The 110,216-nt window shown below is 71.1% G+C and carries 108 protein-coding genes and 2 pseudogenes (2 of these 110 cut by a window edge); 70 read left to right on the plus strand and 40 right to left on the minus strand.

Going from position 1 to position 110,216, the window contains the following annotated elements; all coding sequences use genetic code 11:
- Together urtB and urtA are read right to left on the minus strand one after the other, a co-directional pair.
- Positions 1-770, minus strand: the 5' end (the start) of a protein-coding gene (gene urtB, locus VO99_RS27840; protein WP_046116219.1) for an urea ABC transporter permease subunit UrtB. 817 nt of this gene lie to the left of the window's left edge; 770 of the gene's 1,587 nt are visible here — the first part of the coding sequence; its start codon is at positions 768-770; the stop codon falls past the left edge of the window.
- Positions 771-801: 31 nt separating this feature from the next.
- Entirely contained in the window at positions 802-2,067 is a 1,266-nt protein-coding gene (gene urtA / locus VO99_RS27845; protein ID WP_046116220.1) for an urea ABC transporter substrate-binding protein, read from the minus strand.
- Positions 2,068-2,295: 228 nt separating this feature from the next.
- On the opposite strand from urtA, the gene VO99_RS27850 reads away from it, so the two are divergent.
- Positions 2,296-3,003 carry a hypothetical protein gene (locus tag VO99_RS27850; protein WP_046116221.1) on the plus strand — a complete coding sequence of 236 codons (708 nt, stop codon included), beginning with the start codon at positions 2,296-2,298 and terminating at the stop codon, positions 3,001-3,003.
- A gap of 94 nt (positions 3,004-3,097) precedes the next feature.
- Complete coding sequence (locus VO99_RS27855; protein ID WP_046116222.1) at positions 3,098-3,604, plus strand: hypothetical protein; 507 nt, start codon at positions 3,098-3,100, stop codon at positions 3,602-3,604.
- Between the two features lie 61 nt (positions 3,605-3,665).
- Here the strand turns inward: VO99_RS27855 and VO99_RS27860 are convergent, their stop codons facing one another.
- Together VO99_RS27860 and VO99_RS27865 are read right to left on the minus strand one after the other, a co-directional pair.
- The gene (locus VO99_RS27860; protein WP_046116223.1) at positions 3,666-5,288 is read right to left on the minus strand and encodes a hypothetical protein; all 1,623 of its coding nucleotides are present in this window, start codon (positions 5,286-5,288) and stop codon (positions 3,666-3,668) included.
- Positions 5,289-5,326: 38 nt separating this feature from the next.
- Positions 5,327-6,001, minus strand: a complete 675-nt coding sequence (locus VO99_RS27865; RefSeq protein WP_046116224.1) for a cysteine hydrolase family protein — start codon at positions 5,999-6,001, stop codon at positions 5,327-5,329.
- A 202-nt stretch (positions 6,002-6,203) separates the two neighbouring features.
- On the opposite strand from VO99_RS27865, the gene atzF reads away from it, so the two are divergent.
- From atzF to VO99_RS27905, 8 genes are all read left to right on the plus strand, one after another.
- Entirely contained in the window at positions 6,204-8,015 is a 1,812-nt protein-coding gene (atzF, locus tag VO99_RS27870) for an allophanate hydrolase (RefSeq protein WP_046116225.1), read from the plus strand.
- 34 nt (positions 8,016-8,049) lie between these two features.
- Positions 8,050-9,057 carry an ABC transporter substrate-binding protein gene (locus VO99_RS27875; RefSeq protein ID WP_046116226.1) on the plus strand — a complete coding sequence of 336 codons (1,008 nt, stop codon included), beginning with the start codon at positions 8,050-8,052 and terminating at the stop codon, positions 9,055-9,057.
- Between the two features lie 4 nt (positions 9,058-9,061).
- Positions 9,062-9,889: an ABC transporter permease gene (locus tag VO99_RS27880; protein WP_046116227.1), complete on the plus strand. Its 828-nt coding sequence runs from the start codon at positions 9,062-9,064 to the stop codon at positions 9,887-9,889.
- A 4-nt stretch (positions 9,890-9,893) separates the two neighbouring features.
- Complete coding sequence (locus VO99_RS27885) at positions 9,894-10,715, plus strand: ABC transporter ATP-binding protein (protein ID WP_046116228.1); 822 nt, start codon at positions 9,894-9,896, stop codon at positions 10,713-10,715.
- Positions 10,712-10,930 carry a DUF4089 domain-containing protein gene (locus tag VO99_RS27890; protein ID WP_046116229.1) on the plus strand — a complete coding sequence of 73 codons (219 nt, stop codon included), beginning with the start codon at positions 10,712-10,714 and terminating at the stop codon, positions 10,928-10,930. Before VO99_RS27885 ends, VO99_RS27890 begins: the two co-directional genes overlap by 4 nt.
- Entirely contained in the window at positions 10,927-12,339 is a 1,413-nt protein-coding gene (locus tag VO99_RS27895) for an AtzE family amidohydrolase (protein ID WP_046116230.1), read from the plus strand. The genes VO99_RS27890 and VO99_RS27895 overlap by 4 nt, the downstream gene beginning before the upstream one ends.
- Before the next feature lie 74 nt (positions 12,340-12,413).
- On the plus strand, positions 12,414-12,827 hold the full coding sequence (gene hpxZ, locus VO99_RS27900; protein WP_046116231.1) for an oxalurate catabolism protein HpxZ: 414 nt from the start codon (positions 12,414-12,416) through the stop codon (positions 12,825-12,827).
- Positions 12,828-12,837: 10 nt separating this feature from the next.
- The gene (locus VO99_RS27905) at positions 12,838-13,575 is read left to right on the plus strand and encodes a GntR family transcriptional regulator (RefSeq protein WP_046116232.1); all 738 of its coding nucleotides are present in this window, start codon (positions 12,838-12,840) and stop codon (positions 13,573-13,575) included.
- Positions 13,576-13,593: 18 nt separating this feature from the next.
- Here VO99_RS27905 and VO99_RS27910 read toward each other — a convergent pair whose 3' ends face one another.
- Positions 13,594-14,055: a PaaI family thioesterase gene (locus tag VO99_RS27910; RefSeq protein ID WP_046116331.1), complete on the minus strand. Its 462-nt coding sequence runs from the start codon at positions 14,053-14,055 to the stop codon at positions 13,594-13,596.
- Between the two features lie 126 nt (positions 14,056-14,181).
- Between VO99_RS27910 and VO99_RS27915 the strand changes: the two genes are divergently transcribed.
- Together VO99_RS27915 and VO99_RS27920 are read left to right on the plus strand one after the other, a co-directional pair.
- Entirely contained in the window at positions 14,182-15,276 is a 1,095-nt protein-coding gene (locus VO99_RS27915; RefSeq protein WP_046116233.1) for a phosphotransferase, read from the plus strand.
- Entirely contained in the window at positions 15,273-16,997 is a 1,725-nt protein-coding gene (locus tag VO99_RS27920; RefSeq protein ID WP_046116234.1) for a long-chain fatty acid--CoA ligase, read from the plus strand. Before VO99_RS27915 ends, VO99_RS27920 begins: the two co-directional genes overlap by 4 nt.
- Here the strand turns inward: VO99_RS27920 and VO99_RS27925 are convergent.
- Together VO99_RS27925 and VO99_RS27930 are read right to left on the minus strand one after the other, a co-directional pair.
- Positions 16,970-17,395 carry a hypothetical protein gene (locus VO99_RS27925; protein ID WP_157039858.1) on the minus strand — a complete coding sequence of 142 codons (426 nt, stop codon included), beginning with the start codon at positions 17,393-17,395 and terminating at the stop codon, positions 16,970-16,972. The genes VO99_RS27920 and VO99_RS27925 overlap by 28 nt on opposite strands.
- 29 nt (positions 17,396-17,424) lie before the next feature.
- On the minus strand, positions 17,425-18,165 hold the full coding sequence (locus VO99_RS27930; RefSeq protein WP_052736692.1) for a hypothetical protein: 741 nt from the start codon (positions 18,163-18,165) through the stop codon (positions 17,425-17,427).
- Between the two features lie 104 nt (positions 18,166-18,269).
- Between VO99_RS27930 and VO99_RS30695 the strand changes: the two genes are divergently transcribed.
- The 3 genes and pseudogenes from VO99_RS30695 (at position 18,270) to VO99_RS27940 (ending at position 19,814) form a co-directional block, all read left to right on the plus strand.
- Positions 18,270-18,431: a hypothetical protein gene (locus VO99_RS30695; protein ID WP_157039859.1), complete on the plus strand. Its 162-nt coding sequence runs from the start codon at positions 18,270-18,272 to the stop codon at positions 18,429-18,431.
- A gap of 27 nt (positions 18,432-18,458) precedes the next feature.
- A pseudogene (locus VO99_RS27935) lies at positions 18,459-18,686 on the plus strand (DUF7352 domain-containing protein); the annotation flags it as partial.
- Positions 18,687-18,740: 54 nt separating this feature from the next.
- Positions 18,741-19,814, plus strand: a complete 1,074-nt coding sequence (locus VO99_RS27940) for a Gfo/Idh/MocA family protein (protein WP_083441014.1) — start codon at positions 18,741-18,743, stop codon at positions 19,812-19,814.
- Between the two features lie 10 nt (positions 19,815-19,824).
- Here VO99_RS27940 and VO99_RS27945 read toward each other — a convergent pair whose 3' ends face one another.
- Positions 19,825-20,295, minus strand: coding sequence for a lysozyme inhibitor LprI family protein (locus VO99_RS27945; RefSeq protein ID WP_052736695.1), 471 nt, complete (start codon positions 20,293-20,295; stop codon positions 19,825-19,827).
- A 131-nt stretch (positions 20,296-20,426) separates the two neighbouring features.
- Between VO99_RS27945 and VO99_RS27950 the strand changes: the two genes are divergently transcribed.
- Positions 20,427-21,020, plus strand: coding sequence for a lipocalin family protein (locus VO99_RS27950; RefSeq protein ID WP_083441016.1), 594 nt, complete (start codon positions 20,427-20,429; stop codon positions 21,018-21,020).
- A gap of 2 nt (positions 21,021-21,022) precedes the next feature.
- Here the strand turns inward: VO99_RS27950 and VO99_RS27955 are convergent, their stop codons facing one another.
- From VO99_RS27955 to VO99_RS27975, 5 genes are all read right to left on the minus strand, one after another.
- Entirely contained in the window at positions 21,023-22,189 is a 1,167-nt protein-coding gene (locus VO99_RS27955) for an ABC transporter substrate-binding protein (protein WP_046116236.1), read from the minus strand.
- 147 nt (positions 22,190-22,336) lie between these two features.
- Entirely contained in the window at positions 22,337-23,074 is a 738-nt protein-coding gene (locus VO99_RS27960; protein ID WP_046116237.1) for an ABC transporter ATP-binding protein, read from the minus strand.
- A complete protein-coding gene (locus tag VO99_RS27965) occupies positions 23,067-23,879 on the minus strand; it encodes an ABC transporter ATP-binding protein (RefSeq protein ID WP_232315620.1) in 813 nt (270 codons plus the stop codon). Before VO99_RS27965 ends, VO99_RS27960 begins: the two co-directional genes overlap by 8 nt.
- Entirely contained in the window at positions 23,872-24,900 is a 1,029-nt protein-coding gene (locus tag VO99_RS27970) for a branched-chain amino acid ABC transporter permease (protein ID WP_046116239.1), read from the minus strand. Before VO99_RS27970 ends, VO99_RS27965 begins: the two co-directional genes overlap by 8 nt.
- Positions 24,900-25,763, minus strand: coding sequence for a branched-chain amino acid ABC transporter permease (locus VO99_RS27975; RefSeq protein ID WP_046116240.1), 864 nt, complete (start codon positions 25,761-25,763; stop codon positions 24,900-24,902). The genes VO99_RS27970 and VO99_RS27975 overlap by 1 nt, the downstream gene beginning before the upstream one ends.
- A 234-nt stretch (positions 25,764-25,997) precedes the next feature.
- Between VO99_RS27975 and VO99_RS27980 the strand changes: the two genes are divergently transcribed.
- Both VO99_RS27980 and VO99_RS27985 read left to right on the plus strand, forming a co-directional pair.
- Positions 25,998-26,927 (plus strand): 2-hydroxyacid dehydrogenase, encoded by a 930-nt coding sequence (locus VO99_RS27980; protein ID WP_046116241.1) that lies wholly within the window; start codon positions 25,998-26,000, stop codon positions 26,925-26,927.
- A gap of 20 nt (positions 26,928-26,947) precedes the next feature.
- On the plus strand, positions 26,948-28,507 hold the full coding sequence (locus VO99_RS27985; protein WP_046116242.1) for a class I adenylate-forming enzyme family protein: 1,560 nt from the start codon (positions 26,948-26,950) through the stop codon (positions 28,505-28,507).
- Here VO99_RS27985 and VO99_RS27990 read toward each other — a convergent pair.
- Positions 28,483-29,814 carry a TetR/AcrR family transcriptional regulator gene (locus VO99_RS27990; protein WP_046116243.1) on the minus strand — a complete coding sequence of 444 codons (1,332 nt, stop codon included), beginning with the start codon at positions 29,812-29,814 and terminating at the stop codon, positions 28,483-28,485. The genes VO99_RS27985 and VO99_RS27990 overlap by 25 nt on opposite strands.
- A 196-nt stretch (positions 29,815-30,010) precedes the next feature.
- On the opposite strand from VO99_RS27990, the gene VO99_RS27995 reads away from it, so the two are divergent.
- The gene (locus tag VO99_RS27995) at positions 30,011-30,775 is read left to right on the plus strand and encodes an SDR family NAD(P)-dependent oxidoreductase (protein ID WP_046116244.1); all 765 of its coding nucleotides are present in this window, start codon (positions 30,011-30,013) and stop codon (positions 30,773-30,775) included.
- Here the strand turns inward: VO99_RS27995 and VO99_RS28000 are convergent.
- Positions 30,713-33,277: a chemotaxis protein CheW gene (locus VO99_RS28000; protein ID WP_083441017.1), complete on the minus strand. Its 2,565-nt coding sequence runs from the start codon at positions 33,275-33,277 to the stop codon at positions 30,713-30,715. The genes VO99_RS27995 and VO99_RS28000 overlap by 63 nt on opposite strands.
- Before the next feature lie 86 nt (positions 33,278-33,363).
- Positions 33,364-34,944, minus strand: coding sequence for a glycine betaine ABC transporter substrate-binding protein (locus VO99_RS28005; protein ID WP_083441018.1), 1,581 nt, complete (start codon positions 34,942-34,944; stop codon positions 33,364-33,366).
- An 80-nt stretch (positions 34,945-35,024) separates the two neighbouring features.
- On the opposite strand from VO99_RS28005, the gene VO99_RS28010 reads away from it, so the two are divergent.
- Both VO99_RS28010 and VO99_RS28015 read left to right on the plus strand, forming a co-directional pair.
- Positions 35,025-35,996 (plus strand): MBL fold metallo-hydrolase, encoded by a 972-nt coding sequence (locus VO99_RS28010; protein WP_046116245.1) that lies wholly within the window; start codon positions 35,025-35,027, stop codon positions 35,994-35,996.
- Between the two features lie 44 nt (positions 35,997-36,040).
- The gene (locus VO99_RS28015) at positions 36,041-37,429 is read left to right on the plus strand and encodes an NAD(P)/FAD-dependent oxidoreductase (RefSeq protein WP_046116246.1); all 1,389 of its coding nucleotides are present in this window, start codon (positions 36,041-36,043) and stop codon (positions 37,427-37,429) included.
- 168 nt (positions 37,430-37,597) lie between these two features.
- Here VO99_RS28015 and VO99_RS28020 read toward each other — a convergent pair whose 3' ends face one another.
- From VO99_RS28020 to VO99_RS28035, 4 genes are all read right to left on the minus strand, one after another.
- Positions 37,598-38,581 carry a 2-dehydropantoate 2-reductase gene (locus VO99_RS28020; RefSeq protein ID WP_046116247.1) on the minus strand — a complete coding sequence of 328 codons (984 nt, stop codon included), beginning with the start codon at positions 38,579-38,581 and terminating at the stop codon, positions 37,598-37,600.
- 88 nt (positions 38,582-38,669) lie between these two features.
- Complete coding sequence (locus tag VO99_RS28025) at positions 38,670-40,556, minus strand: site-specific integrase (protein ID WP_046116248.1); 1,887 nt, start codon at positions 40,554-40,556, stop codon at positions 38,670-38,672.
- An 872-nt stretch (positions 40,557-41,428) separates the two neighbouring features.
- The gene (locus tag VO99_RS28030) at positions 41,429-42,490 is read right to left on the minus strand and encodes a ParB/RepB/Spo0J family partition protein (protein ID WP_083441019.1); all 1,062 of its coding nucleotides are present in this window, start codon (positions 42,488-42,490) and stop codon (positions 41,429-41,431) included.
- Positions 42,490-43,716 carry an AAA family ATPase gene (locus tag VO99_RS28035; RefSeq protein WP_046116249.1) on the minus strand — a complete coding sequence of 409 codons (1,227 nt, stop codon included), beginning with the start codon at positions 43,714-43,716 and terminating at the stop codon, positions 42,490-42,492. Before VO99_RS28035 ends, VO99_RS28030 begins: the two co-directional genes overlap by 1 nt.
- Before the next feature lie 596 nt (positions 43,717-44,312).
- Between VO99_RS28035 and VO99_RS29295 the strand changes: the two genes are divergently transcribed.
- The 4 genes from VO99_RS29295 (at position 44,313) to VO99_RS28055 (ending at position 49,301) form a co-directional block, all read left to right on the plus strand.
- The gene (locus VO99_RS29295; RefSeq protein WP_083441020.1) at positions 44,313-45,776 is read left to right on the plus strand and encodes a replication initiation protein; all 1,464 of its coding nucleotides are present in this window, start codon (positions 44,313-44,315) and stop codon (positions 45,774-45,776) included.
- A 112-nt stretch (positions 45,777-45,888) separates the two neighbouring features.
- Complete coding sequence (locus VO99_RS28045) at positions 45,889-47,709, plus strand: sensor histidine kinase (protein ID WP_198157108.1); 1,821 nt, start codon at positions 45,889-45,891, stop codon at positions 47,707-47,709.
- Positions 47,702-48,079 carry a response regulator gene (locus VO99_RS28050; protein ID WP_046116342.1) on the plus strand — a complete coding sequence of 126 codons (378 nt, stop codon included), beginning with the start codon at positions 47,702-47,704 and terminating at the stop codon, positions 48,077-48,079. Before VO99_RS28045 ends, VO99_RS28050 begins: the two co-directional genes overlap by 8 nt.
- The gene (locus VO99_RS28055; protein WP_046116250.1) at positions 48,069-49,301 is read left to right on the plus strand and encodes an EAL domain-containing protein; all 1,233 of its coding nucleotides are present in this window, start codon (positions 48,069-48,071) and stop codon (positions 49,299-49,301) included. Before VO99_RS28050 ends, VO99_RS28055 begins: the two co-directional genes overlap by 11 nt.
- A gap of 13 nt (positions 49,302-49,314) precedes the next feature.
- Here VO99_RS28055 and VO99_RS28060 read toward each other — a convergent pair whose 3' ends face one another.
- Together VO99_RS28060 and VO99_RS28065 are read right to left on the minus strand one after the other, a co-directional pair.
- A complete protein-coding gene (locus tag VO99_RS28060) occupies positions 49,315-50,949 on the minus strand; it encodes an ATP-binding protein (RefSeq protein WP_052736700.1) in 1,635 nt (544 codons plus the stop codon).
- A 203-nt stretch (positions 50,950-51,152) separates the two neighbouring features.
- A complete protein-coding gene (locus VO99_RS28065) occupies positions 51,153-51,479 on the minus strand; it encodes a glycine zipper domain-containing protein (RefSeq protein WP_198157109.1) in 327 nt (108 codons plus the stop codon).
- A gap of 146 nt (positions 51,480-51,625) precedes the next feature.
- Between VO99_RS28065 and VO99_RS28070 the strand changes: the two genes are divergently transcribed.
- Positions 51,626-52,090: a universal stress protein gene (locus VO99_RS28070; RefSeq protein ID WP_310733683.1), complete on the plus strand. Its 465-nt coding sequence runs from the start codon at positions 51,626-51,628 to the stop codon at positions 52,088-52,090.
- Positions 52,091-52,148: 58 nt separating this feature from the next.
- Here the strand turns inward: VO99_RS28070 and VO99_RS28075 are convergent, their stop codons facing one another.
- Together VO99_RS28075 and VO99_RS28080 are read right to left on the minus strand one after the other, a co-directional pair.
- Positions 52,149-52,994, minus strand: coding sequence for a universal stress protein (locus VO99_RS28075; protein WP_046116252.1), 846 nt, complete (start codon positions 52,992-52,994; stop codon positions 52,149-52,151).
- Positions 52,995-53,094: 100 nt separating this feature from the next.
- Complete coding sequence (locus tag VO99_RS28080) at positions 53,095-54,669, minus strand: bifunctional aminoglycoside phosphotransferase/ATP-binding protein (RefSeq protein WP_046116253.1); 1,575 nt, start codon at positions 54,667-54,669, stop codon at positions 53,095-53,097.
- A gap of 67 nt (positions 54,670-54,736) precedes the next feature.
- On the opposite strand from VO99_RS28080, the gene VO99_RS28085 reads away from it, so the two are divergent.
- Positions 54,737-55,126: a hypothetical protein gene (locus VO99_RS28085; RefSeq protein ID WP_046116254.1), complete on the plus strand. Its 390-nt coding sequence runs from the start codon at positions 54,737-54,739 to the stop codon at positions 55,124-55,126.
- Here the strand turns inward: VO99_RS28085 and VO99_RS28090 are convergent.
- The 4 genes from VO99_RS28090 to VO99_RS28105 form a co-directional block, all read right to left on the minus strand.
- Positions 55,063-55,983, minus strand: a complete 921-nt coding sequence (locus tag VO99_RS28090; RefSeq protein ID WP_046116255.1) for a branched-chain amino acid ABC transporter permease — start codon at positions 55,981-55,983, stop codon at positions 55,063-55,065. The genes VO99_RS28085 and VO99_RS28090 overlap by 64 nt on opposite strands.
- Positions 55,980-57,155: an ABC transporter substrate-binding protein gene (locus VO99_RS28095; protein ID WP_046116256.1), complete on the minus strand. Its 1,176-nt coding sequence runs from the start codon at positions 57,153-57,155 to the stop codon at positions 55,980-55,982. The genes VO99_RS28090 and VO99_RS28095 overlap by 4 nt, the downstream gene beginning before the upstream one ends.
- A gap of 113 nt (positions 57,156-57,268) precedes the next feature.
- Positions 57,269-57,493 (minus strand): hypothetical protein, encoded by a 225-nt coding sequence (locus VO99_RS28100; protein WP_046116257.1) that lies wholly within the window; start codon positions 57,491-57,493, stop codon positions 57,269-57,271.
- 345 nt (positions 57,494-57,838) lie between these two features.
- Positions 57,839-58,465 carry a GNAT family N-acetyltransferase gene (locus tag VO99_RS28105; protein WP_232315622.1) on the minus strand — a complete coding sequence of 209 codons (627 nt, stop codon included), beginning with the start codon at positions 58,463-58,465 and terminating at the stop codon, positions 57,839-57,841.
- A 39-nt stretch (positions 58,466-58,504) separates the two neighbouring features.
- Between VO99_RS28105 and VO99_RS28110 the strand changes: the two genes are divergently transcribed.
- The 5 genes from VO99_RS28110 to VO99_RS28130 all read left to right on the plus strand — a co-directional run bounded on the left by VO99_RS28110 (position 58,505) and on the right by VO99_RS28130 (position 64,550).
- Entirely contained in the window at positions 58,505-58,729 is a 225-nt protein-coding gene (locus VO99_RS28110; protein WP_046116258.1) for a hypothetical protein, read from the plus strand.
- 6 nt (positions 58,730-58,735) lie between these two features.
- Entirely contained in the window at positions 58,736-61,480 is a 2,745-nt protein-coding gene (locus tag VO99_RS28115; protein WP_046116259.1) for a sensor histidine kinase, read from the plus strand.
- Entirely contained in the window at positions 61,452-61,826 is a 375-nt protein-coding gene (locus tag VO99_RS28120) for a response regulator transcription factor (protein WP_046116346.1), read from the plus strand. Before VO99_RS28115 ends, VO99_RS28120 begins: the two co-directional genes overlap by 29 nt.
- On the plus strand, positions 61,823-64,015 hold the full coding sequence (locus VO99_RS28125) for a 3'-5' exonuclease (RefSeq protein WP_046116260.1): 2,193 nt from the start codon (positions 61,823-61,825) through the stop codon (positions 64,013-64,015). The genes VO99_RS28120 and VO99_RS28125 overlap by 4 nt, the downstream gene beginning before the upstream one ends.
- Positions 64,016-64,076: 61 nt before the next feature.
- Entirely contained in the window at positions 64,077-64,550 is a 474-nt protein-coding gene (locus VO99_RS28130) for a DUF421 domain-containing protein (protein WP_046116261.1), read from the plus strand.
- Here the strand turns inward: VO99_RS28130 and VO99_RS28135 are convergent.
- Positions 64,547-65,458: a DMT family transporter gene (locus VO99_RS28135; protein ID WP_046116262.1), complete on the minus strand. Its 912-nt coding sequence runs from the start codon at positions 65,456-65,458 to the stop codon at positions 64,547-64,549. The genes VO99_RS28130 and VO99_RS28135 overlap by 4 nt on opposite strands.
- 76 nt (positions 65,459-65,534) lie before the next feature.
- Here VO99_RS28135 and VO99_RS28140 point away from each other — a divergent pair, with 76 nt between their 5' ends.
- Entirely contained in the window at positions 65,535-65,981 is a 447-nt protein-coding gene (locus VO99_RS28140) for a CBS domain-containing protein (RefSeq protein ID WP_046116263.1), read from the plus strand.
- 52 nt (positions 65,982-66,033) lie between these two features.
- Positions 66,034-67,095, plus strand: a complete 1,062-nt coding sequence (locus tag VO99_RS28145) for a LacI family DNA-binding transcriptional regulator (protein ID WP_046116264.1) — start codon at positions 66,034-66,036, stop codon at positions 67,093-67,095.
- Positions 67,096-67,115: 20 nt separating this feature from the next.
- Here VO99_RS28145 and VO99_RS28150 read toward each other — a convergent pair whose 3' ends face one another.
- The gene (locus tag VO99_RS28150) at positions 67,116-68,000 is read right to left on the minus strand and encodes a LysR family transcriptional regulator (protein ID WP_046116265.1); all 885 of its coding nucleotides are present in this window, start codon (positions 67,998-68,000) and stop codon (positions 67,116-67,118) included.
- Positions 68,001-68,125: 125 nt separating this feature from the next.
- Between VO99_RS28150 and gstA the strand changes: the two genes are divergently transcribed.
- Together gstA and VO99_RS28160 are read left to right on the plus strand one after the other, a co-directional pair.
- Complete coding sequence (gene gstA, locus VO99_RS28155) at positions 68,126-68,734, plus strand: glutathione transferase GstA (RefSeq protein ID WP_046116266.1); 609 nt, start codon at positions 68,126-68,128, stop codon at positions 68,732-68,734.
- Positions 68,731-69,417, plus strand: a complete 687-nt coding sequence (locus VO99_RS28160; protein WP_046116267.1) for a glutathione S-transferase family protein — start codon at positions 68,731-68,733, stop codon at positions 69,415-69,417. Before gstA ends, VO99_RS28160 begins: the two co-directional genes overlap by 4 nt.
- Positions 69,418-69,525: 108 nt before the next feature.
- Here VO99_RS28160 and VO99_RS28165 read toward each other — a convergent pair whose 3' ends face one another.
- On the minus strand, positions 69,526-70,008 hold the full coding sequence (locus tag VO99_RS28165) for a GreA/GreB family elongation factor (RefSeq protein ID WP_046116268.1): 483 nt from the start codon (positions 70,006-70,008) through the stop codon (positions 69,526-69,528).
- Between the two features lie 122 nt (positions 70,009-70,130).
- Between VO99_RS28165 and VO99_RS28170 the strand changes: the two genes are divergently transcribed.
- From VO99_RS28170 to VO99_RS28200, 7 genes are read left to right on the plus strand one after another with little or no spacing between them, the layout of a single operon-like run.
- Positions 70,131-70,802, plus strand: a complete 672-nt coding sequence (locus VO99_RS28170; RefSeq protein ID WP_046116269.1) for an amino acid ABC transporter permease — start codon at positions 70,131-70,133, stop codon at positions 70,800-70,802.
- Positions 70,802-71,455 carry an amino acid ABC transporter permease gene (locus VO99_RS28175; protein ID WP_046116270.1) on the plus strand — a complete coding sequence of 218 codons (654 nt, stop codon included), beginning with the start codon at positions 70,802-70,804 and terminating at the stop codon, positions 71,453-71,455. Before VO99_RS28170 ends, VO99_RS28175 begins: the two co-directional genes overlap by 1 nt.
- 35 nt (positions 71,456-71,490) lie before the next feature.
- Positions 71,491-72,303 (plus strand): transporter substrate-binding domain-containing protein, encoded by an 813-nt coding sequence (locus VO99_RS28180; RefSeq protein ID WP_046116271.1) that lies wholly within the window; start codon positions 71,491-71,493, stop codon positions 72,301-72,303.
- 17 nt (positions 72,304-72,320) lie between these two features.
- Positions 72,321-73,082, plus strand: coding sequence for an amino acid ABC transporter ATP-binding protein (locus tag VO99_RS28185; protein WP_046116272.1), 762 nt, complete (start codon positions 72,321-72,323; stop codon positions 73,080-73,082).
- The gene (locus VO99_RS28190; RefSeq protein WP_046116273.1) at positions 73,079-73,864 is read left to right on the plus strand and encodes a sugar phosphate isomerase/epimerase family protein; all 786 of its coding nucleotides are present in this window, start codon (positions 73,079-73,081) and stop codon (positions 73,862-73,864) included. The genes VO99_RS28185 and VO99_RS28190 overlap by 4 nt, the downstream gene beginning before the upstream one ends.
- Positions 73,864-74,805 (plus strand): sugar kinase, encoded by a 942-nt coding sequence (locus VO99_RS28195; RefSeq protein ID WP_046116274.1) that lies wholly within the window; start codon positions 73,864-73,866, stop codon positions 74,803-74,805. The genes VO99_RS28190 and VO99_RS28195 overlap by 1 nt, the downstream gene beginning before the upstream one ends.
- A gap of 5 nt (positions 74,806-74,810) precedes the next feature.
- Complete coding sequence (locus tag VO99_RS28200; RefSeq protein WP_375136424.1) at positions 74,811-75,785, plus strand: 2-hydroxyacid dehydrogenase; 975 nt, start codon at positions 74,811-74,813, stop codon at positions 75,783-75,785.
- 10 nt (positions 75,786-75,795) lie between these two features.
- Here the strand turns inward: VO99_RS28200 and VO99_RS31115 are convergent, their stop codons facing one another.
- The gene (locus VO99_RS31115; RefSeq protein ID WP_046116276.1) at positions 75,796-75,975 is read right to left on the minus strand and encodes a DUF3606 domain-containing protein; all 180 of its coding nucleotides are present in this window, start codon (positions 75,973-75,975) and stop codon (positions 75,796-75,798) included.
- A 135-nt stretch (positions 75,976-76,110) separates the two neighbouring features.
- Here VO99_RS31115 and VO99_RS28210 point away from each other — a divergent pair, with 135 nt between their 5' ends.
- Positions 76,111-76,482: a hypothetical protein gene (locus VO99_RS28210; RefSeq protein WP_046116277.1), complete on the plus strand. Its 372-nt coding sequence runs from the start codon at positions 76,111-76,113 to the stop codon at positions 76,480-76,482.
- Positions 76,483-76,512: 30 nt separating this feature from the next.
- Here VO99_RS28210 and VO99_RS28215 read toward each other — a convergent pair whose 3' ends face one another.
- Positions 76,513-77,313 carry a c-type cytochrome gene (locus VO99_RS28215; protein ID WP_157039862.1) on the minus strand — a complete coding sequence of 267 codons (801 nt, stop codon included), beginning with the start codon at positions 77,311-77,313 and terminating at the stop codon, positions 76,513-76,515.
- Positions 77,314-77,456: 143 nt separating this feature from the next.
- On the opposite strand from VO99_RS28215, the gene VO99_RS31120 reads away from it, so the two are divergent.
- The 3 genes from VO99_RS31120 (at position 77,457) to rpoN (ending at position 79,728) form a co-directional block, all read left to right on the plus strand.
- Positions 77,457-77,750 (plus strand): hypothetical protein, encoded by a 294-nt coding sequence (locus tag VO99_RS31120; RefSeq protein ID WP_198157112.1) that lies wholly within the window; start codon positions 77,457-77,459, stop codon positions 77,748-77,750.
- A complete protein-coding gene (locus VO99_RS31125) occupies positions 77,728-78,096 on the plus strand; it encodes a response regulator (RefSeq protein ID WP_046116278.1) in 369 nt (122 codons plus the stop codon). The genes VO99_RS31120 and VO99_RS31125 overlap by 23 nt, the downstream gene beginning before the upstream one ends.
- 147 nt (positions 78,097-78,243) lie before the next feature.
- Positions 78,244-79,728: an RNA polymerase factor sigma-54 gene (gene rpoN / locus VO99_RS28225; protein WP_046116279.1), complete on the plus strand. Its 1,485-nt coding sequence runs from the start codon at positions 78,244-78,246 to the stop codon at positions 79,726-79,728.
- A gap of 28 nt (positions 79,729-79,756) precedes the next feature.
- On the opposite strand, the gene VO99_RS31660 is transcribed toward rpoN, so the two are convergent.
- Positions 79,757-80,499: sigma 54-interacting transcriptional regulator (locus tag VO99_RS31660; protein ID WP_232315624.1), on the minus strand; the 743-nt coding region annotated here is incomplete at its 5' end.
- 1 nt (position 80,500) lies between these two features.
- Positions 80,501-81,185 (minus strand): annotated as a pseudogene (locus tag VO99_RS31665) (sigma-54-dependent transcriptional regulator); the annotation flags it as partial.
- 253 nt (positions 81,186-81,438) lie between these two features.
- On the opposite strand from VO99_RS31665, the gene VO99_RS29300 reads away from it, so the two are divergent.
- Positions 81,439-83,928, plus strand: coding sequence for an ATP-binding protein (locus VO99_RS29300; protein ID WP_157039863.1), 2,490 nt, complete (start codon positions 81,439-81,441; stop codon positions 83,926-83,928).
- Positions 83,929-83,947: 19 nt separating this feature from the next.
- Here VO99_RS29300 and VO99_RS28240 read toward each other — a convergent pair whose 3' ends face one another.
- The 3 genes from VO99_RS28240 to VO99_RS28250 all read right to left on the minus strand — a co-directional run bounded on the left by VO99_RS28240 (position 83,948) and on the right by VO99_RS28250 (position 85,831).
- Complete coding sequence (locus VO99_RS28240) at positions 83,948-84,145, minus strand: hypothetical protein (protein WP_046116280.1); 198 nt, start codon at positions 84,143-84,145, stop codon at positions 83,948-83,950.
- Positions 84,146-84,187: 42 nt separating this feature from the next.
- Positions 84,188-84,418: a hypothetical protein gene (locus tag VO99_RS28245; RefSeq protein ID WP_157039864.1), complete on the minus strand. Its 231-nt coding sequence runs from the start codon at positions 84,416-84,418 to the stop codon at positions 84,188-84,190.
- A gap of 114 nt (positions 84,419-84,532) precedes the next feature.
- On the minus strand, positions 84,533-85,831 hold the full coding sequence (locus VO99_RS28250; RefSeq protein ID WP_198157113.1) for a response regulator: 1,299 nt from the start codon (positions 85,829-85,831) through the stop codon (positions 84,533-84,535).
- A gap of 143 nt (positions 85,832-85,974) precedes the next feature.
- Here VO99_RS28250 and VO99_RS31670 point away from each other — a divergent pair, with 143 nt between their 5' ends.
- From VO99_RS31670 to VO99_RS28275, 5 genes are read left to right on the plus strand one after another with little or no spacing between them, the layout of a single operon-like run.
- On the plus strand, positions 85,975-86,394 hold the full coding sequence (locus VO99_RS31670) for a hypothetical protein (RefSeq protein ID WP_052736704.1): 420 nt from the start codon (positions 85,975-85,977) through the stop codon (positions 86,392-86,394).
- Positions 86,391-88,139: a RecQ family ATP-dependent DNA helicase gene (locus tag VO99_RS28260; RefSeq protein ID WP_046116283.1), complete on the plus strand. Its 1,749-nt coding sequence runs from the start codon at positions 86,391-86,393 to the stop codon at positions 88,137-88,139. The genes VO99_RS31670 and VO99_RS28260 overlap by 4 nt, the downstream gene beginning before the upstream one ends.
- A 27-nt stretch (positions 88,140-88,166) precedes the next feature.
- Entirely contained in the window at positions 88,167-89,999 is a 1,833-nt protein-coding gene (locus VO99_RS28265) for a thiamine pyrophosphate-requiring protein (RefSeq protein WP_046116284.1), read from the plus strand.
- 53 nt (positions 90,000-90,052) lie between these two features.
- Positions 90,053-90,268 carry a hypothetical protein gene (locus VO99_RS28270; RefSeq protein WP_046116285.1) on the plus strand — a complete coding sequence of 72 codons (216 nt, stop codon included), beginning with the start codon at positions 90,053-90,055 and terminating at the stop codon, positions 90,266-90,268.
- 7 nt (positions 90,269-90,275) lie between these two features.
- Positions 90,276-90,707 (plus strand): PPC domain-containing DNA-binding protein, encoded by a 432-nt coding sequence (locus VO99_RS28275; protein WP_232315626.1) that lies wholly within the window; start codon positions 90,276-90,278, stop codon positions 90,705-90,707.
- A 6-nt stretch (positions 90,708-90,713) separates the two neighbouring features.
- Here VO99_RS28275 and VO99_RS28280 read toward each other — a convergent pair whose 3' ends face one another.
- The gene (locus tag VO99_RS28280) at positions 90,714-90,905 is read right to left on the minus strand and encodes a hypothetical protein (protein ID WP_046116286.1); all 192 of its coding nucleotides are present in this window, start codon (positions 90,903-90,905) and stop codon (positions 90,714-90,716) included.
- Positions 90,906-91,007: 102 nt separating this feature from the next.
- Between VO99_RS28280 and VO99_RS28285 the strand changes: the two genes are divergently transcribed.
- The 13 genes from VO99_RS28285 to fae all read left to right on the plus strand — a co-directional run bounded on the left by VO99_RS28285 (position 91,008) and on the right by fae (position 104,947).
- A complete protein-coding gene (locus tag VO99_RS28285; RefSeq protein ID WP_046116287.1) occupies positions 91,008-92,453 on the plus strand; it encodes an NAD-dependent succinate-semialdehyde dehydrogenase in 1,446 nt (481 codons plus the stop codon).
- Positions 92,454-92,595: 142 nt separating this feature from the next.
- Positions 92,596-93,153 (plus strand): formate dehydrogenase subunit gamma, encoded by a 558-nt coding sequence (locus VO99_RS28290; protein WP_083441026.1) that lies wholly within the window; start codon positions 92,596-92,598, stop codon positions 93,151-93,153.
- A complete protein-coding gene (locus VO99_RS28295; RefSeq protein WP_046116288.1) occupies positions 93,150-94,730 on the plus strand; it encodes a formate dehydrogenase beta subunit in 1,581 nt (526 codons plus the stop codon). Before VO99_RS28290 ends, VO99_RS28295 begins: the two co-directional genes overlap by 4 nt.
- 23 nt (positions 94,731-94,753) lie before the next feature.
- Entirely contained in the window at positions 94,754-97,633 is a 2,880-nt protein-coding gene (fdhF, locus tag VO99_RS28300; protein ID WP_046116289.1) for a formate dehydrogenase subunit alpha, read from the plus strand.
- Positions 97,634-97,642: 9 nt separating this feature from the next.
- Complete coding sequence (locus VO99_RS28305) at positions 97,643-97,897, plus strand: formate dehydrogenase subunit delta (protein ID WP_046116290.1); 255 nt, start codon at positions 97,643-97,645, stop codon at positions 97,895-97,897.
- 49 nt (positions 97,898-97,946) lie between these two features.
- Positions 97,947-98,312, plus strand: coding sequence for a 4a-hydroxytetrahydrobiopterin dehydratase (locus tag VO99_RS28310; protein WP_046116291.1), 366 nt, complete (start codon positions 97,947-97,949; stop codon positions 98,310-98,312).
- A gap of 123 nt (positions 98,313-98,435) precedes the next feature.
- Positions 98,436-99,518, plus strand: a complete 1,083-nt coding sequence (locus VO99_RS28315) for a beta-ribofuranosylaminobenzene 5'-phosphate synthase family protein (RefSeq protein WP_083441036.1) — start codon at positions 98,436-98,438, stop codon at positions 99,516-99,518.
- Between the two features lie 38 nt (positions 99,519-99,556).
- The gene (locus VO99_RS28320) at positions 99,557-100,471 is read left to right on the plus strand and encodes an NAD(P)-dependent methylenetetrahydromethanopterin dehydrogenase (RefSeq protein ID WP_046116292.1); all 915 of its coding nucleotides are present in this window, start codon (positions 99,557-99,559) and stop codon (positions 100,469-100,471) included.
- Positions 100,472-100,480: 9 nt separating this feature from the next.
- Positions 100,481-101,614: an ATP-grasp domain-containing protein gene (locus VO99_RS28325; RefSeq protein ID WP_046116293.1), complete on the plus strand. Its 1,134-nt coding sequence runs from the start codon at positions 100,481-100,483 to the stop codon at positions 101,612-101,614.
- The gene (gene mch / locus VO99_RS28330; protein WP_046116294.1) at positions 101,614-102,594 is read left to right on the plus strand and encodes a methenyltetrahydromethanopterin cyclohydrolase; all 981 of its coding nucleotides are present in this window, start codon (positions 101,614-101,616) and stop codon (positions 102,592-102,594) included. Before VO99_RS28325 ends, mch begins: the two co-directional genes overlap by 1 nt.
- Positions 102,591-103,514 carry an ATP-grasp domain-containing protein gene (locus tag VO99_RS28335; protein ID WP_046116295.1) on the plus strand — a complete coding sequence of 308 codons (924 nt, stop codon included), beginning with the start codon at positions 102,591-102,593 and terminating at the stop codon, positions 103,512-103,514. Before mch ends, VO99_RS28335 begins: the two co-directional genes overlap by 4 nt.
- Positions 103,511-104,362, plus strand: coding sequence for a triphosphoribosyl-dephospho-CoA synthase (locus tag VO99_RS28340; RefSeq protein ID WP_046116296.1), 852 nt, complete (start codon positions 103,511-103,513; stop codon positions 104,360-104,362). The genes VO99_RS28335 and VO99_RS28340 overlap by 4 nt, the downstream gene beginning before the upstream one ends.
- Before the next feature lie 75 nt (positions 104,363-104,437).
- Positions 104,438-104,947, plus strand: a complete 510-nt coding sequence (gene fae, locus VO99_RS28345) for a formaldehyde-activating enzyme (RefSeq protein ID WP_046116297.1) — start codon at positions 104,438-104,440, stop codon at positions 104,945-104,947.
- Between the two features lie 81 nt (positions 104,948-105,028).
- Here fae and VO99_RS28350 read toward each other — a convergent pair whose 3' ends face one another.
- Positions 105,029-105,469, minus strand: coding sequence for a dihydroneopterin aldolase (locus tag VO99_RS28350; RefSeq protein WP_046116298.1), 441 nt, complete (start codon positions 105,467-105,469; stop codon positions 105,029-105,031).
- Positions 105,470-105,694: 225 nt separating this feature from the next.
- Here VO99_RS28350 and VO99_RS28355 point away from each other — a divergent pair, with 225 nt between their 5' ends.
- The 4 genes in view from VO99_RS28355 to VO99_RS28370 are tightly spaced (each overlapping or abutting the next) and all read left to right on the plus strand, a layout consistent with a single transcriptional unit that may run on beyond the window.
- On the plus strand, positions 105,695-107,803 hold the full coding sequence (locus VO99_RS28355) for a sigma-54-dependent Fis family transcriptional regulator (RefSeq protein WP_046116299.1): 2,109 nt from the start codon (positions 105,695-105,697) through the stop codon (positions 107,801-107,803).
- On the plus strand, positions 107,733-108,389 hold the full coding sequence (locus VO99_RS28360; protein WP_083441027.1) for a flavoprotein: 657 nt from the start codon (positions 107,733-107,735) through the stop codon (positions 108,387-108,389). Before VO99_RS28355 ends, VO99_RS28360 begins: the two co-directional genes overlap by 71 nt.
- Positions 108,368-109,795, plus strand: coding sequence for a DUF6513 domain-containing protein (locus tag VO99_RS28365; protein WP_046116300.1), 1,428 nt, complete (start codon positions 108,368-108,370; stop codon positions 109,793-109,795). The genes VO99_RS28360 and VO99_RS28365 overlap by 22 nt, the downstream gene beginning before the upstream one ends.
- Positions 109,788-110,216: the 5' portion of a DUF447 domain-containing protein gene (locus VO99_RS28370; protein ID WP_046116301.1), read on the plus strand. It continues 147 nt past the right edge of the window; only the first 429 of its 576 coding nucleotides appear in the window; it begins with the start codon at positions 109,788-109,790; its stop codon lies beyond the right edge, outside the window. Before VO99_RS28365 ends, VO99_RS28370 begins: the two co-directional genes overlap by 8 nt.

The raw sequence follows: 110,216 nt of genomic DNA on the forward strand, positions 1-110,216 counted from the left end.
CCGTAGGTGATGGCCAGGCCCAGCGCCACCAGCAGCAGGATGCTGCCCAGGCTGGCGCCGGTGAACAGCACGCCCATCCATTCGCCGATGGCCAGTTGCCGCTCCACCGCCGACAGCGCCTTCAGCAGCGCGGCGCGCACGGCCGGATCGCTCTCGCCGCCGGTGGCCAGGCGTTCCAGCAGCAGGCTGCGGGTGTTGGGGTCGTCGCTGGCCTCCAGCAGCTTGGCTGCGGCCAGGCGCTTGTCGGTGTCGGGCGAGCTCACCAGCACCGAGGCCTTCAGCAGGTTGAGCTGCTTCTTCAGCGCGGCGTCGGGCTCGGCGGCCTCGGCCTTTTCCAGCAGCGGCATCAGGCCTTCGTCGGCCTGGTCGCGCAGCTGCGTGATGGCCGCGGCGCGCTCGGCCCGGTCCGTTGAGAACAGCTTGAGCGACGCGATCGCGGCCTGCAGCGCGCGGCGGATGCGGTTGTTGTTGACCGGGTCTTCCGCGGTCTCGGGCACGCGGGCCACCGGTTGCCCGGTGGCCGCGTCGGTGGCCTGGCCGTCCCGCACGATCAGCACCTGCTCGGGCGTGATCTTCACGGCATCGTCCAGCATGGCCTGCGCGAAGGGGCCCAGGCCCGGGTCGGCGGCGGCCAGCGCCGCCTGCATCGCCGCGATGCGGTCGTCGCTGTCGCCGGTTGCGATGGCGCGTGCCTGCTGCGGTGTGAGCGCCTGGGCACCGGCGCTGAGCAGCAGCGCGAGCAAGCCCGGCACGATCCATCGGACCTGCATCGTTTCCCCTTCTTCGCGGCGTTGGCTCAGGTCACTTCTTCTCGGGCACGTTCTTCTTGCCCTTGTTCTCGGCGATGTAGTCGCTCCACGGATCGGCCACCACCGGGCCCGGGGTCTTCCACACCACGTTGAACTGGCCGTCGGCCTTCACCTCGCCGATGAACACCGGCTTGTGCAGGTGGTGGTTCTCCTTGTCCATCGTGCTGGTGAAGCCGCCCGGTGCCTTGAAGGTCTGGCCGGCCATGGCCGCGATCACCTTGTCGGTGTCGGTGCTCTTGGCCTTGTTCACCGCCTGCGCCCACATGTGGATGCCGATGTAGGTGGCTTCCATCGGGTCGTTGGTCAGCGGCTTGTCCTTGTGGCCGGGGATGTTCTTGGCCTTGGCGTAGTCGCTCCAGGCCTTGATGAAGGCGTCGTTGGTCGGGTTCTTCACCGACATGAAGTAGTTCCAGGCGGCCAGGTGGCCCACCAGCGGCTTGGTGTCCACGCCGCGCAGCTCTTCCTCACCCACCGAGAAGGCCACCACCGGCACGTCGGTCGCCTTCAGGCCCTGGTTGCCCAGTTCCTTGTAGAAGGGCACGTTGGAGTCGCCGTTGATGGTGGACACCACCGCGGTCTTCTTGCCCTCGGACGAGAACTTCTTGATCTTGGCGATGATGCTCTGGTAGTCCGAATGGCCGAAGGGGGTGTACTCCTCCATGATGTCGGCCTCGGCCACGCCCTTGCTCTTGAGGAAGGCACGCAGGATCTTGTTGGTGGTGCGCGGGTACACGTAGTCGGTGCCCAGCAGCACGAAGCGCTTGGCGCTGCCGCCGTCCTTGCTCATCAGGTATTCCACCGCCGGGATGGCCTGCTGGTTGGGCGCGGCACCGGTGTAGAACACGTTCTTGCTCAGCTCCTCGCCCTCGTACTGCACGGGGTAGAACAGCAGGCTGTTGGTCTCCTCGAACACCGGCAGCACGCTCTTGCGGCTGACCGAGGTCCAGCAGCCGAATACCACCGCGGCCTTGTCCTTGGTGATGAGCTGGCGGGCCTTCTCGGCGAACAGCGGCCAGTTGGAGGCCGGGTCCACCACCACCGGCTCGAGCTTCTTGCCCAGCACGCCGCCCTTGGCATTGATCTCGTCGATGGTCATCAGGGCGACGTCCTTGAGCACCGTCTCCGAGATGGCCATGGTGCCGGACAGCGAATGCAGCACGCCGACCTTGATGGTCTCCTGCGCATGGGCGGCGGTGGCACCGAGGGCCGCCAGGGCCACGGCGGTGAGCGTGATCGAGAAGGAACGGCGAGTGGTCATGAGTACCCCTTTTGTGCGTTGAAGCGTGCGTTGAAGCCACGGTGGATCGGACGCTACGCAGGTTAGGGACGACCCGGGCTGCGGGCCATACGCCGGATGGCGTACGGCTGCGCCACCCTCGGAGCGGGGACCGCTGAAGGCGCACCCCCTCGGAGGGAAGCGACGCGCGGTACGGCGGCCTACCTTTGTTGCAAGCCAGCCCGCCTGGCAGCGCACGAGGAGACGACGATGAAGCTGCACACCACCTTCCAGACCCTGGCCGCGGCCCTGGTGTCGGGCACCGCCGGCTGGTGGCTTGGCAGCGCGGCCGAGGTGCCTGTCCACAGCCAGGCGGCTGCGCCGGTCGCGTCGTCCGCACCGGTTGCCCGTGCTGCCGCCAGGCCGGCGCCCGCCGCTGCCCCGCAGCCGATGGTGGCGGTGCTGGACGGCGGCAACGTGACGCTGCGCGTGGAGCGCGAGCCGCTGGAATGGGTGCTGGCCGAGATCGAACGCCAGGGAGGGCGCGCGGAGTTGCCGGCCTCTGGGTCCACCGCCGCTAAGGCGCAGCCGGTGGCAGCGGCCGCGGTGGCGCCGGAAGCCTGCACCACGCCGGCGGTCGCTGCCGGCATCGACACCCAGAAGCTGCTGCAGGCCGTGCGCCACGGCACCGAGGCCGATCGCAGCGCCGGCTTGCTGCAGGCGCGCGAGGCCTCCCTCGCGCTGCCCGACGACGTGCTGAAGCAGCTCTACGAGACCGATGCCTCCGAGCAGGTGCGGCTGCTGGCCTTTGAGGCCTACCTGGAGGCCCGGGGCGCCGACATGCAGGCGCTGCGCAGCACGCTGCAGGCCGCGCTGTACGTGCCGCATGCCGCGATCCAGCGCGAGGCGCAACGACGGCTGGACGAGCTGGCCGAGGCCGAACGCATCGGCGCCGCATCGCCGCAGACCGGCCCCTGACGGGCCGCATCCGCTGCCACCGCTTTTTCCCAAGGGCGGCGCCATCGGGGCGCGGCGCCGCCTCCCACCTTTGCCCCGACCACAGGAGAACGACATGACTCTGCAACGCAACTGGCGCGCTGCCGCCGCCGCGGGCGCCCTGGCACTGACCGCCGCCACCGGTGCTTCCGCGCATTCGATCGCCGCCGTGTCCAACGCGGTCAACTTCACCTTCGTCGGCGCGGCGCAGGTGGCGGTGCCGGGCATGACGTCGCCGCTGTTCGCCAATGCGGCGGGCCAGCGCATCGTGGTGACGTTCTCGTCCGAGTGCTCGGTCAATGCGCCGGCCGGCAACACCGGCGCCTGGACCGACGTCGACATCGTGGTGCTGAATGCGGCCGGCGCGGTGGTGCAGACCCTGGCACCGACCGCCGGCCCCGGCGATGCGTTCTGCGCCTCCAACGGCACCGCCGGCTTCGACGGCTGGGAGACCAACTCGGTGACGGCCTTTGGCGGCGCCGGGCTGCCCGCAGGCAACTACCGGGTGCAGGTGCGCGCCCGGCTGAACGGCGGTGCGGTCGGCGGCTGGTTCGGCGAACGTTCGATGATCGTCGAACGCTGAGCCCGCCGCGGCCTGTGCGGCGTCGCTGGCGCGGCGCAGGCCGCCGCGCTGCCGTGTCGGGTCAGGCCAGCGCCTGCGGTGCGCCGCCGTGCGCAGGCTCGGCCGGCTCGCCATGCGGCGTGGCCTGCGGTTCCACCACCGCCAGCTTGGCGCAGGCCAGCAGCACCGCCGCGAAGCCCAGGTAGCTCACCGCCACCGACAGGCTCTGGCCGATGCCGATGCGCTCGCCGTGCATGAAGCCGAAGAAGGTGAGCAGTGCGCCGGCCACCGCGAAGGCCGCGGCCTTGACCAGCTCGCGGTCGATGATGAAGACCGCGATGGCGCCCAGGATCAGCCCGCCCAGGATGGCACCGCCGCCCAGCACTTCCAGCCCGTGGTACAGCACGCCGGTCTGGCCCAGCTTGTCGAGGCCCACGGCGGCCGCATTGGTGCCGGCCGCGCCCAGCGCGTTGTCGATCTGCAGCTTGCCCCATGCCGCCAGGTGCGGCATGAAGGCCAGGATCACCGCCGGTGCGTGGCTGCGCGGTGTTTCCTGGAAGGCCTGCGCGCCGATCAGCATGCCGATGTAGAGCAGGATGGGCGCGATGGCCACCACCGGGATCAGCGAGGTCATCACCGAGATGATGCCCAGCCAGCACATCAGCAGCACCACGATGCCGGTGGCCGCCGAGTAGCCGATGCGCCCGCCCATGGCCTTCCAGCCCGGGTGGCCGATGTAGACCGCGTTGATGAACGGATTGCCCATCAGGCAGCCCACCAGGCTCACCACGCCGTCGGCGGTGAGCACGCGGGTGGTGGGAAAGCTGTCGCCGCTGGCGGCCGCGCTTTCCACGTTGTCCATCGCTTCCACCAGGTCGTAGATGCCGAAGGGGATGGCGGTGACGAGGATGACGCCCAGGAAGTCGAAGCCCGAGAAGACGTGGCCGATGGCCGGCAGCGGCACCGAGAAGCCGAAGTTGGCGAACGAGGCGCCCAGCCCGGCCAGGCTCATGCCGCCGATGGGCATGCCCAGCGCGGTGGAGCCCCACGCGATCAGGCAACCCACCGCGATGGCCACCAGCCCCGCCGGGATGCCCTTGAACCAGCGCACGCCGCCGAACCAGCTCACCAGGATGATGGCGAAGCACACCACGCCCAGCAGCGGCGTCATGAACATCTCCAGCGCCGGGCGCAGCGCGATGAAGGCGATGGACACGCCGGCCAGCGTGCCCAGCAGCGCCGCGCGCGGCGTGATGCGGCGAATCACCGGCGCGATGAAGCCGCCGATCATCAGCACGAAGCTCTGCACGAAGACCCAGGTGAGGCCGGCTTCCCAGCCCTTGATGGGGTCGCCCGTGCTCAGCGAGATGGGCAGCATGATGACGAACACCACCACGAACATGTGCGGCACGCTGATGCCCGAAGGCAGCGCGCACACGTCGTTGCGGCCGGTCTTCTTCGCCAGCTGCCAGGCGAGGTACGCGTAGTACAGCGTGGACAGGGCCATCATCAACCCCGCGGCCGGCAGGATGCGGCCGAAGACGATGGCATCGGGCATCTTGAGCACGTAGCGCAGCAGGCCGGTGAGCACCAGCAGGTTCACCAGGATGTTGGTGCCGAAGCCGAAGAAGGCATTCCAGTCGCCGGGCGCCCACAGGCGGGGGCCGGTGCCCGGCTGGGCCGGCGTGCGAAGGGTGGTCGTCATGGGTTCACTCCTGCAATGGAAGTGGTGAACAACACGGGTCAGCCGGCGCTGTCGAGCGCGGCCAGGAGGCGGGTCGAATCGGTGACCCAGCCGAAGATGCCGCCCTGCGCATGGATCATGCGCAGGGCGACTTCATGAAACTCCGGAAAGTACGAAGCGCAGCAGTCCGACGGCACGATGCAGCGGAAGCCGCGGTCGTTGGCCTCGCGCACGGTGGTATGCACGCAGACCTCGGTGGTCACGCCGCACACGATCAGGTCGCGGATGCCGCGGTACTGCAGGATGGCGCCCAGCTCGGTGGCATGGAAGGCGCCCTTGCCGGGCTTGTCGATCACCGGCTCGCCCGGCTGCGGCGCCAGCTCCGGGATGATGTCGTGGCCAGGCTCGCCGCGGATCAGGATGCGGCCCATCGGACCCGGCGCGCCGATGCGCAGGCTGGGTGCGCCCCGCTGCACCTTGGCCGGCGGCGCGTCGCTCAGGTCGGGCCGGTGGCCCTCGCGGGTGTGGATCACCAGCAGGCCGGCCGCGCGCGCCGCCGACAGCAGCCGCTGGCAGGGCACGATGGCCGCGCGCAGCAGCGACACGTCGTTGCCCAGGCTCTCACCGAAGCCGCCGGGCTCGATGAAGTCGCGCTGCATGTCGATCATCACCACCGCGGTGACGGCGGGGTGGAAGTCCAGCGGTGCGGGCAAGGCGGGCAGGGTCGTCGGCATGGCGGGCTCCGGTGATCCAACTTGATGCATACGAACTGGAATACCAGTTGGTGGACGGCGTCGATGCAATAAGCAAGCCACCGGGTCCGGCCTGGCCGCGCCCGCGGGGACATGGCTCTGTCCACGCAGGAAGGAACCGGGCCGGCGCTGCCACTGGCACGGTCGTTGCACGTGCACCAACTGGTATACCAACGCGTGCACCATGAACGAACATCCCCTGCTCACACTGATCGACTGGCGCCGTGCCTATGCCGCCGGTGCCACGCCGTCGGTCCTGCTGGCAACACTGGCCCAGCGGTTGCAGGCCAGCCCGGCCGCGGCCTGGATCACCCGGGCGAGTGCGGCACAGCTGCAGGCGCAGGCCGATGCACTGGAAGCCCGGCGGGCCGCCGCCGGCGGCGACCTGCAGGCGATGCCGCTGTACGGCGTGCCCTTCGCGGTGAAGGACAACATCGACATCGAGGACGTCGACACCACCGCCGCCTGCCCCGCCTTCGCCTACCGCGCCGGCAGCAGCGCGCAGGCGGTGCAGCGGCTGCTGGCGGCCGGCGCGGTGTGGGTGGGCAAGACCAACCTGGACCAGTTCGCCACCGGCCTGGTGGGCACGCGCTCGCCCTACGGCCAGCCGGCCAGCACCTTCGACGCCACCCGCGTGAGCGGCGGCAGCAGCTCGGGCTCGGCCGTGGTGGTGTCGCGGGGCGACGTGGTGTTCTCGCTGGGCACCGACACCGCCGGCTCCGGTCGGGTGCCGGCAGGCTTCAACAACATCGTGGGCCTGAAGCCCACCCCCGGCCGGGTGAGCACGGCCGGCGTGGTGCCGGCCTGCCGCAGCCTGGACTGCATCTCGGTGTTCGCGCTCACGGCCGACGACGCGGCCGAGGTGCTGGCCGTGATGGAAGGCCCCGACGAGGCCGATGCCTACAGCCGCTTCCAGCCCGGTGCGGCGCAGCTGCCGGCGCGGCTGCGCATCGGCGTGCCCGCGGCGGTGGTGCTGGACGCGGCTTATGACGATGCCTGGGCGCGCGCGCTGGCGCTGGCTCGCCAGCAGGGCCACGAGCTGGTGGCGCTGGACTTCGGCCCGCTGCACGAGGTGGCTGCGCTGCTGTATGGCGGGCCCTGGGTGGCCGAGCGCCATGCCGCGGTGCAGCCGCTGCTGGACAGCCACCCCGAGGCCTTCGACCCCACGGTGCGCACCGTGATAGAGCAGGCCCTGGGCATGAGCGCCACCGACGCCTTCCGCGGCCAGTACGCACTGCGCGCCGCACAGCAGCAGGCGGCCCGCCTGTGGCAGCAGGTGGACGTGCTGCTGGTGCCCACGGCGCCCGGCCATCCCACCTTCGAGCAATTGCAGGCCGACCCCATCGGCGCCAATGCAAGGCTGGGCACGTACACCAACTTCGTGAACCTGCTGGGCTGGGCCGCCATTGCGCTGCCGGCCGGCTTCACCGCGCAGGGCCTGCCCTTCGGCGTCACCTTCATCGCGCCCGGCGGCACCGATGCGGCGCTGGCCCGGCTGGGCAGCGCCTGGCAGGCGGCCACCGCATTGCCCCTGGGCGCCACCGATGCGCCCTGCCCGGCGCCCGGCACGCCACTGCGGCGGCCCGCCACCGAAGCGGTGCTGCCCATCGCCGTGGTGGGCGCGCACCTGTCGGGCATGCCGCTGAACGGCCAGCTCACCGAACGCGGCGCCACGCTGCGCGAGGCGACGCGCACCGCACCGCTGTACCGGCTGTTCGCGCTGCCCGGCACCACACCGCCCAAGCCCGGCCTGCAGCGCGTGGCCGAAGGCGGCGCCGCCATCGCGGTGGAAGTGTGGGACATGCCGCTGCACCAGGTGGGCAGCTTCCTGGCCCTGATCCCGCCGCCGCTGGGCCTGGGCAGCCTGCAGCTGGCCGACGGCCGCGTGGTGCACGGCTTCATCTGCGAAGGCCATGCGCTGGCCGGCGCCACCGACGTCACCCGCTTCGGCGGCTGGCGTGCCTACGTCACCGACCTGAAGGCGCGCAGCGCCTGACGTGAACCCCTTGCCTGAACCGAAGGAGCACCCGATGAACGACCACGCCCGCCACCCCAACCGCCGCCGCCTGCTGGGCAACACTGCCGCCGCGGCGGCCGCGCTGGCCCTGCCCGCGCTGTTGCCCAGCGTCGCGCGCGCGCAGTCCGGCCCCAGGATCCGCATTGGCTACTGGCCGGTGGCCGCCGGCCTGCCCTTCTTCGCCGCCGTGGAAAAGGGCTACTTCAAGGAAGCGGGCCTGGACGTGGAAGCGCAGAAATACGCCGGCGCCCAGCAGGTGATGGAAGCCATGCTGGCCGGCCGCTGCGACGGCAGCTCCAACGGCACCGGCTCGGGCAACCTGGGCGTGGGCGAGATCGCCTCGCCGGGCCTGTTCAAGATCATCGCCACCAACCCGAGCAACGCCAAGTACGTGCTGGACCAGTTCCTGGTGCCCAAGGACAGCCCGGCCAAGACCATCGCCGACCTGAAGGGCAAGCGCGTGGCCAGCGGCCCCGGCATCCAGAACAAGACGCTGGCGCTGGCGGTGCTGGAGCGTGCCGGCGCGCCCGGCACCACGGTGACCGAGCTGCCCATCGGCCAGCATGTGGCCGCGCTGGCGGCCGGCCAGGTGGATGCGGTGTACACGCTGGAGCCCACCGGCACCGTGGGCCGCATGAACGGCACCACCCGCATGCTGGAGGCCGGCGTGATCGCCCGCTACATCCTGGGCGACGCGCAGGCACCGTGGCACGGCGGCTCGGCCGCGCTGACCACTGAGTTCATCAAGAAGTACCCGGCCGAGACCAAGAAGTACATCGCCGCCTATGCCCGCGGCATCGAGCTGGTGCGCACGCAGCCGGCCGAGGCGCGGCAGTACCTCAAGGGCTACACCGCCATCGAAGGCCCGCTCACCGCCGAGGTGCCACTGGCCTCCTACATGCTCTACAACGAGTTCAAGCCGGCCGACGTGGCGGCCTTCCAGAAGTTCTTCGACCTGTTCACCGAGAAGGGTGTGTTCGAGAAGAAGCTGGACGTGGCCTCTCTGCTCTACAAGGGCTGACACCATGGCCGACAGCCGTTCCGCCGCCGCGCCGTGGCAGGCCCCGGGCAGCCTGCCCGCAGCCGCCGCCAGGCCGCGCTTCAATGCCGCCCGCCTGCTGCCCTTCCTGGGGCCGCTGGTGCTCTTCATCGTGTGGGACCTGGTGGTGCGTGCCGGGCTCATCAAGCCCATCCTGCTGCCGCCGCCGGCCGCCACGCTCGAGACGCTGGTGGTCGGCCTGGCCGGCGGCCCGCTGCTGCTGGACTTCGCGGTCACGGTGTGGCGCACGGTGCAGGCCTTCCTCATCGCCGCGGTGATCGGCATGCCGCTGGGCGTGCTGCTGGGCAGCAACGAGAAGGCCTACCGCAGCGTGGAGTTCCTGATCGACTTCTTCCGCTCCACGCCCTCCTCCGCCTTGATCCCGCTGTTCCTGCTGATCTTCGGCGTGAGCGACATCAACAAGGTGGCCATCGCCGCCTTCGGCGCGCTGTTGATCGTCGTGTTCAACAGCGCCTATGGCGTGATCAACGCGCGCAAGCAACGGGTGATGGCGGCCAAGGTGATGGGCGCCACGCGCTGGCAGATCTTCAAGGACGTGCTGGTGTGGGAAAGCCTGCAGCCCAGCTTCGTGGGCCTGCGCTCGGCGGTGTCGATGGCGCTGGTGATCGTGGTGGTGGCCGAGATGTTCATCGGCTCCGACAACGGCCTGGGCCACCGCATCATCGATGCGCAGCAGGTGCTCAACGTGAAGACGATGTACGCCGCCATCCTGGCCGCGGGCATCCTGGGCTACGTGCTCAACATCCTGTTCCTGCTGATGGAACGCAAGATCGTGCACTGGAGTGGGAGGTAAGCCGATGTCCGCCGTGTTGAACGCACCCGTGGTGCCCGACGTGCCGCCGCGGCCCTTCGTGCCCGGCCCCGCCGGCACCCACATCACCATCCGCGGCCTGACCAAGTACTTCGCCGGCTGGCCGCTGTACGAACACTTCGACCTCGACATCCCCAAGGGCAAGATCACCTCGGTGTTCGGCCCCAACGGCTGCGGCAAGAGCACGCTGATCAACATGATCGCCGGGCTGATTCCCATCGACGCGGGGCAGATCCTGTTCGACGGCAAGAGCCTGAAGGACACCAAGATCGGCTACGTGTTCCAGAACTACCGCGAGGCGATGTTCCCGTGGATGCGCACCATCGACAACATCGCCTATCCGCTGAAGCTCGAAGGCCGCAGCAAGGCCGACGTGGACCGCCGCATGGCCGAGCTGGTGGCCTCCTTCGACGTCAAGTTCGACCTGAACCGCTTCCCGTATGAGCTGTCGGGCGGCCAGCAGCAGACCGCTTCCATCATGCGGGCGCTGGCGCCCAGCCCGGAGGTGCTGTTCCTCGACGAGCCGTTCAGCGCGCTGGACTTCGAGATGACGCTCTTCATCCGCGAGAAGCTGCAGGAGGTGTTCATGCAGACCGGCACCACCATGCTGCTGGTCTCGCACGACCTGGAAGAAGCGGTGTACCTGGCCGACGAGGTGCTGCTGCTGACCAAGCGCCCCACCCGCGTGGCCGAGATCCTGCGCTATGGCGATGCCCGCCCGCGCACCGTGGCCACGCTGTCGGAGCCTTCGTTCATCAGCACCAAGAAGCTGAGCCTGGAGATCTTCCAGCGCGAGGTGCGCCGATGAACGCAACATTGACGCCGCAGCAGGTGGAAGCCTACGTGGACGCCGCGGCCGCCGCGCTGGGCCTGCCGCTGCAGCCCGAGCACCGGCCCGGCGTGCTGCGCTACTTCGCGCTGGCCACCGAAATGGCTGATCTCGTCAACCAATTTCCGCTGGCTGTGCAGGACGAACCGGCACCCGCCTTCGTGCCGGTGTCGCCCGCGGAGCTGCCGCGATGACGTCGGCGGCCGACCTGCTGCTGCAGCCCGCCGCCCGCATCGCCCAGGCGGTGCGCAACGGCGAGGCCACCGCCACCGCCGTGGTGCAGGCCAGCCTGGCCCGCATCGCCGCCAGCGATGGCGCGGTCAATGCCTTCACCGACCTGACGGCCGAGCGGGCACTGGCCGGTGCCGCCGCGCTGGACGAGCGCCTGGCCGCCGGCGACGAAGCCACGCGCGCCCTGCCGCTGCTGGGCGTGCCCTATGCGGTGAAGAACCTGTTCGACGTGGCCGGCCTCACCACGCTGGCCGGCTCGAAGATCGAACGCGGCCGGCCGGCCGCCCAAGCCGACGGCCCGCTGCTGCGGCGCATGGACGCGGCCGGCGCGCTGCTGGTGGGCGCGCTCAACATGGACGAGTACGCCTACGGCTTTACCACCGAGAACAGCCACGAAGGCCCGACCCGCAATCCGCACGACCTGACGCGGGTGGCCGGCGGCTCATCGGGCGGATCGGCCGCGGCCGTGGCGGCGGGCCAGGTGCCGATCACGCTGGGCTCGGACACCAATGGCTCCATCCGCGTGCCCTCGTCGCTGTGCGGCGTGTTCGGCTTGAAGCCCACCTACGGCCGGCTGCCGCGCAATGGCAGCTACCCCTTCGTGGCCAGCCTCGACCATCTGGGGCCGTTCGCCCGCTCGGCGATGGACCTGGCCCTGGCCTATGACCAGATGCAGGGCCATGACCCGCACGACCCCGGTTGCGTCGCCCGCGCGGTGGAGCCCACGCTGCCCACGCTGGCCAAAGGCATGGGCGGACTGCGCATCGCGATGCTGGGCGGCTGGTTCCACGACCAGGCCGGGCCCGAGGCACGGGCCGCCGTGGCACGCGTGGCCGATGTGCTGGGCGGCCTGCCCACCGTGCTGCTGCCCGAAGCGGCCCAGGCCCGCGCGGCCGCCTTCGTCATCAGCAATGCCGAAGGCGCCGCGCTGCACCTGCCCGACCTGCGAAGCCGCGCGCAGGACTTCGAGCCGCTGTCGCGCGACCGCTTCCTGGCCGGTGCGCTGCTGCCGGCGGCCTGGGTGCAGCAGGCCCAGCGCATGCGCCGCTGGGTGGCGCTGCGTGCGGCCGAGCTGCTGCGCGAGGTGGATGTGCTGGTCGCGCCGGCCACGCCGCTGGTGGCGCCGGCCATCGGCACCGAATGGATCGAGATCCACGGCCAGCGGCTGCCCGCGCGGCCTAGCCTGGGCCTGCTGGCGCAACCCATCTCCTGCATCGGCCTGCCGGTATGCACCGCGCCGGTGTGGGGCTGTCACCCGACGATGCCCATCGGCATCCAGCTCATCGCCGCGCCCTGGCGGGAAGACCGCGTGCTGCGCGTGGCGCATGCGCTGGAACGGCAGGGCCTCTTCCACTCACCGACCGCCCCATGAGCGCCCCCGCCCGGCCGCCCGAAGGCGGCGCTCCTCCCGCTCGGCGGGATCCCGCGCAGCGGGAGGGTGCTCCATTGACGGACGACGACATCAACATTCCCGCCGTGTTGGCCGAAGTGCAGGCCGTGTTCGCGCAGTACGAAGACGCCCTGGTGAACAACCGGGTCGAGGTGCTGGACGCGCTGTTCTGGAACTCGCCGCACACCGTGCGCTACGGCGCCACCGAGAACCTGGTGGGTTATGCGCAGATCCAGGCCTTCCGCGCCGGGCGCTCGCCGGCCGGGCTGGCCCGTACGCTGGGCCGCACCGTCATCACCACCTTCGGCCACGACATGGCCACCGCCATGACCGAATTCCAGCGCGAAGGCAGCAGCGCCACCGGCCGCCAGAGCCAGACCTGGGTGCGCTTTGCCGATGGGCGCTGGCGCGTGGTGGCCGCGCATGTGAGCCTGCTGGCCGCGCCCGCGCCGCAGGGGGTCGCTCGTTAAGATCGACCGCATGCGCGCCCTCGCCCGTACCACCCCTGCCGCCACCGCCCTGGCCGCGGCCGCCGCCAGCCGGCCGAACCTGGCCGAGCAGGTGTATGCCCGCCTGAAGGCCGAGATGGTGGACTTCCAGCTGGTGCCCGGCGACCGCTTCTCCGAAGCGGAGCTGGGCCAGCGCCTGGGCGTCAGCCGCACGCCGGTGCGCGAAGCGCTGTTCCGGCTGCGCAATGAAGGCTACCTGGACGTGGAACTGAAGTCGGGCTGGTACGTCAAGCCCATCGACTTCGGCAAGCTGGAGCAGCTGTACGACCTGCGCGTGATCCTGGAGCTGGCCAGCGTGCAGCGGCTGTGCGCCCACACCGGCACGCCGCCCGAGCCGCTGGAGCAGCTCAAGGCCATCTGGCTGGTGCCCGCGGCCGAGCGGCTGGCCGATGCCCGCGAGGTGGGCCTGCTGGACGAGCAGTTCCACGCCACGCTGGTGCGCGCCGCCGGCAACGACGAGATCGCCAGGGTGCACGGGGACGTGACCGAGCGCATCCGCATCATCCGGCACCTGGACTTCACCCGCGCCGACCGGGTGGAAGCCACCTACAACGAGCACGCCAAGATCCTTCGCGCGGTGATGCAGCGCAAGCCCGACCAGGCGCAGCTGCTGCTGAAGAGCCATGTGGAGCAGAGCAAGGCCGAGGTGCGCAAGATCACCCTGGCCACGCTGCACGAGGCGCGGCAGAAGGCGGCGCGGCGAGCCTGAGCTGGCGCGCGCGGTGGCTCAGGCCCGCGGCCGGGTCGGCTCGCGGCCGGTGACCGAGAACACGCCGCTGGCGCGCAGGATCACGCGCTCGTCCACCTGCAGCAGGCATTCGGCGAAGGCCAGCCGCGCGCCCTGGCGGCGCACGGTGACATGCGCCTCGAGCCAGTCGCCCGGCTTGGCCGACGAGAGGTAGTCGGTGGTCAGGCTCACCGTCACCATCGATTGCTGCGGCCGCCGCGTGAGGAACACGTTCATGCCCAGCGCGCAGTCCGCCACCGTGGCCAGCATGCCGCCATGGGTGACGCCCAGCACGTTAGTGTGCTTGTCCTGCACCCGCAGGCCCAGCACCACCAGGCCGTCGACGCCCGGCACCGGCTTGCCGTACACCGGGCCCAGGGCCGCGAAATAGGGGCCGCCATGGGCGATGCGCTCGAAGCCCGCGGGCACGGCGGCATCGGCGGGCATGTGTTCTTCGTTCATGGCGAAGACCATACCGCAGTTTCTGAACCTCTGGCCGGCGAAGGTACACCTGGGGAATACCAGCCATTCCAAAGCACAGCACGCTGGCAGAATTCCCAGCCTTGACCGCTGCCCAACCCTGCCCTGATGAGCGCCCCTGACACCACCTTCAACGGCACGCGGCCCGTGTCCGCCGCCCATGCCTTCGATGTCGACCGGCTCGACGCCTACCTGCGCCAGCACATCGCCGGCTATGCGGGCGGCACCCAGGTGGAGCAGTTCAATGGCGGGCAGAGCAACCCCACCTTCAAGCTCGGCACCGCCGACGGCCGGCAGTACGTGCTGCGGCGCAAGCCGCCCGGCGTGCTGCTGCCCTCGGCCCATGCGGTGGACCGCGAATACCGCGTGATCCGGGCGCTGGCCGGCACCGAGGTGCCGGTGGCGCCGGCCCACCTGCTGTGCGAGGACACCGAGGTCATCGGCTCGATGTTCTACGTGATGGACTGCGTGGAGGGCCGCATCCTCTGGGACCCGCAGCTGCCCGGCATGGCGCCGGCCGAGCGGACCGCGCTGTACGACGAACTCAACCGCGTGATGGCGGCGCTGCACCGGGTCGATCCGGCGGCGGTGGGCCTGGCCGACCACGGCAAGCCCGGCCGCTACCTCGAACGGCAGATCGACCGCTGGAGCCGGCAGTACCGCGCTTCCGAGACCGAGAAGATCGAGGCCGCCGACGCGCTGATCGACTGGCTGCCGCGCCACCTGCCGACGGCGGACGAAACGCCGCGCATCGTGCACGGCGACTTCCGCATCGACAACGTGATCTTCCATCCCACCGAGCCGCGCGTGCTGGCGGTGCTGGACTGGGAGCTGTCCACGCTGGGCGACCCGCTGGCCGACTTCGCCTACCACTGCATGACCTGGCACATGCCCGGCGGCGCCACCCGCGGCCTGGCCGGCGTGGACCTGGCCGCGCTCGGCATCCCCACCGAGGCAGACTACCTGCAGCGCTACCTGCAGCGCACCGGCCATCCGCAGGCGGTGAGCCCGGCGGTGTGGGGCTACTACCTGGTGTTCAACATGTTCCGGCTGGTGGGCATCCTGCAGGGCGTGATGGCGCGGGCGCTGCAGGGCAATGCTTCGAACACGCGCGCGCTGGAAGCCGGCCGACGCGCCCGGCCGATGGCCGAACAGGCCTGGGCGATGGCACGGCAGCTGGACGCAGCCCGGGGCCGCCCATGAGCAGCGAGGCAGCGGCTCATCGCTTCTGGCCGCCGGGGCTGCCGCGTCACCTGACGCTGCCGCGCACCAACCTGTGGTTCAACGTGGAGGTGTCGGCCGCGCGCTACCCCGACAAGCCCTTCCTGCTGTTCTACGACACGCCGCTGAGCTTCGCGGACTTCAAGCAGGAAGCCGAGGACCTGGCCGGCCACCTGCAGCAGGTGTGCAACGTGCAGCGCGGCGACCGCGTGCTGCTGGACATGCAGAACAGCCCGCAATGGGCGCTGGCCTTCTACGCCATCCTGCGCGCCGACGCGGTGGTGGTGCCGGTGAATCCGATGAACCGCAGCGAGGAGCTGCGCCACTACGTGCACGACAGCGGCGCCCGCGTGGCCTTCGTCGCGCAGGACCTGCTGGCCGAGCTGCTGCCGCACCTGCGCAGCGGCGAAGGCAGCCTGCAGCATGTGGTGGTGGCCACCTACAGCGACCACCTGAAGCAGCCCACCGACCTGCCGGTGCCGGCCTTCGTCAGCGCCCCGCGCAGCGTGCCGGCCCTGCCCGGCGTGCACGGCTGGCAGGCGGCGGTGCAGGCGGCGCACCGGCCCGGAACGCTGCACAACGGCCCCGACGACCTGTGCGTGATGCCCTACACCTCGGGCACCACCGGCCACCCGAAGGGCTGCATGCACACCCACGCCACGGTGATGAGCACGCTGGTGGGTGGGGTGCAGTGGTTCGGCCGCACGCAGGACACGGTGTACCTCGGCGTGCTGCCCTACTTCCACGTCACCGGCATGGCCGGCGGGCTGAACAGCCCGATGTTCAGCGGCGCCACCGTGGTGGTGCTGCCGCGCTGGGACCGCGAGGCCGCGGGCCGCTGCATCGAGCGCTACCGCGTCTCGGTCTGGCAGGTGATCTCCACCATGATGATCGACTTCCTGTCGCAGCCCGACGTGGAGCGCTTCGACCTCGGCAGCCTGCAGGGCATCCGGGGCGGCGGGGCGGCCATGCCGGCGGCCATCGTGGCCAAGCTCAAGGCCTTGACCGGCCTCGACTACGTGGAGGGCTACGGCATGTCGGAGACGATCGCCGCCACCCACATCAACCCGCCGCACCGGCCGAAGCCGCAGTGCCTGGGCATCCCGGTGTTCGACGTGGATGCGCGGCTGGTCGACCCCGCCACGCTGGCCCCGGTGGCGCCGGGCGAGGTGGGGGAGATCGTGGTGCACGGCCCGCAGGTGATGCAGGGCTACTGGAATGCGCCGCAGGCCAACGAGTCCACCTTCATCGAGATCGACGGCAAGCGCTTCCTGCGCACCGGCGACCTGGCCCGCATCGACGACGAGGGCTACTGGTTCATGGTCGACCGGCTCAAGCGCATGATCAATGCGGCCGGCTTCAAGGTGTGGCCGGCCGAGGTGGAGGCGCTGATGTACCAGCACCCCGACATCCAGGAAGCCTGCGTCATCGGCACCGTGGACGAGCGGCGCGGCGAATCGGTGAAGGCGCTGGTGGTGCTCAAGCCCGCGGCGCGCGGCCAGGTGAGCGAGCAGCAGGTGGCCGACTGGTGCCGCCAGCACATGGCGGCCTACAAGGCACCGAAGGTGGTGGCGTTCGTCGATGCGCTGCCCAAGTCGGGCACGGGCAAGGTGCAGTGGCGGGCGCTGCAGGAACAGGAGCGGGCCGACGCGGCCGCACCGGCGTCCACCTCGGCTCAGGGGCAGGGCCGCACGTCGAACTGAAACGGCGCTTCGCCGCGCCGGCAGCGCCAGGACTTCTTCATCTCGGTGACCTGCCAGCCGCCGGCCGACGTGCGGGCAAGCGCCAGCTCCAGCCGCTGCGTGTGCACCGCATCGTCGAGCAGGCCGTCGCGGAGGATGACCACGCGCGACACCGAAGGCGATTCAGGCGTGTCATGCGTCTGCACGATCACCTGCCGCAGGCCCTCGAAGGTGCCGGCGACATGCAAGGCCGCGTCCAGCGCCGACACCATCGAAGCGGCAGGCGGCATCCGGGCCTGGTACTGCGATGCCGGCACCACCACGCTGGCCACCACCGGCAGGTCGATGAGCGCGGACGGCCCGGATGCCCATGCGGGCGCAGCGGCCCCGAGTGCCAGGCAGATGGCGTGGCGGATCATGGTCATCACATTCGGCGCTCGGGCCGCATTCAGCCGCCGGTGAGCAAGGCGTCGGGCAGCTCGTAGCGCTCGTCGTTGCCGACGCGCACGGTGGTCACGTCGCCCTGCCGGCTGGCCGACAGCGGCTGCGCCGAGTCACTGGCCACCGGCTTGCCTTGCATGAAGAGCAGGGTGCGCGCCATGTCGTTGGCGGCGCCACGCAGCTCCACGGTGGCGGTGCCGTCGCGCCCGCGCCGGATCACGCCCGCCTGGCACTGCGCGTCGGCGGCGGACCCCGGCATCCGGCAGGGCACGGTGGCGGTGGCATGGAAGCGGGTGCCCGGCACCAGCGCATCCTGCGCGCCGGCCAGCGGCGGCAGCGGCTGCCCGTTGACGCCCAGCTGCAGCGTGAACGCCGCCCGCTCGTTGCGCCGCGCCGCGCTGCGCACCAGGTAGACCTGCACCCGGTACAGCCCGTCGGCCGGCAGCAGCACGCGGGCATCGGCACCCTGCAAGCTGCCGATGAACAGGGCCTCCATCGCGCCCGGGGCGCTGATGTTGAAGTTGAGCGAGGCGCTCTTGGCAGACAAGGTGGCCGACAGCGTCTGGCCCGCGCGCGCATCCACCACGAAGGTGGCATCGGCATCGCCTTGAACGCTGCCGCGCAGCTGGGTCGTGGTTTGGCCGGCTGCGAAATGCACCGCGGGGCCGGCGCCATCGGCGGCCTCCGTGGCCAGGGGCACCTGGACGCCCAGCACGACAAAGGCAGCGAAGTGGGTCAGGCGGTTCATGGGCAGAGCTCGCAGGTGGCCCACGACAGGGCGGCCGGCCGATTGTGGCGCGCAAGCGCTGCTGGCGCGCCGGTGACGGGCAGCAGAGAATCCGGCGCCCTCACATGCGCAAGAGCAAGGCCTTGGCAGTACCGCCCCCCATCTGGATCGAAGCCTCGCGCTTCGATGACGTTCACGATCCCGACTACCGGGCCGCATTGCTGGCGCAGGGCGTGAATCCGCTGTCGCAGCGCGCGTCGGCGGCAGGCCCTTGTCGATGGCCTTGATGGCGCTGGCCGGGCACCGGTGAACAGCATGTGCAGATGCCTTCGGGCGCCAGCCTGCTGAGTATTCAACTGCAGGACGGACTGCCCCAGCTGTGGGCGGCCTGCGACCCCGGGGCCGCCAAGGTGCTGCGCCGCATCGCCGCCTTCGGCACCGGCGACGACATGGCCCTCACGGCCGATGCGCGCTACATCGGTACCCTGCAGGTGGGCTACGCCGTGCTGCACTACTTCGACCTCGGCGAACGCCTGCGCTGAGCGGTGCGGGTCCGGCGATTGCCGGCGGCTTCCTTCCCATCCCCCGGAGCCGCCATGCCCACCCCCGACGCCGCCTCATCCGCCCCACATTCCCCACCGCCCGCGCGCCCGGCCGGCTATGCCGTCGTGGGCCTGGGCCAGCTCACGCTGGAAGAGATCCTGCCGGCCTTTGCGCTGTGCACCCATGCGCGGCCGGTGGCGCTGGTGAGCGGGGACCGGGGCAAGGCGCTGCCGGTGGCGCGTGAGCACGGCATTGCCGAGGACCATGTGCTGGACTACGAGCACTTCGGCGACCTGGCCGGCCTGGCCGACGTGGACGTCGTCTACATCGTGCTGCCCAACCACCTGCATGCCGAGTACACGCTCAAGGCCTTCCAGGCGGGCAAGCATGTGCTGTGCGAAAAGCCGATGGCCGTCACGGCCGAGGAATGCCAGCGCATGATGGACGCGGCCCGCGCGGCCGACCGCCAGCTCATGATCGCCTACCGGCTGCACCACGAGCCCTTCAACCAGCGCATGGCCGCGCTGTGCCAGGAAGAAGCGCTCGGGCGGGTGAAGACCATCATGGCCAGCAACTGCCAGGTGACGAAGGCGCCGGACATCCGGCTGCAGGCCGGCAAGGGCGGCGGCCCGGTGAGCGATACCGGCATCTACTGCATCAACGCCTGCCGCATGGTCACCGGCGAGGAGCCGGAATCCGCGGTGGCCCTGGCCCACCAGCCGAAGGACAACCCCGACTTCGCCGAGGTGCCCGAAAGCGTGGCCTTCCTGCTGCGCTATCCCTCGGGCGTGATCGCGCATTGCGAGACCAGCTTCGGCGCCGCCGAAAGCCGGCACCTGCGGGTGCATTGCGCCGACGGCTTCATCGACATGGAAGCCGCCTTCTCCTACCAGGGCCAGCGACTGCAGCTGCGCCGCGGCAGCCCCACCAGCGGCCCGGCCAGCACCGAGGAACTGCTGTTGAAGCCGGTGAACCACTTCGCGGCCGAGATGGACTACTTCGCGGCCTGCGCGCTGGCCAACCAGCCGCCGCGCACCGATGGCGAGATGGGCCTGGCCGACGTGCGCATCATCGACGCCATCGAGCAGTCGCTGCGCGAAGGCGGCGTGGTGCGGCTGCAGGCCTGAAGGCGTTCGATCAGCGCGCCACCGCGGGCCGCACGCAGGCCAGGTCGCCTTCCGGGCAGTTGACGGTGGCGGCCAGCGCCGCGGCACGCTCGCGCGTCATGCGGGCCGCACATTGCCACTGCAGCATGGGCTGCGCACTGCCACCGGCGGCGGCGCCGCTTTCGAAGGCACAGGCCTCGGTGCGGAACTGCAGCCAGGCCTTTTGCACCTTGCGCATTCCGTCGCGCTGCGAACCGGCCCAGCCCTGCTGCACCCGTTGCAGCGTGGCGGCCAGCTCGGCCTGCGCCAGCAGGAAGTCTTCGTACGCACACGCATTGAGCTGAGCCTGCGTGACGGGCCGGTTGCAGTCGCCGGGCGCGGCGGCCGGTGGTGCGGGTTGCGCGAGCGCACCGCCCGCGGCCAGCAGCCAGGCGGCCGCCAGCGCGCCGGCACGGGCGGCAAGGGAAGGTGACGGGTTCATCGGCAGGGTGGCGGCATGCATGCGGCGATTGTGGGCCCGGCGCCTACACGGTTTTCGGACGGCGGTGGTTGCAGCCATGCCCGGCTGCCGCCAGCATGCGCGCAGGCGTCGGTATGGTCCGTACGCCGCGCTGCCGCTGGGATGCCGCGACGATGAAACTGCCCCGTTCCCCCTCCCCCTTCCTGCCCGTGCGCCCACCGCTGCGCAAGCGCCACATCGCTGCCGCCGGCCTGGTGCTGGGCGCCTGCGTGCTGCTGGCCGCCTGCCAGAGCACGCCCACGCGCCCGCCGCTGGCCGTTGCGCCGTCGCTGGACATCGACCGCTACATGGGCGACTGGTACGTGATCGCGGTGATTCCCACCTGGCCGGAGCGCAACGCCTACGACGCGGTGGAGCGCTACGAGCGCCGGCCCGACGGCAAGATCGCCACCACCTTCACCTTCCGCGACGGCGGCCACGACGAGCCGCTGAAGACCATGCGCCCGGTGGGCACCGTGCTGCCGGGCACCAGCAACGCCATCTGGACGATGCAGTTCCTGTGGCCCTTCGAGGCCGACTACCGGATCATGCACATCGACCCCGCCTACAAGGAAGTGGTGGTGGGCCGCGAGAAGCGCGACTACGTGTGGATCATGTCCCGCACGCCCACCATGCCGGCCGCCGACCTGGAGCGCCTGACGCGCCTCGTGGCGGCGCAGGGCTATGACGTGGGCAAGCTGCGGCGGGTGCCGCAGCAGCCCCGCTGAGCTCACTTCGCCGCGTTGAGCGTGCTGAGCTTCACTTCCTTGATCTTGCCGTTCTCCACCACGCCCACGCGCGTGTCGTTCACGGTGCCGCCCTTGTCGTCCACGCCGTCGAGCGTGCTGGGGTTGTTCAGCGCGGGCAAGGCCTTGACCGCCTTGTCCATCTGCGCGCGGATGGCGGTGGCGTCGGTGGTGGTGCCGGCCAGCTTCATCGCGATGGCGGTGGCGTGCACGATGGTGTAGTTGTACGAGACCTCGGAGCTGGGCGTGCGGCCGGGGTAGGTCTTGCGGAAGCGCTCGACGAAGCTCTTGGCGTCGGGGCTGGAATCCTCGGCCAGCGGCAGCACGCCGATGGCGCCTTCCAGCATGCCGTAGCCGCCGGTCACGGCCGAGATCTCGTCCATCTTGGCCTGGTCGATGATGGCGAAGCCGCCCTTGAAGCCCAGCTCGCGGGCCTGCTTGACCACCAGCCCGGTGGGCTCGCTGGCGCCGCCGATGAACATCACGTCGGGCTTGGCCGCCAGCACGCGGCTCACGCCGCTGTAGAAGTCGGCCGCGCGGTTGTAGCTCATCGGGTTCTCGGCCACGATCTTGCCGCCCGCGGCTTCCCAGGCCGGCTTGAAGGCCGCCGTCCAGGCCTTGGCGTAGTCGTGGTCGGCATTGGCGATGGCCAGGTTCTTGCCGTACTTGCCCATGGTGTGCTTCACGAAGGGCTGCACATAGGCGGTGTACTCGGGCGGGATGCGGATCGTCAGCTTGTTGTTGCGCGCGGTGATCTGCGGCACGCTGCTGTAGGCCAGCACCATGTACTTCTGCGCCTCGTTCTGCGTCTGCAGCGCGAAGATGCCGCCCGAATGCGGCACCAGGATCGCGGGTGTCTTGCTTTCCTGCACCAGGCGCTGCGCATTGATGGCGGTCTCGCTGGGGTTGTACTTGTCGTCCAGCGCGACGATCTCCAGCTTCACCTTCTTGCCGCCCACCTCCAGCCCCGCGGCATTGATCTCGGCCGCGGCCATCTGCATGCCGTCCAGCACGTTCTTGCCGTACAGCGCCGCGCCGCCGCTCAGCGGGCCCGAATAGCCAATCTTCACCACCTCCTGCGCCAAGGCGGAGGTGGCCGCCAGCGCCGCAGCGGCCACGGCAAGGAAGCGGAAGGTCGAGGTCTTGTGCATGCTTGTCTCCAAAAATCAGAACAGGAAAAACAGCGCCCGCCCCGCACGGCCAAAGGACCAAGCACGAGCCACGGATCCGGCTCCGCCGGTCCGTCGGCGAACGGCCCCCTTGGGGGGTAGCGAGCGCAGCGAGCTTGGGGGCTTCATCTACGCGCCGATGTAGGCGCGGCGCACTTCGTCGTTCTTCAAAAGCGTGTCGCGGTCGCCTTCCATCACGATGCGGCCGTTCTCGATCACATAGGCGCGGTCGGCGATCTTCAGCGCGGCATAGGCGTTCTGCTCGGCCAGGATCACGGTGGTGCCGCTGCGGTTGATGCGCTGGATCACCTCGAACACCTGCTTGACCACCAGCGGCGCCAAACCCAGCGAAGGCTCGTCCAGCAGCAGCGCCTGCGGCCGGCCCATCAGCGCGCGGCCGATGGCCACCATCTGCTGCTGCCCGCCGCTGAGGGAGCCAGCCGAATGGTGCTGCTTCTCCTTCAGGATGGGGAACAGCGCCATCACCTCGTCCAGCATCTTCTGGTTGCCCGCCTTGTCGCCGCGGTGCACGTAGGCGCCCAGGTTCAGGTTCTGCAGCACGCTCATCTGCGGAAACAGCTTGCGGCCCTCGGGGCACAGCACCAGCCCGCCCGCCACGATCTGCGAGGGCTTGCGGCCCACCAGCTCCTGGTTGCCGAAGCGGATGCTGCCGCCGCGGGCCTTGTGGATACCGCTGGTGGTCAGGAAGATGCTGCTCTTGCCCGCGCCGTTGGCGCCCAGCAGCACCACCAGCTCGCCCGGCTTGGCCTGCAGGCTCACGCCGTCCAGCGCGCGGAAGCTGCCGTAGTCCAGCGTCAGGTTCTCGATGACCAGGCCGGCGCCTGCGGTGTAGATGGCCTCAGACATCGGCATGCTCCGCACCCAGGTAGGCGTCGATCACCGCCGTGTTGTTGCGGATCTCGGCCGGGGTGCCCTCGGCGATCTTCTCGCCGTAGTTCAGCACCATGATCTTGTCGGCCAGGCTCATGATCATGTTCATCTTGTGTTCGATCAGGCACACGGTGATGCCATGCCGCACGAACTTGCGGATCAGCTCGGCCAGGCCCAGCGTCTCGTCGGGGTTCACGCCGCCAGCGGGCTCGTCCAGCAGCACCAGCTTGGGGTCGGTGGCCAGCGCCAGCGCGAAGGCCACGCGCTTGCGTTCCTCCTGCGTGATGTCGCCGGCCATGCGGTGGCCGATGTGCGACAGGCCCACGAAATCCAGCGCGTCACGCGCCTTCTCGCGGCAGAGCTTCTCCTCCTGCTTCAACCGCTGGGTGCCCACGATCACGTCCCACAGGTTGGCGCGGGTGCGCAGCCGGTGACCCACGATCAGGTTGTCCAGCACCGTGGCCATGTCGAACAGCGCGGTGGTCTGGAAGGTGCGCGACACGCCCAGCTGCGCCACCTGGTCGGTGCGCATCTGCGTGACGTCGGTGCCATCGAACAGGATCTGCCCGCTGGTCGGCTTGTGCACGCCGCTGATGAGGTTGAAGAAGGTCGTCTTGCCGGCGCCGTTGGGGCCGATGATGGCGTTGATCTTGCCGCGCTCCACCGTCGTGCTCACGTCGTTGACGGCCACCAGGCCGCCGAAGCGCTTGGTGAGGTTGCGGATCTCGAGGCAACCGCTGGCGGCGGCCGGGCTGTGAGGCATGGTGCGTTGCTCAGGCATGGCGCTGGCCTCCGGCGCTGACGTTGGGAACAGCGCGCAGGCCTTCCGCCTTGCGCGCGGCGGCGGCGGCCGGCTCCGCTGCCTGCGATGCCTTGCGTGCCCGCCAGCCCAGCCAGCTGCCCACGATGCCGTGCGGCACGAAGATCACCAGCAGGATCAGGATGGGCCCGAACACCAGGAAGCGGTACTCCTGCAGGAACTGCAGGTACTGCGTGATCCACGGCACCGAGATGCTGCCGAGCAGCGGCCCCAGCAGCGTGCCCAGGCCGCCCACCAGCATGTACATCGTCATGTCGAAGGTGTGTTCCACCGCAGCCACGCCGGGGCCCAGGAAGCGCACGAAACCCGCATACAGGCCACCGGCCACGCCGGCATAGAACACCGACAGCACGAAGGCCAGCAGCTTGGTGCGCATCAACCGGATGCCCAGCGCCTCGGCCAGCTCGTCGCTGTTGCGGATGGCCATGAAGCTGCGGCCCAGCAGCGAATTGACGATGCGCCGCATCACCCAGATGCCCAGCACCAGGAAGAAGAACACCAGGTAGTACAGCGTGCGCGGCGTGTCGAACACCAGCGGGCCGATGGGCGACGGGCCGGGGATGCCGATGATGCCCACGGTGCCGTGGGTCAGGCTCTCCCACTTCTCGATCACCAGGAACATGATGTAGCCCACGCACAGCGTGAAGATCGAGAAGTAGTGGCCCTTCAGCCGCAGCGACACCGCGCCCACCGCCACGCCCAGCGCCGCGGTGACGAAGCCCGACAGCGCGAAGGCGATCCAGAACGGCACCTGGTGGTCCACGGTGAGGATGCCCACCGTGTACGCACCCACGGCCATGAAGCCGCTGTGCGCCAGGTTGAACTGGCCGGTGTAGCCGGTGATGAGGTTCAGGCCGATGGTGGCGATGGCGTAGATGTAGGCCGTGGACATCACCGTGAGGTGGTAGTCGTTGCCCGCCATCAGCGGGAAGGCCAGGCCCAGCAGGAAGAGGGCGAGCCAGCCCAACGTTGCCTTGTTCATCAATGGGCTCCCTTCGCAAAGAGGCCCTGGGGACGGAACGACAGGATCAGCACCAGCAGCGCGAACGCGATGATGTCCTTGTAGTCCGTCGAGATGTAGAAGGCCCCGAAGCTCTCGGCGAAGCCGATGATCAGCCCGCCGAGGATGGCGCCCGGCACGCTGCCCATGCCGCCCAGGATGATGATGACGAAGGCCTTGGTGATCACCAGGTGGCCCATCGCCGGGTACACCAGGTTGATCGGCGCATACAGCGTGGCGGCCACCGCCGCCAGCACGCCGCTGATGGCGAAGGTCATCATCGCCACGCGGTTGGCATCGATGCCCACCAGCGAGGCGCCGTCGCGGTTCTGCGCCATCGCCACGATGGTGGAGCCGGTGACGGTGCGGCGCAGGAAGAGCTGCAGCAGCACCATCAGCGCAAAGGCCGAGGCGATGATGAGCAGCCGCTGCACCGGCGCGGTGACGCCGGCGAAATCGATGATGCCGGTGTAGGGCGTCTGCATGCGATGGAAGTCCGCGCCCCAGATGGCCTGTGCACCGGCCTCCAGGAACAGCAGCATGCCGATGGCCGCGATCATCGGATGCAGGCCCGAGGCATGGCGCAGCGGATGGAACACCAGCCGCTCGGCCACCGTGGCCAGCGCCGCCACGGCCACCGCCGAGCCGGCCATCGCGATCCAGTAGTTGGCGCCGTACTTCGACATCAGGTGGAAGCTGATGAAGGCCCCCGCCATGTAGAACGCGCCGTGCGCGAAATTGGGCACGTGCAGGATGCCGTACACCAGCGTGAGGCCGAGCGCCACGAGGCTGTAGATGCCACCGAGCGTGAGGCCGTTGAGCACTTGCTGAAGGAAGAGATCCACGGGCGGACTGCTTTGCGTTGAAGGCCAGGGCCACGATGGTGGCAAGCCGCTTCCGCAACCGTCAACCGAAAGCACGGTATGCGTTTCGCCATATGCAATAACTCGGGCAAACACCGACCCGCACGGGGCTGACCCCCGGGAGAGCCCTGATACGCTGCTGTCGCCGAGGTGGCAGGCCGACTCGGGTACAGCCCTGAGTCGGCCGCTGTTTAGAATTTTGGGAATGGGAGTTTCATGGGCATCCTGCTGTTGTCTTCGCCGCTGCCCGCGGCCCCTTTTGCCGATGCGCTGCGTGCCGCGGCGCCCGACGTGCCGGTGTGGACCAGCCTGGACGAGGCCCCGCCCGACGAGGTGGAGATCGTGATGGCCTGGCGGCTGCAGCCCGGCGTGCTGCCGCGGTTGCCCAACCTGCGCGCGCTGTGTTCATTGGCCGCCGGCGTGGACAAGCTGGTGGGCGTGCCGGACCTGCCGCCCACGCTGCCGGTCACCCGCGTGGTGGACCCGATGCAGGGCGTGCAGATCGCGCAGTACGTGCTGGCCGGCGCCCTCACCTTCACCCGCGACCTGAGGCGTTATGCCGACCAGCAGGCGCGCGGCATATGGGAGCGCCACCCGGTGCGGCCGGTGCAGCAATGCCGCGTCGGCCTGCTGGGCCTGGGGGCGGTGGGCCAGGCCATTGCCCGCGCCTTCGCGCCGCTGGCCTATCCGGTGGCCGGCTGGTCGCGCCGCCCGCGCGAGCTGCCGGGCATCCAGTGCTTTGCGGGGGATGGGGCGCTGCCGCAGCTGCTGGGGCAGAGCGACATCCTGGTGTGCGCGCTGCCGCTCACCGCCGGGACCCGCGGGCTGCTGAACCGTGAGCGGCTGTCGCTGCTGCCGCGCGGCGCCATCGTGGTGAACGTGGGCCGCGGCGAGCAGATGGTGGAGCCCGACCTGAAGGCATTGCTGGACGAAGGCCACCTGGCCGGCGCGGTGATGGACGTGTTCGACCGCGAACCGCCGCGCCCCGACGACTGGACCTGGACCCATCCGAAGGTGCTGGCCACGCCGCACATCGCGGCGCAGGCCTCGTTCGACACCGTGGCCGCGCAATGCGTGGACACCCTGCGCCGCCTGCGCGCCGGCCAGCCGCCGCAGTGGCTGGTGGACCGCAGCGCCGGCTACTGATGAACCCGACGGAGCCGCCGATGACCGCCGCCACCTCTCCTTTCGAAGCCGACTTCGACCTCATCACCGAGCAGATCCGCCGCCATGCGCAAGCCGCGCCGCAGCGCCGCGCGCTGGTGGACCCGCAGCACACGCTGGGCTATGGCGAGCTGGATGCGTTGATGGACCGCGTGGCCGCCAGCCTGCAGCGCGACGGCCTGCGGTCGGGCGATGCCATCGGCATCTGCGCCGCCTCGTCCACCCTGTATGCCGCGGTGTTCCTCGGCGCGCTGCGCGCCGGCGTGGTGGTGGCGCCGCTGGCCCCGGGCGTGCTGCCGGCGGCCTTCGCCAACATGCTGCGGGACGCAGGCGCGAAGCGGCTGTTCGTCGACGCCAGCGTCGCGGCCACCACGGGCCCGCTGGCCGACGACGGCGGCGTGCCGCGCATCGCGCTCGATGGCAGCGAGGCAGGGCAAGCCCTGCAGTCCTGGCTGGCGCCCGAAGGTGCCCGGCCGCAGCCGGTGTCACCCGAGCCGGCCTGGCCCTTCAACATCATCTATTCGTCGGGCACCACCGGCGAGCCCAAGGGCATCGTGCAGGGCCACGGCATGCGCTGGTCGCATGTGAAGCGCGGCCGGAACTACGGCTATGGTGAAGACACGGTGGCGCTGCTGTCCACGCCGCTGTACTCCAACACCACGCTGGTGGTGTTCTTCCCGTCGCTGGCCTGGGGCGGCACGGTGGTCCTGATGCCGAAGTTCGATGCGGTGCGCTACCTGCAGATCGCCGAGACCGAACGCATGACGCACACGATGCTGGTGCCGGTGCAGTACCAGCGGCTGATGGCGCGGCCCGACTTCGACCGCCACGACCTGTCGGCCACGCGGGTGAAGTTCAGCACCAGCGCGCCCTTCAACGCGGCGCTCAAGGCCGATGTGCTGAAGCGCTGGCCCGGCGGCCTGGTGGAGTTCTACGGCATGACCGAAGGCGGCGGCACCTGCATCCTGGAGGCGCATGCCCACCCCACCAAGCTGCACACCGTGGGCCGGCCGTCGGAAGGCCACGACATCCGCGTGATCGACGAGGCCGGCCGCACGCTGCCGGTGGGCGAGGCCGGCGAGGTGGTGGGCCACTCGCCCGGCATGATGACCGGCTACCACAACCGCCCCGAGCAGACCCGCGCGGTGGAGTGGTTCGACGAGACCGGCAAGCGCTTCATCCGCACCGGCGACGTCGGCCGCTTCGACGAGGACGGCTTCCTCACGCTGGTGGACCGCAAGAAGGACATGATCATCAGCGGCGGCTTCAACCTCTACCCCAGCGACCTGGAAGCGGTGCTGCGCGAGCATCCGGCGGTGGCCGAGGCCTCGGTGATCGGCGTGCCCTCCGAGCAGTGGGGCGAGACGCCGGTGGCCTACGTGGTGCTGCGCGAAGGCCAGGACCTGGCCGCCGATGCGCTGCGCGAGTGGGTGAACGAGCGCGTGGGCAAGACCCAGCGCCTGAGCGACCTGCGCCTGGTTGGCGAGCTGCCGCGCAGCGCCATCGGCAAGGTGCTCAAGCGCGAGCTGCGCGACCTCTACGTGGCCAGGCCCGCCGGCTGATCCTCCGGCCGGTCCTCCTCCTGCTGCACCGCCGGCGACGCCGGCACCAGCAGGCCGAGGAACAGCGGCCGCGCATACAGCTCGGCCACCGTGGCTTCGCGGGCGTCGTGCACCCAGCGGCGCAGCTCGGCGGTGGCATTGATGCCGCCGATGAGCACCTGCGCGGCCATCTGGGTGTCCAGCGGCCGCACCGATCCGTCCACCACGCCTTCCACCAGCAAACCGGCCATGCGCTGCGTCAGCCGGTGCAGCGTGGTGCGCACCGTGTCGCGATGCGCCTGGTCGGGCAGCGCGCTGGTGGCCGAAGCGCGCAGCAGCGGCCCTTCGGCCGACAGCTGGAAGCGCACCAGCGACCGGCCCGCCGCCGCGGCCCGCACACCGCCGCTGCCGGGCGCCTGCTCGGCCTGCTGCAGCGCGCGGCGCAGCACCGAGAAGCTGCGCTCGAAGCATTCGGTGATCAGGTCTTCCTTGTTGTCATGGTGGTGGTAGAACGAGCCCTTGGTGACGTTGAGCCGGGCCGAGATCTTGTCCACCGAGGCACCGCGGTAGCCCTGCTCGTTGACCAGCGCGGTGGCCGCGCGCAGGAAGGCATCGGCCGCATCGTCGGAGCTGTCCACCAGCCGCCAGCCTTCCTCCGGCGCGGGGGCGGCCGCAGCCGGCGCAGGCCAGGCGCCCGGCGCCATCACGCCATGCAGCAGCACCTCGGCCGCCTGCGCGGCCATGCGGCCGTAGTGCGCCGGCTCGTACTGCCACAGCCACACCCGCAGCCATAGCGCGGCCGACAGCAGCGCATGGCCGCGCGCATTCAGCTCGCGGCGGCCGATGCCGGCGGTCTCGGGGCCCTTGAGCAGCGCCCGCACCTGTCTATACATGTCGGTGTAGCGCCGCCAGGCTTCCTCTGCCTGCGGGCTGGGCAGCGCCAGCAGGTCGTTGAACTGCATCACCGCCGGCTGCTCGCCGCGTTCCACCGCGGCCAGCGCCTCCGCATGGCCGCGCATGTAGCAGCGCACCCGGCTGGCCACGTCGGGCTGGGCAGCGGCATCGGCCACGATGGCGTCGTGCAGGTCCAGCGCGCGCAGCACGCAGGCGATGGCCAGGTCTTCCTTCTTGCGGTAGTAGTAGGTGACGCTGTTGGTCACCAGGCCCACGCGGCCGGCGATGTCGGCCAGCGTGGCGCCCTTGACGCCGCGTTCGTTGAACACCGCCACCGCCGCCTGCAGCAGGGCTTCGCGCTTTTCCTGGAAACGCAGCGTCTGGGCGGCGGTGGCGGCCGGTGCGGCGCGTTGCGACAGCGAGGGGGAGCTCATCAGGTGCGGGGCGGCGGGCAGGTGCGGGGTGCGCGGATGATACGGCCGGCCATGGCGCCGGCCTGGCTCGCAGCATCCTGCTTTTCGAAGAAGAAGTACGTCGGCATTTCCCCTTAGCGTTGTTGCGGATGCAGCGCTTCAGAAGCCCTGGTACGGTAGCCGCATCGACACCAACCGCCCCTGGGAGGGCCTGCCCATGTCTCTGTTCTCACTCGAAGGCCAGGTGGCCGTCATCACCGGATCGTCGCGCGGCATCGGCAAGGCCATTGCCGAGCGCATGGCCGAGCAAGGCGCGCGGGTGGTGATCTCCTCCCGCAAGGCCGAGCCCTGCAACGAGGTGGCCGCGGCCATCAATGCGCGCCATGGCGCGGGCCGGGCCATCGCCATCCCGGCCAACATCTCCTCCAAGCAGGAGCTGCAGCACCTGGCGGAGGAAACCGTGCGCCAGCTGGGCCCGATCACCACGCTGGTGTGCAACGCGGCCAGCAATCCCTACTACGGCCCGCTGGCCGGGATCGAGGACGACCAGTTCCGCAAGATCCTCGAGAACAACGTGATCGCCAACCACTGGCTGATCAACTTCGTGGCGCCGTCGATGATCGAGCGCCAGCAGGGCTCCATCGTCATCGTCTCCAGCATCGGCGGGCTGCGCGGCTCGCCGGTGATCGGGGCCTACAACATCTCCAAGGCGGCGGACTTCCAGCTGGCGCGCAACCTGGCGGTGGAATACGGACCGCACAACGTGCGGGTGAACTGCATTGCGCCGGGCCTGATCCGCACCGACTTCGCCCGCGCGCTGTGGGAGGACGAGGCCATGCTCAAGCAGCGCATGTCCACCACGCCGCTGCGCCGCATCGGCGAGGCCGACGAGATTGCCGGCGCCGCGGTGTTCCTGGCCTCACCGGCCAGCAGCTACATGACCGGCCAGAGCATCGTGGTCGACGGCGGCGTGACGATCTGAGGTCGCGCCCCACAGCACACGCGCATCCAGCAGCGTGAGCATGTGGCGGCCCTGCCCCTGCACCAGCTGCTCGCCGGGCCCGGGGCTGGGCTGCAGCTGGTCGGCCCCGGCATCGAACACCGGGCCCAGCGCATCCACCCGCAGCGCCAGCCGCTGGGGCGCACCGCCGGCCAGCGTGTACTGCGCCACCACCAGCGGCGCATTCTCCGGACGCGGGCGCTCGATGCCGCGCAGCACCGCCAGGTCCAGCACCGGCAGCAGCGCGTCGTCGTGCGACACCAGGCCCGGCAGCTGCGGCCGGGCATTGGGCAGCGCGGTGATGCGCACGCCTTCCAGCGCCTGCACCACCTGGCCGATGGGCAGGCCGAACCAGGCATCGGCCAGCCGGAAGGCGGCCACGCGCACCGCGGGCCGCGCGCCCGGGGCCAGCGGCGAAGGCTCGAAGGCCGCCACCGGCTGCGCCGGCTCCGCCAGCCGGCGGCCCAGCGGCGTGAGCACCAGCGTGCCCACGTCGTCCTCCGCATGCCGGCGTGCCACCGGGTACTCGCGGTAGCCGCCGGCCATGGCATAGCCCACCGCATGGGCCACGCCGTCGATGTCGATGACGCAGGCGCCCGACTGGCCGGCTGCCAGCGCCGCCCAACCCGGCGGCAGCACGGCCGGGCTGCCGGGTGCCACCGATGCATCGGTGCTGGCCACCACCAGGCCACCGCGGGTGACGATGAGTGCCTGGCCCGGCAGGTCGCGCGGCAGTGCATCGGCCAGCATGGCCGCGAACTGCGGCGCGCCGTCGAACACGATGCCGATGCCGCCCACCACCTGCTGCTGCGCATCCCGCAGCGCGGTGGCGAACACGTAGGTGGCCCGGCCGCCGTACAGCGCCGTGGCCGCATGGCGGGACACGGCATGGCCCTGGCTGTCGCGGCAGGCCAGGGCCTCGGCCACCCAGGGTTCGGCCAGCACGCGGCCGCGCCAGTCGGCCGCGGCCGGCTGCGAGACGGCCACCACCTGGCCCTGCGGATCGAACAGCACGATCAGCGCATACACCGTGTACAGCCGGTTGATGTGGCCGAGCACCGCTTCGGCCTGCGCGGCGTCGGCCTGCGCGGCCAGGGCCGCGCGCAAGGTGTCGTCCAGCGCCCACCAGCGCACGTCGTTGGCACGCTCGTAGAGGTTGCGGTCCATGATGTCGATGGCCAGCCGGGCATGGTGGCGCACGCGGTCGAACACCGCGGCCAGGGTGGCCCGGTGCAGGTTGCCGATGGCCTCGTCGAACACGCGGCGCAGGCGTTCGCCGGTCAGGCCCACCTCGCCCAGCAGCGTGCCGGCGAAGGCGGCGCCGGCCATGCCGGCCTCGCCGCTCTGGCGCAGCCGGCCGTTCCACAGCAGCCGGGCCAGGCCGCGCTCGATCTGCTGCGCCTGCGGGCCGATGGCCTGCAGCTGGGCATCGAACAGGCCCTGGGTGTCGATGTGGCCGGCCAGCCGCTGCAGCGCCGCGGTGCTGGTGGCGGTGGCGGGCGCGTCGGTGTCGGTGGCCGGTGCCTCGAAGGCCAGATCGCTGGGCACCAGCGCCAGCGCGCTCCAGCCGGGGCCGCCATAGCCCTCGTAGCCGCTGGGCGCGGCCCAGGCGGCGATGAAGTCGCGGCCGGCGAAGCGCAGCCGGTGCTGGCGGTGGCCGGGCAGCGGCGCGCCCACCGGCAGCAGCCAGGGGTCGGAGCTGGCCACCACCGTGCCCTGGCCGTCCAGCAGCACGATGGCGCCGGCTTCCGCGGGCGCGCACAGCTGGCCGAAGATGCGGCGCATCTCGTCGTCGAAGCGGAAGGAGAGGCACAGCACGCCGATCACCGCGCCGGCCTCGCCGCGGATGGCATGGGCATACAGCAGCCCCGGCCGGCCGCCCAGCAGCGGCAGCAGGCCCGCATGCTCCACGTAGCCGCTGCCGCGCAGGGCCTCGGCCAGCCAGGGTGCTTCACCGGGGCCGGTGCTGGCCAGGCGGTGGTCCAGCCGGGCCAGCACGTCGCCCTGCGGCGACAGCACGACGATGTCGTCGTAGACCGAATACTTGGCCACGTACTCGCGGAAGCGCCCTTCCAGCGCCTGCCGCCGGCCGGTGTCGAAGGAGCGTGCGGCGCACTGCTGCACATGGTGGCGCAGCACGCTGTCGGTGGCCAGGAAGCCGACGTCGGCGGTGCGCTCGAACAGGTTGCGCACCAGGATGTCGATGGCCACCTGGGCCCGCGCCTGCAGCCCGTGGCGCAGGTGGGCCAGCGTGCGGGTGGCCAGCGCGTCCAGCAGCGTGTTGCCCAGCGTCTCGAAGGCGCGTCGGGTATTGCCGATGTCGGGCACGGTGCCGCTCATCTGCCCCAGCAGGGCCAGCGTGTCCCACATGGCCTGCAGGCGCTGCAGGTTCTCGCGGTGTTCCTCCACCGCCTCCATGCGGGCCACCAGGCCGGCCACTTCGGGTGAGAACGGCAAACCGCGTCGTAGCAACTTCGTGGACATGGGGTACTGCTGGCAATACGAAACGGCCAGCGTATCGGCGGGTTCCCCGGCTGATCGCCCGAAATGCCGGCCGCCCGCCCGTCAATTCACCGCAGGTGCCTGCGCAGCCAGCGCCGCTCGCCCAGCTCGAACAGCGCCTCGAACAGCAGCGCCAGCGCGGCCGAGGGCAGCGCACCGGCCAGCATCATCTGGTTGTCGTTCAGCGCCAGGCCGGTGACGATGCGCTCGCCGAAGCCGCCCGCGCCGATGAAGGCCGCCAGCGTGGCCGTGCCCACGCAGATGACGGTGGCGGTGCGCACGCCGGCCACGATGGTGGGCAGCGCCAGCGGCAGCTCCACGTGGCGGCGCACGTCGCCGCGCACCAGGCCCAGCGCCATGCCGGCCTGCTTGAGGCCGGCCGGCACCTCGGCCAGCCCGGTGCAGGTGTTGCGCACGATGGGCAGCAGCGCATACAGCGTGAGCGCGGCCAGCGCCGGCACGGTGCCGATGCGGCCCAGCGCCCAGATCAGCACCGCCAGCATGGCCAGCGAGGGCACGGTCTGGAAGATGCCGGTCAGGCCCAGCACCCAGGACCGCGCCAGCGGGCGGGCGGCCACCGCCACGGCCAGCGGCACGCCGATGACGATGGCCGCCGCCACCGAGGCCAGCACCAGCCCCAGGTGCTGCAGCGCCAGGCGCGGCAGGTCGGGGCCGAACAGCTTGGCCGCCAGGCCGCGCGGCGCCTGGCCTGCGGTGGCGGCGCGGCCGGCCAGGTGGTCGCGCGCGATCTGCTCGAAGGGCACGCTGTCCAGCTCGGCGCGGGCATTCATCGCGATCATCTCCCGCTCGTCGATGCTGCCGGCCAGGCCCTGCAGCGCCTGCCAGGCGGCGGGAAAGCGCTGCGGCACGTCCAGCCGGTACAGCACCACCGCGTCGTAGCGCGGGAAGTAGCCGCCGTCGTCCTCCAGCACGCGCAGGCCCAGGTGGCCGATCTTGGCGTCGGTGGTGTAGATGTCCATCACGTCGATCTGGCCGCGGGCCAGGGCGTCGTAGGCCAGGCCGTGGTCGATGCCGCTGGGCCGCTGCGGCAGCCGGTAGCGCTGCTGCAGGCCGGGCCAGCCGTCCTGCCGGCCGATGAACTCGTTGGACAGGCCCAGCCGCAACGCCGGATGCGCCGCCAGGTCCGACAGCCGCCGGATGCCCAGCCGCTGCGCATCGGCCTCGCGCATCGCCAGCGCATAGCCGTCGTTGAAGCCCAGCGGGATGGCCACGCCGAAGCCCAGCGGCGCCAGCTGCCGGTTCATCGCGTCCACCGAGGTGGGTGCGGGATTCTTCAGGATCTCCTGGTCGATGGTGCCCAGGTATTCGGGGTAGAGGTCGATGCGGCCGGAGCGCAGCGCCTCGTACACGATGGCGGTGTTGCCCAGGCCGGCCAGCACCTCGGTGCGGGCATGCGGCGCGGCCGTCTGCGCCAGCACCTGGGCCAGCACATAGGCCTCGGTGAAGCGCTTGGAGCCGATGCGCAGCGCGCCGTCGTCGGCCGCCAGCGCGGGCAGCACCACCAGCCAGGCGAGCAGCAGGCCCAGGGCTTTTTGCAGCCAGGCAGTGAACGAGTTGCGGCTGGCGCGGGTCGCAGCGCTGGGCGCGGCCCGCCGTGCAGGCGGCCGTGGTGTGGATGCGAGACTCATCGCCGCACCATAGCAGCGGCCCCGGCCGGCTGCCCTGCCCTTCCCTTTCCTTCCACTGCATCTCTCAAGGAGTTCGATCGATGCTGACCCGCCGACAACTGCTGGCCGCCGGCCTGGCCACCCCCGCGATGTATGCCGCCGGATCGTTCGTGCCGGCCTGGGCGCAGAACGCGCCCGACCTGGGCACGCCGGCCCTGCCGGCCACCGGTTTCGCCCGCATGAAGGTGGGCGAGGTGGAGGTGCTGTCGCTGCTGGACGGCATCACCCGCCGGCCGCTGGGCGCGGAGTTCGTGAAGAACGCGCCGCTGGACCAGGTCAAGGCGCTGCTGGCCTCGCAGGGGCTGCCCACCGACTACATCGACGTGCCGTACACGCCCTTCCTCATCGTGGCCGGCGGCCGCCGCATCCTGGTGGACACCGGCCTGGGCGAGTTCGGCGGCCCCACCACCGGCAAGCTGCTGCAGCAGCTGCGCGCGGCCGGCTTCCAGCCGACCGACATCGACACGGTGCTGATCTCCCACTTCCACGGCGACCACATCAACGGCATCCGCAACAAGGCCGGCGAGCTGGTGTTCGCCAATGCCAAGGTGATGGTGCCGGCGGCCGAGTACGCCTTCTGGATGGACGACGCCAGGATGGCCGCCGCGCCCGCGGGCATGAAGGGCGCCTTCGACAACGTGCGCCGCACCTTCGGCGGCATGCCGGCCGACCGGCTGCAGCGCTTCGAGGCCGATGCCGAGATCCTGCCCGGCATCCGCTCGGTGGCGGCCTACGGCCACACGCCGGGCCACACCTTGTTCGAGCTCAGCTCGGGCAGCCAGCGCTTCTTCTACGTGGCCGACCTGACCAACGTGCCCGCCCTGTTCGCCCGCAACCCCGACTGGGCCGTCACCTTCGACATGGACGCCGAGCAGGCCCGCGCCACCCGTCGCGCGGTGTTCCAGCGCATCACCGCCGGCAACGCGATGATGGGCGGCTTCCACTATCCGTTCCCGGGCTTCGGCCGCATGGTGGCCGCCGGCAACGGCTACGCCTTCCAGCCCTCGGCCTGAGTGGCGCGGGTGCCCTGAGGCACCCTGTTTGCCGCATCCGAGCCATGGACACCCCTGCCGCCACGCCCCTGCCCGCCGACGACCCGCAACGCCACCGCATCGTGATCGTCGGCGGCGGTGCCGGCGGGCTCGAGCTGGCGGCCCGGCTGGGCCGCCGCCTGCCGCCCGGCGGGCCGGTGGAGCTGCTGCTGATCGACGCCGCCCTCACCCACGTGTGGAAGCCGCAGCTGCATGAGCTGGCCGCCGGCACCCTGGGCGGCCCCGACCAGGAGACCGACTACCTGCAGCAGGCGCGCCGCCATGGCTTCCGCTTCCACCTGGGGCGGGTGGAGTCGATGGACCGCGCCGCCCGACGGCTCTGGCTGGCCCCGCTGGTGGACGACCAGGGCCACACCGTGGCGCCACGCCGCGCGGTGGCCTACGACACCGTGGTGATCGCGGTGGGCAGCGTGGTCAACGACTTCGGCACGCCTGGCGTGCGTGAGCATGCGGTGGCGCTGGACACCGCCGAGGACGCGCGCCGCTTCCACCGCCGGCTGCTGGCCACCTGGGCCCGCAACGAGCTGCAGCACGGTGGCGCCGGCGCCACCGCGCCGGTGAACGTGGCCATCGTCGGCGGCGGTGCCACCGGCGTGGAGCTGGCCGCCGAACTGATGGAAAGCACCGCGGCGATGGCCGGCTTCCTGCCGCACATGTCGCGCGCCGAAGGTGGCGAGGGTGACCGCGGCGCGCGGCTGCCGGTGCGCATCCACCTGCTGGAAGCGGGCGAGCGGCTGTTGTCCGCCCTGCCCGCCGACGTGGCCGAGCAGGCGCGCGCCGACCTCGTGCGGCGCGGCGTGGTGGTGCGCACCGGCGTCAAGGTGACGGCCGTGACCGACACCCAGGTGATGCTGGGCGACGAGGCGGTGCCCGCGGACCTGACGGTGTGGGCCGCCGGCATCCGCGGCCCGGAGCTGCTCAAGCAGCTGGACGGCCTGGCCCTGTCGCGCAGCGGCCAGCTGCTGGTGGGCCCCACGCTGCAGACCACGCTGGACCCGCGGGTGCTGGCGATCGGGGACTGCGCCAGCTGCCCGCAGCCGCCCGGCCAGTCCACCGTGCCGCCGCGCGCCCAGGCGGCGCACCAGCAGGCGCAGCTGCTGGCCGAGGCGCTGCCGGGCTTCGTGCGCGGCGAGCCGCTGCCTGCCTTCCGCTATGACGACCGGGGCTCGCTGGTGTCACTGGGCCGCCGCCATGCGGTGGGCCAGGTGCACACCCCGGCGCCGGGCCCCCAGTCCGGCCGCGGCTGGCGGCTGGAAGGCCTGCTGGCGCGCTGGGCCTACTGGGGCCTGCAGCGCCAGCACATGGTGACGCTGCACGGCCTGCCGCGCACCGCGCTGGCCACGCTGGGCGGCTGGCTTACCGCGCGCACCATGCCGCCGGTCAAGCTGCACTGAGCCGGCTCAGAACCTGTGAATGAACCGGTCGCGACCGAGCGGCGGGACAGGGCGGCCTGGATCCAGGCGCAAGGCGCAGCCATGGCTCGGGCTATGGCGAGCATTTGCAACGACGAGCCGGGTCGTCAGGGCGCGTCGAGCGGGCGTGAGTGGTTCGTTGACAGGTTCTCAGGCCGCCGGGTACAGCCCCCGCACCCGGCCGAACAGGCGCGCCAGGCCGAACAGCGCATCCACGTTGGGCGTGGCCACGCCCACGCGCCGGCCCAGCTCATGCACCGCGCCCACGATGGCGTCCAGCTCCATCGGCCGGCCGGCCTGCACGTCCTGCAGCATGGAGGTGGAGATGGCGCCCAGCTTGCGGGTGACGGCGTGGCGGTCGTCCGGGGCTTGGCGGATGTCGCAACCGATGCGGCGGCCGATCTCGGCGGCCTCCTGCATGGCGGCGGAACAGAAGGCGCGCACCAGCGGATCGTCCAGCACCCGGTCCACCGTGGCACCGGTGACGGCCGACACCGGGTTCATCGTGAGGTTGCCCCAGAGCTTGAACCAGATGTCGTAGCGCACCTGCGGTGAGGCCGTGGCCTCGAAGCCTGCTTCGCGCAGCAGCGAGGCAATGGCGGTGGCCCGCGGCGATTCACCGCCCGCGGGCTCGCCCACGATCAGCCCCTGCCCCATGCGGTGCTCCACCAGGCCGGGCTCGCTGGTGCCGGTGGCCGCATGCACCACGCAGCCCAGCACCCGCGGCAGCGCGATGGCCGCGGCGATGCGGCCGCCAGGGTCGACGCTTTCCAGCGGGGTGTCGCCCACGCCGGGCAGGCCCTGCACGAACCACCAGGGCACGCCGTTCATCGCCGGCAGCACGGTGGTGTCGGCGCCCAGCAGCGGTGCGAGCTGGGGTGCCACATCGGCCAACGCCGGCCCCTTGACGGCGACCACGACCAGCGCCTGCGGACCCAGCTCGGCCGCATCGGCCGAGGCCGCGGCGCAGGGCGCGGTGTGCAGCACGCCGGCCTCGCGCAGCCGCCAGCCATGGGTGCGCAGCGCCTGCAGCGTGGCACCGCGGGCCAGTGCACTGACTTCATGGCCGGCCGCGGCCAGCCGCGCGCCCAGGAAGCCGCCGATGGCCCCGGCGCCGACGATGGCGATCTTCATGCGGCCTCCCGGCATCGGGCGATGGCGTGGCGAGGGAGGATGCGGCGCGAGGGTGTGGTCATGGCGGGTACGGACAAAAGCATGGACTTCAGCGTGCAGGCCCTGGCGGGCTGCCGGCATTCTGGCCCGCCCGCGGCGGCGGTCGCCGGTACAAGGCGGTGATGGCGGGCGAGGCATGGCCCAGCCGGTGCTGCGTGGTGGCCAGGGGCAGCCCCCGGGCCAGCGACTGCAGGCCGTGGGTATGGCGTAGCCAGTGGGTGCTGGCACGGCGCAGCGCATCGGCATCGGCCAGCGCGCCGGCGCCACGGGCATCGGCCGCGCATTGGCGGAACAGGCGCTTGAACTGGTCTGCCAGCGTGGCCGCGCCGATGCCCTGGCGCGGATCCAGCGGCCGGCCGGCGGCCAGGCCGGGCGCCCGTTCGCTGAAGTCCGCCGCCTGGCCCAGCAGCCACGCATCGGCCTGCGCCGGATCAAGCGGATCGGGCCGCAGGCCGCGGCCCGGCAGGCTGGCGACCAGCGCCTGCACCGCCGCGGGCGGCAGGCCCAGCTCGCGGTCGCGCTGGCCCGGGCCGGGGATGCGCAGCCAGAGGGTGGGCGGGCTGCCGGCCGCCGCGGCGTCCAGCGTGGCCGGGCCGTCGGCCTGCAGATCGCCAAGCCGCGCCGTGACGGCTTCCGACAGGCGCAGGCCGGCGCCTTGCATCAGCTGCCAGGCCAGCCGCAGGCGCTGGTGGGCGGCGGTGTCCGGCAGCAGGTGCAGCCGGCGTTCCACCCAGGCGCATTGCGCGGGCGACAGGCTGCGGCCGCTGTCCAGCGCCGGTCGTCGGCCACAACCCGCGGCCGCGCCCAGCCACGGGTTGCCGCCGAGGTGGCCTTCGCGGCCCAGGAAGTCGTACAGGTTGCGCAGGATGGTCACCGTCTGCCGGCGGGCGCCGGCCGACAACGGTCCTTCGAATGGCCGCCACAGCACCGACCAGCGCGGCTGGTGGCGCGGACCACACCAATCGGCCCGCGGCTGCGGATCGGCCACGAAGGCCAGGTAGGCCTGCACATCGGCCGCCGTCACCTGCGACAAGGCCACGCCGCGCACCAGCACCGCCCACAGCAGGAAGCGTTCGGCCTCGCGGCGGTAGGCGCGCCGGGTGTGTGCCGAGGCCTGGCCCTTGCTGGCCAGCCACGCCAGCAGCGCATCGCGGTCCGACGAGACGCCCAGCGCCGCGTCGACCACCGGCCGCCGGAGCCGCACGTGGCGACCGTCGAGCGCGGGCGGCACCTGGAAGTGCTCGAGTGGCCGGATCGCCGAGGAAACGTGACCGCTGCGCGTGGGCATGGCGCGGGGACCGGCGGGCACGTCCAGCCGTGCGCAGAGGTCGGCGGGCAGTGCCAGCGGCTGTTGATGGGCCGCCAGCCAGCGTTCCACCCGCAGGGCCTTGAGCGCCCCCACCGCGCGCACCGGTCGCCACCAGCGGCCGGGAGCATGCTGGATGCGATGGCACAGCTGCCGCAGCGTGGCGAGGCCGGCACTGGCAAGGCGCCCGGCAAGCTGCGGATCGAGCCAGGCATCCACCGGATCGTCCAGCTGGGGCGGCCGGGCCGACAACGACTCCAGCCAGCGCAGTGCCTCCAGCTGCCGCGCGACCAGCCGGGCGCGCCGGCCCAGGCGCTGCGCCGTGCGGCCGTGGGCGGCCTCGTACGCCTCGATCTGCTCGGCCTCGGAGAAGTCCTCCAGCCCCTGCTCGGCGGCGAAGGCCTCCAGCGAAGGCAGCACCGCCGCGTCGTCCGGCATGCGGCTGAGATCGACGAGCACCAGCCGCGCGATGCCGTGCCGGCGCTCCCGCCGGGCTGCGGCCGCAAACGCATCGCGGATGCCCTGCACCACCTGTCGCATGTGGCCCAGGTCGGCGGCACGGCCGTCGCCTGGATGCAGGTAGCGCGACCATGCCTCCCGCAGCCCGACGCCCTGCACCAGGGCGCGCATGAAGGCGTAGTGGCTGGCGTTCAGCCGCAGGCCGGCGGAGGAAGCCGTGGAGGGCTTTCTCTCGGGGAGCGGAGAACTTTCGGGAGTCGACATTTGGGGGCAGGCGGAAATGACGCTGATTTTTTGGCTGGTTGATTACTTGTGCAGTTGATTCTAGCCATGGCGCTGCTTTTGGTTGATTCGGCAGAGCTGGGCTGAGCTTCGTGGCCGTGTCGGGGAGCCCGTGGGTACGCCAACAGCAGCTGTCGGCATACGGCACCGGGTGGCCGGACGAGCGCCCCCAAGCGAATGCTGCGGTGCATTGCTCGTGACGCTCGGTCTGCTGCGTGCAGTGCGGAGGCGGACATCGTGTCCATGGCTGGAACGCCTGTGCGCGCCGGCCACTTCTCACGGAACTGCATCGACGAAGCGCCAGACTCCATTGGAGAGTTTTCGGGAGGGCTTCGAGGCTGGTGCGATCAGCGTCAAACGCACTGTCCGCCATAGTCCGCTCGGGTGCGTCGCACCCTATCTGCCGACCATGGGCCCTCGCCTGTGGCAGTCCTCCGCATGCCTAACGCGCCAACACGCTGCCAAACAGCGTACGAGTGGGTGCCGGCTTGCACTTACCGTTCCACGGACGCCATGCGTTGATTGCAGGGCGAGACACCTCTTTGTGCACCAAGCCGCCGTAACGCACCTACGGCCCGCCTCCACCGGGTGGGTCCCCGAATCCTTGGCCCACGCTGCGCTACAGCTGGACGAGTCCGCGAGGCCGCGCACCGTCGTCTGACGGAGAACTTTCGGGAGTCCTCTTGACGCTTTTCGGTGCCCCAAACGAAAAAGGGGTTGGACCGTCCAACCCCTCTTCGTCTGCCACGCCAGTGCTTGCCTCAGCCTCCCGGCGGAAGCCCCAGGAATGTCCGGATCGCCTCCGCGAGCGCAGCTCGCTGTGGCTCCGTCAGCTGTCGATCGAAGCGGACCACTGTCCGGCCCTGCTCATCGCTGGTCACGATGGCCACCCGCTCCCGCTCGTTCTGGATCACATGCTCTGAGCCACGCACCGCACGCGCCGGCTCGTCCAGATCCAGCAGCCGCTCCAGCACCTGTTTGGCCGACAGCGGTTCGGCCCTGGCGGCCAGCGCCTTCGCACGCGCCATCAGTCCATCCGGATCCTTCTGCTGAGCATCATTCAGCAGCTTGGCCCAACGAAACTGCAGGTCAAGGGGCGACGAGAAGGCGTCGACCACCGCCTTGGGCAGCCGGGCCAGCGACAGCGCCTTGCCGACGTCGCCCAGGTCCCGGCCGATCGCGGCAGCCAGCTGGCGGTTGGAGGCGTACAGCCCTGCGTCGAGTGCGCGGGCATACATCATTCCCTGCTCCCAGGCGGACAGATCCTTGCGAGAGCGGTTCTCCCGCTCCATCGCCACGAACAGGTCCTGCTCATTCACTTGCTCCACCATGGCCAGCACCGGAATGCCCAGCTCCAGGCACGCACGATGGCGGCGATGACCGAAGACGATCTCGTACACCGGTTCGATGCTGCCCGGGGGGTTGGACCGTCCAACCCCCTCTTCCCCGCCCGCGGCGGCTGCGCCGGCAGACACCGGCCGCACCTTGATCGGCTGCACGTTGCCGTTGGCCGCAGCAATCTCTTCCTTCAGTGCAGCGAAGTCCGGACCTTCGAACGAGGCCGCATGGCGGTTCGCCCACACCGACGAGCGCACCAATCGCGGGTCCAGTTTCCGCACCGGCAACGCGCCTTCATAGCGCGCCAGCTCTTCCCGCAGACTCTCCGCCTCCTTGATGGCGGTGGACTGTGCGGACATGAAATGCAGCATCGAACCCGGTGCCGTCTTTGCCCGAACCTCTTCCGCCGGCTTCGGAACAGGCTCCTTCGGGGCGGCCCCCGGGATCTGGATCAAGCCCGCCTTCTCGAACAACTTCTTCGCCATCACCTAGCTCCCCGTGCCACCGTCGCGGCGACCGGCGCAGTCACCGCCGCCTGTTCCAGCACCTGCCGGCGCCACACCGACCACACCGAGCGCTCGATGTGCGAAACAAAGGTGTCGTAGGCATCGCGGGCCCGCTTGAAGGTCTTGGCACTGCCGTCGTAGCGTGCGATGTCGTACACGGTGCCAAATTCCGCGCTGGTGGTCGCGGCCACGGCGGTCTTCGGGATCTCTACCGGCAACACCTTCTCGGCGTAAGTCTGGCCGATCCACTGCCGCACGATGTTGCTGGCCGCGTCCGATGAATCGACCCGCGCCAGCAGCACGTGGATGAAGTCGAATTCCTTGGTCAAGCCGCGCTTGGTCAGCAGCTCCGACGTGAGATCGGCGAACAGGCTCCAGAACTGCGACGCCGAGGCGAAGTCCAGTGCGTTGGGTGGCAGCGGCATGATGATGCCGTTCGAAGCCATGAACGCATTGATGGTGGTGTAGGACAGCGAAGGCGGCGTGTCGATCACGATCACGTCGTATTCGTCCCGCACGTCGTCGATCCCCAGGTCCAGCACACGCCAGAACTCGAAGCCCGGTTCCTGCGTCTGCCGCGCGGGCAGGGCGAACTCGGCGCCGAACAGCATCGGTGCAGCCGCCACCAGGTCGATGCCGTCCCAGTAGGTGGGGCGGATGGCATAGCGGATCGAGGTTTCCGAGCCCATGGTCAGCGGCAGGATGGTGTCGTCCTCCTCTACCTCGGTGTCCGGCAGGATGCCGAACAAGGTTGTCAGCGAACCCTGCGGGTCGGTGTCGATCACCAGCACCTTGTGGCCCAGCAGCGTCAGGCCCTGGGCCAGCGTCACCGCCGTGGTGGTCTTGGAGACACCGCCCTTGAAGTTACCGATGGCGATGGTCACCGCCTCGCCGCCCGCGGGCCGCAGCCACTCCTTGCGGTACTCGCGGATCCAGGTCCGAGCCTCGGCCAGGCTGAATTCACGCCGGCTGCCGGCATCGTTGAGTCGACCGGCAGGCAGGTCGCCGCGGGTGATGCGGTGGCTGAGCGAGCCCTTCTCGATGCCCAGCATCGCGGCCAGCTGACTCAGGTTGAAGACGGGCGGCGACTTGCGGGCGGTGGGCGCCAGCATGGCCGTGCGGATCTCTCCCATCATTGCGACGGCCCGGTCGGCCTGGTCGCGGATGCCTTCCAACGGAATGGGCCGTGGAGGCTTGATTGTCATGTGGTCCAACAGAACGCTCCTGGTTTCACAAACCTTGCAGGCTTGACGTTTAGCCTGCTCTGGGAGTCGATTCTGTCAACGTCCGGACCGCTTGCAAAGCAGAAACGGCTGGGCGCTCGATGGAGACTGTATGAGGGCCGCCAGGCTTCCACAACGCCATGGGTTTATTGAGTTCAACACCTTCAAGCCCTTTAATACCTTTACGGGCCAGATTTCCCAATCAAATCAATGACTTACATAACATCAGGTGAGTGGATTCGGTAGCCGGCGGAGGCTTTGCAGGAAGTTCATGGAGGGCCAACAGGAGGGCGGCGGAGAATTTTCGGGAAGCCGCGGAGCGGGCTCGGGAGGCCAGCTCAACCACGTTCCACAGGCGTTTCACGGCCTTTCGGTGGCTTGCAAAAGCCGTTGTCGCCCCCGAAAACCCTCCGCAGCAAGTCCGCCAGCCGGCCTGAGGTGAGCATTTTCGGGAAGCGCAGGCGCCCACGGAACCCTGCTGAGGTGAGGATTTTCGGGAAACTCTTCGATTCGCAGTGCCGAACATTCATGTGAGAAGCCGCCTCACATCAGCCGCGGGCTCCGCTACAGTCGCGGCCATGACGTCCGAGCTTGTCCTCACCTCGCCGGCGCCGGCCCCGGTGGCTGCGGCGGCCGATCCGGCGGCGCCCGCGCCTCGGCGATCGTTGCGTGCGCGGCCTGCGGTGGCCGAAATCACGGTGCCGCTGCGCAAGCCGGTCAACACGCTGGCCATCGTGCCCAAGTCCCAGCGCATCACCTCGCTGGGCCGCAAGAGCTACAACGTGCTGCTGTTCGAGGCCCAGTCCCAGGGCCTGGACAAGGACGTGTTCAGCGCACCGCTGGAACGCATCATCCGTGGCGTCGATTTCGACTCCAACGACCAGGAGCTGATCAAGAAGCACCTGCGCGCGATGGTGTCCACCACCGTGGAGTGGCAGTCGCCCACCACGGGGGAGGGCACCACCTGGAACGTCAGCGGCCTGCTGGCGCATGCGCGGCTCAGCAAGATCCGCGGGCAGGTGTGGGTGGAGTGGTCGTACGCGGTCAACCTGAAGCAGGAACTGCTGCAGCCCACCGTGTTCGCGCGGCTGTCGCTGGAAATCATCTCGCAGCTGCGCTCGCATGCCGGCATTGCGCTGTACGAGATCTGCTCGCGCTACAAGGACATCGGCCGCACCTCGCGCCAGGCCTGGGCCTGGTGGCGCCCGGTGCTCAGCGGCCGTCCGGAGAACGAGAAGACCGCCAAGCTCGAATACCGCATCTTCAAGCGCGACACGCTCAAGCCCGCCATCGCCGAGGTGTGCGCCATCACCGACATCGACGTGGAGCTGGTGGAGCACAAGGCCGGCCGCTTCGTCTCGGAGCTGCAGTTCCTGATCCGCCCCAAGGCGCGCGAGGCGCTGCCGCCGCGCCAGCCGCCCGAGCCGGTGGACCTGGCGGCGGTGAGCCAGGCGCGCGCCCTGGGCATCGACGACAACCGGGCCGAGGAGCTGATCGAGGCCTACGGCATGCAGGCCTTCACCACCGGGCTGGAGGCGCTGCGCAAGCGGCTGGAAACCGCCTTCCCCGAGCCGCTGCGCGATCCCTTCCGCTACCTGAAGGCGCTGCTGTCGGGCGAGGCCACCACCCGCGCCGCCAAGGCCGCTGCCGAGCGGCACGACGCCCCTGCCGCCGGCGCGGCCGATGGCGCCGCACCGGCCCGCACCGAGGAAGACCGCGCCGCCCAGGCGCGCCGCGAGGCCCGCTGGACCGAAGCCTGGATCCGCCACCGCCGCGAGCAGATCGTGCGCGACATCGCCAGCCTGTCGGCCGAGGAGCAGGCTCGTCTCTCGCAGGCGCTGCTGGAAGACATGGAGGCGCGCCAGGTGCACCCGTCCATCCGCAAGCGGCTGCAGACCAGCGGCTGGCAGCATGCGCTGGTGGTGGCCGAGATGGTGCGCTTCTATGCGGTGGGTGCCATCGGCGACGACTGGGACCGGCCGACGCCGCAGCAGCTGCTGGCCATCGCCGCCCAACTGGGCGACGGCAGCCCGGCGCGCTGAAGCGGCCGGGGCGCCCGCCCTGCCTCAAGTGGCGGCCGCCGGGCGCCGATAAACAGCCATCGTCCCGCCTTCCGCCGGGATGCAGGCCGGCCTCCGGCCCCCCAGGCCGCCGATGCCGTCCCCCGACCACCCTGGAGCCACCGCAGCGTCGCCCGCGCCGCCGGCCGGCCCGTCCTCTCCACCGCCGCGGCGCCTGTCCGCGCGCTGCAGGCCCTGGCTGGCCGCCCTGCGCCAGTCGGCGGTGGCCATCGGCCTGGCCGTGTTCGTGCTCAGCACGCTGTGGCTGGGCATCACCTACGAGCTGGACGAGGAACAGGCCACGGTGCGCGCCTACACCCAGCGCAACCTCACCAACCTGAGCCGCGCCTTCGCCGAGCACACGGCCAAGACGCTCGACGGCGCCGACCAGGCGGTGCGCTTCACCCGCCACGAATACCTGGACAAGGGCGCCGCGCTCGACCTCAGCAGCTACCTGGGGCTCAAGGGCATCGTCGGGCCCGAATACCACCTGGTGTCGGTCATCGGCCCCGATGGCTACGTCAGCCATTCCACCCAGCCCTTCCAGCGGGTGGACCTGCGCGACCGCGAGCATTTCCGGGTGCACACCCAGCGCACGCGCGACGAGCTCTTCGTCAGCAAGCCGGTGCTGGGTCGCGTGTCGCAGCGCTGGTCCATCCAGCTCACGCGCCGCATCACGCTGGCCGACGGCCGCTTCGGCGGCGTGGTGGTGCTGTCGCTGTCGCCCGAGTACCTCACCCGCTTTTATGCCGACGTGGACCTGGGCCTGCACGGCGCCATCGCGCTGGTGGGCCAGGACGGCGTGGTGCGGGCCAGCGCCAGCCCGGACGAAGCCCCTGACCTGCGCAGCATCGAAGGCAGCCCGCTGTTCCGCGCCGCCATGGCCCGGCGCGAAGGCACGCTGGTGGCCCGCAGCCCCATCGACGGCATCGAGCGCCACTGGGCCTTCCGCCGGCTGGATCCGCACGGGCTCATCGTCTTCACCGGCATGGGCAGCAACGACGTGATGGCAGCCTATGCCGAGCTGCGCCGCAATGCGATGGCCGCCGGGGCGCTGGCCACGTTGATCGTGCTCGGGTTCGTGGCGGCGCTGGTGCGCCATGCCCGTCGGCAGGGCCTGCTGATGGCGCAGCTGGAAGCCAGCCGCCTGGAGGCCCAGGCCGGCAGCCAGCTGAAGACGCGCTTCCTGGCCACCGTCTCGCATGAGCTGCGCACGCCGCTCAACGGCATCCTCGGCTTTGCCGAGACCATCCGGGACACCAGCCAGGACGCCGAGTCGCGCCAGCACGGCGGCGTCATCCATGCCAGCGCCAGCCAGCTGCACGGGCTGGTCAACACCATCCTGGACCTGGTGAAGATCGAGACCGGCCGCATGACGCTGCAGCCCGCGGCGGTGACGGTGGAGGAACTGATGCGCGGCGTGCACGCCCGCCATGCGCCCGACGCCCAGGCCCGCGGCCTGCGGCTGTGGATGGCGCTGCAGCCCGGAACGCCCGCGGTGCTGCGCACCGATGCGGCGCGGCTGCGCCAGGTGCTGGACCAACTCGTGGGCAATGCGCTGAAGTTCACCGCCGAAGGCGAGGTGTCGCTCATCGCCCGCGCCGATGCCGGCCTGCGGGGTGAGCCGGCATTGCTGATCGAGATCGGCGACACCGGCATCGGCATCGCGGCCGAGCGGCTGCCGCGCCTGTTCAACCGCTTCGAGACCGCCATGGCCAGCTTCGACCATGCCGGCCAGGGCGCCGGCCTCGGCCTGCCGCTGGCGCATGAACTCACTGCGCTGCTGGGCGGGCAGCTTGCGCTGGCCTCCAGCCCCGGCCAGGGCACCACCGCCACCGTGCGGCTGCCCCTGGCGCTGCCGCCCGCCCTGCCTTCCGCACCCCCTTCCGTTCCCGAGGATGCGCTCCATGCCTGAGCCCGAGAAGTCCGCTCCGCTGGCCCTGGTGGTCGACGACAACCAGCTCAACAGCCAGCTGGTGGCGATGTTTCTGCGGCGCCTGGGCTGGCAGGCCGAGGTGGTGGACGCCGGCGGCACCGCGCTGGCCCGGCTGGCCGAGCGCCACTACGACCTGGTGCTGCTGGACCTGCGCATGCCGCAGATGAGCGGCGAGCAGGTGTGCCGCCGCATCCGCGAGGAACTGAAGCTCACCGCGCTGCCGGTGGTGGCCTACACCGCCCACAGCATGCCGGAGGACAAGCAGCGCATCCTGTCCGCCGGCTTCAACGAGCTGCTGATCAAGCCCATCTCCTTCCAGGACGTGCGGCAGCTCTGCCATGTGCTCTGACCGCGTGGCCGGCGCCGCGGTGCGCGTGTGGGTGGCTGTGAACGAGCCGGAGATCGCCGCCGGCCTGGCCCAGGCCCTGCGTGAAGGCGGCGCCGAGGTGGCCGCCGTGGTGCACGACCTGCGTGGCATCAAGCGGCTGCTGGCCGGCGGCCAGCCGCTGCCGCAGGTGCTGGTCACCGGCCTGCGCTTCGTCGACGGCGACGGCTTCCAGCTGATGCGGCTGCTGGCCCGCCGGACGGATGCGCCGGCGCTGTTCGTCGTCAGCCGGCAGCAGCGCGCGGTGATCCGCGCCGCCATCAACCTGGCCGCCGCCTGCGGCCTGGCGCTGGCCGGCATGGCCGAGCTGCCCACCACCGCCGAGGAGATCACCCGGCAGGTGCTGGCCTACCGCCGGCCCGCGCCCGAGCCGATGGCGGCCGACACCGCGCCGCTGCCCGAGCTGTGCCGCGACGAGCTGCTGGCCGTGCTGGACCGCGACGTGCTGCAACCCTGGATGCAGCCCAAGCTGCGCCTGGCCACCGGCGAGATCATCGGCTTCGAGGCGCTGATGCGCGCCCACGATGCCGACGGCGGCCTGGTGATGCCGGACCGCCTGGTGGCCGCGCTGCAGCGCCACCACCTGCTGGACCAGGCCACGCTGCACATGGCCCGGCGCACGGTGGACTTCGTGGCCACCTGCCTGGGCGAGGGCATGGCCGTCAGCGCGTCCATCAACGTGTCGATGCAGTCGCTGTCCAACCTGGCCTTCTGCCAGGAGCTGGCCGCGGCGGTGGACCATGTGCAGCTGGACCCCAGCTGGATCACCATCGAGATCACCGAGACCGACGCCATGGCCGACCTGGCCTCGGTCATCGAGAACACCGGCCGCATCCGCATGCTGGGCTTCAACCTGGCCATCGACGACTTCGGCACCGCCTATTCCAGCTTCTTCCAGCTCTCGCGCATCCCGTTCTCGGAGCTGAAGATCGAGCGCGCCTTCATCCACGGCCTGGAGGCCGACCGCAGCAAGCAGGGCATCGTCAAGGCCTGCGCGATGCTGGGGGCCTCGCTGGGCATGCACGTGGTGGCCGAAGGCGTGGAAACCGCCGAGGAGCTGGCGCAGGTGCGCGAGGCCGGCTGCACCGAGGTGCAGGGCTGGTTCGTGGCCCGCCCGATGCCCGCGCCCCAGGCGCTGGCCTGGCTGCGCGACCTGCCCGAACAGCGCTTCGCCCTGCCGGGCTGAAGCCGCCGGCGCTTCAGGCCGGCACCCGCCGCAGCACCGCCGCGGCTTCCAGCAGCAGGCCTTCGCACAGCACCGCCGCACGCACCGGATGGCCGGCGCGCAGCGCCAGCTCCACCTCGGTGGCGCGCTCGGTCAGGTGCGCATGGCCGAAGGAGCCGGCGGTGCCGCGCAGCACGTGCACCAGCCGGCCCAGGGCCTGCCAGTCGCTCGCACGCAGCGCATCGCGCATGCCCTGGATCTGCGCCGGCAGGCCGGCGCGGAAGGCCTGGTGCAGCTCGGCCATCTCGGCCTGGAAGGCGGCTTCCTGGGCATCGTCCTCGTAGGCCACGCCCAGGTGCTCGCCGATCACCTGGTAGAAGCGCTCGCGGTCCACGGGCTTGGCCAGCACGTCGTTGCAGCCGGCCTCGTGGTAGCGCTGCACGTCGGCCTTCATCACGTTGGCCGTCAGTGCCACGATGCGGGTCTTGCAGCGGCTGGCGCGCAGCTGGCGGGTGGCGGTCTCGCCGTCCATCACCGGCATCTGCATGTCCATCAGGATCAGGTCGAAGTCCTGGCGCAGCGCCAGCGTCACCGCGTCCTTGCCGTTGGCGGCCACCGTCACCGCCAGGCCGGCCTGGCGCAGGAAGGCGCTGAGCAGGCGCTGGTTGTCCGCACCGTCCTCGGCCAGCAGCACGCGGCCGGCCAGCTCGGGCACGGCGATGGAGGTGATCTCGAAATCACCGCGGCCCCAGTACAGCAGGTCGCCTTCCATCGTCAGCAGCTCGGCGCGCGGCACCGGCGCGGCCAGCGGCATCACCAGCTCGAAGCGGCTGCCCGCCTGCGGCTGGCTCTGCACGCTGATGCGCCCGCCCAGCAGGCCCGACAGCTGGTGCGAGATGTACAGGCCCAGGCCGGTGCCGCCGAACTTGCGGGTGGTGGTCAGGTCGGCCTGCGAGAAGGGCTGGAACAGCCTCGCCTGCTGCGCCTCGGACATGCCGATGCCGGTGTCCACCACCGCAAAGCGCATGGCGGGCTCCTCGGCGTCGTAGTGCAGCTCCAGCGTCACGCTGCCACGCGGCGTGAACTTGATGGCATTGCTGATGAAGTTCAGCAGGATCTGCTTCAGCCGCACGGGGTCGGTGCGCAGCACCGGCGGCAGCGGCAGGAAGGGCTGCACCTGGAAGGCCAGCGAGCGCTCGGCCGCCCGGCCCGACACCAGCGCATTGATGTCGCGCAGCAGCAGCGGCAGCGGCAGGTCGATCTGCTCCAGGTCCACCTGCTGCGTCTCGATCTTGGCCAGGTCGAGGATGTCGTTGATCACGTCCAGCAGGTGCCGGCCATTGCGGATGATGGTGCGCAGCGCCTCCTCGCGGTCCACCGGGTTGGCCACCGGCTGCATCAGCAGCTCGGCAAAGCCGATGATGGAGGTCAGCGGGGTGCGGATCTCATGGCTCATGTTGGCCAGGAAGGCGCTCTTGGCGCTGCTGGCGGCCAGGGCCTCGTCACGCGCCTGGCGCAGCTCCCCGGTGCGCGCGCGGATGGTTTCCTCCTGCTCGGCCACCACCCGGTCCAGCCGGGCACGGGCCTCGGCCAGCTCGGCCTGCGCCTGCTTGCGGGCGGCGCGCTCCAGTGCCAGGCGGCGCTCCAGCGCCTCCACCAGCGGCTTCAACCGCGGCCTCCGCCGATGATGCGGGCCGGCGCCGCGCGGTGGGCACGCAGCGGCGCGGAAAGGGGCAGGGGCGGGGGTACGGCGGGCACGGTTCGGGACGCGGTGCGCGAGCGCCGCGTTCGAGCTCAGGAAGGCCTGTCATCGGCCCGCCCGAGCCCGACTTGAGCCGGCGCGCCCGCATGCCGGCCCGGTCCGTGAGGCACTCAGCGGCGGCGGGACAGCGCGACCAGCAGCCCGGCGATCACGCCCACCGCGGCGGCCACGCCCACGGCCGCATACGGATGGCTGTGCACCTGCTCGTCCACCAGCCGGGCGGCGCGGCGGGCGCGGTACATCGCCACCTCCTCCAGCTCCTGCAGCTGCTCGCGGCTGCGGGCCAGGCGCGCGGCCAGGCGGTCGCGCAAGGCCTGTGCCTCGGCATCGCCCTGCTTCAGGCCGCCCTTGATCAGCGCATCCGCCTCGTCCACCGCATGGCGCAGCCCTTCGGTGATGCGGTCCTGCATCGCGTGTTCCTGGGAAACGTTGGTCATGTGTGCTCCGGGTGGTGGATGGATGTGCCTGCACTGTAGGCCGTGCCGCCGCGGCTGCACGCCGGCTGCCGTGCCGCGCTTGACCGGCATCAAGGGCTGGCGCCGGCGCGCAATCCACACTGGCCGCCCGCCCTCGGCTGCTGCAGGTGAAAGCCATCTCCTATCAACACATCCTGGTGCCGGTCGACGGCAGCCCCACCGGCTTGCGCGGCCTGGACGAAGCGGTGGCGCTGGCGCGCCTGACCCGGGGGCGCCTGCGGCTGCTGCATGTGGTGGACGAGCTCACCTTCGCCAGCGGCTTCGAGACCGGCACCGCCTTCATGGCCGACGTGGTGCCGCTGATGCGCGAGGCCGGCGAAGCGGTGCTGCGCGAGTCCGCGGCCCGGGTGCAGGCCGCCGGCGTGCCGGTGGATACGGTGCTGTGCGACCGCTTCGCCACCCGCGTGTGCGACGCGGTGGTCACCGAAGCCCGGCAGTGGCCGGCCGATCTCATCGTGCTGGGCACCCATGGCCGGCGCGGCGTGGGCCGGCTGCTGCTGGGCAGCGATGCCGAGCAGGTGCTGCGGCTGGCACCGGTGCCGGTGCTGCTGGTGCGCGCGCTGCCTACCTGAAGAAGAAGACGTTCCCGCGGCGGTACTGCAGGGCCGAGGTCATCGGTCCCCTCCGGGGTCAATGGGACATCAGCACCGGCACCGTCATCGTCAGCAGCAGGCTGCGCGTGGCGCCGCCCAGCATGCTCTCGGCCCAGCGTGCATGGCCGTAGGCGCCCATCACGATGAGGTCGCTGCCGCGGTCGGCCGCGCGGGAGAGCATCGCCTCGCCGATGGGAATGTCGGTGGTCTCCACCGCCACGTCGGCCATCACGCCCTGCCAGGCCAGCCACTGCTGCAGTGACTTCAACCGGTGCTGCGCCGCGGGCGTGTCGTCGGCCATGCCGCCTTCGTTCCACCACACCACCTCCACCGTGCGCGCGCGGCGCAGCAGCGGCAGCGCGTCGGTGAGAGCGCGGGTGGCTTCGCGGCTGTCGTCCCAGGCCACCAGCACCCGCTGGCCCACCGGATCGAAGTGCCCGGCATAGGGCAGCACCAGCGTGGGCCGCGCGCTGTAGAGCACCGCCTGCTCGACGATGGCCTGCACCGCCGCATGGCCGCGGACCCGCGGGTCGGCCTGGCTGACGATGGCCAGGTCGCTGCAATGCGCATGGCGCACCAGCGAGGCGGCGGCGTCGTTCTCGTCCACCACCGTCTCGAAGGAAGGCAGGCCGGCGGCGGCGCAGGCCTCGCGCATGCCGGCGGCGGCGGCGTGCGCGCGGCTGCGCATCTCGGTCCAGGCCAGCTCGGTGAGTTCGGCGAAGTTGCCGCCGATCTCGGGCATCACCGGCACGTCGATCAGGCCGGTGGGCGCCAGGCCCACCAGGTGGGCCTCGAAGCTGCGCGCCAGGCGGATGGCCACGTCGATGCGGGCCGCGCACAGCGGGTCCTGGTCGAGCAACACGAGCATGCTGCGGTAGGTCATGGAAGGCTCCTGGTGCGGCGGTGTTGCGGGCATTGTTCGGCGCGGCTGCGGGCGGCTGCTTGATCTGGCGCAAGCAGCGGCGGGGCGTGCCGCGTCGGCCTCAGCGCAGGGCTTGCCAGCGTGCGGCCAGGTCGGCAGGGCAGGGCGGCTGCGTGGTGTCCACCGGCAGGCACAGCGCCTGTTCGTCGGGCGCCAGCGGCTCGGCCAGCGTGGCCAGCTTTGCTAGCACCGCTTCATCGGCCTCGGAAGGATCGCCGCCGCTGGCCAGGCGGTGGGCGATGCGCCGGCGCAGCACCGGCATCGGCGCCTGGCAGTCGATCAGCGCCACCGGCATGCCCAGCGAGCGGGCCAGCGCGATGAAGCCCAGGCGTTCGTCCCGGCGCAGGAAGGCCGCATCGACGATGACCGGCCAGCCGGCGCGCAGCGCGGTTTCGGCCAGCGTGTGCAGCCGCGCATAGGTGCGGCGGTGCGCGTCGGGCCCGTAGAGGTCCAGGCCGGCGCGGCGCGAGTCGGCCAGCGGACCCAGGCCGTGCAGCCGCTTGCGCTCGACGTCGGAGCGCAGGCGCACCGCGCCGGCGGCCTGCAGCAGGGCTTCGGCCAGCTGGCTCTTGCCGCTGGCCGGCAGGCCGTGCATCAGCGCCAGCCGGGCGTCCTCACCGAAGGCCAGGCGGTGCGCCAGGCCCAGGTAGCCGGCCATGTCGCAGCCTGCGGGGCCGGCCCGGCCCTGCGCAACCTGCAGCACCGCCACCTGGGCCCGCACCAGCGCGCGGCTGACCAGGTGGAAGCGCAGCAGCGGCAGGCCCTCGTGATCGCCGCCGGCCTGCAGCCAGGCATCGAGGAAGCGCCAGGCCAGCGCCGGTGCGCCATGCGCCAGCAGGTCCATCACCACGAAGGCGATGTCGTGCATCACGTCCACCCAGCGCAGCGCGGGGTCGAAGTCGATGCCGTCGAAGGCGGTGGCGGCGGGCGTGGGGCGATCGAAGGCCAGCAGGTTGGCCAGGTGCAGGTCGCCATGGCCCTCCCGCACGCGGCCGGCCTGCAGGCGAGCCTCGAACTGCGGTGCCAGTGCAGCCAGCTGCTGCCGCAGCCAGGCGCGCAGCGGCGGCCAGTGGCTCACGGTGGCGGCCTGCTCGGCGGCGTCCAGGCCCGCAACCAGCCGGCCCATCACCTCGTTCAGCGCCTGCGGCGTGCCCCAGGGTCCGTCCGCCGGTGCCGCTGCGGCCTCGGCATGAAAGGCCACCAGCCGCGCCGCCAGCGCATCCACATGCGCAGGAAGCAGGGTGCCGGCGGCCACGCGGGTGCTCCACAGCGCCGCGTCGTCGAAGCGGCGCATCTGCACCGCCACGTCCACCACCGGGCCCGGGGCGTCACCCAGCACCGGGCCGGCAGGGGTGGCGTGCACCTCCAGCAGGCCGAGGTAGATCTCCGGCGCCAGGCGGCCGTTCAGGCGCAGCTCCTCTTCGGCGCAGAAGCGCCGCCGCGCCAGCGTGGCGCAATCGACGAAGGACAGCTGCAGCGGCTTCTTCAGCTTGAAGGCCTGCGTGGCGGTGAGCAGCACCCAGGAGATGTGCGTTTCCACCAGCTGCACCGGCCCGCCTTCACTGGCCTGCAGCCATGCCTGCAGCGCAAGCACGCGGGCGGTGGCGGCGGGGAGGGAGTCGGCATCGGCTGGCATCGGCCCACTATGCACAGCACCGCCGGTGGCGGGTCTGTCCAGACGCAAAAAGTGAAGCGGTCGGCTGATGGCGCCGCAGCAGCAGTACCCGCCGGGCATGCTGGACCTGCTGCTCTGGCCCAGCATCGTTACCCCGCGGCCGCAGCCACCCGAGACGGCTTACCTGCCGCTGGCCCAGGCACTGGCCCGCCACAGCGCGGCGCACCTGGTGCAGTGCAACTGGCCCCATGCGCTGAACACACCGGACGGCAGGGGCCTGGGCGGCAGCCACGTACTGGCGCCCGATGGCACGCTGCTGTTCAGCCTGCCCGACGACGAGGCCGGGTTGGCGGTATCCAGGCTGGGCAGCCGCAAGATGATCTGGCACCCCGACCCGCCGCCCCCCAGCCCCCGCTACCCCCGCGCCGGAAACAGCCCCTGCGGCTTCCAGAACAGCACGGCCGCCATCAGCAGGTAGATCAGGATGGATGCCAGCGCCGGCCCGGCGCCGGACGCGGCCGCGGGGCCGAGCAGTCCGGCCAGCGCCCAGGGCACGAAGCTGCGGCCCACGGTGTCCACCATGCCCACCAGCAGCGCGCCCACCAGGGCGCCGCGCACCGAGCCGATGCCGCCGATCACCACCACCACGAAGGCCAGGATCAGGATGCTTTCGCCCATGCCCACCTGCACCGCCAGCAGCGGGCCCAGCAGGCCGCCGGCCAGGGCGCACAGCGCGGCACCGGCCGCGAACACCAGCGTGAACAGCCGCTTGACGTCGGCGCCCATGGCCATCGCCATCTCACGGTGGCTGGCACCGGCGCGCACCTGCATGCCGATGCGCGTGCGCGTGATCACCAGGTACAGCCCCAGCGCCACCAGCAGGCCGGCGGCGATGATCACCAGCCGGAAGGCCGGGTAGCTGAAGCCCGGCCACAGCTCGACCGGCCCGGCCACCGCCGCGGGCAGGTTCAGCATCAGCGGCTGCGGCCCCCACAGCATGCGCACCGCCTCGTTGCACATCAGCAGGATGGCGAAGGTGCCCAGCACCTGGGAGAGGTGGTCGCGTTGGTAGAGGCGCCGCAGCACCGCCAGCTCCAGCGCCACGCCGAACAGGGCCGTGCCCGCGATGCCGGCTACAAGCCCCAGCAGGAAGGAGCCGCTGGCCTGCGTGGCCGCGGCGGTGAGGTACGCGCCCACCATGTACAGCGAGCCATGGGCCAGGTTGATCATGTCCATGATGCCGAACACCAGCGTCAGCCCGGCGGCCAGCAGGAACAGCATCAACCCGAACTGCAGGCCATTGAGGGCCTGCTCCGCCAGCAGCGTCGCGCTCACGACATCCTGCAGGCGCTGGCGTAGGCGTCCACGTGGTTCTTGAACACGGTGCCCAGCGTGCGGTTGGTGATGCGGCCCTGGCCGTCCTTGGTGACCACCCGCAGGTGGTAGTCCTGCACCGGGTACTGGTTGGCGCCGAAGCGGAAGCCGCCGCGCACCGAGCTGAACCGGGCCGCCTTCAGTGCCTGCCGCAGTGCCTGCTTGTCGTCGAGCTTGCCCTTGGCGTCGCGCACCGCCGCGTCCATCAGCATCGCGGCGTCATAGCCTTGCGACGCGTACAGCGTGGGCAGCCGGCCGTAGGCCTTCTGGAAGTCGGCCACGAAGCGCTTGTTGGCCGCGTTGTCCAGGTCGTGCGCCCACTGCGAGGTGTTGAACATGCCCAGCATCGGCTCGCCCACGGCGCCGATCACGTCCTCGTCGGCCGAGAAGCCGGGGCCGAACAGGGTGGCGTCCTTGGACATGCCCGAGGCCACGTACTGCTTGACGAAGTTGATGCCCATGCCGCCCGGCAGGAAGATGTACATCGCCTCGGGCTTGGCCGCACGCACCTGGGCCAGCTCGGCCGCATAGTCCAGCTGGCCCAGCCGGGTGTAGATCTCCTGCACCACCTCGCCCTTGTAGAAGCGCTTGAAGCCGGTGAGCGCATCCTTGCCCGCCGGGTAGTTGGGCGCCAGCAGGGCCACTTTCTTGAAGCCCTTGTCCTGCACCGTCTTGCCCACCGCCTCGTGCTGGTTGTCGTTCTGGTAGCTGACGCTGAAGAAGTACGGGTTGCACTGCTCGCCCGCGTACTGCGACGGGCCGGCATTGGCGCTGAGGTAGAAGGTTTTCGCCGCGAAGGTGGGCGGGCCCACCGCCAGCATCACGTTGGAGAACACGATGCCGGTCATGAAGTCGACCTTGTCGCGCTTGAGCATGCGGTCGGCCAGCTGGCGCGCGACGTCGGGGCTTTGCTGGTCGTCGGCGACGATCACTTCGGCGGGCCGGCCTCCGAGCTGGTTGCCGGTGTGCTTGAGCGCCAGGTTGAAGCCGTCGCGGATGTCGATGCCCAGCGCGGCACCGGGCCCGGACAGCGTGCTGATGAAGCCCACCTTCACCGCATCGGCGGCAAGGGCGGCGGCCGGTGCCGCGAGGGCGGCCGCCAGCAAGGGGAGGGCGGCAAGGGCGAGACGCATGGCAAACACTCCTGGAAGGTGGGATGGCCACCGGCCAGGCGGCCGCACGCTGCGGCCTGCCATGCCTGCGGGCAGGCGCCGGCCGGGACGGGCCGGAGCTTACCCGCCGTGCGTCATGCGGCCGGCGCTTCCTGGGTGCGTATCGCGCCTTCGGCGACGTAGCGCTTGTAGTCGGTCAACGGCATGGCGGTGAGGCCGCGGGCCTCGCCTTCTTCCCAGCTGAGGGTGGCGTCCCGCTCGGTGAATTCCACCTCGATGGGGCCGGGGCGGATGGCGATCTGTGCGCCGTCGCCTTCACGGTAGAAGACTTCGCCGACGATCTCTGCGTGCTGTGTCATGGGTGACTCCTGATTCCGACCAAAGATCGATGGGTGAGATGCTCGCGCGTGGTTTTTCGTTCCGCCACCGGACGTGCGCGCGAAGGCCTGTAGGTGCCGTCCTACGCGGCGGCGGCATCAAACAGCACGTCGGCAACCGGCCTGTTCCTGCGATCAGGCCGGCGCCAGGTCAGCACAATGCACAGCTGAACGAGGCGAACAACCGACCGCACCATTGGGCGGAATCCCGGAACCCGTGACCGGCGCCAAGACCCCGTCGTTCCAGCATGACGCTGGCACGCCCGGTAGCGAGAAGGGCCACCCCACGGTGGCCCTTTGCTTTTGTGCGGCCGGTCATCCGGCGGCTCACACCGGCGGCAGCACCCGCAGGTACAGGACCTCCGAAGGCCGCAGCCCTAGCGGCGCGGCCTCCTCCGGCGTGGCCGGGCGCATGCCCAGCTGCTGCATCAGGTGGATGGAGCGGCCATGCGCCGCCTCGGCCGATGCCAGCAGCAGCGTGATGCCGCAGTGCGCATGCAGGTGCTCCACCATGGCCGCCGTGGCGCGCCGCGCGATGCCGCGGCCGTGAAAGCGGCTGCCGAACACATAGGCCACCCAGCAGGTGCCCGGCGCGATCACCGTGGCCTGCACGTAGCCGGCCGCTTCCTCCCCGCCTTGTGGGCCGGTTACCCACACCACCCAGTTCAGCCACACCTCGGTGCCATCGGCGGACCCGCCTTGCGCCAGCTGCGTGAACACTTCGCGCAGGTAGCCCAGCGAGGGCGGCGGGCCGTAGTCCAGGTGGGTGTAGATCGCCGGGTCGGCCAGCACCGGGTACATCGCCTCCGCATGCTCGGGCCGCAGCGGCCGCAGGCGCAGGCCGTCGGCCTGCAGCTCGGCGGCGGCCGGATCGTCGTCGGATGGATGGGTGGGCGTGGGCATGCTCCACGATAACAAGGCCGCCTGCTTCAGGCTGGTGTAAGCGGCGCGCACCACAGTGGCCTGCACGGTGCATCGCGCGCCGCCCGCCCCATGTCCGCCGATCCCCTCGACAGCCCGCCCCGCCCGCCGGCCGACCTGCGCAGCCAGCGCCTGCCGGCCCTGGCCGTGGCGGCGCTGCTGCTGTTCAACTATCCGCTGCTGGCGCTGTGGGACCACCCGGTGCTGGTGCTGGGCCTGCCGCTGTTCCCGGCCATGCTGTTCGGCCTGTGGGCGCTGCTCATCGCGCTGCTGGCCTGGCTGATGGAACGGGACTGAACCACCATGCTGGCGCCGGCACTGGTGCTGGCGGCCTCGGCCGCCTACCTGCTGCTGCTGTGCCTGGTGGCGGCCTGGGGCGACGCGCGGGCGCGGCAGGGCCGCTCGGTGGTGGGCCATGCCGGCGTGTACACGCTGTCGCTGGCGGTGTACTGCACCGCATGGACCTACTACGGCAGCGTGGGCCGGGCGGCCTCGGCCGGCATGGCCTTCCTGCCTGTGTACCTCGGCCCCATGCTGGCCATGGTGCTGGCCTGGCTGGTGCTGCGCAAGATGATCCGCATCGCGCGCAGCTACCGCATCAGCTCCATCGCCGACTTCATCGCCAGCCGCTATGGCCACAGCCCGCTGCTGGCCGGGCTGGTGACGCTGGTCACCCTGGTGGGCATCGTGCCTTACATCGCGCTGCAGCTGAAGGCGGTGGCCACCGGCCATGCGCTGCTGACGCAGCCGGGCGGCACGGCGGCTGCGCCGCTGTCGCCCTGGTGGCGCGACGGCACGCTGGCGGTGGCGCTGGCGCTGGCCGGCTTCACCATGGTGTTCGGCACCCGCCAGCCGGGCAGCGCCGAGCGCCACGAGGGCATGGTGCTGGCCATCGCGGTGGAGTCGCTGGTCAAGCTGCTGGCCTTCGTGGCGGTGGGCGTGTTCGTCACCTGGGGCCTGTTCGGCGGGCCGGCCGACCTGTTCGCGCGGGCGCTGCAGCAGCCCGCGCTGGCGCGGCTGCTCACGCTGGGGCCGAGCCAGCCGCTGGCCTACGGGCAGTGGCTGGCGCTCACGGTGCTGTCGGCGCTGTCGGTGCTGTTCCTGCCGCGGCAGTTCCAGGTGATGGTGCTGGAGAACGTGGACGAGCGGCACCTGCGCCGCGCGGCCTGGGCCTTTCCGGCCTACCTGCTGCTCATCAACCTGTTCGTGCTGCCCATCGCGCTGGGCGGGCTGATGCACTTCGCCGGGGCGGGACAGCCGCAGGCCTCGCCCGACGGCTTCGTGCTGAGCCTGCCGCTGGCCGCCGGGCAGCCGGCGCTGGCGCTGCTGGCCTTCGTGGGCGGTCTGTCGGCCGCCACTGGCATGGTGATCGTGGAGGCCACCGCCGTCAGCACCATGGTGTGCAACGACCTGGTGCTGCCGCTGCTGCTGCTGCGCAGCCGCCGCTGGGCGCATGCGGCCGACTTGAGCGGGTGGCTGCTGGCCATCCGCCGCGCGGCCATCGTGGCACTGCTGCTGCTGGGCTGGCTGTACATGCGGCTGGCCGGCGAGGCCCAGCCGCTGGTGAGCATCGGTCTCATCAGCTTTGCCGCAGTGGCGCAGTGCGCGCCGGCGCTGCTGGGCGGCATGTACTGGCGCGGCGCCACCCGCGGCGGCGCGCTGGCCGGGCTGGCGGCGGGCTTCGGCCTGTGGCTGTACACGCTGATGCTGCCTTCGCTGGCGCGCTCGGGCTGGCTGGCCGATGGCTTCGTGCAGCACGGCCCGGCCGGCCTGGCGCTGCTGCGGCCGGAGCAGCTGTTCGGCCTGGCCGGGCTGGACAACCTCACGCATTCGCTGTTCTGGAGCCTGCTGGCCAATGCGGCGCTGTTCGTCGGCGTGTCGCTGGCGCGGCGGCCCGCGGCGCAGGAGCTGGCGCAGGCGGTGCTGTTCGTCGACGTGTTCAGCCGCACCGGCGCGCCGGCCGGTCCGCAGGCGCCGCTGTTCTGGCGCGGCCAGGCCCGGGTGCACGACCTGCTGGCGCTGGCCGGCCGCTTTCTTGGCGAGGCCCGGGCGCGTGCGCTGTTCATGCGGCATGCGGCCGGGCAGGGCGTGGCCGACCTGGCCGCGCTGGTGCCCGATGCCGGCCTGGTGCACCTGGTGCAGACCGAGCTGGCCGGCGCCATCGGCAGTGCATCGGCGCGGGTGGTGGTGGCGCGCGCGGTGCAGGAGGAGGCACTGGCCGCCGACGACGTCCTGCGCATCGTGGAGGAGGCCACGCGGCTGCGCGCGGCCAACCAGCAGCTGCAGAGCCTGGACCGACTGAAGGACGATTTCATGTCGTCGGTGACGCATGAGCTGCGCACCCCGCTGACCGCCATCCGCGGCCTGGCCGAGCTGATGCGCGACGAACCCGGCATGCCCGAGGCGCAGCGCCAGCAGTTCTTGGGCATCGTGGTGGACGAGGCGCAGCGGCTGTCGCGGCTGGTCAACCAGGTGCTGGACCTGGCCAAGATCGAGAGCGGCCATGCCCGGTGGCTGGAGGAAGACGTGGATCTCAGGGCGCTGGCGCAGCGCTCGGCCGACGCGGTGGCCGAGCCGCTGCGCGAACGCGGCGTGCGGCTGTCGCTGGCGCTGCCGCCCGACCCGCTGCCGCCGCTCGTCGCCGACCCCGACCGGCTGATGCAGGTGCTGGTGAACCTGCTGTCGAATGCCGCCAAGTTCGCGCCCGCCGGCCGCGGCCAGGTGCGGCTGGCGCTGCAGGCCGATGCCCGGGGCGCCACCTTCAGCGTGGCCGACGACGGCCCCGGCGTGCCCGCCGCGGAGCGGGAGCTGGTGTTCGAGAAGTTCCGCCAGGGCAGCGCCGGCGGCGGGGACCCGCGTGTGCAGGGCACCGGCCTGGGCCTGCCCATCTGCCGCGAGATCGTGGCGCATCACGGCGGGCGCATCTGGCTGGAGCCCGACACAGGTCAAGGCGCGTGCTTCCGCTTCACGCTACCTTGGCAGCGCGGGGCGCAGGCCCCGCCGCCGCCGGAGACACGCCATGCGCCACAAGATCCTGATCGCCGATGACGAGCCCAACATCCTCATCACCCTGGACTACCTGATGAAGCGCGAAGGCTTCGACGTGCGCCTGGCGCGCGACGGCCAGGAGGCGCTGGACGCGGTGGCCGCCGATTGCCCCGACCTGCTGCTGCTGGACGTGATGATGCCGCGCAGGAGCGGTTTCGAGGTCTGCCAGGCGCTGCGCGCCGAAGGCCACGGCGGCCGGCCGCGCATCCTGCTGCTCACCGCCAAGGGCCGCGACACCGACGTGGCCAAGGGCCTGGCCCTGGGCGCCGACGGCTACATGACCAAGCCTTTTTCCACCCGCGAGCTGGTGCAGCGGGTGAGGGCGCTGCTCGGCCCTGCGCCATGAAGCCGCGCCAGGCGCTGTGGGCTGGTGTGGCCGGCGCCGGGCTGGCGCTGCTGGCCTGGCTGCTGTCGACAGGCGGCCTGCTCTGGGCCACGCTGTCGGCCGCCGAGCGCGCCGCGGTGGCGCCGGTGCTGGGCCCGCGGCTGCCCTTGCTGGGCGGCGCCGTGCTGTTGGCAGCGGCGGCAGTGGCGGCCGGCGTGCAGCGCTGGCTGCTGCCGTGGGCCGACGCGCTGCAGCGCCTGGCCGAGCAGGCCCGCATCCGCGTGCAGGCGCCGGCCCGGGCGAGTGCGTCGCTGCAGCCCATCGACGGCGAGGGCGGGCCGGCGCTGCGCGCGCTGGCCACGGCCATCGACGAGCTGGTGCGCCAGCGCGAGGCGCTGCGGCAGGACGTGGCCGAGCAGGTGCGCCTGGCCAGCCTGGACATGGAGCTGGAACGCAACCGCCTGGCCGCGCTGATGTCCGAGCTGACCCAAAGCGTGGTGGTGTGCAACCTGGACGGCCGGGTGCTGCTGTACAACCAGCGCGCGCGGCTGCTGTTCCGCGGCCTGTCCGGCACGCCGGCGCTGGCCGGCGGCGCCGAGCTGCTGGGGCTGGGCCGGTCCATCCATGCGGTGCTGGAGCAGCCGCTGCTGGCCCATGCGCTGGACACCATCCGCGCCCGGCTGCTGCGGGGCGATGCCGCCGCCTCCGCGCAGTTCGTCACCGTGGCCGCCACCGGCCGCCTGCTGCGCGTGCAGGTGGCGCCGGTGCGGGATGCCGGGCCGCAGGGCGGCGAGGGGCTGCAGACCATCGCCGGCTTCGTGCTGATGGTGGACGACGTGACCGACGAGTTCGAGCAGGGCGCTCTGCGCGACCGCCTGCTGCACCAGCTGACCGAGGGCCAGCGCGGCCCGTTGGCCAACCTGCGCGTGGCCGCCGAGATGCTGGACGACGGCGGCCTGGACGAGGGCCTGCGGCAGCGCTTCGTGGCGGTGATCCACGAGGAGGTGGGCACGCTGGGCCGCCGCATCACCGAGCTGGCCGCCCGCGCGCAGGAAGGCGTGCGGACCCGCTGGCCGATGGAGGAGATGCGCGGCGCCGACCTGGTGGCTGCCGCCCAGCGCCGGCTGGCAGACCGTCTGGGCCTGCACGTGGGCTTGCAGGCTGTGGACGAGACGCTGTGGCTGCAGGTGGACAGCTATGCCCTGCTCACCGCGCTGCACTACCTGGCCGGTCGTCTGGCCGACGAATTCCAGGTGCGCATGGTGCAGCTGCGCCTGCAGCGCGCCGACACCGGCCATGCCCAGCTCGACCTGCTGTGGGGCGGCCAGGCCCTGAGCACCGAGACGGTCATGAGCTGGGAGCTGGACCCCATGCGCATCGGCGGCGACACCAGCCCGCTGAGCCTGCGCGAGGTGCTGGACCGCCACGGCGCCGAGTTCTGGTTCGAGCGCGAGCGGGTGCGCCACCAGGCCTTCTTCCGGCTGCTGCTGCCGCTGTCGGCGCCGCCGCCCACGCCGCTGGCCGAGGCGCTGCCGCTGGTGGTCGGCGGCCGGCCGGAGTTCTACGACTTCGACCTCTTCCAGCACAGCCCGCAGCACCAGGCGCTGGAACACCGGCCGCTGGCCGAGCTTGCCTACACCGTGTTCGATACCGAGACCACCGGCCTCCAGCCCTCGCAGGGCGATGCCATCCTGCAGATCGGCGCCACCCGCATCACCGGCGCCAAGCTGCGCCGGGCGGAGAGCTTCGAGCAGCTGGTCGATCCGCAGCGGCCCATCCCCGAGGCCGGCATCGCCATCCACGGCATCACGCCCGAGCGGGTGCGCGGCCAGCCGGCCATCGGGCAGGTGCTGCCGGCCTTCCACCGCTTCGCGCAGGACACGGTGCTGGTGGCCCACAACGCCGCCTTCGACATGCGATTCCTGCAGCTGCAGCAGGCCGCCACCGGCTGCGTGTTCGACCAGCCGGTGCTGGACACGCTGCTGCTGTCGGCGGTGGTGCATCCGCACCAGCCCTCGCATGCGCTGGAGGCGATCGCCGCCCGCTTCGGCCTGCCGGTGGCCGGCCGCCACAGCGCGCTGGGCGATGCGCTGCTCACCGCCGAGGTGTTCCTGCGGCTGCTGCCGCTGCTGCAGGCCATGGGCATCCACACCCTGCACCAGGCGCGCGAGGCGGCCCAGCGCACCTACTTCGCCCGCCTGGCCTATTGAGCGCTTGTGTCCGGGTATGCAGGTTGCCGAGCCGGGCCTGTATCAACTTGCGGCCAGCCGAATGTTCAGCTTGGAGCAAAACGGGTGGGAACTGGTGCTGCGTGCGGTGCTGGTGTATGCGGCGCTGCTGGTGATGGTGCGCCTGTCGGGCAAGCGCACGGTGGGCCAGTTCACGCCGTTCGACCTGCTGGTGATGCTGCTGCTGAGTGAATCGGTGAGCAATGCCCTGACCGGCGGCGACGAGTCGCTGCCCGGCGGCCTGCTGTCGGCCGGCACGCTCATCCTGCTCAACGGCCTGGTGGCGCTGGCCACCACGCGCAGCCGGCGCGTGGAGCGGCTGGTGGAAGGCGAGCCCGTGCTCATCGGGCGCGACGGCCAGTTCTTCGAAGCCGTGATGCGGCGCCACCGCGTGGCCGATTCCGACATGGAGCGCGCCTTGCGCGAGGCCGATTGCGACAAGCAGGACATGGCCTGCGCCTTCCTCGAGTCCAACGGCGGCATCAGCGTGATGAAGAAGCAGCCACCGCGGGCCTAGCCGCGCGAGGGTGCCGATACCAGCGCCACGCCGGCCGTCGTCACCACGATGCCCAGCGCGCTCAGCGCGGTGGGCACCACGCCGTACATCGCCCACTCCAGCACCACCGCCACGATGGGCGTGAGGAACAGCAGGCTGGTCACGCGGGTGGCATGGCCGCGGCGCATCAGCCAGTGCAGGGTGTTGGTGGCCAGGATGGAGGCGAACAGCACCAGGAAGGCCAGCGAGCCTGCCAACGGCCAGCTCCACTGGATGCGCAGCCCTTCCACGCCCCAGGCCAGCGGCGCCAGCACCAGCGCCGACAGCAGCAGCTGGATGAGCGCCGCGCTGCGCAGGTCGGCCGTGGGGCAATAGCGGCGCTGGTACAGCGTGCCCGCGGTGATGGCCACCAGCGAGATGCCCACCGCGGCCAGCGCCGCGCCGTTGACCGCCTGCACATCCACCTTGTGCCACACCACCAGCGCCACGCCCAGCAGCCCCGCCGCCACGCCCGCCCATTGCCGCGGTTGCAGCCGCTGGCCGAGGAAGCGGTGCGCCACCAGCGCGGTGGCCAGCGGCTGCGTGGCCAGCAGCAGTGCGGTGATGCCGGCCGACAGGCCCAGCACCTGCGCATGGTGGCTGCCGCCCAGGTTCACCGCATGCATCAGCAGCCCGGCCACGCCGATGTGCAGCCACTCGGCCCGCGTGGCCGGCCAGCGCGGGCGCGTCATCAGCACCCAGGGCAGCAGGCACAGCGCTGCCAGGCAGAAGCGCAGCGTGAGGAAGGTGAAGGGCGACGCGTACTGCAGCCCCGTTTTGCTGGCCAGGTAGCCCGAGCCCCATACCAGCACGAAGAACCAGGCCAGCGCGGTGTCGATGCGGGGCGCCGGCGGCGCGGCAGTGGGGTGGGGGTGGGAAGGGGCGGTCATGCAGTGCCCACTGTGCCCGATGTGGCCTGCGTCGGCAGCATGCCGCGGGCATGGCCCTTGCCCGGCCGGCAGCACGATGGCGACGCTGATCCGTGAGGTGATGACCCGGGGCGCACGCACGCTGGCCCCTGCCGACAGCGTGCGCGATGCCGCGCGGCTGATGCACGAGCTGGACGTGGGCGCGGTGCCGGTGTGCGACGGCCGCCGGCTGCAGGGCATGCTGACCGACCGCGACATCGTGCTGCGCGTGGTGTCGCCGGGCCTGGCGCCCGAGGACACGGCCATCGACCAGGTGATGAGCCCCGAGGTGGTCTGGTGCTTCGAGGACGACGAGGTGGCCGCCGTGGCCGCCCGCATGCAGCAGGCCCGGATCCGCCGGCTGCCGGTGGTGGACCGCGCGCAGCAGCTGGTGGGCATCGTCACCCTGGGCGACCTGGCCAGCCGCGGCGAGCATGGCTGGGCGCAGGAGGTGCTGGCCGATGTGTCCGAGGCCTTGCAGCCGGCAGTTCCGCCGGATGAATGACGCCTGAAAATTCCGGTGGAAACCATGAAACTGGTTTCATACAATCCGCCGGATGAACCCTCCCGAGGTCCTGGAAGCCGGCCCCGCCGAAGCCGAAGGCCGCAGCACGATTGCCGACGTCGCGCGTGTGGCCGGCGTGTCCAAGGCCACCGTCTCTCGCTTCCTCAACCACCGCGAGAAGCTGCTGTCGCCCGAGATCGCCGCCAAGGTGGAAGCCGCCATCGCCGCGCTGGGCTACAGCCCCAGCCCGATGGCGCAGGCGCTCAAGCGCGGGCGCTCGCGGCTCATCGGGCTGGTGGTGGCCGACATCACCAATCCGTTCTCGGTGGCGGTGCTGCGCGGGGCCGAGAAGGCCTGCCAGGAAGCCGGCTACCTGGTGATGCTGTTCAACCTGGGCAACCAGAGCCAGAGGGAGCGTGAAGGCATCGAGGCGCTGGCCTCCTACCAGGTGGAGGGCTTCATCCTCAACACGCTGGGCGCCGATCCGTCGGCTGCCAGCGAGGTGGCGCGCCACGGCAAGCCCGCCGTGCTGGTGGACCGCCGGCCGCCGGGCATGAAGGCCGACTTCGTCTCGCTGGACAACGCCGACGCGGTGCGCCAGGCCGCCAGCCACCTGCTGGGCAACGGCTGGCGCGAGATGCTGTACGTCACCGAGCCGATCAAGGGCGTGAGCTCTCGCGTGGAGCGCGAGGCCGCCTTCCGTGCCTTCATCGCAGAGCAGGGCAGGGCGGCCAACGGCCAGACGCTGGAAGCCGGCGACGGCGACGAGGCTGCGTTGGCGCAGGCCTTGAAGGACTGGCGCAAGCGTGCCGGCCGCAAGCCCATCGCCGTGATCGCCAGCAATGCGGTGGTCACGCTGCGCGTGGCCAGCGCCGTGGCGCAGCTGGGCTGGCAGTTCGGGGTGGACCTGGGCTTCGTCGGGTTCGACGACACGGAGTGGGCGCCGCTGGTGGGGCCCGGCTTGAGCACCATAGCGCAGCCGACCGACGACCTGGGGCATGTGGCGGCGAGCTGCCTGCTGGAGCGGCTGCAGGGCCGGCAGCTGCCGGCGCGGCAGATCTTGCTGCCGGGGCGGTTGGTGGTGCGGGGGTCGTCGCGGGGGATGGGTCAGTAGACGGTCATGCCCAAAAACCCTCAGGGAAGTTGTATGACCTTGGAGAGGTGGGCGTAAACCGCACCCACCCGACGCAGATGCCGTACGTCCGGGTGCGTCAGCAGCCACAGTTCTGTCTTGCACTCCGGCAGCGGGTCGGTCAAACGCACCAGATCCTTGCGCCCTTCCGCCAGGAACAGGGGCACGACGCCGATGCCCAGGCCCAAGGCGACCAGTTCCAGCACCGACAGGATGCTGCCCACCTGGTACCGCGGAACCAGCTTCGGAAAATGGCGCTTGCGCCAGACGACCGAAGGATGCTCGGGTAGCGCTTCGTCGGGCGCCACCCAGTCCAGGCTCGCCGCCCGGGCCAGCTCGAAGCTGCGCAGCCGAGCCCGGCGCGCCGCGTACAGGGCCACGCGGATCGGCCCGATCTGCTTGCCGACGAGGTGAGCGGGCGGGCGCTTCGTCGCGCGAACCGCGATGTCGGCATCGCGCCGCGTCAAGCTCGCCAGCTCATTGCCTGTGTGCAACTCAAACGCCAGGAGGGGGTGCTCCTCCCGCATGGCAGCCAGCGCTGGCCCGACCAGACCATGCAGTACTGTGTCGGTCGTTGTAACGCGAACCACGCCCGAGATCTGGGACGGGGCCGACTCCACCATGGAGCGCGCCGCCTCGAGCGCACTTTCAATGGATTCCGCCTGAACGGCAAGCTCCTGGGCGAGTTCCGTCGGGACATAGCCCGAACGGGTTCGCTCGAACAACGGTCGACCCAGGCCACGCTCGATCCGCTGCAAGGCCCGGAACACCGTCGAGGCGTCGACGCCCAGCCGCTCTCCCGCGGCGGCCAAGGTCCCGGTGCGCGTCATGGCCAGGGTCATTTCCAGGTCGGCTGGGCCCATCTTGTATTGCGTTCTCGCAATCATCGCTTGCCGTTCGGCCTATGTTCGTTGCTCGGAGGCAATCCTACAGTGGGCTCGTCGTCAACTTCCCTCCCTTGGCGATGGTGCTGCGGGCCCCATCGCTCATCCCTCACCGAAAGGTCACTCCCATGAAGCTCTACTTCGCCCCTGGCGCCTGCTCCCTCGCCGTCCATATCGCACTCCGTGAAGTCGGCGCGAGGTTCGACGCCGTCTCCGTCGACCTCGCCAAGTCGGTCACCGCTGACGGCACCGACTACCGCACCGTCTCTCCGCGCGGCTATGTGCCGCTGCTGCAGCTCGACGACGGCTCGCGCCATACCGAGGCATCCGCACTGCTGCAGTACGTCGCAGACCTGGATCCGCAGCAGCGCCTGATCGGCGCGGCGGGCTCGGCGCGCCGGCTCGCGGTGGTGGAGTGGCTGACCTTCGTCAGCACGGAACTGCACAAGGTCTTCAGCCCGTGGCTCTGGCACAAGGAGACTGCGGAGTCGACACGCCATGCGGTCAAGGACAAGCTTGCCACCCGCTTCGCCGAGCTCGATGCACTGGTGGGCACGCAGCCGTACCTGGCGGGCGAGTACAGCGTGGCCGACGCCTATGCCTTCACCATCGTCAACTGGTCGAACTTCCTGGGACTGCCCCTCACGAAGTACCCGAACCTCCTGGCCTACATGGGCCGCGTGTCGTCACGACCGGCGGCCCAGGACGCCCTGCGTGCCGAAGGGCTCCTGAAGTGAGTACGCCGCTCGTCCTGGTGTCTCACGCGCTGTGTCCCTACGTGCAGCGCGCGGCCATCGTGCTGGCCGAGAAGGAGGTGCCGTCCGAGCGGCGGGACATCGACCTGGCGCGCAAGCCCGATTGGTTCCTGCGCGTGTCGCCGCTGGGCAGGACGCCCGTGCTGCTCATCGGCAAAGAGGCCATCTTCGAGTCGGCTGTGATCTGCGAGTACCTGGACGACACGACGCTGCCGCGCTTGCACCCTGCCAACGCGCTGGAGCGCGCCCGACACCGCTCGTGGATGGAATTCGGCTCCAGCGTGCTGAACCTCATCGGAGCGTTCTACAACGCCCCCGACGGGCAAACGCTGAAGGCCCGGGCAGCGGACATCCGGGAGAAGTTCCAGCAACTGGAGGCCGCACTGGGATCGGGGCCGTTCTTTGCGGGCGCATCCTTCAGCATCGTCGATGCGGTCTACGGTCCGGTGTTCCGGTACTTCGACGTGTTCGACAGCATCGCCGACTTCGGGTTCTGGGACGACCTGCCCAAGGTACGGCGGTGGCGCAAAGCGCTGGCCAGGCGCCCCTCCATCCAGCAAGCCGTCAGTCCGCGGTATGCGGAACTGCTCCTGGCTTTCCTGGTCAAGCGCAGCTCGGCGCTCAGCAGGATGTGTCGCGAGGCGGGCGCGAACTTGCCAACCTGATCTTTCGAGAACCACTGCCGCCGGGCCGATAGGACGAAGACCGTTCCTGGCCGAGTGCCAAGGCCGCGGAGTCGGCCCATGACCGACCGCAAGCGCTGCGCCGCAGCCTCAGTCAACCCGCAGCACCTCGAACTGCTGCCGCCCTGTCGCGACGTGGATCGACACCTCGTCGCCCTCGCACTTGCCCAGCATCGCCTGGCCCAACGGCGCTTTGCTGCTGATGACCTGGACGAGTTGCGCGCCAATGCCCAGCTTCATGCTGCCCCCCGCCGGGCCGATGAAGAGCTGCTGCTGCCTGTCATCGGCATCGACGAGGCAGACCAGCGCGCCGAGCTGTATGCCTTTGCTGCTGTCGTAGGGGCTGGGGCGGAACTGGCGCCACACAGCCATCGCCTGGCGGATGGCTTCGACGCGACGCGCCTGGCCGGTGGCCAGGTAGGCGGCTTCGAGCCCCAGGGTGTCGTACTTGTTTTCGGCGATGTTCTCTTCGTGCGTCGCCGCCTCGTGGGCCACCCGTACGGCCTGTTCGGCTTGCAGCAGGTCTTCGGCCAGCCGCGCCAGCACCTGCTGTTGCAGCACGTGTTTGTCCATGGTCGATTGTCATGCCCCCGGGAAACCCCCAATCCCATCCTGAAACCGGTTTCCTACACTGAACCTGTCAAGAAACCGGTTTCACAGCGTCCCGCCGGACACCGCGCCGAAAGCAGTACCCGTTGAACTACACCCTCCAATTCGCCGACGTGCTGGCCGCCTGGCCGCTGTTGCTCAAGGGCACGTGGATCACCATCCAGCTGTCGCTGACGGCCACGGTGCTCGGGCTGCTGGTGGCCATCGTGTGCGCCTGGGGCAAGACCTCGGGGCCCAAGCCGGTGCGCTTCGTCATCCAGGCCTACATCGAGCTGATCCGCAACACGCCGTTCCTGGTGCAGCTGTTCTTCTTCTTCTTCGCGTTGCCGGCCATCGGCCTGCGCTGGTCGCCGTACACCGCGGCGCTCACGGCGATGGTGGTGAACCTGGGCGCCTATGCCACCGAGATCATCCGCGCCGGCATCGAGTCGATTCCCAAGGGCCAGATCGAGGCCGGCCTGGCGCTGAACATGAAGCGCCACCAGATCTTCCGGCTCATCGTGCTCAAGCCGGCGCTGCGCGCCATCTTCCCGGCGCTCACCAGCCAGTTCATCCTGCTGATGCTCAGCAGCAGCGTGGTGTCGGTGATCTCGGCCGACGACCTCACCTCGGTGGCGGCCAACCTGCAGTCGCAGACCTTCCGCAGCTTCGAGATCTACATCGTGGTGGCGCTGATCTACCTGGCGCTGGCCATGGCCTTCTCGGCGCTGTTCCGCCTGGTGCAGCGCCGGGTGCTCTCCTATCCGGACCGCCGCTGATGCGTACCTTCGGCCTCAACGACCTCTGGTTCATCGCCGCCGCGGCGCAGTGGACCATCGCGCTGTCGCTCATCGCCTTCGTCGGCGGGGCGGTGGTGGGCCTCGCGCTGGCGCTGGCCCGTACCTCGGAGCGGCCCGCACTGGTGCGCGCCGCCGGTGCCTTCATCCAGGTGTTCCAGGGCACGCCGCTGCTGCTGCAGCTGTTCCTCATCTTCTTCGGCCTTCCGGTGCTGGGGCTGGAAGTCAGCCCGTGGATCGCGGCCGGCACGGCGCTGGTGCTCAACACCGGCGCCTTCCTGGGCGAGATCTGGCGCGGCTGCATCCAGGCAGTGCCGCGCGGCCAGTGGGAGGCGGCCGAGGCGCTGGGCCTGCACTACGTGGCCCGCATGCGCCGCGTGGTGCTGCCGCAGGCCTTCAAGATCGCGTTGCCGCCCACCGTGGGCTACATGGTGCAGGTGATCAAGGGCACCTCGCTGGCGGCCATCATCGGCTTCACCGAGATCACCCGCGCCGGGCAGATCATCAACAACGCCACCTTCCAGCCGCTGATCGTGTTCAGCGTGGTGGGGGCCATCTACTTCCTGCTGTGCTGGCCGCTGTCGATCTGGGCCGGCCGCATCGAGCGCCGCCAGGCCCTGGCGCTGCAGCGCTGATTCGCGCTTCTTCCCCTTCATCACCGGAGACACCGATGTCCACCACGTCCCGCCGCCCCTTCGTCGCCGCTGCCGCCGCCCTGGCCTGCAGCACCCTGCTGGCCGCCTGGGCGCCGCTGGCCCAGGCGCAGACCGCCGAAGAGATCAAGAAGAAGGGCACGCTGACGGTCGGCATGCTGGTGGACTTTCCGCCCTACGGCACGGTGGACAGCAGCAACAACCCCGACGGCTACGACGCCGACGTGGCCAGGCTGCTGGCCAAGGACCTGGGCGTCAAGCTCAACCTGGTGCCCGTCACCGGCCCCAACCGCATTCCCTACCTGCTGACCAACAAGGTTGACGTGCTGATCGCCTCGCTGGCCGTCACGCCGGAGCGGGCCAAGCAGGTGCAGTTCTCCCGCCCCTACTCGGCGGCCACCATCGTGCTGTTCGCTCCGAAGAAGGCCAACATCAAGGCGCCGGCCGACCTGAAGGGCGTGCGCGTGGCCGTGGCCCGCGCCAGCACGCAGGACACCGCGCTGACCGCCATCGCGCCCGAGGGCACCGAGATCCGCCGCTTCGACGACGACGCCTCGGCCATGCAGGCGCTGCTGTCGGGCCAGGTCGACGCCATCGGCTGCTCGACCACCGTGGCGGCGCAGATCGCCAAGCGCGCCGGTGCCGACACCTTCGAGCAGAAGCTGGTGCTGCGCCAGCAGCTGATGGCCGTGGCCATGCGTCCGGGCCAGGCCGACCTGCAGAAGACGATGGACGGCCTGATCGAGAAGAACACCGCCAACGGCGAGCTGAACAAGCTCTACACCAAGTGGCTGGGCACGCCGCTGCCGCAGCTGCCCGCCGCCAACTGAAGAAGGCACAGCCCGCGATGAACACCGCCGCCGAGCCCATCATCCGCATCGAGAACGTCAACAAGTGGTACGGGCAGTTCCAGGTGCTGACCGGCATCGACCTGCAGGTGCGGGCCGGTGAGCGCATCGTCATCTGCGGGCCCTCGGGCTCGGGCAAGTCGACGCTGATCCGCTGCATCAACCGGCTGGAGACGGTGCAGCAGGGCCGCATCGTGGTCGATGGCATCGACCTCACTGCCAACCCGCGCAACGTGGATGCGGTGCGCAAGGAAGTCGGCATGGTGTTCCAGCAGTTCAACCTGTTCCCGCACCTGACGGTGCTGCAGAACTGCACCCTGGCGCCGATGAGCACCCGCGGCGTGTCGCAGGCGGAGGCCGAGGCCACTGCCATGAAGTACCTGGAGCGGGTGCGCATCCCGGAGCAGGCGCGCAAGTACCCGGCGCAGCTCTCGGGCGGCCAGCAGCAGCGCGTGGCCATCGCCCGCGCGCTGTGCATGACGCCGAAGATCATGCTGTTCGACGAGCCCACCTCGGCGCTGGACCCCGAGATGGTCAAGGAAGTGCTGGACACCATGATCGGCCTGGCCGAGGACGGCATGACCATGCTGTGCGTGACGCACGAGATGGGCTTCGCCCGCAGCGTGGCCGACCGCGTGATCTTCATGGCCGAAGGCCGCATCCTGGAGCAGGCGCCGCCGCAGCAGTTCTTCGGCCAGCCGCAGCACCCCAAGACGCAGGCGTTCCTGGGGCAGATCCTCAGCAGCGCGCAGCACGCATGAACAAGGCACCGCTGTTGATCTCGTTGTCGTCCTTCGGCGCGGCCGAGGTGCGCCGGCACGGCCAGCTCTGGTTCACACGGCTGGCGGCGGAGGCCGGTGCCGATGGCGTGGAGGTGCGCGGCGAGCTGCTGACGAATGCCGCGGCCGAGCTGGATGCGCTGGCCGACGCCACGCTGCAACTGGGCCTGGCCACGGTGTACTCCAGCCCCGAAGGCCTGTTCGCGGCCAATGGCACGCTGGACGCCGCCGCGCTGGATCGCGCGCTGGCGGCGGCCGCCCGGCTGCAGGCACCGCGGCTGAAGATGTCCATCGGCGGCTATGGCGCGGCCTCGCGCAACGCCTCGGCCGAGGCCCTTCCCGCGCTGCGCCTGCGGCTGCAGCAGGCCGTGGGCATCGAGCTGGTGATCGAGAACGACCAGACGCCCACCGCGGGCACGGTACGCGCGCTGGTGCCCTTCTTCGAGGCCGCGGCCGATGCGGCGCTGCCGCTGCCGATGGTGTTCGACATGGGCAACTGGCACTGGCTGGGCGAATGCCCGTTGCAGGCGGCGCAGGCGCTGGCCAGCCGCGTGGGTTACGTGCACTGCAAGGGCGTGCAGCGGCTGCCCGCCAAGTGGGTGGCGGTGCCGCTGGCCGACTCGGCCGCGCCCTGGCGCACCCTGATCGACGCGATGCCGCGCGGTGTGCCCTGGGCCATCGAATATCCCCTGATCGGTGACGACCTGCTGGCCGTCACCCGCACGCAGGTCGACCTGCTGCGCGCACTGAGCCGGAGCCTGTGATGAAGCCCCTGGACGTGGTGACCTTCGGCGAGGCGATGCAGATGTTCGTCGCCGCCGAGCCCGGCCCGCTGGAAGACGTGACCAGCTTCCACAAGCGCACCGCCGGCGCCGAGACCAACGTGGCCATCGGCCTGGCGCGGCTGGGCCTGGGCGTGGGCTGGGTGAGCCGGCTGGGCGCCGAATCCATGGGCCGCTACCTGCTCAAGGCCATGCAGGCCGAGGGCATCGACTGCTCGCACGTGGTGTGCGACGCCGCGCAGCGCACCGGCTTCCTGTTCAAGGGCCGGGTGACCGACGGCAGCGACCCGCCGGTGGAGTACCACCGCAAGGGCTCGGCGGCCAGCCAGATCGTGCCTGCCGACATCGACGTGCCGTGGGTGACCGGCGCGCGCCACCTGCATGCCACCGGCGTGTTCGCGGCGCTGTCGGCCAACTGCCTGGCCACCGCGCACGAGGCGATGCGGCTGATGCGCGAGGCCGGCCGCAGCATCTCGTTCGACCCCAACCTGCGGCCCACGCTGTGGGCCTCGACCGAGGTGATGCGCGAGGCCATCAACGCATTGGCCGCGAAGGCGGACTGGGTGCTGCCGGGCCTGGAGGAAGGCCGGCTGCTGACCGGCGCCGACACGCCCGAAGGCATCGCCGCCTTCTACCGCGACCGCGGCGCCCAGGTGGTCGTGGTCAAGCTCGGCCCGGCCGGCGCGTACTTCAGCAGCGCCGAGGCCAGCGGGCATGTGCCGGGCTTTCCAGTGGCGCAGGTGGTGGACACCGTGGGCGCCGGCGACGGCTTTGCGGTGGGCGTGATCAGCGCGCTGCTGGAGGGCCGGCCGCTGCTGCACGCGGTGCGCCGCGGTGCCTGGATCGGCGCCCGCGCCGTGCAGGTGCTGGGTGACACCGAAGGGCTGCCCACCCAGGCCGAACTGCAGGCCGCCGCGCTGTGACGGCCGTGCCGCGCCAGCAGGTGCTCGTGTTCCGCGAGCTGCCGCCCGACCAGTTGGCGCGGCTGCAGGCGGTGCATGAGGTCACCGTCGCCAACCCGCGCATCGAGGCGCAGCGCGATGCCTTCTTCGCGGCGCTGCCGCGGGCGCAAGGCCTCATCGGCTCCAGCTATCCCATCGGCGCGGAGGTGCTGGCCCAGGCGCCGGCGCTGCGCGTGGTCTCCAGCATCTCGGTGGGCATCGACAACTACGACCTGCCCGCGCTGTGTGCACGCGGCGTGATGCTGTGCCACACGCCCGGCGTGCTGACCGAGACCACGGCCGACACGCTGTTCGCGCTGGTGATGGCCACCAGCCGCCGCCTGGTGGAGCTGGCCAACCATGTGCGCGAAGGCCGCTGGCAGCGCAACATCGACGAGCGGCTGTTCGGCTGGGACGTGCACGGCAAGACGCTGGGCATCGTCGGCTTTGGTCGCATCGGCCAGGCGCTCGCACGGCGGGCGGCGCTGGGCTTCGGCATGCCGGTGCTGTTCCACAACCGTTCGGCGGTGGATGTGCCGGCCGAGCTGCCGGCGCTGGCGGCGCATGCGCGCCAGCTGCCGCTGCATGACGTGCTGGCGCAGTCCGACATCGTGGCGCTGACGGTGCCGCTGACCGACGAAACCCGCGGCCTGATGGATGCCGCGCGCTTTGCGGTGATGAAGCCGGGCGCCATCTTGGTCAATGGCTCGCGCGGCGGCGTGGTGGATGAGGCGGCGCTGCTGCAGGCGCTGGACGGCGGGCACCTGCGCGCCGCCGGGCTGGACGTGTTCGCCACCGAGCCGCTGCCGCTGGATTCGCCGCTGCGCACGCATCCGAAGGTCACGCCGCTGCCGCACATCGGCTCGGCCACGCACGAGACGCGGCAGGCGATGGCCGAACTGGCCACCAGCAACCTGCTGCAGGCCCTGGCCGGCGAGCGGCCCCGCGCCACCGTCGGCTAGGGGCCTCCGCTCAGCCGTCGTTGCCGGGTGCGGCCGGCTGCGGATGGGCGGCCAGGTAGCCCTTGACCTTGTCGAGGTCGGTGCCCACGCGGCGCAGCGCTTCCTCCAGCACCGGCACTGGCACGGCCAGCTGCGCTGCCCAGCGTTCCAGCGCGCCGGGTTCCGAGAGCTCGATGCGTTGCATGTCCATGCCTTCCGCGCAGCAATCCAGGTGCCGGCCGCTGTCTGGTTTCTGTAGGACACCCCGCACGCCCCATCGCGCCATCGCCCCGCAGCCTGGTGTCAGCCCGCGGGGCAGCATGCAGCTTCAGACCAAGGAGCAGCCATGAGCATCACCGATTCCACCGACCGACCGCTGGCCACCCCGGACCAGCGCCATCGTCCGCAGGATGCAGGCGATGTGGGCGGGCAGGCCACCACCATCGACGCCGGCCTGGCCCGGGCCAGCACCTCGCCCGACGACCAGCCCGGCATCAGCCCGGCGGGCAAGCCGCAGCCGGTGGACGGCGACTGGGCCGACCGCGAGGCCGCGGCCCGCGAGGACGGCACCGAGACCGAGCTGCCCGACAGCACCGGCGTCAAGCGCTCCGGCGTGCGGGTGAACGACGACGACAACGTGCTGGAGTCGCTGGGCAAGGCCATCACCGACCCGCTTCGCAGCGCAGCCGACGACGAACCCGGCCAGCCCGGGCGCTGAAGGCCGCGCGCCTCGGCGCGACCCGGTGACTCAGCGCAGCCCGGTGAGGTAGACCGCCACCGCCTGCACCGTGGCCGCCGGCATCGCGCCGTACGAAGGCATGCCGGCGCCGGGCTTCAAGGCCTCGGCGTGGCGTATCCAGTGGGCCATCTGCGCGCTGTCGTTGTCCAGCAGGCCGGCCGCCAGGGTCAGGCGCCGGCCCACGTGGGTGAGGTCCGGGCCACCGCCGGTGGCCTCGGACACGCCGCGCACCGTGTGGCAGGCGGTGCAGCCGTGGTCGATGAAGGCCTGCCGGCCCAGCGCCGGCACCACGCCTTCGTCCGCATGCGCCGGCTCGGCCTCGCGCTCCAGCCAGCGTGCGAAGCCCTCCGGCGCCACCGCCACCACCTGCAGGCTCATGCGGCTGATGCCGTTGGCGGTGAATTCGGCGCATTCGCCGCGGTACACCGCGGGCCGCCAGGCGGTGATGTCCAGGTGCTGCACCTGGCCCGGCATGATGTCGGTTCGGCCGCTGAGCGGCGGCACGCGGAAGCTGTGCACCACGTCGCTGGAGCGCAGCGACAGCCGCACCTTGCGGCCGACCGGGATGCGCAGCTCATTCGCGCTCACCACTTCGGCGCCGGTGCGGGGGTGGCGGTAGCGCACTTCCCACCACCACATGTTGGCCGTGACCGAGACTTCCAGCGGCGCTTCCGCCGGCAGCGGCCCGAATACGTAGCGTTCCAGCGCGCTGTACACCAGCAGCGACGCCATCACCACCAGCGGCAACGCAATGGCGGAAAGCAGGGTCCAGCGGGCCCAGCGGGTGCGGTGGCGCGACAGTGCGTTCATGCCGCCATGGATCAAACGGCGTGCCCGCGTGTAGCAAAGGCAAAAAGTGGCTGCAAGGTATGCATCGTGTAAATCTGTAGCCGGATGTCACCAGCCGGCACATGGTTTGCCCGAATGTGCCCGGATGCAACTGGAGAACCACCATGAACGCAGGTGAAGCGACGCGGTGCCGGCTGACCGAGGATCTGCTGCTCGGCGATGCCACCGCGTTCTTCGAACGCATGCTCGACGACGACTGCCCGATGCCAGCGCCGCAGCGCCTGGAACTGCGGCTGCCCGCAGCTTCAGGCGGCATGCCTGTTGCCGCGAGACGCTATACAGCCATGCCGTGCGCGGCACGACGTGGGCTGCAGGGAGAGCAGGATGAATCAGGCAGGGGCAGCGCCAGCCGCAGGGCGGGGCGGGCTTCAGGGCATGCATGTGCTGTTGGTGGATGACTGCGTGGATGCGCTGGTGCCACTGGCGGCCTTGCTGGAGATGAGCGGGGCGGAGGTGGCCACGGCGGAGAACGGGCAGCAGGCGCTGGAGTGCCTGCGCAGCGCGCCATGCGACGTGCTGGTGTCCGACCTGCGCATGCCGGTGATGTCGGGCGTGGAACTCATCCGCGCGGTGCGGGCCGATGCGGCATTGCCGCAGCCGGTGGCCATCGCCTACAGCGGCTACAGCACGCTGGCCACGCGGGAGGTGGTGGACGCCGGCTTCGATGCCGTGCTCACCAAGCCGCTGGGCATCGACAAGCTGCAGCAGGTCATCGTCGCGCTGCGGGCGGGCGGCCGCCCTTGAACCGGCTTGCCGCAATTCACGCGGCGTTTCCGGCAAAACCGGTGCCCGCCGGCACGGGCTGAAGGCGCTCCACCGAGGGAAGGCAGGGTTGTTGCGGGGCCGGCACGAAAGGTGCGGAAAGAGCCTCCCAGAGGAGATAACGACCCCATGCCCGCCAGCAGCCTTCGCGTCATACACCAGCAAAACCAGGCCTTGTCGCCCCGCCTGCAACATGCTGTCCGGCTGTTGCAGATGTCGTCTCTCGACTTTGCGCAGACCATCGCCGACACCCTGGGCCGCAACCCATTTCTTGAAGGTGACGAGGGCGACGACGCCCCGTTGCCGCCCGGCCTCACCGCCCTGGTCAATCCGCTGGCCGAACCTGGCAGCGCCACCGCGCCGCGGGAAGACCTGACGCCCGCCGACCAGGCGGCCAGCGACTACGACAATGCCGCCGACGACGGCCACAGCGAGCCGCCGCCCGATGCCGGCACCTGGAACGAAGCCCTGCCCGGTGGCAACAAGGGCGATGGGCCCGAGGTGTCGGCCACCGAGCTGGTGGCCAGCAGCACCGGCCTCAACACCCACCTGCACGGCCAGCTCAACCTGCTGCCGCTGGGTCCGCGCGACATGGCGCTGGCCAAGGCGGTGGTGGAGCTGCTGGACGACGACGGCTACCTGCGCGGCGATCCGTTCGAGCTCACCGCCGACGATTCCATGGACCCGCCGCCCACCGACGAGGAAGTGCGCATCGCGGTGCGCCGCGTGCAGTCGCTGGACCCAGCTGGCGTGGGCGCCCGCACGGTGCAGGAGTGCCTGCTGCTGCAGACCGGCGAGATCGAATGCCCCCACCAGCGGGCGCTGGCCCGCCGCATCATCGGCGAGCAGCTGCGCCTGCTGGGCACCCGCGATTGCGAGACCCTGGCGCACCGCGTGGGCCATCCGCTGGCCGACGTGGAAGCGGCCTGTGCGCGTATCCGCCGCTTCGACCCGCGGCCGGGCTGGCGCTTCGGCGCGCCGCCGGTGCACTACGTGACGCCCGACGTCATCGCCCGCCGCTACCGCGGCCGCTGGGTGGCGGTGCTGAATCCGGCGGTGGTGCCGCGGCTGCGGCTCAACAGCACGGTGGTGGACCTGTTCCAGCGCCACCGCGGCGCGCCCTGCCCCGACCTGGCCAGCCACCTGCAGGAGGCGCGCTGGACGGTGCGCAACGTGGAGCAGCGCTTTTCCACCATCGTGGCGGTGGCGCAGGCGGTCATCGACCGCCAGCACCACTTCCTGGACTACGGCGAGATGGCGATGAAGCCGCTGGGGCTAAAGGAGATCGCCGAGGCCGTGGGCGTGCACGAGTCCACCGTCTCGCGCGTCACCAGCAACAAGTACATCGCCACGCCGGCCGGCGTGTTCGAGCTCAAGCACTTCTTCTCGCGGGCGATGGTGATGCCCAGCGGCGCCTCGCTGTCGCCCACCGCCATCCGCGGCCTGGTGCGCGACATCATCGCGGACGAGAAGGCCAGCCATCCGCTGTCGGACACCGAGATCACCCAGCTGCTGTGGCAGCAGGGCCTGCGCGTGGCGCGCCGCACGGTCACCAAGTACCGGCAGGCGCTGCGCATCGAGCCCGCGGCACGCCGCAAGGCGATGGCGGGCTGACGGGCCCGCGCTTCGGCGGGGCCGAGCCTCAGCTGCCCGCAGGCGGCTCGGCCAGGTCGGCCGCGGTGGCCTCCATCGCGTCGTCGCCGCCTCGGGAATATTCCTTCAGGCGGTTGTAGAGCGTCTTCATGCTCACGCCCAGGGCGGCGGCGGTGCGCTCCTTGTGGCGGTTGAAGTGCTGGAAGGTGGCCAGGATCAGCTGGCGCTCGGCCTCGGCCATCGAGGTGCCCAGCGGCAGCGTGAGCGAGGGCACGGCCGGCGGCGCGGCCACGCCGCCTTCGCCGGCCATCGACATGCTCAGCGGCACGCCGCTGTCGCGCGGCAGCCATTCATCGCCGATGTCGTCGCCGTCGGCCATCACGTACACCCGCTGCACCACGTTGCGCAGCTCCCGCACGTTGCCCGGCCAGCGGTAGGCCTGCAGCGCCTGCAGCGCCTTGGGCGTGAAGCGGCGGCTGTGGCCCTCCCGCTGGCACACGCCGGCCAGGAAATGCTCGGCCAGCAGCGGCACGTCCTCGCGCCGCTCGCGCAGCGGCGGCAGCTCGATCGGGAAGACGTTCAGGCGATAGAACAGGTCCTCGCGCAGCTTGTGGTCGGCCACGGCCAGCTCGGGCGCCCGGTTGGTGGCGGCGATCACCCGCACGTCGGCCTCGCGCAGCTGGGTGGAGCCCACGCGCATGAAGGTGCCGGTCTCCAGCACCCGCAGCAGCTTGACCTGCAGCTCGATCGGCATCTCGGTGATCTCGTCGAGGAACAGCGTGCCGCCGTGCGNAGAAGCCCAGGTGCTGGCGGTCGGCGCCGGTGAAGCTGCCCTTCTCGTGGCCGAAGATCTCGCTTTCGATCAGGTTGGGCGAGATGGCGCCGCAGTTCACGGCCAGGAAGGGCCGCGCACGCCGACGGCTGAGGTCGTGCACCGAACGAGCCACCACCTCCTTGCCGGTGCCGCTCTCGCCGGTGACGAACACGCTGATGGACGTGATGGCCACCCGCGCGATCTGCCGGTACACCCGCTGCATGGCCGCGCTGCGGCCCCACAGATGGCCGAAGTGGCCGCTGCGGGCCCATTCGGCCTCCATCTGGCCGATCTCGGCCTGCAGCGCATCGGGCCGCATCACGCGCGACAGGATGCCCTGCAGCTGCCGCTTGCTCACCGGCTTGGTGATGTAGTCGGCCGCGCCGAAGCGCAGCGCCTGGATCGAGGTCTCCAGGCTGGCATGGCCGGTGATCAGCACCACCTCGGAGTGCTTGATCAGGTCCGGTGTTTCGAAAAGATCCATTCCGCTGCCGTCCGGCAGCTGCAGATCGAGCAGCACGACATCGGGTCTTTGCAGCGCGAGCTGTCGGCGGGCATCGCGTAACGATCCCGCGGTTGCCACGCTGAATTGCTGTTCCGCAATCAGCGCTGCCATCATGCGCGCCGCGTCCGCATCGTCCTCAACGATCAGGGCGTGGCTCATCGGTGAACTCCTCCGGTACTGCTACTGACAAGGTCCGGTTCGGGGCGCTGGAGGCCCCTTCGGGGCATGGAGCATAAGCGTTCCGACGTCGCCGCACGGGCGGCGTGGACAGCAGGAAACAACTCGTCTCACATTGCAGAAACGGGCATGCCGATTGCCCCTTCGAACCCTTGGTTTGCCACTTCCGTCGCACCCTCCATTGCCCACCACACGCCGTTGGCCCGTTGCCTCGCTGCGCACCTACCTGGTCGCCATGATCCTGTTGGCCAGCGTGCCGATGGCCTTGTTCATGTCGCTGCAGATCCTGCGCGACGTACGGTCCCAGCATGAGCGACTGACCGACAGCCTGCAGCGCTCGGCCAACGTGCTGGCCGAAGGCATCGACCGCGAACTGGTGGCCTCGCTGGAAGCGCTGGTGCTGCTGTCCGATGCGGCGGCGCCGGGCGGCGTGGACGTGCAGGCGCTGGTGGGCCGGCTGCGCGAGCGCCCGCGCCTGCGGCCCAGCTGGCAGGCGGTGTTCATTGCCGACGCGCAAGGCCGCGTGGTCGAGGTGGTGGCGGGCAACGGCACCGTGCTGCCCGACCGCGTGGCCGTGCCCACCGCCACGGTGTCGGACCTGGTGGAGATCGGCGGCCGGCGCCTGGTGGCGCTGAGCGTGCCGCTGGGCGGGGGCGTGCGCATGGGAACCTGGATCGACGTGGCGCACTGGCAGCAGCTGCTGTTGCGGCTGGGCCGCGCGCAGGGCGGGTATGCGTCGCTGTTCGACGGCCAGTACCGCATGATCGCCCGCACCGAGTCGCCCGAGCGCTACGTGGGCCGGCGCCTGCCCCTGGGGGCGGTGCAGGCGATGGGCGGTCGGCCGCAGGGCGTCCACCGCACCAACCTGCTGGACGGTGCACCCACCTTCGTGGCCTGGCACAAGGTGGGCGACACGCCCTGGGGCGTGGCGGTGGGCGTGCTGGCCGAGCCCATCGAGCAGCTGCACCGACATGCGCTGGTCACCGCGGTGAGCACGGCCGCCTTGTGCCTGCTGCTGGGGGTCACGCTGGCGCTTTGGATGGCGCGGCGCGTGACCGGGCCGCTGCAGGCCCTGGGCGCGGGCGGTGGCGGCCTGGCGCCGGGCCGCCATGAGCCGGACAGCCCGGTGCGCGAGATCGCCGCGCTGCGCGACGCGGTGGTTTCCGCGCGGCACGAGGAAGCCGCCGCGCGTCTGCGCCTGCAGCGCAAGGCCGACGAGTTCGAGGCGCTGTTCCGCGGCAGCCCCATCGGCCTGGCCTTCGCGCAGGACCCGCAGTGCCGCAAGGTGCTGCGCAACCGCGCACTCACCGACCTGATGCGCCCGCCTGCCGGCACCGCGGACGTGCCGATGCAGATCTGGCACGAAGGCCGGCTGCTGTCCCGCGAGGAGCTGCCGCTGGCCGTGGCCGCGCGCACCGGCGAGCCGGTGCCGGTGTGCGAGCTGGAGCTGCGTTTCGGCGGTGGTGCCGATTCGCGCTTCGTCATCATGCAGACGGTGCCGCTGCTGGACACCGACGGCGCCTCGCGCGGGGCCATTGCGGCACTGCTGGACATCACCGACCGCAAGCGCGCCGAGGCGCAGCTGCTGGAGACCGACCGCGAGCGCGTGGCCCTGATCGCACGCGAGCAGGCCGCACGGCGGGAGGCCGAGATGGCCAACCAGGCCAAGGACGAGTTCCTGGCCATGCTGGGCCATGAGCTGCGCAATCCGCTCAATGCGGTGGCCTCGGCCATCGAGGTGCTGAAGCTGCTGGGCGGCGGCGGACCGCAGGCCGACGATGCACGCGGCATCATCGGCCGCCAGACCCGCCACCTGGCCCACCTGATGGACGACCTGCTGGACATGGCCCGGGTGGCCTCGGGCAAGGTGGTGCTGGAGCGCCGGCCGCTGGACCTGGCCAAGCTGGTGTCGTCGCTGGTGGCCACCATGCGGCTGTCGGGCGACGTGCGCGAGCACACCCTGACGATGGACGTGCAGGAAGCCTGGATCGACGCCGACAGCACCCGCATCGAGCAGGTGGCCGGCAACCTGCTCACCAATGCGCTGAAGTACACGCCGCCCGGCGGGCGCGTGCTGGTGAAGGTGATGCCGCAGGGCCAGGAAGCGGTGCTGGAGGTGCGCGACAACGGCGTGGGCATTCCGCCGCAGCTGCTGGAACGGGCGTTCGACCTCTTCGTGCAGGGCGAGCGCTCGCTGGACCGCCGCGCCGGTGGCCTGGGCGTGGGCCTCACGCTGGTCAAGCGGCTGGTGCAGCTGCATGGGGGCAGCGTGGCCGCCGAGAGCGATGGCGACGGCAGCGTGTTCCGCGTGCGGCTGCCGCTGGTGGCCTCGCCGCCGCCGGCCGATGCGCGCGGCGCGCCGGGACGGCAGCGCGGGCGCAGCGTGCTGCTGGTGGAGGACAACGACGACGCGCTGCATGCGCTGAAGTCGGTGCTGGAGCTGGACGGCCACCGCGTGAGCACCGCCAACGACGGCGAGCAGGGCCTGGCCCTGCTGCTGCAGGAGCTGCCCGAGGTGGCGGTGGTGGACATCGGCCTGCCCACGCTCACCGGCTTCGAGGTGGCCAAGCGCAGCCGAGCGGCTGGTTATGCCGGCCGGCTCATCGCGTTGTCGGGCTATGGGCTGGAAACCAGCACCCGCCAGGCGCTGCAGTCCGGCTTCGATGCGCACCTGACCAAGCCGGTGGACTTCGACCGGCTGCGCGAGCTGTTCGAGGACCGCTGAAGCGGCCCCGTGGGACGGGTCAGTTCAGGTCGGAGGCGGGCTGCTGCATCGCCTGCAGGCGCGACTGTTCATGCTGCCAGTGCCAGGCGTTGACACGCTCGATGGCGCGGCGCAGTGCATCGGTCATCCACTCGTCCGCAGCACCGGAAGCAGCTTCCGGCACGTTCTGCACGACAACGGGGTGGATGGCGGGCGTGAGGGTTTGCAGTGTGTCCATGACAAAACTCATGCAAGGGTGATGCCTAGCAAGGGTTTTCGCTTACCGGTTGTCACTCACCGGGCCGCGGGCGGCCAGCGCGCGCAGCGATTGCTCGACGTAAAGGGCCGATTCGTACTCGGCCGTCAGGCGGTGGATGTCATTGACCAGCCAGCCCACCATCGCGGGGCCGGCACGGCGCCGTAGCGCTTCGTCGAGCGCGTTTTGCCGCAAGCGCAGCGCATCCGACAACCAGGACGACAAACCACCATCGCCTACTGCATCGGCCGGCATGGACACTCCTTCGGTCCGCATGCGGACAACCATCTGGGGAAAAGTTTGTCAGGCTTGCAGCAATAACGGTGCCGCTCGAGGCAACGCCTGCCCCTGGGGTTGCAACCAGACCTTTCAAGCCCCGTGGGCGACGCACCATCGGCGCATCTCGCTGCGCAGCGCATGCAGGTCCACCGGCTGCGGCACGAAGCCGTCCACGCCGTCGGCCAGGGCCTGCCATGCCTGGGCCGCATCCACGCCCGGGCCGTGCAGCACGATGCGGCACGGCGGGGCCAGCCCGGCCCTCTGCAGCCTGTGCAGCCGCCGCGGCAGCTGCTCGCCGGGCGGGCCGGCAAGCGCGGGGTCCAGCAGCAGCACCGTGGGCGCCAGCCGCAGGCAGGCATCCAGCGCCTGCAGCATGTCGCGCGCGGCATGCACCTCGTAGCCGGCAGCCTGCAGCACCGACTGGGTCAGGCAGCGGGCCACGTCGTCGTGCTGGGCGACCAGCACCTTCAGCGGGCTGGCGGCGTCGCTCCCCGGCTGCGGCGCCTCGGGCGGCGGCTGGCGCAGCAGGCGTTCCCAGGCCTGCCAGTCGCGCTGGCTGAAGGGGTGGCAGCACAGCTCGTAGCCCGGCACCGTGTCGGCATGCCCCAGCCACAGCGAGCCGGTTTCCACCGCCAGCACCGCGTGCACCCCGCGCGGCAGGCCGCGGCGCAGCCGCTGCAGGGTGGCCGGCGCCATGGCCGCATGGGCGAACACCACCAGCAGCGCGGGCAGCACCTCACCCGGTGCCGGCTGGCGCAGCCGCTGCAGCGCGGCCTCGCAGCCATGCAGGATGGCCACCGTCCAGCCCTCCTGCGACGCCTGGCGCGCCACCGAGGCGGCCAGCACCGCATCCGGCTGCACCAGCCACAGGTGGCGGCTGCCGAAGGTGGGGCGGGGTGGCGCGGGACGCCGCCACGCCCGCCGCAGCAGGTAGTGGCCGTGCAGCTCGAAGCCGGTGCGCCGCCAGGCCAGCGTCACCGCCGCCTGGCTGGCGGGGCACAGGCCCTGGGCGCTGCCCTCGGCCTGTGGCCGCAGCTGCAGCCGCTCCGCCGCTTGCAGGAAGCCCAGGCCGCCGCGGCGCTCGGGCTGGCCACTCAGCCGCCAGTGCAGGCGGCAGCCGCCGCCGGGTTCGGCCTCGGCCTGCGCCTCGAAGCCCAGCACGCCGCCGCCGGCCAGGTTGTCGATGGCCGCCAGCCCCAGCCGGTGCAGGCTGCAGTTCAGCGCGCGCACCTCGGAAAAGCTGCCTTCCAGTCCGCCTGCCGGCCCGGCCACATGCCAGCCACCGGTGCGGTCGTCGAAGCCGTAGCTGATGCCCTCGTGCAGCAGCCTCGGCACCAATTCGCGCACGCTGATCGCGGCCAGGCGCGACAGCAGGGTGTCCATCGGCATCAGCGTCCCGGCCCCGTTCTGCAAATCTTGCGGCATGCGGTGGCATGGCCCGGTAGCAAGGGGTGCGCGAAAGGTGGAGGTACAGGCATTGCCAGAACGGTATCGCAGCCGGCCTGGCTGCGCCGAACCTGGAGCCCCTGCCCATGCGCGCCCACCACTTCTTCTCGACGCTGCCCGTACCGGCTGCCGGCCACCGCACCGGCGCCGTGCTGGCACCGCGGCCGGCCTGGCGCGCGCAGAGCGTGCCGCCCGAGCCGGTGATGCCGCCCCCGCCGCCGCCCGACCTGCCCACCGGCGTGCCGCCGATCGGCGACCCCTTGCCCTCGCCCTCGCCAGCGCCCGATCCGGTGCCGGGCACCGTGCCGGGCACCACGCCCGACATGCCGCCGCCGATGCAGGCGCAGGCGGGGCAGGGCGGGCAGCGGCAGGTGGCTTCGACGGTGCATCACCCGATGATCGCGCAGCCGGCCCGGGGCCGGGCGCCGCGGTACGAGCGGCCGTCGGTCTACCGCATCAGCCTGCAACGCAGCCTGGGCGGGCCGCAGTCGGGCATCGCCCATTGAGCGCAGCGGCCCGACAGATCCGCCGCCGCACGCCGGCGCGCGAAGGCCTGCCGCCGCGTGCGCTGCAGGCGCTGCGGCAGGTGTTCGGCCTGCGGGCCTTGCGGCCCGGCCAGGGCGAGGTGGTGGCCCGTGTGATGCGCGGCGATTCCACGCTGGCCGTGATGCCCACCGGGGCCGGCAAGTCGCTGTGCTACCAGCTCCCAGCCTTGCTGAGCGAGCAGCGCACGCTGGTGGTGTCGCCGCTCATCGCCTTGATGAAGGACCAGTGCGACGGCCTGTGCGACCTGGGCATCGACGCGGTGGCCTGGCACAGCGGCCTGAATGCCGAAGCCCTGGCCGCGACCGAGGCCGCGGTGGCCGATGGCAGCGCCCGCATCGTCTTCACCACGCCGGAGCGGGCGGCCGAGCCCGGCTTTGCCGAGGTGGTGAACACCGGGCGCGCGGTGGGCCTGCTGGTCATCGACGAGGCGCATTGCATCAGCCAGTGGGGCCATGCCTTCCGGCCGGCCTACCTGGAGCTGGCGCCGCTGCGCGGCGCGCTGGGCAAGCCGCCGGTGCTGGCGCTGACCGCCACCGCCACCGAGCAGGTGGCCGAGGAGGTGATGGCGCAGCTGGGCATCCCGGCCGGCGGCCTGCTGCGCGCCGGGGTGTACCGGCCCAACCTGCACTACCGCGTGGAGCCGCAGGCGGACGAGGAGGACAAGCGCGAGCGCGCCGTGGCCCTGGTGCAGGCCACCGAAGGCACCGGCATCGTCTATGCCGCCACCGTGCGCGAGGCCGAGGCCGTGCATGCGTTGCTGCAGGAAGCGGCCAACGCCGCCGGCCAGCCGCCGCAGTCCATCGGCCTCTACCACGGCCGGATGAACGCTGCCGACCGCAACCGCGTGCAGGACGCCTTCATCGCCGGCGAGGTGCGGGTGATGGTGGCCACGCCCGCCTTCGGCCTGGGCATCGACAAGCCCGACATCCGCTTCATCGTGCACCTGCAGCTGCCGCCCGGCCTGGATGCCTACTACCAGGAGACCGGCCGCGCCGGCCGCGACGGCGAGGATGCGGACTGCACGCTGCTGTACCTGCGCGGCGACCGCGGCGTGCAGCAGTTCTTCATGGCCGGCCGCTACCCCGACCGCGAGGCCGTCTCCGCCGTGCTGCGCCAGGTGAGCCAGGCGGGTGAGCCGGCCGAGCTCGAAGCGGTGGCCGAAGCCGCCGACCTGCCCGCCGCACGGGTGCGCGGCATCCTCAACCTGCTGGCCGGCGAGCGGCTGGTGCGCCGCGACGGACAAGGCCGCTGGCGCGCCGCCCCCGGTCGCCGGCTGGACGACGCTGCCCTGGCCCGCGTGCTGCAGGCCTGCGAGCAGCGACGCGATCAGGACAAGGCCGAGCTGGAGGCCATGGTCTTCTATGCCCAGACGGGCACCTGCCGCTGGCAGGTGCTGCTGCGCCACTTCGAGCCCGAGGCCGGGCATCCCGCCTGCGGCCACTGCGACAGCTGCCGCCGGCTGCAGGCCTTCGAGGCGCTGCGCGAGGCCGAGGCCGCCCAGCAGGCGGCCGCTGACGCCGGTGCCCAGCCCATCCAGGTGCTGGCCGCCGGCACCGCGGTGCGCGTCAAGCGCTACGGCCTTGGCGAGGTGGTCAGCGGCGACGCCAGCAGCCTGACGATCCGTTTCCCAGGCGGCGCCGAGCGCAGCTTCCATCCCGACTTCGTGCGCCCGGCACGGCAACGCCGTGCCGTGGCCGCCGCCTGACACCGACCCCCGCAGAAAGACCCACCGATGAAACCCACCGTCAGCGACCACCTTCTGCAGCGCCTGCATGCCTGGGGCGTGCGCCGTGTCTTCGGCTATCCCGGCGACGGCATCAACGGCCTGATGGGCGCCTTCGGCCGGCGCGACGGCGACATCGAGTTCGTGCAGGCGCGGCATGAGGAGCTGGCCGCCTTCATGGCCACCGCGCACGCCAAGTTCACCGGCGAGGTGGGCGTGTGCATGGCCACCTCCGGCCCCGGCGCCATCCACCTGCTCAACGGCCTGTACGACGCCAAGGCCGACCACCAGCCCGTGGTGGCCATCGTCGGCCAGCAGGCCCGCAGCGCCATCGGCGGCGACTACCAGCAGGAGGTGGACCTGCCGGCGCTGTTCAAGGACGTGGCCGGCGCGTACGTGCACACGGTGATGGTGCCGGAGCAGGTGCGCCACGTGATCGACCGTGCCATCCGCATCGCCCGCGACCAGCGCACCGTCACCTGCGTCATCGTGCCCAACGACGTGCAGGAACTGCCGCAGGTGCAGGAGCCGCCGCGCGAGCACGGCACGGTGCACAGCGGCATCGGCCACACCGGCGTGGCGGCGGTGCCGCCGGCCGGCGAGCTGGCGCGGGCGGCCGCGGTGCTGAACGCCGGGCGCAAGGTGGCCATCCTGGTGGGCGCCGGCGCGCTGCATGCAGCCGACGAGCTGCAGATGGTGGCCGACCGGCTGGGCGCCGGCGTGGCCAAGGCGCTGCTGGGCAAGTGCGCCCTGCCGGACGACCTGCCCTACGTCACCGGCGCCATCGGCCTGCTGGGCACCGGGCCCAGCTGGGAGCTGATGGAGGGTTGCGACACGCTGCTGATGATCGGGTCCAGCTTCCCGTACAGCGAATACCTGCCCAAGGAAGGCCAGGCCCGCGGCGTGCAGATCGACGTCGACCCACGCAAGCTGGGCCTGCGCTACCCGATGGAGGTCAACCTGGCCGGCGACAGCGCGCTCACGCTGCGGGCGCTGCTGCCGCTGCTCAAGCCGCGCGCCGACCACCAGTGGCGCGAGCAGGTCAACAAGAGCGTGCTCAAGTGGTGGGACGTGATGCGCGCGCGTGCGATGGCGCCGGCCAAGCCGATGAATCCGCAGCGGGTGTTCTGGGAGCTGTCGCCCCGGCTGCCTTCGGACGTGATCCTCACCTGCGATTCCGGCACCAGCGCGGCCTGGTATGCACGCGACATCAAGGTGCGCCACGGCATGATGGGCTCGCTCTCGGGCGGGCTGGCCAGCATGGGCGCGGCGCTGCCCTATGCCATCGCCGCCAAGTTCGCGCATCCGTCGCGCCCGGTGGTGGCGCTGCTGGGCGATGGCGCGATGCAGATGATCGGCCTGAACGCGCTCATCACGCTGGCCCACCACTGGCGCCGCTGGGCCGACCCACGGGTGCTGGTGATGGTGCTGGACAACCAGGACCTGAACATGGTGACCTGGGAGCAGCGCGCCACTGCGGGCGATCCCAAGTTCGACCCGTCGCAGACGCTGCCCGGCTTCGCCTATGCCGAGTACGCCAAGCTGCTGGGTCTGAACGGCCTGCGCGTGACCAACCCGGAGGACATCGGCTTCGCCTGGGAGGAAGCGCTGGCCGCCGACCGCCCCACCGTGCTGCAGATGGTGGTCGACCCCAACGTGCCGCCGCTGCCGCCGCATGTGCCGGTGAAGCAGGTGGCCTCGTACATGAGCGCGCTGCTGCACGGCGACAGCAATGCCCGCCAGGTGATGGTGGCCACCTTCCGCCAGTGGTGGGCCGGCGTGGCGCCGGGCCACAAGGGCGACGGACCGGCCGATGCGGCGGAAGACGGCGACCGCGGCTGAAGGCACGGCGGTTGCCGCCTGGCAGGCATCTCAACACGACAAGGAACGACGCCATGAGCGAAGCACAAGCCACCGAGGTGGAGTCCGTCTACCGTGAACTGGTCAAGGGCGTGGGCCGCGAGAAGGTGACCGAGGCCAATGCCGCCCAGCTCATCGAGCTGGCCGAACGCGACAAGCACACCGTGCTGGCCGAGGAGCTGCGCGAATGGGCCATGGGCTGCGGCGGCGCGCTGACGCCGGGGCAGGGTGGGGACGTGACCAAGGGGTGAGTGGCCGGTGGCCCTGGCGCCTGAGTTCCTGCCACTGCGCCTCGGCCCCGGCGCGGATCTCCGCGCCGCGCTGGAGGCGCTCTCCGCCGCGCCTGCGGGGCTGTCCGCCTTCGTGGTCAGCGGCATCGGCAGCCTGGCCGGCGCCCGCCTCCGGCTGGCCGGTGCGCAGGTCGAGACCGAGGTCGCCGGCGACGTCGAGATCCTGTCCCTGGCCGGCACGCTGTCGCCCGATGGCGCCCACCTGCACATGGCCATCGCCGATGCCGCCGGCCGCGTGCTGGGTGGACACGTCGGCTACGGCAACCTCGTCCGCACGACGGTGGAGCTGCTGGTCGTGCAGCTCGCCGACTGGCGGCTCGGCCGCCAACCGGACCCGACCACCGGCTTCAAGGAACTGGTGATCACGCGCACGTCCACCGGCCCCGGCGGCGCGGCGTGAGCGGCCTCAGTTGTGCGAGCCTCGCTTCGATTCCTCCGCCTGCCCCTTCTGCGCCGAGCCCTTCTGATGGGTCGGCAGCGGTGTGCCCGTGGGCGCGGGGTCGTTGCCGGTGCCGGTGTTGTTGATGCGCTCGGCCATCCAGTCGTTGGCCGTGGTCTCGTCGGTGGGCGGGGCCACGGGTTGGTTGCGTTGGGTCATGACCGTCTCCTGAAGGCAGTTTGAAACCGTATGGCGGCAAGCGTTGTTCCCACGGTGCGAGACTCGGCGTCTCGACCGACCTACCTTCCTTGAGGACCGTGCATGAGCAACGCTTACCGTGACACCCGGCTGCTGATCGACAACGAATGGGTGGATGCCGCCGACGGACGCACGCAGGACGTGCTGAACCCCGCCACCGGCCAGTCCATCGGCCGCGTGGCCCATGCCAGCCGCGCCGACCTCGACCGCGCGCTGGCCGCCACCCAGCGCGGTTTCCAGGCCTGGCGCAACACGCCGGCGCATGAGCGCGCCAACATCATGCGCAAGGCCGCTGCGCTGGTGCGCGAGCGCGCCGATGCCATCGCCCCGCTGATGACGCTGGAGCAGGGCAAGCCGCTGGCCGAAGCCAAGGTGGAAGTGATGTCGGCCGCCGACATCATCGAGTGGTTCGCCGACGAAGGCCGCCGCACCTACGGCCGCATCGTGCCGGCCCGCAACCTGGCCGTGCGCCAGATGGTGCTGAAGGAAGCCGTGGGCCCGGTGGCCGCCTTCACGCCCTGGAACTTCCCGATCAACCAGGTGGTGCGCAAGCTGTCGGCCGCGCTGGCCACCGGCTGCTCTTTCCTCGTCAAGGCACCGGAGGAAACCCCGGCCTCGCCGGCCGCGCTGCTGCAGGCCTTCGTCGATGCCGGCCTGCCTGCCGGCGTGGTGGGCCTGGTGTTCGGCGACCCGGCCGAGATCTCCAGCTACCTGATCGCGCATCCCACCATCCGCAAGGTCACCTTCACCGGCAGCACGCCGGTGGGCAAGCAGCTGGCGGCGCTGGCGGGCCAGCACATGAAGCGGGTGACGATGGAGCTGGGCGGCCATGCCCCGGTGATCGTGGCCGAGGATGCCGACGTGGAACTGGCCATCAAGGCCCTGGCCGGCGCCAAGTTCCGCAATGCGGGCCAGGTGTGCATCTCGCCCACCCGCTTCCTGGTGCACAACCGCATCAAGGAGCGTTTCGTCGACGGCTTTGCCTCGCGGGTGCAGGGCCTGAAGGTGGGTGACGGCCTGGCCGATGGCACCACGCTGGGCCCGCTGGCCAATGCCCGCCGCATCAGCGCGATGAACAAGGTGATGGACGATGCCCGCCAGAAGGGCGCGCGCATCGTCACCGGCGGTGAGCGCGTGGGCAGCGAAGGCAACTTCTTCGCCCCCACCGTGCTGGCCGACGTGCCGCTGGACGCCGACGTGTTCAACAACGAGCCGTTCGGCCCGGTGGCCGCGGTGCGCGGTTTCGACACGCTGGACGAAGCCATCGCCGAAGCCAACCGCCTGCCCTTCGGCCTGGCGAGCTACGCCTTCACCCGCTCGCTGAGCAATGCGCACAAGCTGTCGCAAGACCTGGAAGTGGGCATGCTGTGGGTCAACCAACCCGCCGCCCCTTGGCCCGAGATGCCGTTCGGCGGCGTGAAGGACTCGGGCTACGGCAGCGAAGGCGGCCCGGAGGCACTGGAGCCCTACCTGGTGACCAAGTCGGTCGCGATCCTCAACGCGGACTGACTGAAGGCACCGCCCGGCGCTGGGGCGCCGGGCGCGGGCTCGGGTTGTCACGTAGGGCATCCAGAGCCTAAGGCACGGGCCGGCATGGCCCTATTGCCCCGCAGGGCGGCGGCTCCTAGAGTGGCCGCGTTGCGAGGTGACGATGCCCAGCCCTGTTTATGCCCCCGGTGCCCCAGTGATCCCGGCCAACGATGCCGTGCCCCAGCCGATTCCGGCGCCCTCGGTGGACGCGGCGGCCGTGCGGCGCATCGCGCTCGATTTCGAACACCTGCCTGGCGGCCTGCTGCCGGCCCTGCATGCGGTGCAGGATGCGCTGGGCCATGTGCCGCGCGACGGCGTGCCGGTGATCGCCGAGGTGTTCAACCTCTCGCGCGCCGAAGTGCATGGCGTGCTCACCTACTACCACCACTTCCGTACCGAGCCGCCGGCCGGCTGCGTGGTGCAGGTGTGCCGGGCCGAATCCTGCCAGGCCATGGGTGCCGATGCGCTGATGGCGCATGTGCAGCTCACGCTGGGCTGCGGCGGCCACGGCCAGGCGCATGCCAGCCGCTCGGCCGACGGCCGCTTCCAGGTGGAGCCGGTGTACTGCCTGGGCCTGTGCGCCTCGTCGCCCGCACTCACCATCGACGGTGAGGTGCATGCCCGCCTGAGCTCATCGCGCTTCGATGCGTTGATCGCCGAGAAGGTGGGGCAGCAATGAGCACGGGCCAAGCCATCACCGTCTACGTGCCGCGCGATTCCGCGGCCCTGGCCGTGGGCGCCGAGCGGGTGGCCCGCACCATCGCCGCACAGGCGGCCGAGCGCGGCCTGGAGGTGAACATCGTGCGCAACGGCTCGCGGGGCCTGTTCTGGCTGGAGCCGCTGGTGGAGGTGGCCACGCCGCAGGGCCGCATCGCCTACGGCCCGGTGGATGCGGCCGACGTGCCGGGCCTGTTCGAAGCCGGCTTCCTGCAGGGCGGCGCGCATGCGCTGGGCCTGGGCCTGACCGACGAGATCCCGTTCCTGAAGAATCAGGAGCGCCTGACCTTCGCCCGCATGGGCATCGTCGATCCGCTGTCGCTGGCCGACTACGAGGCGCATGAAGGCTATGCCGGCCTGCGCCGCGCGCTGGCGCTGCCGCCGGCCGAGGTCGTGCAGCAGGTGCTGGACTCGGGCCTGCGCGGCCGCGGCGGTGCGGCCTTTCCGGCGGGCATCAAGTGGAAGACGGTGGCGGGCACCACCGCGCTCCAGAAGCACATCGTCTGCAATGCCGACGAGGGCGACTCGGGCACCTTCTCCGACCGCATGACGATGGAGGGCGACCCCTTCGTGCTGATCGAGGGCATGACCATCGCCGGCCTGGCGGTGGGCGCCACGCAGGGCTGGATCTATGTGCGCTCCGAGTACCCGCATGCCATCGCCACGCTGGAAGCCGCCATCGCCACCGCCCGCAATGCCGGCTACCTGGGCCGCGACGTGATGGGCTCCGGCCGCGCCTTCGACCTGGTGGTGCGCAAGGCCGCCGGGGCTTACGTGTGCGGCGAGGAGACGGCGCTGCTGGAAAGCCTGGAAGGCAAGCGCGGCATCGTGCGCGCCAAGCCGCCGCTGCCCGCCATCGAAGGTTTGTTCGGCCAACCCACGGTGATCAACAACGTGATCACGCTCGCCACGGTGCCCATCATCCTGGCGAGGGGAGCCGATTTCTACAAGCACTACGGCATGGGCCGCTCGCGCGGCACGTTGCCATTCCAGCTGGCCGGCAACATCAGGCAGGGCGGCCTGGTGGAAAAGGCCTTCGGCCTGACGTTGCGCGAGTTGCTGTTCAGCTTTGGAGGCGGCAGCGCCAGCGGCCGGCCGATCAAGGCGGTGCAGGTGGGCGGGCCGCTGGGCGCCTACCTGCCCGAATCGCAATGGGACCTGCCGCTGGACTACGAGGCCTATGCCGCCGTGGGCGCGGTGGTGGGCCATGGCGGCATCGTGGCGCACGACGACTCGGCCGACATGTCCCGGCTGGCGCGCTATGCGATGGAGTTCTGCGCCATCGAGAGTTGCGGCAAGTGCACGCCGTGCCGCATCGGCTCCACCCGCGGCGTGGAGGTGATCGACCGCATCACGCTGCACCGCCAGCAGCCGGCCGCGCATGCGCAGCAGGTGGCGCTGCTGAAGGACCTGTGCGACACCATGCTGTATGGCTCGCTGTGCGCGATGGGCGGCATGACGCCGTACCCGGTGATGTCGGCGCTGAACCATTTCCCCGAGGACTTCGGCCTCACCACCCCGCAACGCGAGGCGGCCTGAGCGCCGGCCGGCAGGAGACACCCATGCTCGACGCATTCAAGGACATCGACTACGGCACGCCGCTGCGCACCTCCACCGAGGAGGTGACGCTGGAGATCGACGGCGCGCAGGTCACCGTGCCCAAGGGCACCTCGCTGATGCGTGCGGCGATGGACGCCGGGGTGCAGGTGCCCAAGCTGTGCGCCACCGACAGCCTGGAGCCCTTCGGCAGCTGCCGGCTGTGCCTGGTGGAGATCGAGGGCCGCAAGGGCTACCCCGCCAGCTGCACCACGCCGGCCGAAGCCGGCATGAAGGTGCGCACGCAGAGCCCCAAGCTGCAGGACCTGCGCAAGGGCGTGATGGAGCTGTACATCTCCGACCATCCGCTGGACTGCCTGACCTGCGCGGCCAACGGCAACTGCGAGCTGCAGGACATGGCCGGCGTGACCGGCCTGCGCAACGTGCGCTATGGCGTGGGCGACCAGTACGGCGGTGCGCACCACCTCAATGCGAAGAAGGACGAGTCGAACCCGTACTTCACCTACGACCCGGCCAAGTGCATCGTGTGCAACCGCTGCGTGCGGGCCTGCGAGGAGACGCAGGGCACCTTCGCGCTCACCATCAGCGGCCGCGGCTTCGAGTCGCGGGTGTCGGCCGGCATGGACGAGCCGTTCATGGAGAGCGAATGCGTGAGCTGCGGCGCCTGCGTGGAAGCCTGCCCCACCGCCACGCTGCAGGAGAAGTCGGTCATCTGGATGGGCCAGGGCGAGCACAGCGTGACCACCACCTGCGCCTACTGCGGCGTGGGCTGCGGCTTCAAGGCCGAGATGAAGGGCAACGAGGTGGTGCGCATGGTGCCGTGGAAGGACGGCGCGGCCAACGAAGGCCATTCGTGCGTGAAGGGCCGCTTCGCCTGGGGCTATGCCACGCATGCCGACCGCATCACCACGCCGATGATCCGCAGGAAGATCACGGATCCGTGGCAGGTGGTGAGCTGGGAGGAAGCCATCAACTACGCGGCCAGCGAGTTCAAGCGCATCCAGGAAGAGCATGGGCGTGACGCCATCGGCGGCATCACCTCCTCCCGCTGCACGAACGAAGAAACCTACCTGGTGCAGAAGCTGGTGCGCGCCGCCTTCGGCAACAACAACGTCGACACCTGCGCCCGCGTGTGCCACTCGCCCACCGGCTACGGCCTGAAGCAGACGCTGGGCGAATCCGCCGGCACGCAGACCTTCAAGTCGGTGGAGCAGGCCGACGTCATCATGGTCATCGGCGCCAACCCCACCGACGGCCATCCGGTGTTTGCGTCGCGGCTGAAGAAGCGGCTGCGCGAAGGCGCGCAGCTCATCGTCGTCGATCCGCGGCGCATCGACCTGGTGAAGTCGCCGCATGTGAAGGCGGCCCACCACCTGGCGCTGCGGCCCGGCACCAACGTGGCGGTGATGACGGCGCTGGCGCATGTGATCGTCACCGAGGGCCTGCTGGCCAACGACTACATCGCCGAGCGCTGCGACACCAAGTCGTTCGGCGAATGGATGGCCTTCGTGGCCCGGCCCGAGCATTCGCCCGAGGCCACCGAGGCCGTCACCGGCGTGCCGGCGGCCGAGCTGCGCGATGCGGCGCGGCTGTATGCCGGCGCGCGCAACGGCGCCATCTACTACGGCCTGGGCGTCACCGAGCACAGCCAGGGCTCCACCACCGTGATGGCGATCGCCAACCTGGCAATGGCCACCGGCAACGTGGGCCGGGAAGGCGTGGGCGTGAACCCGCTGCGCGGCCAGAACAACGTGCAGGGCAGCTGCGACATGGGCTCCTTCCCGCATGAGCTGCCGGGCTACCGCCACGTGAGCGACAGCACCACCCGCGCGCAGTTCGAAGCCGCCTGGGGCGTGGCCATCCAGCCCGAGCCGGGCCTGCGCATCCCCAACATGTTCGAGGCCGCGCTGGGCGGCAGCTTCAAGGGCCTGTACTGCGAGGGCGAGGACATCGTGCAGTCCGACCCCAACACCCAGCACGTCGCGGCCGCGATGATGGCGATGGAATGCATCGTCGTGCAGGACCTGTTCCTCAACGAGACGGCCAAGTACGCACACGTGTTCCTGCCGGGCTCCTCCTTCCTGGAGAAGGACGGCACCTTCACCAATGCCGAGCGCCGCATCAGCCGCGTGCGCAAGGTGATGCCGCCGAAGGCCGTGTATTCCGACTGGGAAGTGACGATGCTGCTGTCGAATGCCCTCGGGTATCCGATGCACTACAAGCACCCCGAGGAGATCATGGCCGAGATCGCGGCGCTGACGCCCACCTTCCGCGGCGTGAGCTACAGGAAGCTGGACGAGCTGGGCAGCGTGCAGTGGCCGTGCAACGAAGAGGCGCCCGAGGGCACGCCCATCATGCACATCGACCACTTCGTGCGGGGCAAGGGCCGCTTCATCATCACGCAGTACGTGGCCACCGACGAGAAGGTGACGCGCCGCTTCCCGCTGCTGCTGACCACCGGCCGCATCCTCTCCCAATACAACGTGGGCGCGCAGACGCGCCGCACCGACAACAACCGCTGGCATAGCGAAGACCGGCTGGAGATCCATCCGGTGGACGCGGAAGACCGCGGCATCCGCAACGGCGACTGGGTGGGCATCCAGAGCCGCGCCGGCGAGACGGTGCTGCGCGCGGTGATCAGCGAGCGCATGCAGCCGGGGGTTGTCTATACGACCTTCCACTTCCCCGAGTCGGGTGCCAACGTCATCACCACCGACAGCTCCGACTGGGCCACCAACTGCCCCGAGTACAAGGTGACGGCGGTGCAGGTGATGCCGGTGGCGCAACCGTCGGAATGGCAGCAGTCCTATTCGCGCTTCAACCAGGTGCAGAACGACCTGCTGCAGCAGCGCCAGCCGGCCGATGCGGCGGTGGTGGGCAAGTAGGGGCTGGCGATGCATGCAGACAACCTGGTGCGCATGGCCAACCGCATCGGCCAGTTCTTCGAGGCCATGCCCGACCGGGCCGAGGCACTGGAAGGCATCGCGCTGCACATCCAGCGCTACTGGGAGCCGCGCATGCGCCGGGCGCTGCGCGCGCACCTGGCGGATGCGGCGGCGCTGGCCGAGCATCCGCTGGACCCCATCGTGATGCAGGCGCTGCAGGCCCATCCGCAGGTGCTGGAATCCGCCACCGCGCCAGCGGGGTGATGCACTCCGGTGCACCATCGGCCCCGGTTACAACCACGAGGGGCAAGCGATGGACACCGTCTACACCGACGACCAGGTCACCAGCCGGCTGGCGTCCGAACTGCCGCGCTGGACGCTGGAGGGCGGCTGGATGCGCCGCACCTACAAGACCGGCGGCTGGAAGGCCACGCTGATGGCGGTGAACACCATCGGCCACCTGGCCGAGGCCGCGTGGCACCACCCCGACCTGACCGTGAGCTATGCCTTCGTCACCGTGAAGCTGGTGACGCACTCGGCCAAGGGCATCACCGACAAGGACTTCGCGCTGGCCAGGAAGATCGAGGAAGTGCTGATGTGGCAACCCGGCACCGAGCCCGGCACCGCGCTGGAAGGCACGCCGGACGATCCGCGGTTCCGGTACCTGAAATACGACTGACGCACGCCCGGGGATGACAGTCTGTCCTTGACCCGGCACACCCGCCGCCACGCGCGGCCGGCCGGGCGCGGGGCGACCGCGGGTTAGCCCGCAGGGGAACGGGGTTTGCTTGGTGCGGTGCAGATGTACACCTGTGCCAACACCCTGGGCGGCGACGCCCCCGCCGAGGCCGACGCCCTCACCGGCGCCGGGCTGCCGCCCGCCGCGGCGGCGCCACCCGCGCCTGCCGTCACGCTGCGGGCGCCCGGGCGGCTGCACCTGGGCTTCCTCGATCCGGCGGCCACGCTGGGCCGGGCCTTCGGCAGCATCGGCCTGGTGATCGACGGCTTCGAGACGGCCGTGTCGGTGACCGCCGCCGCGCGTGCCGACGAGATCGTGGCCGCCACGCCGGGGGCGCAGGCGGAGGTGGAGCGGGCGGCCCGACACCTGGCCGCGCTGCGCCGCCACAGCGGCTGCAGCGGTGCGCTGCGGCTGCAGCTGCTGGAGGTGCTGCCGGCGCACGCGGGCTTTGGCTCGGGCACGCAGCTGGCGCTGGCCATCGGCCGCGCCTTCGCCCACTGGCATGGCCTGGCGGTGGACACGCCCACGCTGGCGCGCTGGCTGGGCCGCGGCCTGCGCTCCGGCGTGGGCATCGCCGGCTTCGACCAGGGCGGCCTGCTGGTGGATGGCGGCCCCGGTGCCGACGGCCGGCCGGCGCCGCTGCTGGCCCGCCTGTCGCTGCCCGCTGCCTGGCGCGTGCTGGTGGCGCAGGACGACACGCTGGCGGGCCTGTCCGGCCAGCGGGAGAAGCAGGCCATCGCCACGCTGCCGCCACTGCCGCGGGCCCTGGCCGCCGACATCTGCCACCAGGTGCTGATGCGGGTGCTGCCCGGCGCCGCAGCCGACGACTTCGCCGGCTTCGCGGCCGGCATCAACCGCATCCAGCAGGTGCTGGGCGAGCATTTCGCGCCGGCGCAGGGCGGCTGCTACACCAGCGCCGCGGTGGGTCGCCTGATGGCCTGGCTGGCGGCGCAGGCGCCGTCCGGCGCGGCCATCGGCCAGAGCTCCTGGGGCCCCACCGGCTTTGCGATCGTGCCCGGCGCCGCGCAGGCCGATGCGCTGATGGCCGCAGCCCGCCAGGCCGGCCTGCTGCCTGCCGGGCTGCGGCTGCGCAGCGTGGCCGCGCGCGACCACGGCGCCACGCTGGCCGACACCCGCGCCCGCTGAGCGCGCCACCCCACCACCCCGACACCCGAAGAGCCGCGATGGAACGCCCCTACATCCTCCACATGTTCACCCCGGGCAAGCAGATGAGCCCATTCGACATCAACATGGCCGCCGACGCCGGCTACCAGCTGGTGGTGCCGTATGCCGAGGTGGGCCTGGACGCCATCCGCAACCTGACGCAGGACACCATCTTCTCCCGCGGCCCCAAGGGCGTGGCGCGCACCGGCATCTTCATCGGCGGGCGCGATGCGCTGCTGGCGGCCGACATGCTGCAGCGCGCCAAGGAGAGCATGGTCAAGCCCTTCATCGTCTCGCTGATGGCCGACCCCAGCGGCGCCTACACCACCGCCGCGGCGATGGTGGCCTGCGTGGAAGGCCAGCTGCTGCGGCAGCACGGCTGCAAGCTGGACGGCCTGCGCGTGGTGGTGCTGGGCGGCACCGGGCCGGTGGGCCGCATCGCCGGCGTGCTGGCGGCGCAGGCGGGCGCGCAGGTGCAGCTCAGCAGCCGCAACGGCATCGACGTGGCGGAAGAGGCCGCGCAGGAGACGGCCCAGCGCTTCGGCGTCACGCTGCACGGCATCTCGGGCGGCGACCGCGCGGCCATCCGCACCTCGGTGGCCGATGCCGAAGTGGTGCTGGCCTGCGCCGCCGCCGGCGTGCAGGTGCTGTCGCAGGAGGACCTGGGCCACGCCAAGGCCCTGCGCGTGGCCGCCGACGTGAATGCGGTGCCGCCCGAAGGCATCGCCGGCGTGGGCGTGATGGACGACGGCCAGCCCATCGCCGGCGCGGCCGCGGGTGCGGTGGGCATCGGCGCGCTGGCCATCGGCAACGTGAAGTACCAGACCCAGCACCGGCTGCTGGTGGACATGTGCCAGGGCGAGAAGGCCTCGGTGCTCAGCTTTGCCGAGGCCTTCGCCAAGGCGCGCGAGATCGTCGGCGAGACACGTGGCTGAGCGCCGGCCATGACCATCCTGGCGGTCGCGGGCGTGTCGGCCCGCGCCATGGCCGAGGCCGCGGTGCGCGACGGCTTCGAGGCCATCGCGCTCGACCTGTTCGGCGACGTGGACACCTGCCGCACCGCCTCGCGCTGGCTGCCGCTGGGCGAGCCCGGTGCGCTGCAGATCGACGTCGACTGCACGCTGTCGGCCCTGCGGCTGCTGGCCCAGCGTGGCGACGTGGCCGGCTGGGTGCCGGGCAGCGGCTTCGAGGGCCTGCACGAGGTCATCGCCGAGGGTGGCGCCTGGCTGCCGCTGATCGGCAACCGGCCCGAGACCATGCGCCGCGTGCGCGACCCGCGGGCCTTCTTCCGCGTGCTGGCCGCGCTGGGCGTGCCGCATCCGCCGGTGGCCCGCACCGCGCCGGCCGAGCTGGATGGCTGGCTGCTGAAGGACATGCGTGGCTGCGGCGGCTGGCAGGTGGCGCCGGCGCCGCCGGTGGACGCCGGCACGCCCGCCCCGCCGCACCATGTGTACCAGCGGCAGGCGGCCGGCGTGCCGATGTCGGCCACCTTCGTGGCCGATGGCTACCGCGCACGGGTGCTGGGCTTCAACGAGCAGATCGTGCAGCCGGTGGGCGACCGGCCGTGGGTGTTCGCCGGCCTGGTGGGGCCGGTGGCAGTGGCGGCGCAGGTGGTGCACGAGGTATGCGCCGCGGCCAGCGTGCTGGCCGGCGCCTTCGGCCTGCGCGGGCTGGGCAGCCTGGACTTCATGCTGCAGGCCGATGGCCGCTGGCAGGCACTGGAGGTCAATCCGCGGCCGCCGGCCAGCCTGTCGTGCTACCTGGATGCGGCACCCATGGCCGCCCATGTGCGCGCCTGCCTGGAAGGCGTGTTGCCGCCCGATGGCCCGCCCGGGCCGCCGCGCCGTGCCGAGGGCCATCGCATCGTCTTCGCCATGCGGGCGCTGCGGCTGGCCGATGCCGCGGCCGCGGCACTGGCGGCGCGGGCCGACACCCATGACCTGCCTTCGGCGGGCGCGCGTTTCCATGCCGGCGACCCGGTGTGCAGCGTGAGCGCTGCCGGGGCCGACGCGGCCGAGGTGCATGCGCTGCTGCAGGCCGCGCATGCCGACGTGAGCAACCTGTTGGAGACAGCCTGATGACGCCTGTGAGCGTGAATGCCGGCGCAAGGCCGCTGGTGGAACGACTGCTGCGCGAAGCGCCCAGCCTGGGCGTGGCCGCAAGGCGCGACGAGCGCGGCGTGTGCATCGTCGATGCCGGCATCGAGGCGCCGGGCAGCGTGGCCGCCGGCCTGCTGGTCGGCGAGATCTGCATGGGCGGCCTGGGCCGGGTGGGCCTGCGGTCCGGCGGCGGCGGCTGGCCCACCTGGCTGGACGTGCGCAGCTCGCAGCCGGTGCTGGCCTGCCTGGGCAGCCAGTACGCCGGCTGGAGCCTGGCGGCCAGCAAGGAGGAAACCGGCGGCAAGAAGTTCTTCGCGCTGGGCTCCGGCCCGGCGCGGGCGCTGGCGGCCAAGGAGAAGCTGTTCGCCGAGCTGGCCTACCAGGACGCGGCCCAGCAAGGCGTGCTGGTGCTGGAGGTGGACCGCGCGCCGCCGGCGGTGGTCATCGACAAGGTGCTGCGCGACTGCGGCCTGCAGCCCGAGGGGCTGACCCTCATCCTCACGCCCACGCGCAGCCCGGCCGGCACCACGCAGGTGGTGGCGCGGGTGCTGGAGGTGGCGCTGCACCAGGCGCATGAGCTGGGCTTCCCGCTGGGCGACATCGTGGACGGCAGCGGCACCGCGCCGCTGCCCGCGCCCAGCCCCGACGGCGTGCAGGCCATGGGCCGTACCAACGATGCCATCCTCTACGGCGGGCAGGTGCACCTCACGGTCAAGGGCGACGATGCCGCCGCCTGCGCGCTGGCGCGCAAGCTGCCTTCGGGCAATTCGCGCGACCACGGCCGCAGCTTCGCCGAGATCTTCCAGGAGGTGGAGTTCGACTTCTACAAGATCGACCCCGCGCTGTTCGCGCCGGCCGAGGTGTGGGTGAGCAACATCGACAGCGGCCACACCTGGCATGGCGGCGCCACGCACCTGCCGCTGCTGCGCGGCCTGTGGCTGAAGGAGGCCGCCGAGTGAGGGTGGCGATCTTCACCGACGAGGTGGGCTGGCACACCCGGCAGCTGCAGGCCGCGCTGCGCCTGCGGGGCGCGGTAGGCCGCTGCATCGACCTCGCCGATTGCCACGTGGACACCACCGCGGCCTGGCATGGCCTGGTGATCCCGGGCTTCGGCCGCGCGCTGCCCGACGCGGCGCTGGTGCGCGGCATCGCGGCCGGCAGCTTCGAGGCGGTGACCAAGCGGCTGGGCGTGCTGCATGCGCTGCAGGCGCTGGGCGTGCCGGTCTACAACGAGGCGCGGGCCATCGAGCGCAGCGTGGACAAGTCGATGACCAGCCTGCTGCTGCATGCGGCGGGCGTGGCCTCGCCGCCCACCTGGGCCACCGAATCGGCGGCGCAGGCGCAGCGCATCGTCATGCGCGAGAGCGCGGCCGGCCATGCCGCGGTGCTGAAGCCGCTGTTCGGTTCGCAGGGCAAGGGCCTGCTGCGCATCGGGCGGGTGGATGGCGTGCATGTGCCGTTGCCGCCGATGCAGCAGGTGCCCGGCCGCCTGGCCTACCTGCAGCGCTTCGTGCCGCAGGCCGATGCGGCCCGGCCGGGCTTCGACTGGCGGGTGCTGGTGGTCGGCGGCCGCGCCGTGACCGCGATGCGCCGCGTGAGCGCGCACTGGGTGCACAACGTGGCCCAGGGCGCGCGCTGCGAGCCGGCCGCGCTGGAAGCGCCGCTGGTGCAGGCCGCCGAGGCCGCGGCCCGCGCGCTGGACATGGACTACGCCGGCGTCGACCTCATCCCGTCGGCCGACGGCATCCAGGTGCTCGAGGTCAACGGCGTGGCGGCCTGGCGTGGGCTGCAGCGGGTTACCGGCTTCAACATCGCGCAGGCGCTGGTGGCCGACCTGCTCGACCGCAAGATGGCGCAAGGCCTGCAGCGCAGCGCATGACCGGGCGCAGCGCCTTCCTGCGAGCCTGCGCGCTGGACGTGGCGGTGCGCAAGCCCGGCAACGTCAGCGAGGCCTCGCCCGGCCATGGCATGCAGGCCGCGCAGTTCATCGCCAGCGCGCAGGCCGCGGCCGGGCCGCTGTTCGAGCCCGGCGCACGGGTGGGCCGGCGCATCGAAGGCGCGGTGCAGGCGAGCTGGGCCGCGGCCGGCTGCAACACCAACCTGGGCATCGTGCTGCTGTGCGCGCCGCTGGCCTCGGCCGCCGAACTGCTGCAGGCCGGCCAGGCCGCCAGCCTGCGCGCGGCCATCGAGCAGGTGCTGCAGTCGCTGGACATCGACGATGCGGCCGCCGCCTTCCGCGCCATCACGCAGGCCAACCCGGGCGGCCTGGGCAATGCGCCGCAGCAGGACGTGCATGCACCGCCTTCCATCGGCCTGCGGGAGGCCATGGCATTGGCCGCCGGCCGCGACAGCATTGCGCGCCAATACCGCGATGGCTTTGCCGAATTGTTCGACATCGGCCTGCGTGCATTGCCACCCGCGTTTTCACTCATGGCCGTGGCCAAAGCACCTGATCTGGCCGCGGCGGTGCAGGCGCTGTACCTGGCCTGGCTGGCCGCGCATCCCGATTCACACATTGTTCGCAAGCATGGCGAGGCCGTGGCACACAGTGTCATGAGCGCGGCGCAGGGCTGGCAGGCCCGCGCGGCGACCCATGGCGGCACGCTGGACGCGGACCCGGCCTTCATCGCATGGGACGACAGCCTGAAGGCCCGGCGCATCAACCCCGGCACCACGGCCGACCTGACGGTGGCCACGCTGCTGCTGTCCGCATGGCACGGAACGTGATACCTCCGGTATCACGCCGGCCGCCCGGGCCGGTGTTGTGGTTCACGCAATACCTACATTGGAGATACCCAAGCCATGGCAAAGATTGATCGCATGATGGTCGGCGAATCGCTCGTCGGTGAAGGCAATGAGGTCGCCCACATCGACCTGCTGATCGGGCCGCGTGGCTCTCCGGCCGAAGCCGCATTCGCCAACGCGCTCACCAACAACAAGGACGGCTTCACCTCCTTGCTGGCGGTGGTGGCGCCCAACCTGCTGACCAAGCCCGCGACGGTGATGTTCAACAAGGTCACCATCAAGGGCGCCAAGCAGGCCGTGCAGATGTTCGGCCCGGCGCAGCGCGGCGTGGCGATGGCCGTGGCCGATTCGGTCGAGAACGGCACCATCCCGGCCGACGAGGCCGACAACCTGTTCATCTGCGTGGGCGTCTTCATCCACTGGCTGGCCGAGGACGACAAGAAGATCCAGGACTACAACTACCAGGCCACCAAGGAATCCATCGCGCGTGCGGTGGCCGGCACGCCCACGGCGGCCGAGGTGGTCTCCAAGAAGGGCAGCGCCTCGCATCCCTTCGCCGCGCAGTAACGCCTGCGGGCGCGAAGACGAACGCCCTGCCTGGCCACAGGCAGGGCGTCGTTCTTGGGCGGCCGGTGGTGCCGCCGGGGGTCAGTCGCGGCGGCCGGGCACCAGGCCGCTGCCCAGCAGCTGCACCACCGCCGCCTGGCGGCCGGCCTCCCGCGTGGCCGGCGCCACGTCGGTGGCATCGCGCTCGATCTGCACGCCCACGGCCTGCACGTCGTCGAACTTGCGCGGCTTGGCCACCTTCACCCGCACCCAGCGCGCGCCGAAGTCCACCAGCAACATGTCGGCGATGGCCTCGGCGAACGCCTCCAGCAGCTGCAGCTTGTGGTGGGCCATCAGCTGCTGCAGCCGCTCGCGCACCACGCTGTAGTCGATGGTGTCGCCGATGCGGTCGGTGTCGCAGGCGCGGGCCCGCGGCACGCCGGCCTGCAGGTCGATCACCAGCGGCTGCGCATGGTGCAACTCGGTCTCGTGGATGCCGATGACGGTGTGGCCGGTAAAGCCCTCGATGAAGATGATGTCCATGCGGGCGGGTGCGCGCAGCGGCGCGGCCGATGGCGTTGCAGGGCTGGGTTGTGGGATCAAGGCGGTTGTCTCCGTTCGTATCCGCGCCCGGTGGCGCAGACACCCCTGGCTGCAAATAGCGAGCCAGTGGCGGAAACCCCGGGGTTTCGCCCGGTGCCGCGCCGTTGCGATGCGAACAGAATGGCCCTCCAGCCCGGGCGCAGGGCAGCAGTTGAGGAAGTCCCGATGACATTGGTGCTGCAAGGCCATGACCGCCACGCCGACCGCATCCTGGATGTCGTACGCAACGGCATGACCGACCCCGGCAACGAAGTGGTCACCCGATCATGGATCCGTTGCCTGAACGAATACCAGCTCCACCCCGAGCGCCCGCGCGAGCCGGCCATCATCTCCAATGCGGCGATGCAAAGCCGCTTCGAGCGGCAGGCCGACGTCATCGAATGCGCGCGCTACGAGATGACCACGCTGTACCAGCAGCTGGGCGATGCGGATTCGGCCGTGGTGCTGACCGACACCGACGGCGCCATCGTGCACATGGTCTCGTCGCCGGAGTTCGCCGCCGAGGCGGCGCCGCTGGGCCTGCGCGTGGGCGCGGTGTGGAGCGAGCGCGAGGCCGGCACCAACGGCATGGGCACCTGCCTGGCCTCCGGCGCGCCGGTGTCCATCCGCCGCGATGACCACTTCTTCAGCCAGTTCACCAGCCTCACCTGTTCGGCGGTGCCGGTGTTCGACCCCTCCGGCGAGATCGCCGCGGTGCTGGACGTGACCAGCCGCAGCAGCCTGATGCAGCAGCACCTGCTGGTGCTGCTGGGCATGACGGCCCGCATGATCGAGAACCGGCTGATCGACCGCCGCTTCAGCAACGCCCATCCGCTGCACTTCCACAGCCGGCCGGAGTTCGTCTACACGCTGCATGAAGGCAAGCTGGCGGTGGACGGCGACGGCCGCATCCTGGCGGCCAACCGCAGCGCGCTGTTCCAGCTGGGCCTGCAGTCGGTGGACGAGGTGCGCTCGCGCCGCATCGAGGACCTGTTCCAGACCTCGCTGGAAGACATGCTGCAGCGGAGCAGCTCGTCGTCCTTTCATCCGGTGGTGACGTATCGCGCCAATGCGGCGCTGCGCTTCTTCGCGGTGGCACGGCAGCCGGCCTCCGAGGCCGCGCCGGCACCTTCGCGCAGCGCGCGCAGCATCGGCAGCTCGATGACGGTGGCGCCGCCGGCCGGCCTGCCGAACGGCACGGTGGCCACGCGCCCGGCCGCGCCGCGCCCGCCCCGCGGCGGCAGCTGCCCGGGCGGCATCACGTTCAAGGACAGCCGGCTGGCCAACCACCTGGAGACGGCCCGCCGCGTGATCGCCCGGCAGACGCCCATCCTGCTGCGCGGCGAGACCGGCGCGGGCAAGGAGGTGTTCGCCAAGGCCGTGCACGAAGGCAGCCCGCATGCACACGGCAACTTCGTGGCCGTCAATTGCGCCAGCCTGCCCGAGACCTTGATCGAGAGCGAGCTGTTCGGCTACCGCGCCGGCGCCTTCACCGGCGCGCAGCGCACCGGCCGCCGCGGCAAGATCCTCCAGGCCGATGGCGGCACGCTGTTCCTCGACGAGATCGCCGACATGCCGCTGGAGCTGCAGGCGCGGCTGCTGCGCGTGCTGGACGAGCGGCAGGTCACGCCGCTGGGCACCGAGGAAACGCATCCGGTGGACTTCCAGCTCATCAGCGCCAGCCACGGCCACCTGCCGGACCTGGTGCGCGAGGGCCGCTTTCGCGAGGACCTGTACTACCGCCTGGCCGGCATCGAGCTGACGCTGCCGCCGCTGCGCGACCGGGCAGACAAGCGCGAGCTGATCCACGGCCTGCTGGCCACCGAAAGCGGCGGCGACGGCGTGCTGAGCACCGAGGCCGAACGCCTGCTGCTGGACTACGCCTGGCCCGGCAACATCCGCCAGCTGCGCCATGTGCTGCGCAGCGCCGCGGCGCTGGCCGACGGCAAGCCCATCGTGCGCGAGCACCTGCCTTCGCTGTTCGTCGAAGGCGCGCCCACGGTGGCCCACAAGCCGGCGGTCGTCGCGCCGCCGATGCCGGCCGCCGGTGCGGCATCGGCCATCTCCTTCAGCGGCGGGCCGGCCGCCGAAACCCACGAGGCCGAAGCCGCGCCCGAGCCCGCGCTGCCCAAGCTCAACCCGATCCAGGCCAACGAGCGGCAGGTGCTGCTGCAGATGCTCGAGCAGCACCGTTGGAACGTCAGCAATGTCGCCAAGGCGCTCGATGTCAGCCGCAACACCCTCTACCGCAAGCTCCACAAGCTCCACATCGAGATATCCCACCCCGAGCGCTGACGACGAGCTGCCGGCGGTGCCGGCCACGCCGCGTTCGCGCTTCGCGTGGTGCATCACCGGATCGGGCCACTACCTGGACGAATCGCTGGCGCTGGCCCGCCGGCTGCCGCAGGTCGACCTGTTCCTCTCCGCCGCGGGCGAGGAGGTGTTGGAGATCTACAAGCTGCCGCTGGCCGAGCTGCGCCAGCACTTCCGCGTGCTGCGCGACAAGACCCGCAGCGGCGTGCCGGTGGGCATGCTGTACGACGACGTCTATCACACCGTGGTGGTGGCGCCGGCCACCAGCAACACCGTGGCCAAGTGCGCCTTCGGCATCAGCGACAGCCTGCCCACCAACATGTTCGCCCAGGCGGGCAAGCTGGGCATCCCCGGCATCGTGTTTGCATGCGACACCGAGCCGGTGGTCGTCACCAAGTCGCCGCACGACTGGGTGACGCTGCGGCCGCGGCGCATCGAGCTGGACAACGTCGAGCGCCTGCGCCAGATCGACTACTGCCACGTGGTGGCATCGCCGGCCGAGCTGGAGGCGGTGCTCGATGCCCGCCTGAAGGAACTGCACCTCGCATGGAACACATCGTCTTCCTGACCGGCCGCCTGGCGCAGCCGAGCCTGGAACGTGTGCTGAGCTCGATCGACGACGCCCCCTTCACCTGGGAGACGCGCGACATCGGCCTGCAGGTGGCCGGGCTGATGACCGCCGACATGGTGCGCCGCCGCGTGGCCGCGCCGGTGCAGGCCGACCGCATCATCGTGCCCGGCCGCTGCCGCGGCGACGTGCAGGCGCTGGCCGCCCACTACGGCCTGCCGGTGCAGCGCGGGCCCGAGGAGCTGAAGGACCTGCCGCGCTTCTTCAACCGCGCGGCCAAGGCGGTGGACCTGAGCGAATACGAGGTGGCGATCTTCGCGGAGATCGTCGATGCGCCGCGCTTGACGGTGCAGCAGATCGTGGAGCGCGCGCAGGCCTACAAGGCGGATGGCGCTGACGTGATCGACCTGGGCAGCCTGCCCGACACGCCCTTCCCGCACCTGGCCGACAGCGTGCAGGCGCTGAAGTCGCTGGGCTTCCAGGTCAGCGTGGACGCGGTCGATCCGCAGGACCTGCTGCGCGGCGGCCGCGCAGGGGCGGACTACCTGCTGAGCCTGTCGCTGGACACCCTGTGGGTGGCCGACGAGGTGGCCGCCACGCCGGTGCTGATCCCGCGCGCGCCCACCGACGAAGCCTCGCTGCACGAGGCGGTGCGGCGGATGCAGCAGCGCGGCAAGCCCTTCATCGCCGATGCCATCCTCGATCCCATCCCCTTCGGACTGGCGGCCTCCATCGTGCGCTACCACCGGCTGCGCGAGGCTTTTCCCGACGTCGCCATCATGATGGGCGTGGGCAACGTGACCGAGCTGACCGAGGCCGACACCAGCGGCATCAATGCGGTGCTGTTCGGCCTGTGCGCCGAGCTGGACGTGGCGGCGGTGCTCACCACGCAGGTGAGCCGCCATGCCCGCCGCGCGGTGCGCGAGGCCGACTGGGCACGGCGCATCATGCACGCGGCCCGCAGCCGGCAGATGCTGCCCAAGGGCTTGAACGATGCGCTGATGACGGTGCACGACAAGCATCCGTTTCCCGATACGCCGCAGGAGATCGCCGCCACCGCCGCCCAGGTGCGCGACCCCAACTTCCGCGTGCAGGTGTCGGCCCAGGGGCTGCACGTGTACAACCGCGACGGCCTGCGGCAGGGCCACGGTGCCTTCGAGCTGTGGCCGCAGCTGGGCCTGCAGCATGACGCGCCGCATGCCTTCTACATGGGCGTGGAGCTGGCCCATGCCGAGATCGCCTGGCGGCTGGGCAAGCGCTACGTGCAGGACCAGCCGCTGGACTGGGGCTGCGCGGTGGAGCGTGCGCCGGTGGACAACGCCGCCTGGTGCGCACCCGGCACCACGCTGCAGCCCGCGCCCACCGGCCGCGCCCGCGGCGATGTGAACAAGGCCCGAGATGAATGACCTGATCTACGAGACCGTGGTGACCACCGCTTCCCCCGCCGGCGTGCCGCACGTGGCGCCGATGGGCGTGCGGTACCACGAAGGCGAGGTGGTGCTGATGCCCTTCCGGCCCTCCACCACGCTGGACAACATCCTGGCCACCGGCCATGCGGTGCTCAACCTCGTCACCGACGTGCGGGTGTTTGCCGGCTGCGTCACCGGGCGCAAGGCGTGGCCGGTGCTGCCGGCCGCGCAGGTGCCGGGCGTGCGGCTGCAATGCGCGCTGCGGCATGTGGAGCTGCAGCTGGTCGCGCAGGCCGAGGATGCGCAGCGCCCGGTGCTGCGGCTGCGGCCGGTGCATGAGGCCGCCCATGCACCCTTCATCGGCTTCAACCGCGCGCAGGCCGCGGTGCTGGAAGCCGCGGTGCTGGTGAGCCGGCTG

This window comes from Aquincola tertiaricarbonis (assembly GCF_000969605.1).
GTDB classification, from domain to species: domain Bacteria; phylum Pseudomonadota; class Gammaproteobacteria; order Burkholderiales; family Burkholderiaceae_C; genus Aquincola; species Aquincola tertiaricarbonis.

What these genes read in the sequence shown, in the direction of transcription:
- urtA (WP_046116220.1), bottom strand. Translation starts at nt 2,067, where the DNA reads ATGACCACTCGCCGTTCCTTCTCGATCACGCTCACCGCCGTGGCCCTG.
- VO99_RS27850 (WP_046116221.1), top strand. Translation starts at nt 2,296, where the DNA reads ATGAAGCTGCACACCACCTTCCAGACCCTGGCCGCGGCCCTGGTGTCG.
- VO99_RS27855 (WP_046116222.1), top strand. Translation starts at nt 3,098, where the DNA reads ATGACTCTGCAACGCAACTGGCGCGCTGCCGCCGCCGCGGGCGCCCTG.
- VO99_RS27860 (WP_046116223.1), bottom strand. Translation starts at nt 5,288, where the DNA reads ATGACGACCACCCTTCGCACGCCGGCCCAGCCGGGCACCGGCCCCCGC.
- VO99_RS27865 (WP_046116224.1), bottom strand. Translation starts at nt 6,001, where the DNA reads ATGCCGACGACCCTGCCCGCCTTGCCCGCACCGCTGGACTTCCACCCC.
- atzF (WP_046116225.1), top strand. Translation starts at nt 6,204, where the DNA reads ATGAACGAACATCCCCTGCTCACACTGATCGACTGGCGCCGTGCCTAT.
- VO99_RS27875 (WP_046116226.1), top strand. Translation starts at nt 8,050, where the DNA reads ATGAACGACCACGCCCGCCACCCCAACCGCCGCCGCCTGCTGGGCAAC.
- VO99_RS27880 (WP_046116227.1), top strand. Translation starts at nt 9,062, where the DNA reads ATGGCCGACAGCCGTTCCGCCGCCGCGCCGTGGCAGGCCCCGGGCAGC.
- VO99_RS27885 (WP_046116228.1), top strand. Translation starts at nt 9,894, where the DNA reads ATGTCCGCCGTGTTGAACGCACCCGTGGTGCCCGACGTGCCGCCGCGG.
- VO99_RS27890 (WP_046116229.1), top strand. Translation starts at nt 10,712, where the DNA reads ATGAACGCAACATTGACGCCGCAGCAGGTGGAAGCCTACGTGGACGCC.
- VO99_RS27895 (WP_046116230.1), top strand. Translation starts at nt 10,927, where the DNA reads ATGACGTCGGCGGCCGACCTGCTGCTGCAGCCCGCCGCCCGCATCGCC.
- VO99_RS27905 (WP_046116232.1), top strand. Translation starts at nt 12,838, where the DNA reads ATGCGCGCCCTCGCCCGTACCACCCCTGCCGCCACCGCCCTGGCCGCG.
- VO99_RS27910 (WP_046116331.1), bottom strand. Translation starts at nt 14,055, where the DNA reads ATGAACGAAGAACACATGCCCGCCGATGCCGCCGTGCCCGCGGGCTTC.
- VO99_RS27915 (WP_046116233.1), top strand. Translation starts at nt 14,182, where the DNA reads ATGAGCGCCCCTGACACCACCTTCAACGGCACGCGGCCCGTGTCCGCC.
- VO99_RS27920 (WP_046116234.1), top strand. Translation starts at nt 15,273, where the DNA reads ATGAGCAGCGAGGCAGCGGCTCATCGCTTCTGGCCGCCGGGGCTGCCG.
- VO99_RS27925 (WP_157039858.1), bottom strand. Translation starts at nt 17,395, where the DNA reads ATGATCCGCCACGCCATCTGCCTGGCACTCGGGGCCGCTGCGCCCGCA.
- VO99_RS27930 (WP_052736692.1), bottom strand. Translation starts at nt 18,165, where the DNA reads ATGAACCGCCTGACCCACTTCGCTGCCTTTGTCGTGCTGGGCGTCCAG.
- VO99_RS30695 (WP_157039859.1), top strand. Translation starts at nt 18,270, where the DNA reads ATGCGCAAGAGCAAGGCCTTGGCAGTACCGCCCCCCATCTGGATCGAA.
- VO99_RS27940 (WP_083441014.1), top strand. Translation starts at nt 18,741, where the DNA reads ATGCCCACCCCCGACGCCGCCTCATCCGCCCCACATTCCCCACCGCCC.
- VO99_RS27945 (WP_052736695.1), bottom strand. Translation starts at nt 20,295, where the DNA reads ATGCATGCCGCCACCCTGCCGATGAACCCGTCACCTTCCCTTGCCGCC.
- VO99_RS27950 (WP_083441016.1), top strand. Translation starts at nt 20,427, where the DNA reads ATGAAACTGCCCCGTTCCCCCTCCCCCTTCCTGCCCGTGCGCCCACCG.
- VO99_RS27955 (WP_046116236.1), bottom strand. Translation starts at nt 22,189, where the DNA reads ATGCACAAGACCTCGACCTTCCGCTTCCTTGCCGTGGCCGCTGCGGCG.
- VO99_RS27960 (WP_046116237.1), bottom strand. Translation starts at nt 23,074, where the DNA reads ATGTCTGAGGCCATCTACACCGCAGGCGCCGGCCTGGTCATCGAGAAC.
- VO99_RS27965 (WP_232315620.1), bottom strand. Translation starts at nt 23,879, where the DNA reads ATGCCTGAGCAACGCACCATGCCTCACAGCCCGGCCGCCGCCAGCGGT.
- VO99_RS27970 (WP_046116239.1), bottom strand. Translation starts at nt 24,900, where the DNA reads ATGAACAAGGCAACGTTGGGCTGGCTCGCCCTCTTCCTGCTGGGCCTG.
- VO99_RS27980 (WP_046116241.1), top strand. Translation starts at nt 25,998, where the DNA reads ATGGGCATCCTGCTGTTGTCTTCGCCGCTGCCCGCGGCCCCTTTTGCC.
- VO99_RS27985 (WP_046116242.1), top strand. Translation starts at nt 26,948, where the DNA reads ATGACCGCCGCCACCTCTCCTTTCGAAGCCGACTTCGACCTCATCACC.
- VO99_RS27990 (WP_046116243.1), bottom strand. Translation starts at nt 29,814, where the DNA reads ATGAGCTCCCCCTCGCTGTCGCAACGCGCCGCACCGGCCGCCACCGCC.
- VO99_RS27995 (WP_046116244.1), top strand. Translation starts at nt 30,011, where the DNA reads ATGTCTCTGTTCTCACTCGAAGGCCAGGTGGCCGTCATCACCGGATCG.
- VO99_RS28000 (WP_083441017.1), bottom strand. Translation starts at nt 33,277, where the DNA reads ATGTCCACGAAGTTGCTACGACGCGGTTTGCCGTTCTCACCCGAAGTG.
- VO99_RS28005 (WP_083441018.1), bottom strand. Translation starts at nt 34,944, where the DNA reads ATGAGTCTCGCATCCACACCACGGCCGCCTGCACGGCGGGCCGCGCCC.
- VO99_RS28010 (WP_046116245.1), top strand. Translation starts at nt 35,025, where the DNA reads ATGCTGACCCGCCGACAACTGCTGGCCGCCGGCCTGGCCACCCCCGCG.
- VO99_RS28015 (WP_046116246.1), top strand. Translation starts at nt 36,041, where the DNA reads ATGGACACCCCTGCCGCCACGCCCCTGCCCGCCGACGACCCGCAACGC.
- VO99_RS28020 (WP_046116247.1), bottom strand. Translation starts at nt 38,581, where the DNA reads ATGAAGATCGCCATCGTCGGCGCCGGGGCCATCGGCGGCTTCCTGGGC.
- VO99_RS28025 (WP_046116248.1), bottom strand. Translation starts at nt 40,556, where the DNA reads ATGCGCGCCCTGGTGCAGGGCGTCGGGCTGCGGGAGGCATGGTCGCGC.
- VO99_RS28030 (WP_083441019.1), bottom strand. Translation starts at nt 42,490, where the DNA reads ATGGCGAAGAAGTTGTTCGAGAAGGCGGGCTTGATCCAGATCCCGGGG.
- VO99_RS28035 (WP_046116249.1), bottom strand. Translation starts at nt 43,716, where the DNA reads ATGACAATCAAGCCTCCACGGCCCATTCCGTTGGAAGGCATCCGCGAC.
- VO99_RS29295 (WP_083441020.1), top strand. Translation starts at nt 44,313, where the DNA reads ATGACGTCCGAGCTTGTCCTCACCTCGCCGGCGCCGGCCCCGGTGGCT.
- VO99_RS28045 (WP_198157108.1), top strand. Translation starts at nt 45,889, where the DNA reads ATGCCGTCCCCCGACCACCCTGGAGCCACCGCAGCGTCGCCCGCGCCG.
- VO99_RS28050 (WP_046116342.1), top strand. Translation starts at nt 47,702, where the DNA reads ATGCCTGAGCCCGAGAAGTCCGCTCCGCTGGCCCTGGTGGTCGACGAC.
- VO99_RS28055 (WP_046116250.1), top strand. Translation starts at nt 48,069, where the DNA reads ATGTGCTCTGACCGCGTGGCCGGCGCCGCGGTGCGCGTGTGGGTGGCT.
- VO99_RS28065 (WP_198157109.1), bottom strand. Translation starts at nt 51,479, where the DNA reads ATGACCAACGTTTCCCAGGAACACGCGATGCAGGACCGCATCACCGAA.
- VO99_RS28075 (WP_046116252.1), bottom strand. Translation starts at nt 52,994, where the DNA reads ATGACCTACCGCAGCATGCTCGTGTTGCTCGACCAGGACCCGCTGTGC.
- VO99_RS28080 (WP_046116253.1), bottom strand. Translation starts at nt 54,669, where the DNA reads ATGCCAGCCGATGCCGACTCCCTCCCCGCCGCCACCGCCCGCGTGCTT.
- VO99_RS28085 (WP_046116254.1), top strand. Translation starts at nt 54,737, where the DNA reads ATGGCGCCGCAGCAGCAGTACCCGCCGGGCATGCTGGACCTGCTGCTC.
- VO99_RS28095 (WP_046116256.1), bottom strand. Translation starts at nt 57,155, where the DNA reads ATGCGTCTCGCCCTTGCCGCCCTCCCCTTGCTGGCGGCCGCCCTCGCG.
- VO99_RS28100 (WP_046116257.1), bottom strand. Translation starts at nt 57,493, where the DNA reads ATGACACAGCACGCAGAGATCGTCGGCGAAGTCTTCTACCGTGAAGGC.
- VO99_RS28110 (WP_046116258.1), top strand. Translation starts at nt 58,505, where the DNA reads ATGTCCGCCGATCCCCTCGACAGCCCGCCCCGCCCGCCGGCCGACCTG.
- VO99_RS28115 (WP_046116259.1), top strand. Translation starts at nt 58,736, where the DNA reads ATGCTGGCGCCGGCACTGGTGCTGGCGGCCTCGGCCGCCTACCTGCTG.
- VO99_RS28120 (WP_046116346.1), top strand. Translation starts at nt 61,452, where the DNA reads ATGCGCCACAAGATCCTGATCGCCGATGACGAGCCCAACATCCTCATC.
- VO99_RS28125 (WP_046116260.1), top strand. Translation starts at nt 61,823, where the DNA reads ATGAAGCCGCGCCAGGCGCTGTGGGCTGGTGTGGCCGGCGCCGGGCTG.
- VO99_RS28130 (WP_046116261.1), top strand. Translation starts at nt 64,077, where the DNA reads ATGTTCAGCTTGGAGCAAAACGGGTGGGAACTGGTGCTGCGTGCGGTG.
- VO99_RS28135 (WP_046116262.1), bottom strand. Translation starts at nt 65,458, where the DNA reads ATGACCGCCCCTTCCCACCCCCACCCCACTGCCGCGCCGCCGGCGCCC.
- VO99_RS28140 (WP_046116263.1), top strand. Translation starts at nt 65,535, where the DNA reads ATGGCGACGCTGATCCGTGAGGTGATGACCCGGGGCGCACGCACGCTG.
- VO99_RS28145 (WP_046116264.1), top strand. Translation starts at nt 66,034, where the DNA reads ATGAACCCTCCCGAGGTCCTGGAAGCCGGCCCCGCCGAAGCCGAAGGC.
- VO99_RS28150 (WP_046116265.1), bottom strand. Translation starts at nt 68,000, where the DNA reads ATGATTGCGAGAACGCAATACAAGATGGGCCCAGCCGACCTGGAAATG.
- gstA (WP_046116266.1), top strand. Translation starts at nt 68,126, where the DNA reads ATGAAGCTCTACTTCGCCCCTGGCGCCTGCTCCCTCGCCGTCCATATC.
- VO99_RS28165 (WP_046116268.1), bottom strand. Translation starts at nt 70,008, where the DNA reads ATGGACAAACACGTGCTGCAACAGCAGGTGCTGGCGCGGCTGGCCGAA.
- VO99_RS28175 (WP_046116270.1), top strand. Translation starts at nt 70,802, where the DNA reads ATGCGTACCTTCGGCCTCAACGACCTCTGGTTCATCGCCGCCGCGGCG.
- VO99_RS28180 (WP_046116271.1), top strand. Translation starts at nt 71,491, where the DNA reads ATGTCCACCACGTCCCGCCGCCCCTTCGTCGCCGCTGCCGCCGCCCTG.
- VO99_RS28185 (WP_046116272.1), top strand. Translation starts at nt 72,321, where the DNA reads ATGAACACCGCCGCCGAGCCCATCATCCGCATCGAGAACGTCAACAAG.
- VO99_RS28190 (WP_046116273.1), top strand. Translation starts at nt 73,079, where the DNA reads ATGAACAAGGCACCGCTGTTGATCTCGTTGTCGTCCTTCGGCGCGGCC.
- VO99_RS28195 (WP_046116274.1), top strand. Translation starts at nt 73,864, where the DNA reads ATGAAGCCCCTGGACGTGGTGACCTTCGGCGAGGCGATGCAGATGTTC.
- VO99_RS31115 (WP_046116276.1), bottom strand. Translation starts at nt 75,975, where the DNA reads ATGGACATGCAACGCATCGAGCTCTCGGAACCCGGCGCGCTGGAACGC.
- VO99_RS28210 (WP_046116277.1), top strand. Translation starts at nt 76,111, where the DNA reads ATGAGCATCACCGATTCCACCGACCGACCGCTGGCCACCCCGGACCAG.
- VO99_RS28215 (WP_157039862.1), bottom strand. Translation starts at nt 77,313, where the DNA reads ATGAACGCACTGTCGCGCCACCGCACCCGCTGGGCCCGCTGGACCCTG.
- VO99_RS31120 (WP_198157112.1), top strand. Translation starts at nt 77,457, where the DNA reads ATGAACGCAGGTGAAGCGACGCGGTGCCGGCTGACCGAGGATCTGCTG.
- VO99_RS31125 (WP_046116278.1), top strand. Translation starts at nt 77,728, where the DNA reads ATGCATGTGCTGTTGGTGGATGACTGCGTGGATGCGCTGGTGCCACTG.
- rpoN (WP_046116279.1), top strand. Translation starts at nt 78,244, where the DNA reads ATGCCCGCCAGCAGCCTTCGCGTCATACACCAGCAAAACCAGGCCTTG.
- VO99_RS29300 (WP_157039863.1), top strand. Translation starts at nt 81,439, where the DNA reads ATGATCCTGTTGGCCAGCGTGCCGATGGCCTTGTTCATGTCGCTGCAG.
- VO99_RS28240 (WP_046116280.1), bottom strand. Translation starts at nt 84,145, where the DNA reads ATGGACACACTGCAAACCCTCACGCCCGCCATCCACCCCGTTGTCGTG.
- VO99_RS28245 (WP_157039864.1), bottom strand. Translation starts at nt 84,418, where the DNA reads ATGCCGGCCGATGCAGTAGGCGATGGTGGTTTGTCGTCCTGGTTGTCG.
- VO99_RS28250 (WP_198157113.1), bottom strand. Translation starts at nt 85,831, where the DNA reads ATGCCGATGGACACCCTGCTGTCGCGCCTGGCCGCGATCAGCGTGCGC.
- VO99_RS31670 (WP_052736704.1), top strand. Translation starts at nt 85,975, where the DNA reads ATGCGCGCCCACCACTTCTTCTCGACGCTGCCCGTACCGGCTGCCGGC.
- VO99_RS28265 (WP_046116284.1), top strand. Translation starts at nt 88,167, where the DNA reads ATGAAACCCACCGTCAGCGACCACCTTCTGCAGCGCCTGCATGCCTGG.
- VO99_RS28270 (WP_046116285.1), top strand. Translation starts at nt 90,053, where the DNA reads ATGAGCGAAGCACAAGCCACCGAGGTGGAGTCCGTCTACCGTGAACTG.
- VO99_RS28280 (WP_046116286.1), bottom strand. Translation starts at nt 90,905, where the DNA reads ATGACCCAACGCAACCAACCCGTGGCCCCGCCCACCGACGAGACCACG.
- VO99_RS28285 (WP_046116287.1), top strand. Translation starts at nt 91,008, where the DNA reads ATGAGCAACGCTTACCGTGACACCCGGCTGCTGATCGACAACGAATGG.
- VO99_RS28290 (WP_083441026.1), top strand. Translation starts at nt 92,596, where the DNA reads ATGCCCAGCCCTGTTTATGCCCCCGGTGCCCCAGTGATCCCGGCCAAC.
- VO99_RS28295 (WP_046116288.1), top strand. Translation starts at nt 93,150, where the DNA reads ATGAGCACGGGCCAAGCCATCACCGTCTACGTGCCGCGCGATTCCGCG.
- fdhF (WP_046116289.1), top strand. Translation starts at nt 94,754, where the DNA reads ATGCTCGACGCATTCAAGGACATCGACTACGGCACGCCGCTGCGCACC.
- VO99_RS28305 (WP_046116290.1), top strand. Translation starts at nt 97,643, where the DNA reads ATGCATGCAGACAACCTGGTGCGCATGGCCAACCGCATCGGCCAGTTC.
- VO99_RS28310 (WP_046116291.1), top strand. Translation starts at nt 97,947, where the DNA reads ATGGACACCGTCTACACCGACGACCAGGTCACCAGCCGGCTGGCGTCC.
- VO99_RS28315 (WP_083441036.1), top strand. Translation starts at nt 98,436, where the DNA reads ATGTACACCTGTGCCAACACCCTGGGCGGCGACGCCCCCGCCGAGGCC.
- VO99_RS28320 (WP_046116292.1), top strand. Translation starts at nt 99,557, where the DNA reads ATGGAACGCCCCTACATCCTCCACATGTTCACCCCGGGCAAGCAGATG.
- VO99_RS28325 (WP_046116293.1), top strand. Translation starts at nt 100,481, where the DNA reads ATGACCATCCTGGCGGTCGCGGGCGTGTCGGCCCGCGCCATGGCCGAG.
- mch (WP_046116294.1), top strand. Translation starts at nt 101,614, where the DNA reads ATGACGCCTGTGAGCGTGAATGCCGGCGCAAGGCCGCTGGTGGAACGA.
- VO99_RS28340 (WP_046116296.1), top strand. Translation starts at nt 103,511, where the DNA reads ATGACCGGGCGCAGCGCCTTCCTGCGAGCCTGCGCGCTGGACGTGGCG.
- fae (WP_046116297.1), top strand. Translation starts at nt 104,438, where the DNA reads ATGGCAAAGATTGATCGCATGATGGTCGGCGAATCGCTCGTCGGTGAA.
- VO99_RS28350 (WP_046116298.1), bottom strand. Translation starts at nt 105,469, where the DNA reads ATGGACATCATCTTCATCGAGGGCTTTACCGGCCACACCGTCATCGGC.
- VO99_RS28355 (WP_046116299.1), top strand. Translation starts at nt 105,695, where the DNA reads ATGACATTGGTGCTGCAAGGCCATGACCGCCACGCCGACCGCATCCTG.
- VO99_RS28360 (WP_083441027.1), top strand. Translation starts at nt 107,733, where the DNA reads ATGTCAGCCGCAACACCCTCTACCGCAAGCTCCACAAGCTCCACATCG.
- VO99_RS28365 (WP_046116300.1), top strand. Translation starts at nt 108,368, where the DNA reads ATGGAACACATCGTCTTCCTGACCGGCCGCCTGGCGCAGCCGAGCCTG.